General features: G+C 36.1%; 110 protein-coding genes and 2 tRNA genes (2 of these 112 running past the window's edge). 34 read left to right on the top strand and 78 right to left on the bottom strand.

Annotation, left to right across the window (positions count from 1 at the left end):
* The 7 genes from G551_RS0107025 to G551_RS0106995 form a co-directional block, all read right to left on the bottom strand.
* On the bottom strand, positions 1-160 hold the 5' portion of the coding sequence (locus G551_RS0107025) for an ExbD/TolR family protein (protein WP_027884894.1). The gene continues 323 nt to the left of window position 1, outside the view; 160 of the gene's 483 nt are visible here — the first part of the coding sequence; the start codon lies at positions 158-160; its stop codon lies off the left edge, out of view.
* Between the two features lie 21 nt (positions 161-181).
* Positions 182-784 carry an ExbD/TolR family protein gene (locus G551_RS0107020; protein ID WP_027884893.1) on the bottom strand — a complete coding sequence of 201 codons (603 nt, stop codon included), beginning with the start codon at positions 782-784 and terminating at the stop codon, positions 182-184.
* Positions 785-791: 7 nt separating this feature from the next.
* On the bottom strand, positions 792-1,229 hold the full coding sequence (locus G551_RS0107015; RefSeq protein WP_027884892.1) for a hypothetical protein: 438 nt from the start codon (positions 1,227-1,229) through the stop codon (positions 792-794).
* Between the two features lie 20 nt (positions 1,230-1,249).
* Positions 1,250-2,044 (bottom strand): MotA/TolQ/ExbB proton channel family protein, encoded by a 795-nt coding sequence (locus G551_RS0107010; RefSeq protein WP_027884891.1) that lies wholly within the window; start codon positions 2,042-2,044, stop codon positions 1,250-1,252.
* Positions 2,045-2,119: 75 nt separating this feature from the next.
* Positions 2,120-2,207 (bottom strand) — tRNA-Ser (locus G551_RS0107005).
* A gap of 87 nt (positions 2,208-2,294) precedes the next feature.
* Positions 2,295-3,326 (bottom strand): asparaginase, encoded by a 1,032-nt coding sequence (locus G551_RS0107000; protein ID WP_156876766.1) that lies wholly within the window; start codon positions 3,324-3,326, stop codon positions 2,295-2,297.
* A gap of 5 nt (positions 3,327-3,331) precedes the next feature.
* On the bottom strand, positions 3,332-4,102 hold the full coding sequence (locus G551_RS0106995) for a TatD family hydrolase (RefSeq protein ID WP_027884889.1): 771 nt from the start codon (positions 4,100-4,102) through the stop codon (positions 3,332-3,334).
* A 123-nt stretch (positions 4,103-4,225) separates the two neighbouring features.
* Here G551_RS0106995 and G551_RS0106990 point away from each other — a divergent pair, with 123 nt between their 5' ends.
* Entirely contained in the window at positions 4,226-4,663 is a 438-nt protein-coding gene (locus G551_RS0106990) for a retropepsin-like aspartic protease (protein WP_027884888.1), read from the top strand.
* Positions 4,664-4,788: 125 nt separating this feature from the next.
* Here the strand turns inward: G551_RS0106990 and odhB are convergent, their stop codons facing one another.
* From odhB to G551_RS0106975, 3 genes are all read right to left on the bottom strand, one after another.
* Positions 4,789-6,051, bottom strand: coding sequence for a 2-oxoglutarate dehydrogenase complex dihydrolipoyllysine-residue succinyltransferase (gene odhB, locus G551_RS0106985; protein WP_027884887.1), 1,263 nt, complete (start codon positions 6,049-6,051; stop codon positions 4,789-4,791).
* A 33-nt stretch (positions 6,052-6,084) separates the two neighbouring features.
* Positions 6,085-8,871 (bottom strand): 2-oxoglutarate dehydrogenase E1 component, encoded by a 2,787-nt coding sequence (locus G551_RS0106980; RefSeq protein ID WP_027884886.1) that lies wholly within the window; start codon positions 8,869-8,871, stop codon positions 6,085-6,087.
* Positions 8,872-9,031: 160 nt separating this feature from the next.
* Positions 9,032-10,006, bottom strand: coding sequence for a polyprenyl synthetase family protein (locus G551_RS0106975; RefSeq protein ID WP_027884885.1), 975 nt, complete (start codon positions 10,004-10,006; stop codon positions 9,032-9,034).
* 139 nt (positions 10,007-10,145) lie between these two features.
* Here G551_RS0106975 and G551_RS0106970 point away from each other — a divergent pair, with 139 nt between their 5' ends.
* From G551_RS0106970 to G551_RS0106955, 4 genes are read left to right on the top strand one after another with little or no spacing between them, the layout of a single operon-like run.
* Positions 10,146-10,751, top strand: a complete 606-nt coding sequence (locus G551_RS0106970) for a TetR/AcrR family transcriptional regulator (protein ID WP_027884884.1) — start codon at positions 10,146-10,148, stop codon at positions 10,749-10,751.
* Positions 10,748-12,118 carry a TolC family protein gene (locus G551_RS0106965; protein ID WP_027884883.1) on the top strand — a complete coding sequence of 457 codons (1,371 nt, stop codon included), beginning with the start codon at positions 10,748-10,750 and terminating at the stop codon, positions 12,116-12,118. Before G551_RS0106970 ends, G551_RS0106965 begins: the two co-directional genes overlap by 4 nt.
* A 3-nt stretch (positions 12,119-12,121) precedes the next feature.
* Positions 12,122-13,291 carry an efflux RND transporter periplasmic adaptor subunit gene (locus tag G551_RS0106960; protein WP_027884882.1) on the top strand — a complete coding sequence of 390 codons (1,170 nt, stop codon included), beginning with the start codon at positions 12,122-12,124 and terminating at the stop codon, positions 13,289-13,291.
* A complete protein-coding gene (locus tag G551_RS0106955) occupies positions 13,281-16,757 on the top strand; it encodes an efflux RND transporter permease subunit (protein ID WP_027884881.1) in 3,477 nt (1,158 codons plus the stop codon). The genes G551_RS0106960 and G551_RS0106955 overlap by 11 nt, the downstream gene beginning before the upstream one ends.
* Positions 16,758-16,851: 94 nt before the next feature.
* Here G551_RS0106955 and G551_RS0106950 read toward each other — a convergent pair whose 3' ends face one another.
* The 15 genes from G551_RS0106950 to G551_RS0106880 form a co-directional block, all read right to left on the bottom strand.
* Positions 16,852-17,790 (bottom strand): DUF3078 domain-containing protein, encoded by a 939-nt coding sequence (locus G551_RS0106950; RefSeq protein ID WP_027884880.1) that lies wholly within the window; start codon positions 17,788-17,790, stop codon positions 16,852-16,854.
* A 93-nt stretch (positions 17,791-17,883) separates the two neighbouring features.
* Positions 17,884-18,396 (bottom strand): DUF2480 family protein, encoded by a 513-nt coding sequence (locus G551_RS0106945; protein WP_027884879.1) that lies wholly within the window; start codon positions 18,394-18,396, stop codon positions 17,884-17,886.
* A gap of 48 nt (positions 18,397-18,444) precedes the next feature.
* On the bottom strand, positions 18,445-18,771 hold the full coding sequence (locus G551_RS0106940; protein ID WP_027884878.1) for an SUF system Fe-S cluster assembly protein: 327 nt from the start codon (positions 18,769-18,771) through the stop codon (positions 18,445-18,447).
* A 3-nt stretch (positions 18,772-18,774) separates the two neighbouring features.
* Positions 18,775-19,152 carry a SufE family protein gene (locus G551_RS0106935; protein WP_051191320.1) on the bottom strand — a complete coding sequence of 126 codons (378 nt, stop codon included), beginning with the start codon at positions 19,150-19,152 and terminating at the stop codon, positions 18,775-18,777.
* A gap of 52 nt (positions 19,153-19,204) precedes the next feature.
* Complete coding sequence (locus tag G551_RS0106930) at positions 19,205-19,615, bottom strand: META domain-containing protein (RefSeq protein WP_027884876.1); 411 nt, start codon at positions 19,613-19,615, stop codon at positions 19,205-19,207.
* 52 nt (positions 19,616-19,667) lie between these two features.
* On the bottom strand, positions 19,668-20,891 hold the full coding sequence (locus G551_RS0106925; protein ID WP_027884875.1) for an aminotransferase class V-fold PLP-dependent enzyme: 1,224 nt from the start codon (positions 20,889-20,891) through the stop codon (positions 19,668-19,670).
* Between the two features lie 42 nt (positions 20,892-20,933).
* Positions 20,934-22,247: a Fe-S cluster assembly protein SufD gene (gene sufD / locus G551_RS0106920; protein WP_027884874.1), complete on the bottom strand. Its 1,314-nt coding sequence runs from the start codon at positions 22,245-22,247 to the stop codon at positions 20,934-20,936.
* Between the two features lie 45 nt (positions 22,248-22,292).
* A complete protein-coding gene (gene sufC, locus G551_RS0106915) occupies positions 22,293-23,048 on the bottom strand; it encodes a Fe-S cluster assembly ATPase SufC (RefSeq protein ID WP_027884873.1) in 756 nt (251 codons plus the stop codon).
* Positions 23,049-23,060: 12 nt separating this feature from the next.
* The gene (locus tag G551_RS15540; RefSeq protein ID WP_051191315.1) at positions 23,061-23,498 is read right to left on the bottom strand and encodes a hypothetical protein; all 438 of its coding nucleotides are present in this window, start codon (positions 23,496-23,498) and stop codon (positions 23,061-23,063) included.
* Positions 23,499-23,510: 12 nt separating this feature from the next.
* Positions 23,511-24,959, bottom strand: coding sequence for a Fe-S cluster assembly protein SufB (gene sufB / locus G551_RS0106905; RefSeq protein ID WP_027884872.1), 1,449 nt, complete (start codon positions 24,957-24,959; stop codon positions 23,511-23,513).
* A gap of 19 nt (positions 24,960-24,978) precedes the next feature.
* Positions 24,979-25,308: a HesB/IscA family protein gene (locus G551_RS0106900; RefSeq protein ID WP_027884871.1), complete on the bottom strand. Its 330-nt coding sequence runs from the start codon at positions 25,306-25,308 to the stop codon at positions 24,979-24,981.
* 252 nt (positions 25,309-25,560) lie between these two features.
* Complete coding sequence (locus tag G551_RS0106895; RefSeq protein WP_027884870.1) at positions 25,561-26,610, bottom strand: cytochrome-c peroxidase; 1,050 nt, start codon at positions 26,608-26,610, stop codon at positions 25,561-25,563.
* A gap of 6 nt (positions 26,611-26,616) precedes the next feature.
* Positions 26,617-27,366 (bottom strand): MbnP family protein, encoded by a 750-nt coding sequence (locus tag G551_RS0106890; RefSeq protein WP_027884869.1) that lies wholly within the window; start codon positions 27,364-27,366, stop codon positions 26,617-26,619.
* Entirely contained in the window at positions 27,366-28,709 is a 1,344-nt protein-coding gene (locus G551_RS0106885; RefSeq protein ID WP_027884868.1) for a hypothetical protein, read from the bottom strand. The genes G551_RS0106890 and G551_RS0106885 overlap by 1 nt, the downstream gene beginning before the upstream one ends.
* Before the next feature lie 7 nt (positions 28,710-28,716).
* Positions 28,717-30,135 carry a choice-of-anchor B family protein gene (locus G551_RS0106880; protein ID WP_027884867.1) on the bottom strand — a complete coding sequence of 473 codons (1,419 nt, stop codon included), beginning with the start codon at positions 30,133-30,135 and terminating at the stop codon, positions 28,717-28,719.
* A gap of 61 nt (positions 30,136-30,196) precedes the next feature.
* Here G551_RS0106880 and thiL point away from each other — a divergent pair, with 61 nt between their 5' ends.
* Positions 30,197-31,255, top strand: coding sequence for a thiamine-phosphate kinase (thiL, locus tag G551_RS0106875; RefSeq protein ID WP_027884866.1), 1,059 nt, complete (start codon positions 30,197-30,199; stop codon positions 31,253-31,255).
* A gap of 45 nt (positions 31,256-31,300) precedes the next feature.
* Here thiL and G551_RS0106870 read toward each other — a convergent pair whose 3' ends face one another.
* Entirely contained in the window at positions 31,301-31,507 is a 207-nt protein-coding gene (locus G551_RS0106870; protein ID WP_027884865.1) for a hypothetical protein, read from the bottom strand.
* 19 nt (positions 31,508-31,526) lie between these two features.
* Positions 31,527-32,186 (bottom strand): hypothetical protein, encoded by a 660-nt coding sequence (locus G551_RS0106865; RefSeq protein ID WP_027884864.1) that lies wholly within the window; start codon positions 32,184-32,186, stop codon positions 31,527-31,529.
* A gap of 101 nt (positions 32,187-32,287) precedes the next feature.
* Between G551_RS0106865 and G551_RS0106860 the strand changes: the two genes are divergently transcribed.
* Positions 32,288-33,610, top strand: coding sequence for an aspartate kinase (locus G551_RS0106860; protein WP_027884863.1), 1,323 nt, complete (start codon positions 32,288-32,290; stop codon positions 33,608-33,610).
* 55 nt (positions 33,611-33,665) lie between these two features.
* Here the strand turns inward: G551_RS0106860 and G551_RS0106855 are convergent, their stop codons facing one another.
* Complete coding sequence (locus G551_RS0106855; RefSeq protein WP_027884862.1) at positions 33,666-34,442, bottom strand: alpha/beta fold hydrolase; 777 nt, start codon at positions 34,440-34,442, stop codon at positions 33,666-33,668.
* Positions 34,443-34,582: 140 nt separating this feature from the next.
* Here G551_RS0106855 and G551_RS0106850 point away from each other — a divergent pair, with 140 nt between their 5' ends.
* Positions 34,583-36,133: a serine hydrolase gene (locus G551_RS0106850; protein ID WP_027884861.1), complete on the top strand. Its 1,551-nt coding sequence runs from the start codon at positions 34,583-34,585 to the stop codon at positions 36,131-36,133.
* Positions 36,134-36,258: 125 nt separating this feature from the next.
* Here G551_RS0106850 and G551_RS0106845 read toward each other — a convergent pair whose 3' ends face one another.
* The 4 genes from G551_RS0106845 to G551_RS16205 all read right to left on the bottom strand — a co-directional run bounded on the left by G551_RS0106845 (position 36,259) and on the right by G551_RS16205 (position 40,596).
* Positions 36,259-37,551 (bottom strand): aminopeptidase P family protein, encoded by a 1,293-nt coding sequence (locus tag G551_RS0106845; protein WP_027884860.1) that lies wholly within the window; start codon positions 37,549-37,551, stop codon positions 36,259-36,261.
* Between the two features lie 89 nt (positions 37,552-37,640).
* The gene (locus tag G551_RS0106840) at positions 37,641-38,300 is read right to left on the bottom strand and encodes a hypothetical protein (protein ID WP_027884859.1); all 660 of its coding nucleotides are present in this window, start codon (positions 38,298-38,300) and stop codon (positions 37,641-37,643) included.
* A gap of 71 nt (positions 38,301-38,371) precedes the next feature.
* A complete protein-coding gene (locus G551_RS0106835; protein WP_027884858.1) occupies positions 38,372-39,079 on the bottom strand; it encodes a hypothetical protein in 708 nt (235 codons plus the stop codon).
* 35 nt (positions 39,080-39,114) lie between these two features.
* Positions 39,115-40,596, bottom strand: a complete 1,482-nt coding sequence (locus G551_RS16205; RefSeq protein ID WP_051191313.1) for a WG repeat-containing protein — start codon at positions 40,594-40,596, stop codon at positions 39,115-39,117.
* A gap of 257 nt (positions 40,597-40,853) precedes the next feature.
* Between G551_RS16205 and G551_RS0106825 the strand changes: the two genes are divergently transcribed.
* The 4 genes from G551_RS0106825 (at position 40,854) to G551_RS0106810 (ending at position 45,591) form a co-directional block, all read left to right on the top strand.
* On the top strand, positions 40,854-41,516 hold the full coding sequence (locus G551_RS0106825) for a succinate dehydrogenase cytochrome b subunit (protein ID WP_027884857.1): 663 nt from the start codon (positions 40,854-40,856) through the stop codon (positions 41,514-41,516).
* 14 nt (positions 41,517-41,530) lie between these two features.
* Positions 41,531-43,534, top strand: a complete 2,004-nt coding sequence (locus tag G551_RS0106820) for a fumarate reductase/succinate dehydrogenase flavoprotein subunit (protein ID WP_027884856.1) — start codon at positions 41,531-41,533, stop codon at positions 43,532-43,534.
* 75 nt (positions 43,535-43,609) lie between these two features.
* Positions 43,610-44,356, top strand: coding sequence for a succinate dehydrogenase/fumarate reductase iron-sulfur subunit (locus G551_RS0106815; RefSeq protein WP_027884855.1), 747 nt, complete (start codon positions 43,610-43,612; stop codon positions 44,354-44,356).
* An 86-nt stretch (positions 44,357-44,442) separates the two neighbouring features.
* The gene (locus G551_RS0106810) at positions 44,443-45,591 is read left to right on the top strand and encodes a methionine aminotransferase (protein ID WP_027884854.1); all 1,149 of its coding nucleotides are present in this window, start codon (positions 44,443-44,445) and stop codon (positions 45,589-45,591) included.
* Here G551_RS0106810 and G551_RS0106805 read toward each other — a convergent pair whose 3' ends face one another.
* The gene (locus G551_RS0106805) at positions 45,592-46,539 is read right to left on the bottom strand and encodes an NAD-dependent epimerase/dehydratase family protein (RefSeq protein ID WP_027884853.1); all 948 of its coding nucleotides are present in this window, start codon (positions 46,537-46,539) and stop codon (positions 45,592-45,594) included.
* Between the two features lie 139 nt (positions 46,540-46,678).
* Here G551_RS0106805 and G551_RS0106800 point away from each other — a divergent pair, with 139 nt between their 5' ends.
* The 3 genes from G551_RS0106800 (at position 46,679) to G551_RS0106790 (ending at position 49,904) form a co-directional block, all read left to right on the top strand.
* Positions 46,679-47,275 (top strand): hypothetical protein, encoded by a 597-nt coding sequence (locus G551_RS0106800; RefSeq protein ID WP_027884852.1) that lies wholly within the window; start codon positions 46,679-46,681, stop codon positions 47,273-47,275.
* 11 nt (positions 47,276-47,286) lie between these two features.
* On the top strand, positions 47,287-47,769 hold the full coding sequence (locus G551_RS0106795; protein ID WP_036243450.1) for a nuclear transport factor 2 family protein: 483 nt from the start codon (positions 47,287-47,289) through the stop codon (positions 47,767-47,769).
* A gap of 65 nt (positions 47,770-47,834) precedes the next feature.
* Entirely contained in the window at positions 47,835-49,904 is a 2,070-nt protein-coding gene (locus tag G551_RS0106790) for a M13 family metallopeptidase (protein WP_027884850.1), read from the top strand.
* Between the two features lie 72 nt (positions 49,905-49,976).
* Here G551_RS0106790 and G551_RS0106785 read toward each other — a convergent pair whose 3' ends face one another.
* The 4 genes from G551_RS0106785 to G551_RS0106770 are packed head-to-tail and all read right to left on the bottom strand — an operon-like array spanning position 49,977 to position 53,700.
* Positions 49,977-50,798 (bottom strand): NAD(P)-binding domain-containing protein, encoded by an 822-nt coding sequence (locus tag G551_RS0106785; protein WP_027884849.1) that lies wholly within the window; start codon positions 50,796-50,798, stop codon positions 49,977-49,979.
* Entirely contained in the window at positions 50,783-51,028 is a 246-nt protein-coding gene (locus tag G551_RS0106780; protein WP_027884848.1) for a hypothetical protein, read from the bottom strand. Before G551_RS0106780 ends, G551_RS0106785 begins: the two co-directional genes overlap by 16 nt.
* A gap of 1 nt (position 51,029) precedes the next feature.
* Positions 51,030-53,345 (bottom strand): M20/M25/M40 family metallo-hydrolase, encoded by a 2,316-nt coding sequence (locus G551_RS0106775; RefSeq protein WP_027884847.1) that lies wholly within the window; start codon positions 53,343-53,345, stop codon positions 51,030-51,032.
* A 4-nt stretch (positions 53,346-53,349) separates the two neighbouring features.
* Positions 53,350-53,700 carry a hypothetical protein gene (locus G551_RS0106770; protein ID WP_027884846.1) on the bottom strand — a complete coding sequence of 117 codons (351 nt, stop codon included), beginning with the start codon at positions 53,698-53,700 and terminating at the stop codon, positions 53,350-53,352.
* A 179-nt stretch (positions 53,701-53,879) separates the two neighbouring features.
* Between G551_RS0106770 and G551_RS0106765 the strand changes: the two genes are divergently transcribed.
* A complete protein-coding gene (locus G551_RS0106765; protein ID WP_027884845.1) occupies positions 53,880-55,367 on the top strand; it encodes a hypothetical protein in 1,488 nt (495 codons plus the stop codon).
* A gap of 64 nt (positions 55,368-55,431) precedes the next feature.
* On the opposite strand, the gene G551_RS0106760 is transcribed toward G551_RS0106765, so the two are convergent.
* From G551_RS0106760 to aspS, 4 genes are all read right to left on the bottom strand, one after another.
* Positions 55,432-55,629, bottom strand: a complete 198-nt coding sequence (locus tag G551_RS0106760) for a cold-shock protein (RefSeq protein WP_027884844.1) — start codon at positions 55,627-55,629, stop codon at positions 55,432-55,434.
* 100 nt (positions 55,630-55,729) lie between these two features.
* The gene (locus G551_RS0106755; RefSeq protein WP_027884843.1) at positions 55,730-55,972 is read right to left on the bottom strand and encodes a hypothetical protein; all 243 of its coding nucleotides are present in this window, start codon (positions 55,970-55,972) and stop codon (positions 55,730-55,732) included.
* 11 nt (positions 55,973-55,983) lie between these two features.
* A complete protein-coding gene (locus G551_RS0106750; RefSeq protein WP_036243468.1) occupies positions 55,984-57,753 on the bottom strand; it encodes a chloride channel protein in 1,770 nt (589 codons plus the stop codon).
* A gap of 66 nt (positions 57,754-57,819) precedes the next feature.
* Positions 57,820-59,571: an aspartate--tRNA ligase gene (gene aspS, locus G551_RS0106745; protein WP_027884841.1), complete on the bottom strand. Its 1,752-nt coding sequence runs from the start codon at positions 59,569-59,571 to the stop codon at positions 57,820-57,822.
* Positions 59,572-59,787: 216 nt separating this feature from the next.
* Between aspS and G551_RS0106740 the strand changes: the two genes are divergently transcribed.
* Positions 59,788-60,138, top strand: a complete 351-nt coding sequence (locus tag G551_RS0106740; protein WP_027884840.1) for a toxin-antitoxin system YwqK family antitoxin — start codon at positions 59,788-59,790, stop codon at positions 60,136-60,138.
* 75 nt (positions 60,139-60,213) lie between these two features.
* Here the strand turns inward: G551_RS0106740 and G551_RS0106735 are convergent, their stop codons facing one another.
* On the bottom strand, positions 60,214-61,752 hold the full coding sequence (locus G551_RS0106735; RefSeq protein WP_027884839.1) for a glycine--tRNA ligase: 1,539 nt from the start codon (positions 61,750-61,752) through the stop codon (positions 60,214-60,216).
* 49 nt (positions 61,753-61,801) lie between these two features.
* A complete protein-coding gene (locus tag G551_RS0106730) occupies positions 61,802-62,683 on the bottom strand; it encodes a coiled-coil domain-containing protein (protein WP_027884838.1) in 882 nt (293 codons plus the stop codon).
* 49 nt (positions 62,684-62,732) lie between these two features.
* On the opposite strand from G551_RS0106730, the gene G551_RS0106725 reads away from it, so the two are divergent.
* Together G551_RS0106725 and G551_RS0106720 are read left to right on the top strand one after the other, a co-directional pair.
* Positions 62,733-63,410: a ComF family protein gene (locus G551_RS0106725; protein ID WP_027884837.1), complete on the top strand. Its 678-nt coding sequence runs from the start codon at positions 62,733-62,735 to the stop codon at positions 63,408-63,410.
* A 50-nt stretch (positions 63,411-63,460) separates the two neighbouring features.
* The gene (locus tag G551_RS0106720; protein ID WP_027884836.1) at positions 63,461-65,077 is read left to right on the top strand and encodes an Ig-like domain-containing protein; all 1,617 of its coding nucleotides are present in this window, start codon (positions 63,461-63,463) and stop codon (positions 65,075-65,077) included.
* On the opposite strand, the gene G551_RS0106715 is transcribed toward G551_RS0106720, so the two are convergent.
* Positions 65,064-65,843 carry an amidohydrolase gene (locus G551_RS0106715; RefSeq protein WP_027884835.1) on the bottom strand — a complete coding sequence of 260 codons (780 nt, stop codon included), beginning with the start codon at positions 65,841-65,843 and terminating at the stop codon, positions 65,064-65,066. The genes G551_RS0106720 and G551_RS0106715 overlap by 14 nt on opposite strands.
* A gap of 173 nt (positions 65,844-66,016) precedes the next feature.
* Between G551_RS0106715 and G551_RS0106710 the strand changes: the two genes are divergently transcribed.
* From G551_RS0106710 to G551_RS0106695, 4 genes are all read left to right on the top strand, one after another.
* Entirely contained in the window at positions 66,017-66,352 is a 336-nt protein-coding gene (locus tag G551_RS0106710; RefSeq protein ID WP_027884834.1) for a single-stranded DNA-binding protein, read from the top strand.
* Positions 66,353-66,506: 154 nt separating this feature from the next.
* Complete coding sequence (locus tag G551_RS0106705) at positions 66,507-67,247, top strand: ferritin-like domain-containing protein (protein ID WP_027884833.1); 741 nt, start codon at positions 66,507-66,509, stop codon at positions 67,245-67,247.
* A 49-nt stretch (positions 67,248-67,296) separates the two neighbouring features.
* Positions 67,297-68,130: a ferritin-like domain-containing protein gene (locus G551_RS0106700; RefSeq protein ID WP_027884832.1), complete on the top strand. Its 834-nt coding sequence runs from the start codon at positions 67,297-67,299 to the stop codon at positions 68,128-68,130.
* 165 nt (positions 68,131-68,295) lie between these two features.
* Positions 68,296-68,760: a CBS domain-containing protein gene (locus G551_RS0106695; RefSeq protein ID WP_027884831.1), complete on the top strand. Its 465-nt coding sequence runs from the start codon at positions 68,296-68,298 to the stop codon at positions 68,758-68,760.
* On the opposite strand, the gene G551_RS0106690 is transcribed toward G551_RS0106695, so the two are convergent.
* From G551_RS0106690 to metG, 3 genes are read right to left on the bottom strand one after another with little or no spacing between them, the layout of a single operon-like run.
* Positions 68,757-69,659, bottom strand: a complete 903-nt coding sequence (locus G551_RS0106690) for a histone deacetylase family protein (protein ID WP_027884830.1) — start codon at positions 69,657-69,659, stop codon at positions 68,757-68,759. The genes G551_RS0106695 and G551_RS0106690 overlap by 4 nt on opposite strands.
* Before the next feature lie 5 nt (positions 69,660-69,664).
* Complete coding sequence (locus tag G551_RS0106685) at positions 69,665-71,092, bottom strand: hypothetical protein (RefSeq protein ID WP_027884829.1); 1,428 nt, start codon at positions 71,090-71,092, stop codon at positions 69,665-69,667.
* A gap of 1 nt (position 71,093) precedes the next feature.
* Positions 71,094-73,154 carry a methionine--tRNA ligase gene (metG, locus tag G551_RS0106680; RefSeq protein WP_027884828.1) on the bottom strand — a complete coding sequence of 687 codons (2,061 nt, stop codon included), beginning with the start codon at positions 73,152-73,154 and terminating at the stop codon, positions 71,094-71,096.
* Between the two features lie 117 nt (positions 73,155-73,271).
* Between metG and G551_RS0106675 the strand changes: the two genes are divergently transcribed.
* The 3 genes from G551_RS0106675 (at position 73,272) to G551_RS0106665 (ending at position 75,317) form a co-directional block, all read left to right on the top strand.
* Positions 73,272-73,820, top strand: coding sequence for a hypothetical protein (locus G551_RS0106675; protein ID WP_027884827.1), 549 nt, complete (start codon positions 73,272-73,274; stop codon positions 73,818-73,820).
* Between the two features lie 83 nt (positions 73,821-73,903).
* Complete coding sequence (locus tag G551_RS0106670) at positions 73,904-74,806, top strand: S66 peptidase family protein (protein ID WP_027884826.1); 903 nt, start codon at positions 73,904-73,906, stop codon at positions 74,804-74,806.
* A 151-nt stretch (positions 74,807-74,957) separates the two neighbouring features.
* Entirely contained in the window at positions 74,958-75,317 is a 360-nt protein-coding gene (locus G551_RS0106665; RefSeq protein ID WP_027884825.1) for a YraN family protein, read from the top strand.
* Between the two features lie 81 nt (positions 75,318-75,398).
* Here the strand turns inward: G551_RS0106665 and mfd are convergent, their stop codons facing one another.
* From mfd to G551_RS0106595, 14 genes are all read right to left on the bottom strand, one after another.
* Entirely contained in the window at positions 75,399-78,779 is a 3,381-nt protein-coding gene (gene mfd, locus G551_RS0106660; protein WP_027884824.1) for a transcription-repair coupling factor, read from the bottom strand.
* A gap of 78 nt (positions 78,780-78,857) precedes the next feature.
* The gene (locus G551_RS0106655) at positions 78,858-79,244 is read right to left on the bottom strand and encodes a VOC family protein (protein ID WP_027884823.1); all 387 of its coding nucleotides are present in this window, start codon (positions 79,242-79,244) and stop codon (positions 78,858-78,860) included.
* On the bottom strand, positions 79,241-79,699 hold the full coding sequence (locus tag G551_RS0106650) for a DUF1801 domain-containing protein (RefSeq protein ID WP_027884822.1): 459 nt from the start codon (positions 79,697-79,699) through the stop codon (positions 79,241-79,243). The genes G551_RS0106655 and G551_RS0106650 overlap by 4 nt, the downstream gene beginning before the upstream one ends.
* Positions 79,700-79,771: 72 nt before the next feature.
* On the bottom strand, positions 79,772-80,722 hold the full coding sequence (locus tag G551_RS0106645; RefSeq protein WP_027884821.1) for a 2-hydroxyacid dehydrogenase: 951 nt from the start codon (positions 80,720-80,722) through the stop codon (positions 79,772-79,774).
* Between the two features lie 149 nt (positions 80,723-80,871).
* The gene (locus G551_RS0106640; RefSeq protein ID WP_229797274.1) at positions 80,872-81,294 is read right to left on the bottom strand and encodes an acyl-CoA thioesterase; all 423 of its coding nucleotides are present in this window, start codon (positions 81,292-81,294) and stop codon (positions 80,872-80,874) included.
* Positions 81,295-81,558: 264 nt separating this feature from the next.
* Complete coding sequence (mgtE, locus tag G551_RS0106635; protein ID WP_027884819.1) at positions 81,559-82,911, bottom strand: magnesium transporter; 1,353 nt, start codon at positions 82,909-82,911, stop codon at positions 81,559-81,561.
* A complete protein-coding gene (gene rsmA / locus G551_RS0106630) occupies positions 82,895-83,755 on the bottom strand; it encodes a 16S rRNA (adenine(1518)-N(6)/adenine(1519)-N(6))-dimethyltransferase RsmA (protein WP_027884818.1) in 861 nt (286 codons plus the stop codon). The genes mgtE and rsmA overlap by 17 nt, the downstream gene beginning before the upstream one ends.
* Positions 83,756-83,928: 173 nt before the next feature.
* Positions 83,929-84,237 (bottom strand): DUF4286 family protein, encoded by a 309-nt coding sequence (locus G551_RS0106625; protein ID WP_027884817.1) that lies wholly within the window; start codon positions 84,235-84,237, stop codon positions 83,929-83,931.
* 31 nt (positions 84,238-84,268) lie between these two features.
* On the bottom strand, positions 84,269-86,059 hold the full coding sequence (locus tag G551_RS0106620; RefSeq protein WP_027884816.1) for a tetratricopeptide repeat protein: 1,791 nt from the start codon (positions 86,057-86,059) through the stop codon (positions 84,269-84,271).
* Between the two features lie 143 nt (positions 86,060-86,202).
* On the bottom strand, positions 86,203-86,463 hold the full coding sequence (locus tag G551_RS0106615; protein WP_027884815.1) for a Txe/YoeB family addiction module toxin: 261 nt from the start codon (positions 86,461-86,463) through the stop codon (positions 86,203-86,205).
* A complete protein-coding gene (locus G551_RS0106610; RefSeq protein ID WP_027884814.1) occupies positions 86,464-86,712 on the bottom strand; it encodes a type II toxin-antitoxin system Phd/YefM family antitoxin in 249 nt (82 codons plus the stop codon). It abuts the gene before it with no gap.
* A gap of 132 nt (positions 86,713-86,844) precedes the next feature.
* Complete coding sequence (gene serS, locus G551_RS0106605; protein WP_027884813.1) at positions 86,845-88,116, bottom strand: serine--tRNA ligase; 1,272 nt, start codon at positions 88,114-88,116, stop codon at positions 86,845-86,847.
* A gap of 54 nt (positions 88,117-88,170) precedes the next feature.
* On the bottom strand, positions 88,171-89,490 hold the full coding sequence (locus G551_RS0106600; RefSeq protein WP_036243446.1) for an HTTM domain-containing protein: 1,320 nt from the start codon (positions 89,488-89,490) through the stop codon (positions 88,171-88,173).
* Between the two features lies 1 nt (position 89,491).
* Positions 89,492-90,424 carry a bifunctional riboflavin kinase/FAD synthetase gene (locus G551_RS0106595; protein ID WP_027884811.1) on the bottom strand — a complete coding sequence of 311 codons (933 nt, stop codon included), beginning with the start codon at positions 90,422-90,424 and terminating at the stop codon, positions 89,492-89,494.
* Positions 90,425-90,499: 75 nt separating this feature from the next.
* Between G551_RS0106595 and G551_RS0106590 the strand changes: the two genes are divergently transcribed.
* Positions 90,500-93,784, top strand: coding sequence for a reprolysin-like metallopeptidase (locus G551_RS0106590; RefSeq protein WP_027884810.1), 3,285 nt, complete (start codon positions 90,500-90,502; stop codon positions 93,782-93,784).
* Between the two features lie 95 nt (positions 93,785-93,879).
* Here the strand turns inward: G551_RS0106590 and pth are convergent, their stop codons facing one another.
* The 3 genes from pth to G551_RS0106575 all read right to left on the bottom strand — a co-directional run bounded on the left by pth (position 93,880) and on the right by G551_RS0106575 (position 96,199).
* Positions 93,880-94,503 carry an aminoacyl-tRNA hydrolase gene (gene pth / locus G551_RS0106585; protein WP_027884809.1) on the bottom strand — a complete coding sequence of 208 codons (624 nt, stop codon included), beginning with the start codon at positions 94,501-94,503 and terminating at the stop codon, positions 93,880-93,882.
* A 79-nt stretch (positions 94,504-94,582) separates the two neighbouring features.
* On the bottom strand, positions 94,583-95,227 hold the full coding sequence (locus G551_RS0106580; RefSeq protein WP_027884808.1) for a 50S ribosomal protein L25/general stress protein Ctc: 645 nt from the start codon (positions 95,225-95,227) through the stop codon (positions 94,583-94,585).
* Positions 95,228-95,257: 30 nt separating this feature from the next.
* On the bottom strand, positions 95,258-96,199 hold the full coding sequence (locus tag G551_RS0106575; protein WP_027884807.1) for a ribose-phosphate pyrophosphokinase: 942 nt from the start codon (positions 96,197-96,199) through the stop codon (positions 95,258-95,260).
* A 145-nt stretch (positions 96,200-96,344) separates the two neighbouring features.
* Between G551_RS0106575 and G551_RS0106570 the strand changes: the two genes are divergently transcribed.
* Positions 96,345-96,426, top strand: a tRNA-Leu gene (locus G551_RS0106570).
* Between the two features lie 62 nt (positions 96,427-96,488).
* Here the strand turns inward: G551_RS0106570 and G551_RS0106565 are convergent.
* The 8 genes from G551_RS0106565 to G551_RS0106530 all read right to left on the bottom strand — a co-directional run bounded on the left by G551_RS0106565 (position 96,489) and on the right by G551_RS0106530 (position 102,327).
* A complete protein-coding gene (locus G551_RS0106565; protein ID WP_027884806.1) occupies positions 96,489-97,151 on the bottom strand; it encodes an SDR family oxidoreductase in 663 nt (220 codons plus the stop codon).
* Positions 97,152-97,218: 67 nt separating this feature from the next.
* Positions 97,219-97,779 carry an MFS transporter gene (locus G551_RS15530; RefSeq protein ID WP_189394859.1) on the bottom strand — a complete coding sequence of 187 codons (561 nt, stop codon included), beginning with the start codon at positions 97,777-97,779 and terminating at the stop codon, positions 97,219-97,221.
* Between the two features lie 87 nt (positions 97,780-97,866).
* Positions 97,867-98,232, bottom strand: coding sequence for a DUF2255 family protein (locus G551_RS0106555; protein WP_027884805.1), 366 nt, complete (start codon positions 98,230-98,232; stop codon positions 97,867-97,869).
* 11 nt (positions 98,233-98,243) lie between these two features.
* Positions 98,244-98,810: a DapH/DapD/GlmU-related protein gene (locus G551_RS0106550; RefSeq protein ID WP_027884804.1), complete on the bottom strand. Its 567-nt coding sequence runs from the start codon at positions 98,808-98,810 to the stop codon at positions 98,244-98,246.
* A 90-nt stretch (positions 98,811-98,900) separates the two neighbouring features.
* Positions 98,901-99,299, bottom strand: a complete 399-nt coding sequence (locus G551_RS0106545) for a (R)-mandelonitrile lyase (protein ID WP_027884803.1) — start codon at positions 99,297-99,299, stop codon at positions 98,901-98,903.
* Positions 99,300-99,335: 36 nt separating this feature from the next.
* Positions 99,336-100,538, bottom strand: a complete 1,203-nt coding sequence (locus G551_RS0106540) for an NAD(P)-dependent alcohol dehydrogenase (protein WP_027884802.1) — start codon at positions 100,536-100,538, stop codon at positions 99,336-99,338.
* A 27-nt stretch (positions 100,539-100,565) separates the two neighbouring features.
* Positions 100,566-101,117: a cupin domain-containing protein gene (locus G551_RS0106535; RefSeq protein WP_027884801.1), complete on the bottom strand. Its 552-nt coding sequence runs from the start codon at positions 101,115-101,117 to the stop codon at positions 100,566-100,568.
* Positions 101,118-101,430: 313 nt separating this feature from the next.
* Positions 101,431-102,327 (bottom strand): helix-turn-helix domain-containing protein, encoded by an 897-nt coding sequence (locus tag G551_RS0106530; RefSeq protein ID WP_027884800.1) that lies wholly within the window; start codon positions 102,325-102,327, stop codon positions 101,431-101,433.
* A 247-nt stretch (positions 102,328-102,574) separates the two neighbouring features.
* Between G551_RS0106530 and G551_RS0106525 the strand changes: the two genes are divergently transcribed.
* Positions 102,575-103,990 (top strand): MBL fold metallo-hydrolase, encoded by a 1,416-nt coding sequence (locus G551_RS0106525; protein WP_027884799.1) that lies wholly within the window; start codon positions 102,575-102,577, stop codon positions 103,988-103,990.
* A 72-nt stretch (positions 103,991-104,062) separates the two neighbouring features.
* Here the strand turns inward: G551_RS0106525 and G551_RS0106520 are convergent, their stop codons facing one another.
* The 4 genes from G551_RS0106520 to G551_RS0106505 all read right to left on the bottom strand — a co-directional run bounded on the left by G551_RS0106520 (position 104,063) and on the right by G551_RS0106505 (position 110,852).
* Entirely contained in the window at positions 104,063-106,258 is a 2,196-nt protein-coding gene (locus G551_RS0106520; protein WP_027884798.1) for a PepSY domain-containing protein, read from the bottom strand.
* A gap of 12 nt (positions 106,259-106,270) precedes the next feature.
* Positions 106,271-106,777 (bottom strand): DUF2271 domain-containing protein, encoded by a 507-nt coding sequence (locus tag G551_RS0106515; RefSeq protein WP_027884797.1) that lies wholly within the window; start codon positions 106,775-106,777, stop codon positions 106,271-106,273.
* A gap of 59 nt (positions 106,778-106,836) precedes the next feature.
* Positions 106,837-108,336, bottom strand: coding sequence for an ankyrin repeat domain-containing protein (locus G551_RS0106510; RefSeq protein ID WP_027884796.1), 1,500 nt, complete (start codon positions 108,334-108,336; stop codon positions 106,837-106,839).
* Between the two features lie 137 nt (positions 108,337-108,473).
* Complete coding sequence (locus tag G551_RS0106505; protein ID WP_027884795.1) at positions 108,474-110,852, bottom strand: TonB-dependent receptor; 2,379 nt, start codon at positions 110,850-110,852, stop codon at positions 108,474-108,476.
* A gap of 187 nt (positions 110,853-111,039) precedes the next feature.
* Between G551_RS0106505 and G551_RS0106500 the strand changes: the two genes are divergently transcribed.
* From G551_RS0106500 to G551_RS0106490, 3 genes are all read left to right on the top strand, one after another.
* A complete protein-coding gene (locus G551_RS0106500; protein WP_027884794.1) occupies positions 111,040-111,624 on the top strand; it encodes a HupE/UreJ family protein in 585 nt (194 codons plus the stop codon).
* 74 nt (positions 111,625-111,698) lie between these two features.
* Positions 111,699-112,130, top strand: coding sequence for a deoxycytidylate deaminase (locus G551_RS0106495; RefSeq protein WP_027884793.1), 432 nt, complete (start codon positions 111,699-111,701; stop codon positions 112,128-112,130).
* Between the two features lie 6 nt (positions 112,131-112,136).
* Complete coding sequence (locus tag G551_RS0106490) at positions 112,137-113,720, top strand: S41 family peptidase (protein WP_027884792.1); 1,584 nt, start codon at positions 112,137-112,139, stop codon at positions 113,718-113,720.
* Here G551_RS0106490 and G551_RS0106485 read toward each other — a convergent pair.
* Both G551_RS0106485 and G551_RS0106480 read right to left on the bottom strand, forming a co-directional pair.
* Positions 113,717-113,914, bottom strand: coding sequence for a hypothetical protein (locus tag G551_RS0106485; protein WP_027884791.1), 198 nt, complete (start codon positions 113,912-113,914; stop codon positions 113,717-113,719). The two genes, G551_RS0106490 and G551_RS0106485, sit on opposite strands and share 4 nt — an antisense overlap.
* Before the next feature lies 1 nt (position 113,915).
* A complete protein-coding gene (locus G551_RS0106480) occupies positions 113,916-114,491 on the bottom strand; it encodes a MarC family protein (RefSeq protein WP_027884790.1) in 576 nt (191 codons plus the stop codon).
* Positions 114,492-114,637: 146 nt separating this feature from the next.
* Here G551_RS0106480 and G551_RS0106475 point away from each other — a divergent pair, with 146 nt between their 5' ends.
* Together G551_RS0106475 and G551_RS0106470 are read left to right on the top strand one after the other, a co-directional pair.
* Positions 114,638-115,207 carry a DUF3109 family protein gene (locus tag G551_RS0106475; protein WP_027884789.1) on the top strand — a complete coding sequence of 190 codons (570 nt, stop codon included), beginning with the start codon at positions 114,638-114,640 and terminating at the stop codon, positions 115,205-115,207.
* Between the two features lie 61 nt (positions 115,208-115,268).
* A protein-coding gene (locus G551_RS0106470) for a deoxyguanosinetriphosphate triphosphohydrolase (protein ID WP_027884788.1) crosses the window boundary here: on the top strand, positions 115,269-115,343 show its 5' portion. 1,272 nt of this gene lie beyond the right edge of the window; the window shows 75 of its 1,347 coding nt (coding positions 1-75); it begins with the start codon at positions 115,269-115,271; its stop codon lies off the right edge, out of view.

Below are 115,343 nucleotides of genomic sequence, written 5' to 3'. Positions count from 1 at the left end.
CTTGATCTGCGAAAGGTAAGTCGTTTTGAATCATTAACGTATTCTCACGCATTACAGTAGCTACCATAAAGAAAAATAAAAGCATGAATACGATATCTGGCAATGATGCCGTTGAAATCGCTGGTAAATCTCCACTCTTTTTCTTTTTAAATTTAGACATAATTAAATCTTATTAGTCTTGTTATTTACTTTCTTTAGGTTCTGCTTCAGAAAGTTTCATCGGATACATATCACGTATGGTTTCGATTCTGCTTTCTAAAAGATCTTTATCTCCGTTATATTGAGCATCATTGAAATTTGCTTCCATCTCAGTAAAACTCATTTGAAATAAACGGTCTGCCTCTCTATTTCTAAGGAAGTTATAAGCAGCAACTAATTCATTTTGAATAGCGATATACGTAGAATAATCTGTTTCACGTGTATGCTGTAATGAAATTACCGCTTTGTTCGGGTTGTCTGATGATGCCGGATCTCTTTTTCCTTGACAGTAATCACAACCTTGCCCTCCGTTATCTAAGAAATCGATCGCAGCCTGACGAACATCGCCAAGTTCCATCTCATTCTCCTCAACTAAAATATCATTCTGTTGGTTAATTAAAACCTGAAAGATATTTTTTTTCTTAAGAGGTGGAGGAGGTGTATTTTCATCTTGTATTGGCGGCAATTTTCTATTTAAACCTGCATCGGTTTCAATAGTAGTTGTTACCAAAAAGAAGATTAACAGCAAGAAAGCAATATCTGCCATCGAACCTGCATTAACTTCCGGTGCACTTCTTTTTGCCATAATTAATTTATTTTGCTAATTTTTTAACTCCTGAGAAAACCATTGCTCCAATCGCTACAGCTGCTAGTATATAAAATACTATTAAACCTGCACCTACCCATTGTGAAGCATTTGCAGAAAGCATTTCGCCATTGTTCATTTCAGTCTCTACTCCATTAGCAAGCAAGTATCCTGCCAAAATTATTACAGCAAACACACCTATAGATAGAAGTGTTTTTTTGATGTCACCATTCATTAAATCTTTTACTACAGAAATACCAACTAATACTAATACAGCTAATATAACGAAGTAAGATAAATACATGATAGGAACCAACACACTACTCTGAAGGTCTGCTGAATTTTCTATAGCCTCGTCGCCGGTAATTATCACTCTTGCTAAAAGCACAAGACCGATAACTCCAATCACGATTGCTAAATATTTTAAAACTTTATGTAAAGTCATAATTATTTAATGATATTAAATTACTTTCTTCTTTTGTAGTCTACTAAGATGTCAATTAAAGTAATTGATGCATCTTCCATATCGTTAACGATACTATCGATTTTTGCGATAATATAGTTATAGAAAATCTGAAGGATAATAGCTACAATAAGACCAAATACTGTTGTTAAAAGTGCTACTTTAATACCTCCTGCTACAAGTGACGGTTGCATATCACCAGCTGCCTGAATTTTATCGAATGCTTCAATCATACCAATTACAGTACCCATGAAACCAAGCATCGGTGCAAGTGCGATAAATAAAGAAACCCAAGAAACGTTTTTCTCTAATTGTCCCATTTGAACACCACCGTAAGCTACTACTGCTTTTTCTGCAGCTTCTAAGCTCTCGTCTGCTCTATCTAAACCTTGGTAATAGATCGAAGCAACAGGTCCTTTTGTATTTCTACAAACGTCTTTTGCAGCTTCAACACCACCGCTATTTAAAGCATCTTCTACTCTTTGTGCTAATTTTTTAGAATTAGTGGTAGATAAATTTAAAAATATGATACGCTCAATTGCAATTGCTAAACCAAGAATTAAACATAAAAGTACGATCCCCATAAAAGCAGGACCTCCTTCTATAAAACGTCTTTTTAGTTCTTGGTGAAAACTTACGTTTTCTTCTGTAGCTTCTTCAGCAGCACCTTCATCGTCGTCTTGTACGATGTAGCTAGTTGCCTGAGCGAAATCGTTTACACTATTAGTCGCGTTAGCATTAAGGCCACTAAAGACCATAATTGTAGCGATTACCAGAATAGAAAATAATCTTTTCATTACTTGTTGTCTTAATTTAATTAGTTAAAGGGTTAAATATATAAAAATTATTACTCATTAAAAATCTTAATTTAGCAGAGAGGAAGGGATTCGAACCCTCGATACGCTTGTGACGTATACACACTTTCCAGGCGTGCGCCTTCGACCACTCGGCCACCTCTCTAATAAAACGCTAAACTTCAGCATTATTTTAATTAGGCGTGGCAAATAACAAAAAAAATTAATCCCATTCAAGCCTCGCACGTTAATTTTATGACATTTCTCCTCGTAAAGAGGTCTCAAAGATGGTTTTGAATACTTTTGGTGCCAGATTTTTAGGTATTAAATACATCAATTTTGCTACAGCAGCTTCTGTAGTAATATCTCTACCCGAAACTACGCCTAAAGATTTTAACTTCGTGCTGGTTTCATAATGCCCCATGATCACACTCCCGCCTACGCATTGCGTAACATTCACAATTTTAATGCCTTTCTTGATCGCTTCTTTAATAATATCAGTAAACCATTTCTCGTTACACGCATTACCACTGCCATAAGTTTCTAACACAATGCCTTTTAAACTTTCTAGGTTTATAAAATAAGAAAGTGTTTTTTCATTAATACCCGGGAAAATTTTAATGATAATAATATTATTATCTAATTCTTTATGCACAAAAAATTTCTTTCTACCATGAACACGCTTCAGCAGTGATTCGTTCACCTGTAATTCTACTCCAGATTCTGCTAACGGCGGATAATTTGGCGATGCGAAAGCTTCAAAATGCGATGCGTTGACTTTTGAGGTTCTGTTAGCGCGATAGAGTTTATATTCAAAATACAAACCTACTTCACGAATTACACTCTTTCCGTTTTTCTTTAATCCGGCTAACTGAATTGAAGTAATTAAGTTCTCTTTGGCATCGGTTCGTAAATCTCCAATAGGCAGCTGCGAACCGGTATAAATAATAGGTTTATTCAAATTTTCAAGCATAAAACTTAATGCCGAAGCAGAATACGCCATTGTATCGCTACCGTGCAAGACCACAAAACCATCATATTGCTCGTATTTTTCTTCAATGATCTCCGCAATTTTCAAGTAATATTCCGGATTCATATTAGAAGAATCAATAGGCACTTCAAAACTCAGCGTTTCAATTTCGTGCTCTAAATGCTTCAGCTCTGGAATGTTTTGCAATAATTCATCAAAATTAAAAGCTTTTAAAGCACCAGATTCGTAATCTTTGATCATACCAATGGTTCCACCGGTATAGATGAGAAGAATTTTAGAGATGTTTTCGTGCATAATTTTTAATGAATTTGAAAAATTTCTAAGGCATTTTCTGTAGTAATTTCAGCTATTTCTTCTACTGAAGTATCATAAACTTCAGCTAATTTTTCAGCAACTTTTACCACATAGGCACTTTCGTTTCTTTTGCCTCGAAAGGGCTTTGGCGCTAAGTAAGGCGCATCGGTTTCAATAACAATATGTTTCAGATCAATTTCATTTAAAAACTTGTCGATCTTACCGTTTTTAAAAGTGACTACACCACCAATACCTAACTTCATGTTATACTGAAGTGCTTGTTTTGCTTGCGCTAAAGTTCCTGTAAAACAATGAAAAATCCCGAAAAGATCATCACCTTTTTCTTCTTCTAAAATTTCAAAAACCTCATCGAAAGCATTTCTACAATGAATCACGATCGGTAACTTATACTTTTTCGCTAACTTTATTTGCCTTCTAAACGCATCTTGCTGAATTTCCAATGTTGATTGATCCCAATAGAGGTCGATCCCAATTTCGCCAATCGCATAAAATTTACGCTTTGCTAATTCTTCTTCAACGTGACTTAGTTCTTCCTCATAATTTTCTTTCACGGAAGTAGGATGAAGACCCATCATTAAATACATTCGATCGGGAAATGCTTGTTCTAGATCGTACATAGCCTGCGTAGTTTGAGAATCAATCGCCGGAATGTAAAATTTATCGACACCATCGGAAATGGCACGTTCGATCATTTCATTTCTATCTTCTGCAAAAGCATCGCTATATAAATGGGTATGCGTATCTATTAATTTCATGAGAATTCAAATTTTATCTATGCTGAAGTAGCTCCACTTCAATCTTTATACGATTGAACTAAAGCTTTTTCATTTCGCAAAACTAATTTAAATTCTTCGTCTATCTTTGCTGAAAAAAGAAGAATGTCGAGCTTGCGAAAATTTTTAACAGAAAAAGGCTACCACCGAATCAAATTAACCACTACTGCGACCAATCATTTAGAACTAAGTGCAGAAATTAATGGTGTTCAAGGAAATTTTATTTTAGATACCGGAGCATCAAGTTCTTGCGTAGGTAAAGATGTGGTAGACCATTTTAAACTTTTTGCTGAAGATAGTGATGTTCGCGCAGCCGGAGCAGGCGCCACGAATATGCTTACGCAGGTTTCTACCAAAAATACTTTACAGATAAAAGATTGGCGAAAGAAAAAAATAGACTTGGTCGTTTTTGACCTAAGTCACGTAAACCAAGCTTTAACCGACCACGATGCTGAAAAAGTTCACGGAATTATCGGTGCCGATGTGCTTAAAAAAGGAAAAGCAGTGATCGATTATAAATCGAAATGCTTGTTTTTAAAATAAGCTTTTTATGCTAATATTAAAGGTGAATATTCTTTAAGATCATTAAAAATTACAGATATTCAAAAACATAAAAAAGCCTTCATTTTTCAATGAAGGCTTTTTATTTATAGAAATACGTTTTGTTTTTATAATTCTAGGGCTTTTTTAATATCGCCGTCCATTAGTAAATCTTCAGGACTTTCTAGCGCTTCTTTAATCGCCACTAAGAAACCAACAGATTCTTTACCATCGATAATTCTGTGGTCGTAAGAAAGTGCTAAGTACATCATTGGTCTAATTTCAACCTTACCATCTACCGCTACCGGACGCTCAATAATATTGTGCATTCCTAAGATACCACTTTGTGGTGGGTTGATGATTGGTGTTGAAAGCATAGAACCAAAAACTCCTCCGTTAGAGATCGTGAATGTACCTCCGGTCATTTCATCTACCGTGATCTTACCGTCTCTTGCGCGAAGCGCTAAACGCTTCACTTCTGCCTCAACGCCTCTAAAGCTTAAATTCTCTGCATTTCTAATTACAGGAACCATTAAACCTTTTGGCCCTGAAACCGCAATACTAATATCTTTATAATCGTAAGTAATCATTTCTTTACCGTCGATCATACTATTTACTGCAGGATATTGCTCTAGAGCTCTAATTACCGCTTTAGTAAAGAAAGACATAAAACCTAAACTCACATCGTGTTTTGCCTTAAAGTCTTCTTTGTATTTTTTTCTTAATTCGAAAATAGCCGACATATCTGCTTCATTGAATGTCGTAAGCATTGCTGTTTCATTTTTAGCACTTACTAAACGCTCTGCAACTTTACGACGAAGCATCGACATTTTCTTACGAGATTCACTACGACTACCATTACCCGGAGTTCCCATCGATGGTTTTGCTTTTACTGCATCATCTTGAGTAATTCTTCCATTTTTACCGGTTCCTTTTACATCTTTTGCGTCGATGCCTTTTTCAGCTAAAGTCTTCTTAGCTGCCGGAGAAGGAGTTCCTGTAGCGTAATTTTTATCGTCTTGTTTTTGCTCTTCTGTAGAAGATTTTGAAGGTTCTTCAGTTTTAGCCTCTGCTTTTTTACTGTTATCCTCTTCAGCTTTTTCTTGTCGTTCTGCTTCTTCTTTTTCAGCAGACTCGCCACCACCAGGTTTTTCTGCTTCGGTGTCGATTAAACAAACCACCTCACCTACTTGCACAGCGTCACCTTCTTCTGCTTTTAAGGTAATAATTCCGCTTGCTTCAGCAGGTAATTCTAGTGTTGCTTTATCACTATCTACCTCTGCAATCGCTTGATCTTTCTCTACATAATCACCATCTTCTACAAGCCATTCTGCGATTTCAACTTCTGTAATTGATTCCCCTGGTGAAGGGACTTTCATTTCTAAAGCCATAATTTAAATAATTTCGGTATCGTATTTCTAAAGTTAGTCATTAATTGTTTTATCGAAAACACTATCGATCACTCTTTCGTGTCTTCTCTTAAATCTTACAGCACTACCTGCTGCCGGAGCTCCGTAGAATTTTCTACTGCAAACTCTAAAATCTCTCATTTCATTTAAATGAAGTAACAAGTGAGAATAAGCTCCCATGTTTCTTGGCTCCTCTTGCGCCCAGACTAAATCGTCTACATTTTCATATTTATTGATAATTTCTTTGATTCTGCTTGTGGGGATCGGGAATAACTGCTCCAATCTTACTAACGCCACATCATCTCTTTTATCTTTTTCTTTTCTATCTAACAGATCGTAATAGAACTTACCGGTACAGAACACTAAAGTTTTTATCTTTTTAGTATCTGCATTCGGATCGTCTAACACAGTTTGGAAACTTCCTTCTGCTAATTCTTCTTTAGTTGAAATCACTTTAGAGTGTCTCAATAAACTCTTCGGCGTAAATACAATAAGCGGCTTTCTAAAACCTACTTTTACCTGTCTTCTTAATAAATGGAAGAAGTTAGCCGGTGTTGTAACGTCGACCACATACATATTATCTTTTGCGCAAAGCTGAAGATATCTCTCCATTCTTGCTGAAGAGTGCTCTGCTCCCTGACCTTCGTAACCGTGAGGTAAGAACATTACTAAACCGTTTTGTAATTTCCACTTATCTTCTGCAGCAGAAATATATTGATCTAGCATAATTTGCGCACCGTTACTAAAGTCACCAAACTGCGCCTCCCAAATGGTTAAGGTTTTAGGGTTTGCCATTGCATAACCGTAATCAAAACCTACCACACCATATTCTGAAAGTAGCGAGTTATAAATATAGAAATGACCTTGCTCGTCTGCAATTTGATTATGCAACACCACTTCTTCTTCGCTTTCTTCAACTTTTAAAACTGCGTGACGGTGAGAGAATGTACCACGCTCCACATCTTGACCGGTCATTCTAACATTATGACCTTCTTTTAGCAAAGTACCATAAGCTAAAAGTTCTGCCATTCCCCAATCTAACTTGTTAGTTTCGAAATACATTTTATTTCGAGCTGCAATTAGCTTAGCAGCCTTTCTCAAGAACTTCTTATCTTCCGGTAAATTGGTAATTTTTTCTGCAACCGTAGTTAATTCATCTAAATCTACTGTAGTATCTACGGTTTCCATCATGTCGCTTTCAGTTGCATAAGAATAACCTTCCCACTCATCCTGCATGATCGGAGTGATCTTGGTGGTTTCTTCTTTTCGCGAACTTTCTAAGCTATCTTCAAGATTGTCTTTATAATCCTTTTCTAGTTTCTGAACGTAATCTTTCTCGATAATACCATCTTTCACTAATTTTTCAGCGTAGATATCTCTCGTATTATCGTGTTTTGCAATTGCCTTATATAATTTTGGCTGCGTAAAACGAGGCTCATCACCTTCGTTATGACCATATTTTCTATAACCTAAAAGATCGATAAATACATCTCGACCAAATTGCATTCTAAAATCTAATGCAAATAACATCGCATGCACCACAGCCTCTGCATCATCAGCATTTACATGAAGCACCGGAGATAAAGTTACTTTTGCAACATCTGTACAATACGTCGATGATCTTGCATCTAAATAATTGGTTGTAAAACCAATTTGGTTGTTCACAACGACATGAATAGTTCCTTCTGTTCTATAACCTTCTAATTGCGCCATTTGAACAGTTTCATAAACCACCCCTTGACCGGCAATCGCCGCATCACCGTGCACAATAATTGGCAATACATTTTCAGGAGATCCTAAATAATGCCCATCTTGTTTTGCTCTAGCAATACCTTCTACCACAGGACCAACAGTCTCTAAGTGAGAAGGGTTAGGAGCAATATTTAAGTTAATATCTTTACCACTATCGGTGGTTCTACAAGAGGTCCAACCTAAGTGATATTTAACATCACCATCAAACACTTCTTGCTCGTAATCTTTACCATCAAATTCACTAAAAATATCTTTAGCGCTTTTACCAAAAATATTGGTTAAGGTATTTAAACGACCGCGGTGAGCCATACCCATCACGAACTCTTTCACACCTTTTTCTGCAGCAGCTTCAATAAGCGCATCTAAAGCAGGAATCAAACTCTCACCTCCTTCAAGAGAGAAACGTTTTTGACCTACGTACTTGGTATGCAAAAACCCTTCAAAAGAAACAGCTTCGTTTAACTTTTTAAGGATATGTTTTTTTTGATCTTTTGAAAACTGCGGATGATTTTCATTAACATTCAACTTCTGCTGAATCCATTGAATTTCTTCCGGTTTTCTAATATACATATATTCAATCCCTATCGATTCACAATAAATGTTCTTGAGGTGTTGAATAATATTTTTCAAGGAAGTAGTTCCTAACCCTAAGATCTCTCCTGCAGAAAATTCTGTTTCTAGATCTGACTGTTCTAAACCAAAGTTTTCGATATCTAAAGTCGGCTCATACTTTCTTCGCTCACGCACCGGATTTGTTCTGGTAAACAAATGACCTCGAGTACGATAACCATCGATAAGCTGAACGACCTGAAATTCTTTTAAAACGTTATCGGGAACATTTACAACAGTACCATTTCCTGGCTCTGCAATAGTCTTATTTTCTGAAGAAGTTTCAGTTTCTTCAACCACGCTTAAGCCTTTACCAAAATCGAAACCTTGAAAAAAAGCTCTCCAACTCGGCTCTACACTATCAGGAAACTGTAGATATTGATCGTAAAGTTCTGCAAAATATGCGGTGTGTGCCGCATTTAGAAATGAAAATTGATCCATAGATAGGAATATACACTTATGTTTTTAAAACATTGTCAAAAATACAATTTTTACAAGATATAGGCAGAAATATATTATAAATTTCTGCTATAGTTCGACATATTTTTCTCCATACCACCTAAACTTTATGAAAAATTAACATTTATTATGCAATCGATTACTAAATCGTTCTCGTTAGCAAGCTTTCACCTAAATCTCGCAATAAGTTTTTTTGTGCAGATTTAATGTCTAATTTCTCTAATAACTGAAAAGCTTCTTCTGTATAATTCGCAATTTCTTCACGCGTTTTTTCAGCAGCGCCACTTTCTTCAAACAAATGCTTAACTGTTTCTACTTTTTGCGCATTATCGGTAGGTAAAATGGTGTACAAATGCCTTAATTGCTCTGCTTCTTCTACTGAAAGTTTTTCAAGCGCTTTTAAGTAAAGATAAGTTTTTTTGTTTTCAATAATATCACCGCCAACTTGCTTACCAAAAGTTTCTGGATCGCCAAATGCATCTAAATAATCGTCCTGCAACTGAAAAGCAATCCCTATTAAACGACCGTAATCATAAATTTCTTTTTGAAGTGATTTTGATGCGTTAGCAACGATCGCTCCCATTTCTAAAGATGCACCTACTAAAACTGCTGTTTTATACTCGATCATCGTAAGATATTCTTCGATAGAAACATCATCTCTAGTTTCAAAATCAATATCGTATTGTTGCCCCTCACAAACTTCGATCGCTGTTCTGCTAAATAATTTTGCTAGCTCTTTAAATTGATGCACTTCATAATTTTCAAACAACTGGTAGGCCTTGATCAGCATAGCGTCACCCGAAAGAATACCGGTATTTATATCCCATTTTTCATGAACGGTAGCTTTACCTCTTCGCAAAGGAGCATCATCCATAATATCGTCATGCACTAACGAAAAGTTATGAAAAACCTCTATCGCTAAGGCTGCATCTAATGCTTTTTTATAAGAAACCCCAAAAGCTTCCGTAGAAATTAATACTAAAACCGGTCGTAGTCTTTTTCCGCCCAACTGGAGAATGTAGGAAATAGGCTCATATAAATTAACAGGTTCTTTCTTCGATAAATTACTTTCTAAATAATTTAAAAACTCTTCTCTATAGAAAGAAATATCACTCATAGCTTTCGATAAATTTTTGGCTAAAATACCATAATTAAGTGATTTTGGAACGCCCTGAATTATTTAATCTTAAATTAATAAAAAACTACGGAAACTTTTTTTGTATTCAAAGTTTCCATGGTACTTTTGCCCCCCGATTATGAAAGAAGATATTTTAGATACCGCTACAGACATGTTTTTAACCTTAGGGTTTAAAAGTGTCACGATGGATGATATTGCTGAAAAATTAAGCATATCTAAAAAAACCATTTACAGCCATTTCCCAAACAAAGGAAAATTGGTGGAAGCTTGTGCTATTGAATTATTCAATTGCATTACCGCAGGGATAGACGAAATTATTGCTGAAAAGCATAACCCGATCGATGAGCTGTTAAAAATTCATGAATTTATTTTAAAGAGATTAAAAGAAGAGAAAGCTTCTCCTCAATTTCAACTTTGCAAGTACTACCCAAAAGTCGATGAAGCTTTAAAAGAATTAAAAGTAGAACGAATGAAGTTGAGTATTGGTAACAACCTAAAACGAGGAAAAGAAAACGGTTATTATCGACAAGATATTGATAATGAAATCGTGCTCAACTTTTACTTTATGACTTTAGAAGGCATTAAAGACAGTGAGTATTTTCCGATGGATAAATACACCATTCCTTATTTAGTAAGTCACTTTTTAGATTATCACTTTAGAGCCATTGCCTCACAAAAAGGCCTAGAATACATTAATAACTTAAACCATAAATGCGACTCATGAGAATACGCCTAAGTTGTTTTCTTTTACTATTAAGCATTGGCTTGCACGCGCAAGAAACAATTCAAGAAAAAGAAAATTACAGTTTTAGCTTAGAAGAAGCCATTAATTTTGCCCTAGACAGTAGCTACACGGCAATTAATGCAAAACGAGATATTGCAGCTGCTGCTAAACAAAAATGGGAAACCACTGCAGATGGATTACCACAAATTAGTGCCGCAGTAGATTATCAAAATAACATTAAGCGACCGGTACAATTATTACCGGGAGAACTTGCCGGTGGAGCGCCAGGAACATTTATACCTGTTCAATTTGGTACGAAGCAAAATTTAGCTGCCACTGCAACTGCAAGTCAATTATTATTTGACGGGTCTTATATTGTGGGAGTTCGTGCTGCAAAAACTTTTGAAAAATACACCACGACCAATGCAGAACGTACCGCATTAGAAATTCGACAAGATGTGATCGATGCCTACGGAAATGTTTTATTGGCTGAAGAAAGTGTTACTATTTTAAAAAGTAACAAAGACAATCTGGAAGACAATTTAGAAGAAACCAGAAAGATTTTTGAAAACGGCTTACAAGAAGAAGAAAGTGTAGAACAACTACAAATTACTTTTCTTCAAATAAGTAACGAACTGAACAATGCAGAACGTTTAGTTGCCATTGCGCGTGATGCTTTAAAATTAACTTTAGGTATTCCGTTAGAAAAAGAAGTTAATCTAATCGATACCCTTAAAGGCTTAGTTGAAAACAACATTAGCCTAACGCTTCTTAATTCTGAAATAAATATTGAAGAGAATTTAGACTATCAACTTGCGCAAGTGCAAATCGAACAACGTGAACATGAGCTTAACTTACAAAAAGCACAAGCGCTGCCTACGCTTTCAACATTTATCAATTACGGAACAACGGGAAACAGTGAAAAATTCACTTTTTTAAACGATAACCAACAATGGTTTCAATCCTCAATTTGGGGCGTGAGTTTAAACATTCCTATTTTCAGTTCGTTAAAAAGAAGCGCACAAACTGCCCAAGCCAGAATTGCCTTAGACCAAGCTCAAACACAATTTGAGCAGTCTAAAGAACAAATTCGATTAGGGATGACTCGCGCAAAAAACGATTACCAATATGCGATTGAAAAATACCAAACTTCACAGCAAAACTTAGCCCTTGCTGAACGTATTGAAAACAAAAATCAAATTAAATTTTCTGAAGGGATCGCGACCAGTTTTGAGCTAAGACAAGCGCAAACTCAGCTTTACGATGCACAACAAGAATTATTACAGTCGATGCTTGAAGTACTAAATGCAAAAGCAGCATTAGAGACATTATTAAATACACCTAACCTTAACTTTACCAATAAATAAATCATGAAAAAGTTTTTATTCCTTTCTTTTATAAGCCTAAGTCTTATTGCTTGCGGCGACGAAGAAAAATCTGTAGAAGATGTGATAGAAGGTGGAAACCTAACCGAAATAAGAGCTAAAAAATCTGAACTTACCACGCAGCAAAGCGAGTTAAAAGAACAGATCGAATTATTAAATGAAGAGATTGAAAAACTAGACACGAACAAAAGCCGTTCACTAGTTACTGTTGAAACATTGCAAGACACACTTTTCAAACATTATATCGAAGTGCAAGGTGATGTAGAAACCGATCAAAATATTATTATCCACCCGGAGTTTTCTGGTATTTTAACCAGTATTTATGTAAAAGAAGGTGAGCGAGTAACCAAAGGGCAACGTTTAGCAAAAATTGACGATGGTGGTTTATCGAGCCAATTAGCGCAGTCTGAATCTCAATTAGCCTTAGCGAAAACTACCTACGAAAGACAAGAGCGTCTTTGGAACCAAAACATTGGGTCAGAAATTCAATACCTAGAATCGAAAACCAATTTTGAAGCTATGCAAAATTCGGTAAACCAATTACGTACTCAGCTTTCAAAAACAGTAATTAAAGCTCCATTTACCGGTACGATCGACCAAGTAATTGCCGATGAAGGTCAGGTAGTAAGCACAGGACAAAGTCAGCTTTTCCGTTTGGTTAACTTAACAGAAATGTATGTAACTGCAGAAGTACCAGAAACCTATTTAGGTAAAATTAATAAAGGAACTGAAGTATTAATTGAACTTAGCTCAATTGGTAAAGAGTTTGAAGGAAGCATCGAGCAAGTTTCAGACTTTATTAATCCTAACAACAGAAGTTTTCAAGTACGCGTTTCTGTACCTAACGAGCAAGGTTTAATAAAACCCAACCTTATTGCAACCGTAAAACTTAACGATTACACTTCAGAAAATGCTATTGTAATTCCGTTGAACATTCTTCAAGAAAATGCTGAAGGAAACAGCGTTGCTTTCACCGTAAAAAAAGAAAGCGACACTACAGGAACGGCTGCCAGAAACATCGTAAAAACCGGACTTAGCTATGACAATAAAATTGAAGTTTTAGAAGGTTTAAAAGCCGGACAAACCATTATTCTTGAAGGAGCAAGATCGACAAGAGAAGGACAAGAAGTAAAAATAAGCGAAAATGTCAAGTAAAAACACCCAAAAAGAGTTTCCTATTTCATCTTGGTCGATTAGCAATAACATGACCGTTTATGTGATTATTGCTATCGTTTTGCTAGGCGGGCTGCTTTCCTATTACAGCATGCCTCGTGAAGCTTTCCCAGAGATTATAGAAACCAAAATATACGTAAGTTCGGTGAACCCGGGTAACTCTGCAGAAGATGTAGAAAAATTTATTACAGAACCTTTAGAAGAAGAGTTTAACGACGTTGCCGGCGTACGAGAAATCACTTCAACCACCTTACAAGATTATTCGATCGTAATTGTCGAGTTTGAAGAAGATATTGAAGTTTCTGTCGCTAAGCAAAAAATTAAAGACAAGGTAGATTTAGTAAAAGCCGAAACTACTTGGCCAACTTTAGATAACGGCGCGAAAGTAGAACCTAATGTTTTTGATCTTAATATTTCTGAAGAGCAACCGATCTTGAACGTAAATCTTACCGGAGATTACACCATTCAGCAATTAAAAGATTATGCTGAATATCTTCAAGATAAAATAGAATTGCTTCCGCAGATCAAAGAAGCTACGATTCGCGGTGCAGAAGAAAGAGAAGTAGAAATTGCGGTCGATGTTTATAAAATGACGGCTTCTCAAATAAGCTTCAACGACATTGTGAATGCAATTAGCGCAGAGAACAGAACAATTTCCGGAGGAAATGTAACAGAAAACGGTGTACAGAAAAACATTCGCGTTATCGGTGAAATCGAAGACCCGAAAGAGTTGGAAGAAGTTGTGGTAAAACGCGAAGGCGGAGTTACCTATTTACGTGATATCGCAAAAATCAATTTTCAAGAAAAAGACGCCACAACCTACGCCAGAGAATATGGCGAACCGGTAGTTATGCTTGATATTAAAAAGCGCGCCGGTAAAAATATGATCGAAGCGGTAGAGCAGATCAAAGAAATTATTGAGGTTGAAGAAGAAGAATATTTCCCGGATAACCTTCATATTTCAGTGACTAACGACCAATCGATCAAAACCGAAAACCAGGTAAACGACTTGGTAAACAATATTATTTTCGGAGTTATTTTGGTGGTTGGAGTTTTAATGTTCTTCTTAGGTTTTAGAAACGCACTTTTTGTGGGAGTTGCGATTCCGCTATCGATGTTACTTTCTTATATCGTATTAAGTGCTTTAGGTTTCACCTTAAACACAATGGTACTTTTCGCCTTAGTAATGGGGCTAGGGATGTTGGTAGACAACGGTATTGTGGTTGTTGAAAACGTTTATACCTTAATGAGTGAAGGAATGCCAAGAATTAAAGCCGCCAAACAAGGTTTAGGTGAAATTGCTTGGCCAATTATCGCTTCAACAGCAACTACACTGGCAGCATTTTTCCCGTTAGGTTTATGGCCGGGAACCATTGGTAAGTTTATGGTTATTTTCCCGATGACGCTTTCTATCGTTTTAGGTTCTTCCCTATTCGTTGCGCTAATCATTAACTCGATGCTTACGTCGCAGTTTATGCAGGTTGAAGAAAAAGATATGAAGCGAAAGCGCGCCATTATGGTAAGTATTATCTTAGGTGTTGTTGGCGTTATTATTTTAATCGCAGGTTTCGTTTTAGAAATGGGCTTCTTTAGAGGCTTAGGAAATTTAATGCTATTAGCGGTAATTTTACTTTGGGTTTACCGATTGTTTTTGAAGAAAGCGGTGAACTATTTCCAGTATAAATCCTTAAAAAAACTAGAGAACTTTTATGAGCGTTTCTTAAAATATTCGCTTCGTGGTAAAAGAGCCTATTTATTTTTCTTCGGAACTTTCGGTTTGCTTATTATAAGTTTTGTTTTGGTAGGCGTTTCTCAACCCAACGTGTTGTTTTTCCCAGAAAATCAGCCTAACCAAATTATTACTTATATCGAATATCCGGAAGCAACCGATATCGAGAAAACTAACGAACTAACTAAAAAGATCGAAAAGCGAGTTTTCGAGGCTATTAAAAAGTACGAAGACGACGGGTATAACTTTATGGTTGAATCTGCTATTTCTCAAGTTGGTGAAGGTGCAGGAAACCCACAAACCGATGGCGGGCAACAAAATGAAATGCCGCATAAAGGTAAAATTACGCTATCGATGCGTGAATTTAACGATCGTCGTGGCGTAAAAAGTTCTACCGTTTTAGAAGAAGTTCGTGAAGCGGTTCAAGGTTTTCCCGGTGCTTCTGTAATTGTTGAAAAAGATGCAGCAGGACCGCCGGCCGGTTACCCAATTAACATTGAGATTAAAGGTGAAAACTACGATCAAATGTTAGCGGAAGCGCAAAAAATGCGTTCGTTTATGCAAGATTTAAGTATCGACGGGATCGAAGAGCTTAAAATAGATGTTAACAAAGCTAAACCGGAACTTAACGTAAAAGTAGATCGTAAAAAAGCCGGTCGATTAGGTGTTTCTACCGCGGTAGTTGGGCAAACTTTACGTCGTGCAATTTATGGAGAAGAAGTTTCAACCTATAAAGATGGTGATGATGATTATGAAATTAACGTAAGGTTTAATGAAGATTTCAGGTATAATGAAAATGCGATCTTTAATCAACCCATTACGTTTAAAAATCAAAATACCGGAGAGATCATGCAGATCCCGATCTCTGCGGTTGTCGATAAAAAACAGACAGCAACGTTTAGCTCGATCAAACGTAAAGACTTAAAACGTGTGATCACCATTTATTCTAACGTTTTGGGAGATTATAATGGTAACGCTATTGTACAGCAGCTAAAATCTGAATTAAAGAACTACGAGCTCCCAAAAGATATGAGTTTTAGCTTTACGGGAGAACAAGAAGAGCAAGCAGAAAATATGTCTTTCTTATTGAAAGCGTTGCTTATTGCTTTAGGCGGAATTTTATTAATTCTTGTAGCACAATTTAATTCGCTATCAAAACCTATCATTATTTTAATGGCGGTACTTTTAAGTTTAGGTGGCGTGTTTTTCGGATTAGTTTTCTTCGGAATGGATTTCGTGATCATTATGACGATGATGGGGATTATCTCTCTCGCCGGTATTGTTGTGAACAACGCAATTGTTTTGATTGATTACACGCAAATACTCATCGATCGAAAGAAAGAAGAACTTGGTTTAGATGAAAAAGATCTACTTACCAAACAACAATATTTTGAAGTAATTGTGGCCGGTGGTAAATCGAGATTAAGACCGGTTTTATTAACGGCAATTACTACGGTTTTAGGATTAATACCTTTGGCAGTTGGGTTAAACATCGATTTCTTCTCGCTATTTATTAACTACGAACCAAAGATCTATATTGGTGGTGATAACGTGATTTTCTGGGGACCTTTAGCCTGGACGGTGATCTTCGGTCTTACCTTTGCTACTTTCTTAACCTTGGTGATCGTACCGGTAATGTTCTACCTAAGTAATCGCGGTAAGGTAAAGTACAGAAAAAAAAGAGGTAAAGAACTTCAACCAAATGCTGAAACCAATTAATTTATTCAGCAGACATTTATTGAATTCAACAAAAAAGGCTTTCTAGAAATAGAAAGCCTTTTTTTTTATATCGTAAATAATTCAGCAATAAAAATTATTCTTGCGGATTGATTTTATACGTAAAACCAACTCCTAATACTTCTCTTACCTGAAATGCTTTTACTGCATTATCGTCATAAATCGTTTGGAAAATAAAGTTTGCAGAAAGATAATCGTTCACCTTCATATTTAATTTTCCGGTGTAATCTAAATCTACATTTTGCGGGTCTTCTAAATAGTTTGCATATAAATTCAGCATATTTTCAAAAGTCACATTTTCAACTAGATCAAACTTTGCGTAAGCCGTTACCGAAGCACCAAATTCAAAACGCATCGATTCTCCTTGATCTACGCCAAAATAATCACCGTCTTCATAACCTTCAACCGTGGTAAAACGATCGTCTACAAAAATAAAACGTGCAGTAGCCGGCGCAATATTCACTTTAAAGTTTTCATTTTTCTTCCAAAGCATGCCAGGACCTACTTGCAAATACCCAGGAGACATAAAGTGCGTAGTTTCTGTTCTTACGGTTTCTTCGCCAATCACATTTCCTGTAGTTTCATCGATCACATCTACTTCGTCATACTCATAACCTTTAGCAAATTGGGTTCTGAAGTTAGCAAAAACTGAATAATACCAGTTAGACTCATTTATCTCCCAACCTGCAACCGAATTTACCTCTAAACGGTCGTTGGTTTTTCTTACAAATTCATCATCTTTTACCTTGGTTAAACCATAATCTCCTAAAAAGGTATTGTCCCAAGTAAAATTGTCTTTATTGTAGTTTAGATTATAGCTAATCGTAGCGTTACCGGCGTAGTTTGAAGTTCCGCCGCCTTGCCATTCGGCATTAAATGCAGCTTGATTAAAAAGTAACGAAAAAGTTCCTGTGCCTACCCAACCTTCTTTAGGTTCGTCAGATTCTTCTTCATCTTGAGCAAAAGTGAGTTGTGTAAAAAGTAAAAGAGGTACGATTAATAGTAATTTCTTCATAGTGCAAAATTTAATAGTAAAATTGCCTACAAAGTTAACTTATTTCAACAAGTGACTCTTAAAGAAATATTAAATATAAATGGAAAAGCTGAATTACTTTTTCTTCTTTTTGAATAACGGAACCGATGAGCAAGCCTCACCAAACATAATGGTTTTGGCTACCGGTTGTAGTTTTTGTACGATTTGCAGATAAGCATTTTCGGGTACCGGTTTGCGAGCGCAACCTTTAACAATTACCGGCAAATCTCTAAATTCTTCTATATCGATGGTATTGATAATATCTTGATAAATGCTGAATTCTAATTGCTGAAGATCTCCTAAAATTATACGTTTTGCATAAGGCTGAAGTTCTGTCGTAATTAACATATAAGCCCAAGCCGGTATAATCGCGTCTGAAGAGCAAGTTAGCGCCAAATATTTATCTTGGTATTGCGCCCAATCGTGTTGTTTTACAGCTTCCCGAAAATCTTTTTCACGCAGCACAAATCCTTCAAAAAGCCAATCTTTAATATCGAAAAGCACGCGTTCTCCTTCCGGATAGTATTCTTCTAAATTAAAAGTGACTAATTTACTATTGGCAACTCTATTGATGATTTCTTCAGCCATAAAATTTTCAAATTCTGAAAAAGCCGAAATATAATTTCGGCCTTTAACTTATAACATTCCTAATTCTAGTTTTGCTTCTTCGCTCATTAAATCTTGAGACCAAGGCGGGTCGAAGGTAAGCTCTAACTCTACATCATTCACCTTGTTTAACGACTTCACTTTTTCCTCTACCTCTTGCGGAAGCGTTTCTGCCACCGGGCAGTTAGGCGTGGTTAACGTCATTAAAATTTTCACATCGTAATCTTCATTTACAAAAACATCGTAAATAAGACCTAGTTCGTAAATATCTACAGGTATTTCTGGATCGTAAATGGTTTTTAGCACCTTTACAATCTTCTCTCCTAACTCTTGAGTATCTATTTCTTCTACGCTCATCGCTTATTGTACTTTAGTTTGATATGCTAACGCATACATTTTTAATTGTTTGATCATACTTACCAATCCGTTAGCACGTGTTGGCGACAAATGCTCTTTTAAACCAATTTCATCTATAAAATCGGTATTGGCATCTAAAATAGCTTTAGGTTCTTGGTTAGAGAACGCACGCACCAAAATGGCAATGATTCCTTTGGTAATAATTGCATCACTATCGGCAGTAAACACTACTTTCCCATCTTCCATATCGGCGTGAACCCAAACTTTACTTTGGCAGCCTTTAATGATATTTTCGTCGGTTTTGTATTGCTCGTCGATTAACGGAAGTGATTTTCCTAGCTCGATCATATATTCGTAACGCTGCATCCAATCGTCAAACATTGCGAATTCATCTACAATCTCTTCCTGTATTTCTTTTATATTACTCAAACTATTATTTCTTTTTTGCTTCAATTAAAACCTTACCATTCTCATTAGTAAACTGAAGTTTCTCTTCTGAAAATTGATAAGCTGTGGTCTGGCGAAGTGCTTCTAGAAAACCATTTTCTGCTTGCATCGCTTCTTGACACATTTTTCTGGTAGAAACCACTTTCATTACTTTTAGTTGTTGCGCTTCCGGATTGTTTAACCCGCCGCTATAACTATTGCACCCGGCAAAACCGTTAACTATTTTTTCTTCCAGATCGATATTCATCGTTAACTGAAAATCTTTCACCGACATTTCACCAACTTTTTCTACAGAATATTCAGCACTTTCTAAGGCTTTAGTTGAATTGTTTTCTACATCCTTACAACCTATCAAGCTGAAAGCGGCAAAGCATAAAATGAAAAACTTTAATTTCATATATAATAGAATTTAGAAGGTTGAAATTTTTAAAAGCTGAAAAATCAGCTCCCTAAGATAACATAATTTTTGCTCGCTTCACTGCTTGCACAAAAGCATCGATTTCTTCTTTCGTATTATAGAAACTGAAAGAAGCTCTCACCGTTCCCGGAATTTTATAATAATCCATAATAGGTTGCGCACAGTGATGACCGGTTCTTACGGCAATCCCTAATTTATCGATAATCGTCCCGATATCATACGGATGTATTCCTTCAATATTAAAAGAGATCACCGCAGTTTTTTCTGAAGACGTCCCATAGATCATTACGTCACCAACCGCTAACAATTGCTCGGTGGCATAAGTTAAGAGTTCGTGCTCGTAAGCTGCGATATTCTCGAAACCTAGTCCGTTTAAATATTCGATCGCCTTCCCGAAAGCAATACCGCCGCAAATATTTGGCGTTCCTGCTTCAAACTTATGCGGTAACCCGGCGTAAGTTGTTTTCTCGAAAGTTACCTGATCGATCATTTCGCCTCCACCTTGATATGGCGGAAGTTTAATGAGCCATTCTTCTTTTCCGTAGAGCACACCAACACCTGTTGGTCCACACATTTTATGACCCGATACAACATAAAAATCGACATCTAAAGCCTGAACATCGGCTTTAATATGCGGAGCTGCTTGCGCACCATCGATCAACACTGCCGCTCCTTTTTTATGAGCTTCAGAAATAATCGTTTCGATCGGGTTGATGGTTCCTAATGCGTTGGATACGTGATTTACAAAAACAAGTTTTGTTTTATCACTTAAAAGTTCGTGAAACGCATCCATGGCTAATTCACCCGAATTAGTCATCGGGATTACTTTTAATTGCGCGCCGGTTTTTTCACAAAGCATTTGCCAAGGCACAATATTAGAGTGATGCTCTAAAGCAGAAACGATCACCTCATCACCAGCTTTTAATTGAGAAGCAAAACCATTAGCGACTAAATTAATCCCGTGTGTGGTGCCCGAAGTGAAGATAATTTCTTCTTTCTTCGCTGCATTAAAATGTGCTCTTAGTGTTTCACGAGCTTGCTCGTAAGCATCGGTTGCTTCTTGAGATAAGCTATGCACGCCACGGTGAATATTGGCATTATATTGTTCGTAATATTCTACAATCGCATCGATCACCACTTTTGGTGTTTGCGAAGTAGCCGCATTATCGAAATACACGAGCGGATGCCCATTTACTTTACGGGAAAGTATAGGGAAATCTGCTCGTACTTTTTCTATATCTATTTGATGACTCATAAAATGAGTTTATGAATTGATTGAACCTATTAAAGTTCAATTTTATAAATCGAAACCTAAACTTACATTCAATTTATTCGCAATAAGCTTATTGACTCTTTTCTGTAATTCAGGAATTTTCACACTTGATAAAACGTTGTTCGCAAAGGCATACATTAATAAAGCTCGAGCTTCTTTTGCAGGAATACCTCTAGATTTTAAGTAGAACATCGCATCTTCGTCTAACTGCCCGATCGTACAACCGTGACTACAAGCTACGTCGTCTGCAAAAATCTCTAATTGCGGTTTTGAGTTGATCGTTGCTTTATCACTTACCAAAATATTATTATTACTTTGGAAAGCGTTGGTTTTTTGTGCTTCTTTTTCAACTAAAACTTTTCCGTTGAAAACACCTACCGATTTATCGTCGTAAATACCTTTATAATCTTGATGACTTTCACAATTTGGTTCTATGTGATGCACTAAGGTATTATGATCTACGTGTTGCTTATCTTCAATAATGGTAACTCCCTTCATCGTTGAATCGATATGTTCTCCTTTTTGGAAGAATTGAAGGTTGTTTCTGGTTAATTTTCCACCGAAAGAAAACGTGTGTACCGAACAATTACTTTCTCCTTGTTGCTCAACATATGTATTATCGATTAAGGAAGCGTTGGCGTGATCATTCTGAATTTTATAATAATCGACCATCGCTCTTTTATCGGCATAAATCTCGGTTACCGCATTAGTTAAAACCGCATTATCGGTTAAACTTTGGTGACGCTCGATAATTTGTACGTGAGCATTTTCACCCACAACCACTAAGTTTCTTGGCTGTAACATTAAAGCTGACTCATTTCCTGTTGAAAAATTAAGGATCTGAATAGGCTTATCGGCTACCGTATTTTTAGGAATATTAATAAAAGCGCCTTCTCTAGAAAAAGCAGTATTTAAACTGTTTAACGAATTTTTAGGTGCTATTTTATTAAAATACTTTTCGATGACCGGCTTGTATTTGTCTTTTGTTAATGCGGAAGACATTAAGCAAGCATCGATCTTATCGTGCGTGGTTTGTGATAAATGTGAAGAATAAATACCATCGATAAATACGATCGTGTACGCATCGATATCGTGAATAAAGTATTTCTTTACATCTTTATATTCAATCGCATCTTCTTTTTTAGGAAAAATGCTGTAATCTTCTTTTAAGATAGATTTTAAAGAAGTGTATTTCCAATCTTCATCTTTACGAGAAGGGAAACCGCTTACTTCAAAATTTTTCATCGCTTCACTTCTAATATTGTGAACCTCGCTATTTACATCTACCTGCTCTTCAAAAGCGAAAAATGAAGAAATTAATTTATCTTTTAATTCCATTTTGTTTGTTGTTTTGGGTTAAAGTGATTTTGAGAATAAGAAGGCTTATAAGGCTTTCATCTCTTCTTTAATCCAATCGTAACCTTGCTCTTCTAATTTATAAGCAAGCTCTTTACCTCCAGACTTCACGATCTTACCATCCAATAAAACGTGTACATAATCGGGTACGATATAATCTAATAAACGCTGGTAGTGCGTAATTACTAACACCGCGTTATCTTTTGTTCTTAGTTTGTTTACTCCGTTAGAAACGATCTTTAACGCATCGATATCTAACCCAGAATCGGTTTCGTCGAGAATAGAAAGTTTTGGTTCTAACATTGCCATTTGAAAGATCTCGTTACGTTTTTTCTCTCCACCAGAGAAACCTTCGTTTAACGATCTAGATAAGAATTTTCTATCCATATCTAACAACTCAGATTTTTCTCTAATTTTCTTCAGCATATCTTTTGCCGGCATATCTTCTAAACCTTGCGCTTTACGAGTTTCGTTAATCGCGGTTTTCATAAAGTTGGTTACAGAAACCCCCGGAATTTCTACCGGATATTGAAAAGATAAGAATAGACCTTTATGAGCTCTTTCGTCTGCTTCTAATTCTGAAATTTCTTCGTTCTCGAAAATAATTTCTCCTTCGGTTTGCTCATATTCTTCTTTCCCGGCAATTACACTTGCCAAGGTACTTTTACCAGAACCGTTTGGCCCCATAATGGCGTGAACCTCTCCGGCATTAATTTCTAAATTAATTCCTTTTAAAATTTCTTTATCTTCTACACTGGCGTGTAAATTCTTTATCTTTAGCATATCTATTCTCTTTTATTCTCCTTTAACTTTAATGGCCGGCTCCGAGGTTGGCTCAGACACCTTTACTATATTTTTAATTTCTATAATCTTGTCCCATCCTTCTTCCTTCGGGTTGTCTTTTACCTTCGCTTTTAGAATTACAGGAACCATATCAAAATCTTCTCTTTTATACGATTCTACTTGTTGGGCAAGTTCTTTAGCTTTTTCATCTAAAGTTACGCCGTAAACAAAGTCGTTACCGTAAAGCACTGCAGCTTCATCTGTATAAATGTATTCGCCTCGCAAAAGCACTTCGTCTCCAACCTTAAAACGATCTGCTCTTTCTTCCAAAATATCGCTTCTTCTTAATTCCTTTTCAGAAGCTTCATTTTCTGAAGATTGCTTTTCTTCATTTTTACAACTCACAGCAATCGCTGCTGCTACAAAAAGAGTGATGATGATTTTTTTCATTATAATTAGTTATTATCCTACAGAACCTTCTAATGAAATTTCTAAAAGCTTTTGCGCTTCTACAGCAAACTCCATTGGTAATTTATTTAAAACTTCTTTACTAAAACCGTTCACGATCAAAGCAATTGCTTTTTCGGTATCGATCCCACGTTGGTTACAATAGAAAATTTGGTCTTCACCAATCTTACTGGTTGTAGCTTCGTGTTCGATCTTTGCGGTTTTATTTTTTGCTTCGATATATGGGAAAGTATGCGCGCCACATTCGTTACCCATTAATAAAGAATCACACTGCGAGAAGTTTCTGGCATTTTCTGCTCTTCCGTTAACTTGAACCAAACCACGGTAAGAGTTTTGTGATTTCCCGGCAGAAATACCTTTTGAGATAATTGTACTCTTGGTGTTTTTACCTAAATGAATCATTTTGGTACCGGTATCTGCTTGCTGAAAATTATTAGTTACCGCGATCGAGTAAAATTCTCCTACCGAATGATCTCCTTTTAAAATACAAGAAGGATACTTCCAAGTTACGGCAGAACCTGTTTCTACTTGTGTCCAAGAAATTTTTGCATTTTTCTCACAAAGCCCTCTTTTGGTTACAAAGTTGAAAACACCACCTTTACCGTCTTTATTCCCAGGGAACCAGTTTTGTACGGTAGAATATTTAATTTCTGCATCATCTAAAGCAATTAATTCTACGACAGCAGCGTGCAATTGATTTTCGTCACGCATTGGTGCGGTACAACCTTCTAGGTAACTTACATAGCTATCTTCATCTGCCACAACCAAAGTTCTTTCGAACTGACCGGTTCCTGCTTGGTTAATTCTGAAATATGTTGAAAGTTCCATCGGGCAACGAACACCCTTTGGAATGTAACAGAACGATCCATCTGAAAAAACTGCCGAATTTAAAGCTGCATAGAAATTATCTTTCTGCGGAACAACCGTACCTAAATACTTTTTCACTAATTCAGGATGCTCTTTTATCGCTTCTGAAATAGAACAGAAAATGATTCCTTTTTCTGCAAGTGTTTTTTTGAACGTGGTGGTTACAGAAACAGAATCCATCACCACATCTACGGCAACACCGGCAAGCTTTTTTTGCTCATCTAAAGAGATTCCTAGTTTTTTAAACGTATCTAACAACTCAGGATCTACTTCATCTAAACTATCGTATTTCGGTTTTTTATTGGGTGCCGAATAGTAGGAAATATTTTGAAAATCGGGCTTTGGGTAATTTACGTTAGCCCAATCTGGTTCTTCCATTTCGCTCCAAATACGAAAAGCTTCCAGACGCCACTCGGTCATCCATTCTGGCTCCTCTTTTTTCTTAGAAATTGCTCTTACGATATCTTCGTTTAAACCAACGGGAAAGGTTTCAGACTCAATGTCTGTATAAAAACCATATTCGTATTCTTTGGTTTCGAGCTCTTTCTTTAAATCGTCTTCTGTAAATTTATTCATTACTTAATTTTCTTCTTTATTAAAGTGAAAAAGATTCTCCGCAACCACAAGTTCTTTGTGCGTTAGGGTTGTTAAATACGAAACCTTTACCGTTAAGGCCGCCAGAATATTCTAACGTGGTTCCTACCAAGTATAAAAAACTTCTTTTATCTACCACAATTTTTACTTGGTTATCTTCAAAAAGCTTATCGCCTTCCACTTGTTCTTTATCAAATTTTAAGTCGTAAGAAAGTCCGGAACATCCTCCACTCTTTACTCCTACTCTCACGTAATCTTGAGCAATATCAAAACCATCTTCACTCATTAACTGAGTAAGCTTTGTTTTTGCTTGTTCACTAACTTTAATCATAACGTAAATCGTTAATTAATTTAATTTTGCAAATATACCATTTACAACCGTGAATACCATATAGCTAAAGATTATTCTAATTTATTTTAGCATTAGAATTTATTATTTAACTACAGCTACAGTCGCTATAGGCTTTGTCGAAAAACAACTCCTGAAATAACGAGATTTAAAAAGAATATTTTATTTAAAAAAGCTAGATAGAATTTACTGGTGAGATACTGAATCAAGTTCAGCATGACGTTAGACAATAACCTAAAACTCAGCAAAGCGATCGTCTAACAAAAAATTATCGTCGGTTAAGGTTTCTAAAAAGGCGATGATTTTTTGTTTTTCATCTTCAGTAAGTGAAATGCCTAAATTTTCATTTTGCTGAAAAACGGGATCTAAATTTTCTGTAACGACCATCCCGCTATCGTAATGATCTAAGACTTGCGCTAAGGTTTGAAAACGACCATCGTGCATATACGGATAGGTGATCTGAATATTTCTTAAACTCGGTACTTTAAATTTATACTTATCAGCTTGCAAACCGGTAACCCGACTTCTCCCTTCATCATCATATTCAGGGTCAATAGGTAAACCATTATTGCGGCAACTTTGGTCGGTAAACAAAACTCCCGCGTGACAAGTGGCACATTTTTGATCGAATAAAACTTTTCCGGCTTCCTCTTCAGCAGTGAATTGCGAGCCCTCGTTTTTAAGAATTTTATCGTATTTAGAATCGGCAGAAACCATCATTACTAAAAACTGAGAAATCGCTTTCAACATATTATCGGTATTCACCTCGCCATTCTCAAAAGCTTCTGCAAATAGTTGCGGATATTCTTCATCTGCCTGAAGTTTATCGATAATGTTTGAAAAACTCTCGTTCATCTCCACCTCAGCCGTGATCGGAATTATAGGTTGTGCATCGAGACTTTCTGCTGCGCCGTCCCATGTAAATTCATTCATAAAAATCATATTTTGTAAAGGCTGCGCATTTCTGGTTCCTAAAGCTCCGTTTACGCCGTGACTTACAATATGTGTATGATGAGTGAATGAAAAATCTTGAATATGACAAAAACCACAAGAAACCACTCCGTCGGAAGATAATTTACCATCATAGAACAGCTTTTTACCCAACTCAAATCCCTTTTCGGTGGGTGGGTTGGCTTCAAAATTATAGGTAACTTCCGGGAAATAGTCGGGAATTTCAATACTTAGCGTGTCGTTTTCTACAATAGCTTCGTAACCGCTGTTTACATCTTCTTCAGAACAGCTCACTAGAAACAAACTTAAAAGTAGAAAAAAACTTAATCGCATTTAAAACTATTGTTGGGTTGAAAAACTTTGTGAAAAATTAGCCATTACTTGCGGTGAATATTCGGGATCTACCTGAATATCATCAATTTCCTCTAAAGACAATGAAAATTCAGCTTCAAATATTTTTGAAACATCTGATGTGATTGCTATTGAATTTGAACTATCTAGGGCCAATGTATTTTGAAAATCTAAAGTCACTTCTTTATAATTATCTAAAGCTTGCCCGTGACTACCGATATGATAGGCAAACAGGTGATCGTTTTCGGTTGCTGAAGTATAATTTCCTTCAAAATGCAAGAATATATAGCCGGCAGACCAGCTCCACAACATATTATTTTCTTCAGCAGTTGGCACAAAATTATTCACTCCGTTGAGCGGATAATTTGATTGATCGACACCCAAACCAAAGCGAATAGCTTCATAATTCTGGATAGGAATGTTTTCTAAGATGATGCTTTTGCTGGCTTCATTTTCTTCATTCACCACAAAATAACTTTCTGCTTGCGGATACGCGAACTCTTCTCCGTTTTCAGCGATCAAAACGATATTACTAATAATGTAACGAAGGGTTTCGATCTCATAAGTTTCTTCTGAATTCACGTAGGTTTCTGAATTCAACACCACATTTTCTCCTTCAATCTGATTTTGAAATTGAAGCGTAACTTCTGTAAATTCTTGCGAAGAAGCCTGATCATCTGAATCTTCTGAACAACCCACAAAACCTAACACCACAAATAACAACCACCACTTTTTCATTATCGAATCTTTACGATTAAAATATCTTTATTTCCTTTGTTATCTTCCACTAAACCATCGGCACTTTCTGTATTTCCAACAGAAATAATGCTCTTATCATCTAACTGAATACTTTCACTCAACACATCAAAATCACTACCGCCAATACTTTGTTGCCATTGTAAATTCCCGTTTTTATCGATCATCATTAACCAGCCATCGCTGTCGCCGTAATTTTCGGTAAGATCGATATCGTTGCTTCGGCTGCTTCCGGTAATTAGGAGATCTTCATTTTCTAGTTGCAAGACTTTATTTGAAGAATCAAAATTAGCACCACCTAGATTTTGCTTCCACAGTAAATTTCCTAAATCATCGATCTTGATCACCCAAACATCGGCATTGCCGTGAATTTGAGAAACATCTCCGTCGTTACTTCTAATGTCTCCGGTCACTACATAATTACCATCAAGGGTTTTAGTGATCCCGTAAGCAATATCGATCGATGAACCGCCAAAGTTTTTTTGCCATTGCAATTCGCCTTCAGCATTGGTTTTTACGACCCAAAAATCGTAACTTCCACGAGGATCGGTAATATCGTAATCATCACTTTCTGAATTTCCTACCATAATAAAACCGTCATCTTCCGCCTGAACTGCATCGTAACTGCGATCGTTATTAGTGCCACCAAAATAGCGTCGCCATTCTTTATTTCCTTCAGCATCGAGTTTAACTCCCCAAAATTCTCCCACGCCGTGAAGTACGCCGGCGCTTCTGTCGTTACCTTGACCTTCACTTGCAGTTACATCTAAATAACCACTTAAAAAATAGCCGCCATCGGTGGTTTGCACAATAGCATAACCGCGATCGCTACCGGGAAAACCGAAAGATTTTTGCCATTGCAGGTCGCCGGTATTATTTAACTTCAACATCCAATAATCGTAAAAACCTTGCGCATTAGTAACATCACCATCGTCGCTACGACTGTAACCAATTACCGCAAAACCGCCATCGTTAGTAGTGATAATTTTTTGACCGCGATCGTCGCCCGTACCACCATAAACTTTACTCCACTGCAAATTGGCTTGCCCATCAAACTTGAGCAACCAATAATCGCTATCGGTAGCCGTTTTACCAACTACATCGCCATCGGTACTTTGGGTAAAACCTAAAACAGCAAAACCGCCATCATTTGTTTTTGTGACTGAAATCGCTTCTTCGTCTTGACTTCCGCCAAAGGTTTTAGCAAATTCAAATTCTCCTTGAAACATTTGTTCTTCAGGCGGAAAATCTTCTGCTGAAGTTTCGTCATCAGCACAACTTACCGCGAAAATTAAAAGCAGTAAAATGCTATGTAGTTTTAACAACTTCAACCTATTCAATAATTACTTTTTTTGAGATTTTGTTGTTAATACGTGCAAGATATACACCAGAAGAAAGGTTGGATATATTGATTTGACCGCTAGACAATTCATCTAAAGAAGCTTGAAGTACTTTTTTACCCATCACATCGAAAAATTCAACCTGCGTTAATTCGCCTTGTTCAATTTCAACATTCAAAATAGAATGAGTCGGATTCGGATAGAGTTTTACGCTCGCTGAAAATTCGTGATCTTCTGTTGCTAAAGTTCCGCTTTCTCTTACTAAAAAGAAACCGCTATCAATATCACTAATCACAATATTTTCACTATCAAAATAAGGATAAACACTCCAAGCGCCGCTAAAACTCACTGCATCACTATTAGGATACGTGTCGAAATAAGAAGTTTCAAAAATGTTTGAATTCTCGATATCGCTTACATCGATCACACGCATTCCTGCGGTATATTCAGCTACAAAAAAATCATCATTTTTCACATAACCATTATGATCGATCGCTGTGGTTTGACCAAAAAAGTCGAAAGCTACCGAAGGATTATCTAAATCTGTAAAGTCGAAAACAACAGTTTTACTATTAAAGCCAAAATTGATTTCATCTAACTCATCGCCCAATAAAAAGTAAGCTTGATCTTCTGTAAACCAACCTTGATGCGTATAACCAATGTTGCTATAACTCACTGTTGAAATAAGTACAGGATTACTCTTATTCGTAACATTCACAACAACCACTTCGTCTTCATTACTTCCTATCAAAATCTGATCGCCTGTATAATCGGTATCGGGACCATTATAAGTAACTACTTGTGCATCGTGTGTATAAAAACTCGCGTCGTAAGCGCCGGCAAATACCGGATTTAAAGGATTCTGAATATCTACCATATGCGGACCTCCATTATTTAACGAAGTTCCTACCGCATAAGCAAAACCCTGATCGGGATTAATCACAATATTATGGCAATTACCAAAACCACCATAATGCGCGTCGGCTGAAAAAGTAGCCGGAGCGTTGGTAACGTTTCTTAGTTTTGTGAGATCGAACACTTGCATTCCGTGACCGGATGCTTCACTCACCACAAACGCATAATTTTGATAAACTTTTATGTCTCGCCAAGCACTAGGATTGGTATGTGTAGGTAACTTACCTAAATATACAGGATTTACCGGATCTGAAATATCGATAAAACAAGTTCCATTATCTACACCCATAATGGCGTATTCTTTTCCGTCGGCAGGATCGGTCCAACCCCAAGAATCATTTCCGGCAGAAGCTCCTAAGGTTGCAAGACTAATATGACTCATTAAATCATAATCGTTACAAGGGTAATCGCCGGCAAAACCATTCTCACAAGGAACTTGCGCGAAAAAAATTGCAGTATATAAAATTGAAAATAGAGAAAGTAGTAATTTTTTCATCAAAATCTTTATTTATCACTAATTTTGCAGTCTTACAAAGCTAACACTATTTTTATAATATATGTTTGATAACAAAGAAAGTAGAACCAATTTATCTGAATTAGGAGAGTTTGGACTCATCGATCACCTTACGCGATATTTCGAAATAAAACGTACCTCAACCAACATTGGTATTGGTGACGACGCTGCGGTTTTAAATTTTGAAGGCGATGAAACCGTAGTGACGACCGACCTGTTGGTAGAAGGCGTACATTTTGACCTTTCATTTATGCCACTAAAACATTTGGGTTACAAAGCAGTGATGGTGAATCTTTCTGATGTTTATGCGATGAATGCCGAAGCAACGCAAATCACTGTTTCGATTGCAGCTTCTAACCGTTTTCCGGTAGAAGCTTTAGAAGAATTATATTCCGGTATTTTATTAGCTTCTAAAAAATATAATATTGATGTGGTTGGTGGCGACACGACCTCTTCTACTGCCGGATTAATGATTAGTATCACCGCTTTAGGAAAAGCAAAAAAAGAAAAGATCACTACACGTAGCGGAGCTAAAGCTAACGATCTGTTAGTGGTTTCTGGAGATCTGGGCGCAGCTTATATGGGCTTGCAAGTACTAGAACGTGAAAAGCAAGTTTTTAAAGCCAACCCAAACTCCCAACCCGATTTAGAAGCGTACAGTTATATTATGGAACGCCAATTAAAACCGGAAGCTCGTAAAGATATCCCGGAACTTTTACAGGCGTTGGAAGTGCAACCTACTTCGATGATCGATATTAGTGACGGACTTTCTTCTGAAGTGATCCATCTTTGTAAAAACTCGAAAGTAGGCGCGAATATTTTTGAAGAAAAAATACCGCTCGATCCTACTGTAATTTCGGTTTGTGAAGAGTTTAATATCGACAGTACAATGGTGGCATTAAGCGGCGGCGAAGATTACGAACTTTTATTTACCATCGATCAAAAAGATTACGATAAAATAAAAGGCAATCCTAATTTAACGGTTATTGGCCATATGACGGAAGAAAATGAAGGAATGCACCTTATTACTCGTGCTAACCAAAAAATTCCTATCCAATCTCGCGGTTGGAATTCTTTTGAAGACGCGAATGATGAAGAATAAAACTTCTTTGATATATTAAAAAATCCCGCCATTGAGCGGGATTTTTTATTTATTGTTTGTTGAAATTTTTCGCATCCGAAAGATGATATAAATCGAGAACAGAAAAATAATAGAAAAACCGGCAACTGCGAATACAATTCTCCAAGTTTCCATCTCTTGGTAATTTTCTAAAATTCGAAACAGCTGAACTGCTTGAAAAATATTTAAAACACTTAAAGCTATTACTACAGGTATAAATCTTTTTTTCTTCATTCTTCAAAATTATAAAAAATCATTGGGCTTTCAACCCCTTAATCGCCGCAAAGGCTTGCTCTACCAAATCTTCTTCTACCAAAACAGTAAACTCGTTCGTCGTAGAAACTACCTCATACAAAGCAATATTCTGCCATGCCAAATGCTTAAAGATCTGATAATACAATCCCGCAACTTTAAAATTATCTTGAGGTAATTGCACGCTAATCGCTGCTAAAGCTTCTCGTTGCATCAGTAAATGTTCAGCTTCAAAAAAAGAATTTACTTTCTCGGTTTCTGAGCCGGAAATCATGATATTACTTTCTAAAATTCCACGGGTAAAAGCATAAAACAAATGAGTATTAGCCGAAACATAACTCAGTAATTTTCCGTGGCAATTCACCAATGTATTAGTATTCTTAAAGGTAAATGCAGAAATATTAGAACGTACGGTAATATCGCCTAAATTTTTAAAAGCTTGTTTTAGTTTTTGATTATTACTCACACCGACCGGAGAATGATAACGTCGCAAAGCCATCATGATCGCTCCGGTTTTTACGGGCTTTTTTAACATCGCCGCAATTTCCGGCTGCAACTCTTCTGCTAACGCACTAAAATTAATAATGCTTCGTTGTAAAACTTCTTCTAAAAAAGGTTGAGCTCTCAAAATCTGCTCGACACTTTGCGCAACAGTTTTCATTTTGTTAATTATTTAACTTCATGTGCAAAACTAGTAAAATTTATACATTTATAAGGTAAGCTCTTTGAACTCAATTACATTCGCCAAAAATTAAACGGAAGATGAAGGTTTTAAAATTTGGCGGCACCTCTGTAGGATCGATCGCTAATATCCAAAAAGTAAAAGAAATTATTCACGATGGTGAACCTAAGATCGTTGTTCTATCGGCAATGAGTGGTAGCACCAATAAATTAGTAGAACTTTCTCAACTCATCAAATCTAACCAAATTGAAGATAGTCAAGCGATTATTAACCAACTAGAACAAAAATATTTGGCTGCTGTTTCCGGTTTAATTGAAAGCGAAGAAAGAAAAGAAACCCTAAAAAAATACATTTTCGCACTTTCTGAGCAACTGCAATCTTTTGTAGATAACCAAACTAGCAATTACAATGAAATTGTAGCGCAAGGTGAATTATTTTCTACCTATTTGGTCAATCAATTTCTGCAAGAACAAGGCGTTGCTTCTGAGTTGATCCCGGCATTAGATTTTATGCGTGTCGACAAAGAAGGAGAACCCGATTATTTTTACATCCAGCAAAGCCTTAACCGAATTTTAAAGGATACCCCAAACCAAGAAATTTATGTCACTCAAGGGTTTATTTGTCTGAATAATGAAGGAAATATTAGCAACCTAAAACGTGGCGGAAGCGATTATACGGCAAGCATAATTGGCGCAGCAATTAGAGCTGAAGAAGTACAAATTTGGACCGATATTGACGGATTTCATAACAACGATCCTCGTGTAGTTGATAATACGCGCTCTATTGCGCAACTTTCTTTTGATGAAGCTGCAGAGTTGGCTTATTTCGGCGCTAAAATTCTTCACCCGCAAACGGTTTTACCGGTAAGAAACCTAGAAATTCCTGTTCGTTTAAAAAACACCAATTTACCGGAAGCAGAAGGTACTTTAATTTCTAATAGAATTACCGGCGAAGGTATTAAAGCCATTGCTGCAAAAGATGGAATTACCGCTATTAAAATAAAGTCTGAACGCATGCTGTTGGCTCACGGATTTTTAAAGAAAATCTTTGAAATTTTTGAGAAGTATGAAACAGCGATCGATATGATCACTACTTCAGAAATTGCAGTTTCCTTAACCATCGACGACAATACATACTTAACAGAAATTACTTCTGAATTACTCAAATTCGCTCAAGTTGAAGTGGAAGAAAACAGAAGTATTGTTTGCTTAGTAGGTAATAATATTATTTACCACAAAACTACTCCACAAATTTTCCAGATCTTACAAAATGTAAATGTAAGAATGGTCGCTTACGGCGGCAGCAACAATAATATCTCGTTATTGGTGAACGCCGAAGATAAAGAGCATACCCTACGATCGCTTAACCACTATGCTTTTAACCCCAACCCAACCCTAGTTTAAGAGAATGATCTTAAACTAAAAAGGCTGTCGAAATCGACAGCCTTTTTTATTCATCTTAAAACAATTCATTTAATACTTTTAAAAGTTCTACTTTATTTTCCAAGTAACTCATATGTCCGTCTTCGAAACTAATGAAGGTTGAATTGGTTTTTTCAGCAATCGCTTCAATCTCTTTAAACGGAACTACCGGATCGTTTTTACCGGCGATAATTATTTTTTCTCCTGAATATTGCTGAAGTATTTCTGTTCTATCTTTTCGGTTTTTTAAACCTTCTACCGAAGCAATTATATTTTCTTCCGGAAGTTGAACCGCTTCTTCAACCAACGCATCGATTTCAGTGCGTAAAGCATTTCGGTTTTCATAGGTAAACAAATTCTTGATCGCCATACTAATAAAAGCTTGCTTATTTTGCTTCACTAAACGCTTGGCGCGATCTCGGTTTTCTTTTCGTTCTTCAGAATCGGCTACTGTAGAAGAATTCAACAAGATGAGTTTTTCTAATTGCTGCGGAAATTTCTCTGCAAACGCCAACGCTACATAACCACCCATCGAATGCCCAATAATCGAAGCTTTTTCAATCTTTAATTCAGCTAAAACAGCATGAACTGTTTCTGCCATCGTTTCCATAGAATGGATGTAGCCTAACTTTTCAGTTTTACCGTGGCCTAACAGATCGATCGTAACGAGCTGATGAGTTTCTTTAAACGCTGAAACCACATTTTTCAAAATCGTTGAGCTTTCTAAAAAGCCGTGAAGTAAAACGATTGTTTTGCCTTTACCTTCAACCGTAAAAGCAATTTGTATATTTTTGTAGCTGATGTATTCTTGCATAGCGCAAAAATAGTGTCTTTTCAAGCATTTGAAAATTTTGAATTATAAATCTAATATGCTTTTCTAAAAACTAATAGCCTGATATGATGCTGAAAAAACTTCAGCCTGACTCAGTTTAAATCAGTTAAAAAATAATTTTCATGAAAAAAACGAACTTTCTTTTTCTTTTCGCACTCATTATTTCGGTAAGCCTTTCCGCACAAATTAAAGACCGAAAACTCGATAAAGTCATTCAAAACTCACTCGAAACTTTCGATGTTCCAGGGATTTCTGTTGGGATTATCAAAGATGGTGAAATTGTTTATGCCGAAGGTCACGGTGTTCGATCTTTAAAGAATAATCAACCGATGACGAAAAAAACATTGGTCGGGATCGCTTCGAACAGTAAAGGTTTTACTTGTTTTTCTTTAGCGATGCTGGTTGATGAAGGTAAAATTAATTGGGACGATAAGGTGCGAAAGCACATTCCTGAGTTTAAAATGCCCGATGCTTTTGTAACTGAAGAATTTACGATCCGAGATCTAGTTACGCACCGTAGCGGCTTAGGTCTAGGCGCGGGGGATTTGATGTTTTTTCCTGAAGGAAGCGATTTCACCATCGATGATGTGATTGCCAATATGAGCAAACAAGACAAAAAAAGTGCGTATCGCAGTTCGTTTAAATACAACAACAATATGTTTATTATTGCCGGTGAAGTGATTCATCGTGTAAGCGGTTTAACTTGGGAAGAATTTATCGAACAACGAATTTTACAACCTGTCGGGATGAAAGACAGTAAAGCTTCTTACAGCCGCGTGACCGACAAATCGAATATCATCGACGCACATACCAGAACAGAAGGTGAAGTGATTGCCATAACACACGATTGGAGCGATCTTGCTAATCCTGCCGGCGGAATTATGAGTAACGTTTCTGATATGTTAACCTGGGCAGAATTTTTAATGAATGATGCCGTAACCAAAAACGGTGAACGATTACTAAGCGAAGAACAAATGCATAATTTATGGCAACTGCAAACTCCGCTACCGGTTCGCAAAGACAACGATTACAACACTCATTTTTCAGGTTATTCGTTGGGTTGGTTTGTAAGCGATGTAAATGGTGGTTACAAACAAGTAACCCATACCGGCGGATTGCTAGGAACGGTAACGCAATTCACGATGATCCCGGAACTAGATTTAGGCATTGTAGTGCTTACCAACCAAATGGTTGGGAGCGCATTCAGCGCAATCACCAACACGATAAAAGACAGCTATTTAGGTTACAAAGATCGCAATTGGGTCGAAAAGTATGGCGAGAAAAATGAAGAGTGGATTACCTATAACGACAGTATTAAAAAAGCGGTTTACGATCAAGTAAGCAATAGAAAAGCAAAAAACACGATCGCCGCTTCACAAATTACAGGGACTTACCAAGACGATTGGTTTGGGAAGATCACTATTGAACAAAACGGAGAAGAACTTCTAATTACTTCAGAACGTTCTTCGCAGTTGAAAGGAAAATTGCTTCTGTATAATTTAACTACTTATGTTGCCAAATGGGACAACCGTAGTTTTGATGCTGATGTATTTGTTTTATTTACGTTGAATGAAGAAGGTGAAGCGATCGAAGCAACGATGAAACCTATTGCTCCCATCACCGACTTTAGTTTCGATTTTGAAGATTTACATTTTTATAAGGTGGAAGAGTAATTTAGCGTCTAGGAAATTAAATTTTCCAAATACAAAAAAACCTCATAGATTTTGAAAATCTGTGAGGTTTTTATAAAATTTTAAATTACACTGAAACAAGCTTAGCCTGAAATTCAGTAAATAAACTAACTATTCATTAACTCTTCAATTTCATCTGCTTCAATCGGGATATTTTTCATCAAGTTGATCGGCTCTCCTTTTGCTTGAATCACGACATCATCTTCTAAACGAATTCCGAAGCCTTCTTCCGGCAGGTAAACTCCAGGCTCAACCGTAAATACTTGATTTGCTACCATGGGTTCGTGCAACAATCCGTAATCGTGCGTATCTAAACCAATATTGTGTGACGTACCGTGCATAAAGTATTTTTTATAAGCCGGCCAATCCGGATTTTCGTTTTGCACATCGGCTTTATCTAAAATACCAAGATCTAAAAATGCTGAAGTCGCCATTTTACCAACTTCTTTGTGGTAAGAAGCCCAATCGGTTCCCGGCACTAACATTTTTGTCGCGTCTTTTTTAATCTGATTAATTTTATTATAAACTTCTTTTTGACGCTTGCTAAACTTTCCGCTCACCGGGATTGTTCTCGACATATCGCTGGCGTAATTCGCGTACTCGGCTCCTACATCTAATAAAATTAATTCGCCTTCTTTACACTGCATTTTATTCTCAATATAATGAAGTACGTTTGCATTTTGCCCTGAAGCTACAATTGGTGTATAAGCAAAGCCACGAGAGCGATTACGTAAAAACTCGTGCATAAATTCAGCTTCAATTTCATATTCCCAAACTCCGGGTTTTACGAAATTTAGAATTCTTCTGAAACCTTTTTCGGTAATATTACATGCTTGTTGCATCACATCAATCTCTAATTGATCTTTTACCGAACGAAGACGTTGCAAAATCGGATTACTTTTAGCTACCGAATGTGCCGGATATTTCTCTAACAGCCACTTATTAAAACGCGCTTCACGAGTTTCTGTCTCTACATTTGCGCGGTAATGCTCGTTGGTATTAATATAAACTGTTTCACTTTGCGCCATTAACTCGTGTAAAACTTTATGGAAGTCTTTTAACCAATACACAGTTTTTACGCCAGAAGTTTCAAAAGCTTTTTCTTTGGTTAACTTTTCTCCTTCCCAAACGGCGATATGCTCGTTTGTTTCAGTCAAAAATAAAATCTCACGATGCTTTTCGTGCGGAGCGTCTGGAAATAAAACTAAAACGCTTTCTTCTTGATCTACACCACTTAAATAATAAATATTTCGATCTTGTTGAAAAGGTATGGTACTATCGGCACCAATTGGGTAAATATCATTAGAATTAAAAACCGCTAAACTATTTGGCTTCATTTGCGCCATAAAGTTTTTACGATTCTTTATAAATAAGTCTGAATGTATAGGTTGATATCTCATAAATATTGAATTTTTTCAAATTTATGAAAGGCTATTTAAATTACTATGTAGAAGAAGAAAATTTTTCTTTGAATGCTAAAACCTAATTATCAAGAGTTAAATATTAAAAATAATCCAAACAGCACACTTATTATTAAAATTATATAGCCAAATATTTTATTATTTTCTGCTTCGGTTAATTCTTTATTCAATTCTCTTTGTAAGCTATGAAAATATTTATTCTTTATAGCCTGTGCTTCTTCTGAATCTTTTTCAACCTCTTTGAGTAATACAGCTTTAACTTTATATAGACCGGTTAAAACTGCTTTATCTGTCTTATAACGAAGAAAAAGTTCCTTTCTCTTACCTTCCTTATCAATTAACCAAGCATGAACAAAACAAGGTTTTTTATAGCCCTGCTTAAATCTATTAGAGGTATAAATTATGAGATGATGTCCTTCTTTTGTAGTAGCTTCTATGGTCTCGCTTCTTAAATCGGGATTTCGCTCACTAGTTGTCTTAATTTTATGGTGGGATAAATCATATTTTTTATAAATAACGTTATTTGCTTTTAAATAATCTACCAACTCATCTCCTTCCCCAAATAAAATTGCCCTGATTGCTTTAGCATCATTTATTAGCAACACATAAAATTGATATGTTTCTGCTCGTTGAAAATGGTATAAACTTAAATTTGAAATAGGGGTTTTACCCTCGAACTTATCCTCTTCGAAAAAGTAGTTTTTTGGACCTATTTTAAAGTTTTTCATGTCAACGTTTTTTATTCTGTGAAAAGTGTTTTGAGTATTTTATATTAGTGCAAAAAAATTGGTAAAACACATTAAAATAAACTTAAAATTAATTTAAAACACATCATGAGAATGGGAATACCTACCATACAAAGAATAGCAATCAAACAGCCTTTACCAATATCACTACTAGGGTTATTATATATTCTTTCATTAAAAATTGGTTTATAGTAATAGTGCTTTTTTCTAAAATCTATAATACTTCGGGAATGTGCTTCAAATCCACTCGTGTCAAAAGGATTAAACAAAACTATGTTAACATTCTTGTTTGTTTTCCAATCTCCGAGCTCTATTTCTTTTTCTCCAATAAATTTAAAGCTATAGCCAAATAAAAATCTTGTAAAAAACATGTATTTGATAAATTTTCGATCAGGATTTAAAAACTTCATATAACATGATCTAGAAATATACCATTCTAGTATATAACCGTCATCGAATTTAATTTCACCGCTATGTTTATTATAATATGACGGAGCCTTTATAGCTGTTTTTTTAATTAAGGCTAAACTTTTTTTTTGCAACAGCTCAATAATCATTTCATCAGCTAGTGGACTGATGTGATTGAAAAAATACCCTGGTTTATATTGCCCCAACAAACAATAATAGAACTTTTCTCCTATCTCAATTTCAATTGTTAATAGATGCTCATATTTAATTGCCTTATCATAATCGAACACAAAATAATCTTCTGTTAAAAATATCGTGTTCGCTCCACACCTAAAAACTTTTGCTTTTAACATATAAAAATCAGTTTAAATAAGCAGGGGATTATTGTTTATTCTACATCAAATATGATTGGCAAGGAGTATAGTACACCCACTTTTTTGCCTTTTTCCTCGCCAGCAATCATTGTAGGTAACTCTCTTGCTACCCTTAGTGCTTCTTCTTCCAGTTTTGGATGCGGGGCTCTTGCTTGTATGTATACAACATCTCCTGTTGTATTTATTTTAAATCGTAAATAAACTCTTTGTATGCCTGACAACCCTATATTTGAAGCGAGGCTTTTATTATAGTTCTCCTCAAAAAACTCATTTATCTTGATAGAGGTGCATTTTTTTTGATTTGCAGCATCTTCACAACCTGGCATTATTGGAACTTGATCTACAGCTGTAAAAGGAACATCCATACCTAATTCTGGGTTCACCGTTACTCTTTCATAAGTATCTTTAGAGGCAATTACCTCCTCTTCGATCTCTACATCATCTTCCACTAACTCTATGATCTCTGGTGCCGGAGGCGGTGGTGGTGCAGGAGCAACAACTTTATTAAAGTAATCTCTTGCTGTAACTAAACTGTAGGTGTCTATACCATACGAAGCTTCGTATTCTTCTGCTTTTTCTACTGGGTTGATGAGATTTATGCTAACAGGATTTCCTATTTTATCTACAAAAAAATAACTGTTGTTTAATTTTACTGCTAATAAGCCATCTTTAAACTTCTCCCCTACTCTTGCATATTGGGGTTTTACAAGCTTTTTATTATTTTCATTAAAGAACCCATATAAATTGTTTAAATTAAAAACCACCATATTTTCTGAAAAGCTCCATATCCCATCAAATTCGATATTATTAGCTTTTAAAATTTTTCTAGCAGCGGCATCTTTATGAGATAAAAAATTTCTTCTTAGATCATCAAATTCAGTGCTCGATATATTCTCGATCATTTTATCTTTTATCTTAAAAAATACAAGTGTATCATCCCAATCCATAGATTTATAAACATTGTTAAAAGTGTTGCTAATCCAGGAATAATTCTTCTTCGTTAACTCATTTTGGTTTTCATTAATAAGACTATATTCACGTTCAACACCATATTCCTTTTCTTTGTCTTGCGCGACAACTGCTAATCCATTTTTAAAATCTTCGGCATCTTCATACTCAAAAGATATTTTAGTTTCATTTTTCTTGTCTATAAAACCATACTTACCATCTTTAAAAACCCGCGCCAAGCCATTAGAAAAATGAGAAGCAAACCGGTATTGTGGAGTAATTACTACTTTTCCTTTTGTGTTCACATAACCCCATTTACCGTTCTCGACAACCACCGCCATGCCTTCTGAAAAAGGAAATACATAATCATAGGTTGGTTTTACGATTAACTTTTCGCTTTGCGAAATAAATCCCCATTTTTCATTTTGTTTTATAGGTGCAAATCCTTCCGTAAAGGAATCTATGAAATCATATTTTTGCTGATGCTGAGCTCTGACAGAAAAGATTAACAGTAAAAAGCTAATAGTAATTAATAGTTTGATCTTCATTATATTTATTTTAAATCCTATTTAATAGAATAGTTTGCTTTTGTTGCTTTAATAAAGTTATATTTAATTTAACTAAATATAAATACCCAGTAATTGGTATTTACATCTATTCAACTTTTCACGCAATCGATTTCACAAACACGAAATCGTAATAGCTTATACTAATTCTAAATAAGCAGAAACGATTCTGAAAGTTTGTCAATAAGTATTTTGAAGCGTATTTTTGTGTGAAATTTTTAAATAAATACTCAAAACCAATGGGTGGATTAATAAAATCTTCTGTAGCAAAGAAATTTGCTATGGCTTTATCGGGACTCTTCCTTGTTCTTTTTTTAGCACAACACTTTACCATTAACTTTACATCTGTAATTGCTCCAGACACTTTTAACGAGTTGTCGCATTTTATGGGAACCAACTTTTTAGTACAGGCCGTTTTACAGCCGGTATTAATTTTTGGAGTGTGTTTTCACTTTATTATGGGGTTCGTTTTAGAAATTCATAACAGAAAAGCGCGTGCAATTAGCTACGTTAAGTATAACGGAAGTGCCAATTCTAGCTGGATGTCTAGAAACATGATTTATTCGGGAGCTGTAATTTTAGCTTTCTTAGCTTTACACTTTTACGACTTTTGGGTTCCGGAATTAGTACATAAATATGTACAGTCTCACCCGGAAGACCCAACAAGATACTACGAAGAAACTATTGCAAAATTCGAAAGCCCTGTAAGAACAGGATTGTATGTGATCTCTTTCATCTTTTTGATGTTACACTTACTTCACGGTTTTGCTTCTTCATTTCAATCTGTAGGGTGGAATAACAAGTATTCTAAAGGAATTCAAGGCTTCACCAAAGCTTTTGCGATTATTATTCCGTTAGGATTTATTTTTATTGCAGTATTCCACTATATCAATAACTTATAATACGCAGAAAGATTATGTCAGTTTTAGAATCAAAAATACCAGAAGGACCACTTAAAGATAAGTGGACAAAACATAAAAATGATATTAACCTGGTTAACCCAGCCAACAAGCGTAATATAGATGTTATTGTGATTGGTACAGGTTTAGCCGGTGGTAGTGCCGCTGCAACTTTAGCAGAACTAGGCTACAATGTAAAAACTTTTTGTTACCAAGATTCTCCAAGACGTGCGCACTCGATTGCAGCACAAGGAGGGATTAACGCCTCTAAAAACTATCAAGGAGATGGTGACTCTGATTATAGATTATTTTATGATACCGTAAAAGGTGGTGATTACCGTTCTCGTGAGGCTAACGTTTATCGTTTAGCTGAAGTTTCTGGTAATATTATCGATCAATGTGTGGCACAAGGGGTTCCTTTTGCTCGTGAATACGGTGGCCTTTTAGATAACCGTTCTTTTGGCGGAGTTCTTGTATCGAGAACTTTTTACGCAAAAGGGCAAACAGGACAGCAATTATTATTAGGCGCATATTCTGCGATGAACCGTCAAATTAACCGTGGAAAGATTCAATCTTTCAACCGTCACGAAATGATGGATTTGGTTTTAGTAGATGGTAAAGCTCGTGGAATTATCGCTAGAAATATGGTTACCGGAGAAATTGAAAGACACTCAGCACACGCTGTAGTTTTAGCTTCCGGTGGTTATGGTAACGTTTTTTTCTTATCGACCAATGCGATGGGAAGTAACGTAATGGCAGCTTGGAGAGCTCACCGTAGAGGAGCTTACTTTGCTAACCCTTGTTACACGCAAATTCACCCAACTTGTATTCCGGTTTCAGGAGAGCATCAATCTAAATTAACATTGATGTCTGAATCTCTTCGTAACGATGGACGTATTTGGGTACCGAAGAAAAAAGAGGATGCGATCGCCATTAGAGAAGGTAAGAAAAAACCTACTGAACTTTCTGAAGAAGAAAGAGATTATTACTTAGAAAGAAGATATCCTGCTTTTGGTAACCTTGTACCTCGAGATGTAGCTTCTCGTGCAGCAAAAGAACGTTGTGATGCAGGTTTTGGAGTAAATAAAACAGGTGAAGCTGTATTTTTAGATTTTGCAAGCGCTATTAAGCGTTACGGAAAAGAAGCAGCTTTCTCTTCAGGAAACAAAAATGCTTCTGAAGCAGAGATCATTAAATTAGGAAAAGAAGTTGTTGAAGCTAAATACGGTAACCTTTTCCAGATGTATCAGAAGATCGTAGATCAAAATCCTTACGAAACTCCAATGATGATCTATCCTGCAGTTCATTATACAATGGGAGGTCTTTGGGTAGATTACAACCTACAAACCACCATCCCTGGTTGTTATGCTGCCGGAGAAGCAAATTTCTCTGATCACGGAGCTAACAGACTTGGAGCTTCTGCATTAATGCAAGGTTTAGCCGATGGTTATTTTGTATTACCTTATACGATTGGAGATTATCTTTCTAAAGACATTAGAACCGGCAAAATACCAACAGATTCACCAGAGTTTGATGCCGCTGAAAAAGATGTAAAAGATAAAATCTCAAAATTAATGAATGCTTCAGGAAAGCACTCGGTAGATTATTATCACAAGAAACTTGGTAAGATCATGTGGAACAAGTGTGGTATGGCGCGTAACGCGCAAGGTCTTCAAGAAGCTTTAGATGAAATTAAAGAACTTCGTGAAGATTTCTGGGCAAATGTAAAAGTACCAGGTGCTGCAGAAGGTAAAAATGCCGAATTAGAAAAAGCAGGTCGTGTAGCAGATTTCTTAGAACTAGGAGAGTTGTTTGCTAAAGACGCTTTACATAGAAATGAATCTTGTGGTGGTCACTTTAGAGAAGAATACCAAACCGAGGAAGGTGAAGCACTTAGAGATGATGAGAACTTTAAATATGTAGCTGCTTGGGAGTATAAAGGAAACCCAAGAGACGCGCAATTACATAAAGAAGAATTAGACTTCAAGAATATTGAATTAAAAACAAGAAGCTATAAATAGATGCCGGTATTGAACTATGAGGTGTTACAACTTAGCGACTCAGTACTCAATACTCAATACTAAAATCTAAAAGATATGAAACTTACACTTAAAATATGGCGTCAAGAAAACGCTAATGCTAAGGGAAAGATGGTAACCTACCCGATCGACGGAGTTGAAGGTGATATGTCTTTTCTTGAAATGTTAGACGTTTTAAATGAAGACTTGATCAATAAAGGAGAAGAGCCGGTAGAATTTGATCACGATTGTCGTGAAGGTATTTGCGGAGCTTGTTCTTTACAAATAAACGGTGAACCTCACGGTCCCGATAAATTGGTAACTACTTGCCAATTACACATGCGTTCTTTTAAAGATGGTGACACCATCGTTATTGAACCATTTAGAGCTAAAGCTTTTCCGGTAGTAAAAGATTTAATTGTAGATCGAGGTGCTTTTGATCGTATTCAGCAAGCTGGTGGTTACGTTTCTGTAAACACTTCTGGTAACACGATCGATGCCAACAGTATTCCTGTTAATAAACACGATGCAGACGACTCGTTTGCAGCAGCGACTTGCATTGGTTGTGGTGCTTGTGTGGCAGCTTGTAAAAACGCTAGTGCGATGTTATTTACTTCGGCTAAAGTTTCTCAATACGCTTTATTACCTCAAGGTCAAGTTGAAGCTACCGAGCGTGTACAGAATATGGTTCGCCAAATGGACTTAGAAGGTTTTGGTAATTGTAGTAACACCGGAGCTTGCGAGATCGAATGCCCTAAAGGAATTTCTTTAGAGAATATTGCAAGAATGAACCGTGAATATATGAGCGCGACTTCAAAAGGATAAATCATCTATCTTTATAAATTAAAATCCCAAATTCACTTTGTTGAGTTTGGGATTTTTTATTTCTATATTCGAGAAAATCATTGCTAATGAATTTCTCTATCGAATCTAAGCTCCCTAATTTGGGAACCACTATATTTACCAAAATGAGTAAATTGGCGCAAGAATACAACGCCATTAATCTTTCACAGGGTTTTCCAGACTTCCCTCCTAATCAAAAATTACTAGAGTTCGTAAAACAGGGGTTAGATGAAAATCACAATCAATATGCACCGCTCGCGGGTCTAATTTCTCTTCGGAAAACACTAGCTGAAAAACTATTCAAAAGTTATGGCAGCAGATATTCCGCAGAAGAAGAAATTACGATCACTACCGGAGCAACTCAAGCTATTTTTACAGCAATTTCAGCATTCATTAGAAAAGATGATGAAGTAATCGTATTTAAACCGGCTTACGATTGTTATGAACCGACGATCGAATTATACGGTGGCAAACCGATTTTAATAGAAATGAAAGCGCCAACGTATAAAATCGATTGGCAAGAAGTTTCTGCAAAGATCACTTCAAAAACTAAAATGATCGTGATCAATACGCCGCACAATCCCAGCGGAACGGTATTAGCAAAAGAAGATTTACTTCAGCTTCAACAATTGGTGGAGAACACCAATATTTTAATCTTGAGTGACGAAGTTTACGAACATTTAATTTACGATGGTAAAGAACACCAAAGTGTAGCTAGATTTCCCAAATTGGCAGAACGTTCTTTGATCACCTACTCCTTTGGAAAAACCTTTCACGTGACCGGCTGGAAAGTGGGCTACTGCGTTGCTCCTGAAGAATTAATGAAAGAGTTTCGAAAAGTACACCAATACAATGTGTTTTGCGTGAATCACCCCATGCAATGGGCATTAAATGAATATTTACAAAAACCCGAACACTACTTAGAACTTTCAGCATTTTACCAAGAGAGAAGAGATTATTTTCTTCAGCAGATAAAAAATTCAAGATTAGAATTGATTCCGGCACAAGGAACATATTTTCAAACAGCTTCTTACAAAAACATCACTACCGAAAAAGATACTGATTTTGCCCTTAAATTAATTAAAGAAAAAGGCTTGGCAACGATCCCGGTTTCAGTTTTCAATAAAAATCAAAAAGACGAATTCATGTTGCGCTTTTGTTTTGCCAAAAAGAAAGAAACTCTAGCAAAAGCCGCAGCGATTATTAATAGTTTATAATTATTTAAGAGACTTTAGACCATCAAGCATTGCTTTGGTCATTTTCTCCAGATCGTACTCGTGTTGCCAACCCCAATCTTTTTGGGCTTGCTCATCATTAATGCTCGAAGGCCAAGAGTCTGCAATAGGTTGTCTAAAATCTGGTTCATAGTCAATTTTAAATTCAGGAATTTCTGCTTCAATACTTTCTGCAAGTTGCTTAGGCGTAAAACTAATTCCGCCTAAATTGTAAGAAGATCTAATACTTAAAGTTTCTGCCGGAGCTTCCATTAACGAAATGGTTGCTCGAATAGCATCGTCCATAAACATCATCGGTAAAGCAGTTTCTTCACTTAAAAATGAAGTGTAGGCTTGTTTTGCTAAAGCTTCATGAAAAATTTCAACTGCATAATCGGTGGTTCCGCCGCCAGGTTGTGTTTTGTAACTAATTAAACCGGGATAGCGAATACTTCTTACATCGACATCATATTTATGATGGTAGTATTCACACCAACGCTCGCCGGTTTGTTTACTTATTCCGTAAACAGTGGTTGGCTCCATCACGGTGGTTTGTGGTGTATCGTTTTTTGGAGTTGAAGGTCCAAAAACCGCAATACTTGATGGCCAAAATACTTTATCGATTTTCTTGTCTTTAGCTAAATTAAGCACATTAAAAAGGGAATCCATATTCAAATTCCAGCCGCGCATTGGGAATTTTTCTGCCGTTGCGCTCAACATTGCTGCCATTAAATAAACTTCCTCCACCTCATAATGCATCACAATATCTTCGATGGCTTTATAATTGGTGGCATCTAACTTTTCAAAAGGACCCGATTGCATTAAATCGTCGTTACCTTCACGTATATCGCTGGCAATTACATTTTTTTCGCCATGCTTTTCACGTAAAGCCAAAGTAAGTTCTGTTCCTATTTGTCCGCAAGCACCAATGATAAGTATTTTCGCTGCCATGAATTTGATAATTTTTTAATTTAAAGCCTATTTATAGCAAATCTTTTGTCAAAAGAACAATTTTTGAGGCTTATTACAAAATCTTTTTCAGCAGGAAGAGAATTTAAATTTTCTTATCTTTCGCAGTATTTTCAAGCTTATGAAACGAAACAAATTTTATATTCTAAGCCTTAGCGCTTTACTCACGATCGGTTTAATTGCGTGTGAAGAAAAAAAGCAGCAAACCGATAATGAGGCCGACACTTTTCAAGAAAAAAATGCTAAAAATTTCTCTAAACAGGTAAATCTGCCTAACAAAAGACAAGTAAAACTTGTAGGTGATGCAACAAATGCAAGTGCCAATTGGATGGCTTTTACCACCGCTAAAAACGAGATTGAACGTATAAATAATTTTACGCTACAGGAAGTTGTAAACAACAGTAACAACTTGTTTCGATCGATACAAGAGTTACAAGATTCTATCCCGAAGCAATTTCAGGAAATTCCTATTAAAGCGCGCTTAAATGTATTACTTACCAAAGCTCATTTATTAGAAGCAGAAGCCAACAAACAACGACCAACAGCCGGAAAAATTGACACGTTAAGTTTTGAATTATACAATGAGTTTGAAAATTTAAAAATTCAGTTAAATGAAGTCTTCCTTAAATCTGTAGATGATCTCGATTTTGAATTAGACGAGCGTATTCGAAAACAAGACAGTTTGGCTCAGCTACAAAAAGAATCTACCGCTAACTAAAAGCTAAAGTCGTGAAAAATGTAATCTATATATTTTTATTTATTTCGGTAAGTGTTGCTGCGCAAAAATCAACCAAAGTAGTTGAAGAAACTTTAAACAACTGGCATTTGGCTGCTGCGGAAGCAAATTTTGAAAACTACTTTAATTTAATGACAGAAGATGCCGTTTTTATTGGCACCGATGCTTCAGAAAACTGGCAATTAGAAGAATTTAAAAGTTTTTCTAAACCTTATTTTGATAAAGGCAAAGCTTGGACGTTTCATCCTTTAGAGCGAAACATTTATTTCAGCAAAAACAATAAAACAGCTTGGTTTGACGAACTTTTAGAAACCGACTTAGGTATTTGCAGAGGGTCTGGAGTGTTAACGCTAACCAAAGATGGCTGGAAAATTCAGCATTACGTTCTTTCGATCGCTATCCCAAATGAGAATGTAAGTGAAATTAAAAAACTTAACCAAACACACGATACTGCCTTATTAGAAATATTAAAATAAATGGCTTAAATTGTAACAATTATCTAATTCATCTAACTTATAACACAACTTTTAATAGCTAAAAAATGAAAAAAAGTATGAAACCTATACTTCTTTTAGCTACCGCTGCACTTGCTGTAGTAGGTTGCCAAGAAGAAAAGAAAGAAGTAGCACAGGCAGAAACTGAAAAAACTCCCGGTATCGATCTACAGTATATGGATACGACGGTGAGTCCTAAAAACAACTTTTACGATTACGTAAATGGTACTTGGATGAAAGAAACCAAAATCCCGGAAGACAGAACATCTTGGGGTGGTTTTCAAGTATTAAGAAAAAGTACCGACGAAGATGTACTTAAAATCTTAGACGACGCAGCAGAAAGCGGTAAATACAAAGCAGGCAGCGATCAAGCAAAAGCCATTGCGCTTTTTAATGCTAAACTAGACACCGTTGGCAGAAATGAAGATGGTTTAAAACCTTTACAACCGGCTTTAGAAAAAATTTCTAAGATCGAAAACGTAGAAGATCTTCAAGAAACGATGGCTAATCATTACGCAACGGTTTCAGATCCGTTTTTTGGCATCGCAGCATTCTCTAACCCAAGTGACAGTAACATGAATTCTGCTTACATCACTCCGGGAAGTTTAGGTTTACCTAACAAAGAATATTACACCGATCAAGACGAGAAATCTAAAGAAATTAGACAGCAGTACGTAGAACATATTACACGTATGCTTCAATATTTAGGAGATAGCGAAGAAAGCGCAAAAGAACAAGCAGAAACTATTCTTGCTTTTGAGACGCGTTTAGCAGAGCCTCGTTTAGATAAAGTAGCGAGTCGTGATTTTAGAAATTTCAACAACCCAAGATCGATTGAGCAAATTCAAGAAATGGTGCCGGCAGTAGACTGGAAAAAATACATTTCAGATTTAGGGGTAGAAAAAGAGCTAGACACGATCATCGTGATGCAACCAAAATATATGGAAACGCTACAAGCGGTTTTAGCTGAAGGCGATACTCAAAAATGGCAAACCGTCATGCGTTGGGCAACCTTAAATAGTGCTGCAGGAATGTTAACCACCGAATTAGATAAAGCTAACTGGGATTTTTACAGCAAAACTTTAAACGGAGCTAAAAAACAACGTCCTGCAAGAGAACGTGCGTTAGCTACTGTAAACGGTTCTGTAGGAGAAGCTTTAGGTCAACTTTATGTAGATGAAAAATTTCCGCCAGAAGCAAAAGAAAAAGCGCAAGAAATGATCGCTAATGTGATCTCTGCTTTCCAAAACAGAATTGAGCGTTTAGAATGGATGACCGATAGCACCAAACAAAAAGCTATTGAAAAATTAGACAAGTTTACTGTTAAGATCGGTTACCCGGATGAGTGGAAAGATTATTCTGAATTAGCTGTTTCTGAAGACAACAACTATTACGAAAATATGGTTGCAGTTTCTGAGTGGAGCTACAAAGATAATTTATCAGACATCAACGAACCGGTAGATAAAAAAGAATGGGGTATGTCTCCTCAAACGGTAAATGCTTATTTCAACCCGTTTAATAATGAGATCGTTTTCCCGGCAGCGATTTTACAACCACCATTTTACAACTACAAAGCAGATGCGGCTGTAAACTATGGAGGTATTGGCGCTGTGATTGGTCACGAAATCTCTCACGCTTTCGACGATAGTGGAGCGCGTTTCGACGCCGACGGAAACCTTAAAAACTGGTGGACCGATGAAGATCTAGAGAAATTCACAGAAAGAGGAGATCAACTTGCTGAGCAATACAGCGGTATCGAAGTTTTAGATAGCGTTTACATTAACGGTAAATACACACTTGGTGAAAATATTGGAGATTTAGGTGGTGTTTTAGCTGCTTACGACGGTCTTCAAATGTATTTTAAAGATCACGGTCGTCCAGGAGAAATTGATGGATTTACGCCAGAACAACGTTTCTTCCTTTCTTGGGCAACCGTTTGGAGAACTAAAATGAGAGAAGAAGCTTTACGTTCTCGTATTAAAACCGATACGCACTCTCCTGGTATGTACAGAGCTTATGTACCATTGCAAAACATCGATGCTTTTTACGAAGCTTTCGATATTAAAGAAGGAGATTCTATGTACGTGGCACCAACAGACAGAGTTCTAATTTGGTAATCACTTCGGTGCTATAAAACAAAAAGGCTTGCAACATCTGCAAGCCTTTTTTTATAGTTTAAACTGAACTATTTAAATCGAATGCTGAAATGTAAATTGAAGTTCTTTTTGTGTCGCTTCGGAAGAGATCTTTTTCCCTTCGGAAGTTTTATCTGAAGTAAACTCCGGTAACGCTAAGTTGAACGATTTAGCTTTTTGCGTGTAATATTCTTCTTTATGAGGATGAAGCGGATAAACACCGTGAAAAACACTTCCGAAATTTTCTTGCTGAAGCGCTTTTACGATCAATTGCACAGCATCTTGTTGCTGAATTAAATTTACCGGCGCTAACGGATTGGAGATTCCTTTTCTACCCGATAAAAACTTCACGGGGTGTCGATCTTTGCCTAATAAACCGCCCATTCTTATCAAAGTGGTTTTAAAATGCGTATTTTCTCGAAATAATTTTTCTACTTCTTGCAATTGGCGAGAAGCATCACTTTTTCCGTTTGGGATTGACTTTTCAGCATATTCAGGAAAATTTTCTTCGTCTTCAAAAACCGAAGTAGAACTAACTAAAATTACTTTTTCAACCGCAGAAAGTTCAAGCTTCGGAATAAAATGCTCGATTTTATTTACAAAATTAGCATCCGGTTTTTTTCGTAAACCCGGCGGAATATCGACAACCAAAACCTCAGCGCCATCTAAAAATGAAAATACTTCACCTTTTATACTTTCTTCTGTTAATTCAACATAAAAAGGATCTATGCCTTTTTTCGCTAAATGTTCTAATTTCTCAGAAGTTGTTGTCGAGCCATTCACCGCATAACCTTGCTGCAACAATTCTTCTGCTAAAGGCAAACCCAACCAGCCGCAACCTAAAACACTAACCGTTAACTTTATTTGTTTTCCCATTCTTTGAGATGCTTTTCTCTAGATTTATAAGAAAAGTAACTTACTAAAAAGTAGAATAAACTAAAAATTATTAAAAAGAAAATAGCTCTCAAAGGTTCAACCTTTTCCAATTTCCAATCCGCATGAATCAGTTCTACAAAAATGGTGTTCCCTAAAGCCAAAAAAAGTGTTCCGCTAAAAACATACCTCCACTTGTTTTTCATTCTATGTTCTAAACCAAAAAATTTCATCTTAATCAGCTTTTATCGTTAATATTTGTTTGGTAATGATCGCATCATTCAACACAAAAGGTTTCGGCATCATATTTTCAGTTCGTGGTATAATCGTAAAGTTTTTATTTTCTAACAAATCGTTACTCGCTTCGTAAACTTTCAGCTCAAATTGTTCGCCTTTTTTCAACTCAAAATCTAAGCGTAAGGTATCACGATCTATCGCGTAGTAAGTTAGCAATTTTTCGGTTTTGCGATTTTGATAAAAGACATTTTTTTCTGCGGAAGGAGCCGTTTTGCCATTCACTTTAAAGTTGAAGAAATTCACCTGTTGATCGGCAAAAATTTCCATTCGGTTAATTTTTCGTTGCGGAGCGATTTTCAGGGTAAACTTATCTCTTTCATTTTTCTGAAAAGTAGTATCTTCTTCCATCAACATAACAGCTTCAGCAATGGGTTTTACTTCAGCTTTGCTTTGTTGAGTAAATGCAGAATTATATTTGCTATGGAAAATCACATCCTCTGCAACCTCAGTTTCATCTGTAAAATATTCCGAAGTAAATTCATCTAAATATTCATCATACGTTAGCCACCAAGCTTCTTCTTGATCTACATCTAACAGATAAAGTAAACTATTAGGTTTTTGATTTTCATTAGAAAATTCAGCATCATTATGCGCCATTAGCAAACTTACCGAAGCGATTATCAGACATAAAACACCTAACCAATGTATTTTCTTGTGATGAATGAATATAGGCATTAACAAGCCTAACAATAACACAGAAAACACACTGCTAATTACCAGCATTTTTAAACCTAAACCTACCGGAAAAAATTGAATAAGCGGCGCAAACAAGAACACCGCCGGAATGCTGAAAAATAAAAGCACCCAAAGGTTAGGTCTGTTTTTCCTGATAATTAAATAATAATTGAATAACCCAAAAAAGACCGGCCAAATAAAATAAGCTGCTCCTTTAAAAGCGATGGCTACCACGGTATTGATAAGCAACCACACAAAAAGTGGCGCAGGCACGCTACGTTCTAATTCTTTACCGCTGTAAATTGCGCGATAAAATAGAAAGACGATCGCTAAAGTTATGGCGACAAATGCTAGAATATAATAATGACCATTACTGGTAAAACCGTTAAGATTATCGGCATATTCCGGATATTGCCGGTAAATAAATTGGTAACCGAAATAGACCACAATTGCAGCAACAAACAAGATCACTATAAACCAAACGATATTTTTAACTAACGAAAATGCGGTAAAGGTTTTCTTTCTGATGGCATAAATACTGATGGCGATAAACAACAACCAAGCGATCACCAATAGCGGAATAATGAATGCGTATGAATAATACAGCATTCCTAAACCGGGAAAATTGAAATAAACCGATTCGTTTTCAGATTTGAGTTCGGTAAGATTTGCGTTGGCAAAATATGGCATTAAAGCCGTTAAATAACTGGCTTGATGAGCTAACGAATTTTGATCTAGATTTTTGAAGGTATCGTTAGCAGTATGGTAATCATAATGGTCGTCGATAAACGCAAAAAAGAAACTCGGGATGTCTTTTTGCTCCCGTAAAATTGTGGCATCAGTATCATTCGGCAATTTTTTATAAACCGAATACATGAGCGAAGTTGCCATCGGGTATTCTGAGTTGGCTTTAGAAAAAGCTTTGATAAGTTTACTATTCCCGGCATTGGTTTCTAAAATAGTGTTTGAAGGTCCGCCGCTGCCGCGTGCTTCAAAATTAAGTACCAACCCAATATTTTGTGCCCAAGGATGTTCTTCTACAAAAAGATTAGCGCCATTTAGCCCAATTTCTTCTGCATCGGTAAAACAAATAATGATGTTATTTCTATGCGGAATTTCTTCCTTTAGAAAAACCCGAATCGTTTCTAAAATGGTCGCCACACCAGAACCGGCATCGCTCGCTCCAAATGAAGAATGTACCGCACTATCGTAATGCGTCATCACCATAAGATCGTTCTTTACTGAAGGATCGCTGCCCGGTATTTTGGTAATTATATTTTCGGGCACCGTAAAAACTCCCTCACTATTTAGTGTATAGCCTTTTTGCGTTTGTACTTGCAAGCCCATTTGTTGCAATTGCTGTACAATGTAATTTCTTACTTCGCTATGCGCTTTGGTACCAATTGAGTGCGGCTTTTCACTTATTTTTTTCACGTGTTCGTTAGCACGTTCGATAGAAAAACCAAGCGGATTCTCTTCAGAAAATTCTTCAGCATCGGGCATTAAGGTGTAAAAACTCACCCAAACTAAAACTCCCAAAGTCACTAAAACTAATAGTTTAGAAATAAAGCTTTTCATAGTGCTAATCTAATTTTTTCACCAAAGCAAAATAATCATTCTCTAACGGAAGATAACCTTGATCGTAAACAAAATAGTAAACAGTCCCTTTTTTTGTGGTGTAAATACTTGTGATCAAATCAAAACTAAAGTCTTTACTTAACAATTGCGATTTGGTGGCTTTCGATTTTCCGTTAGGGTTGAGTTCTTCTAAAATTCGGTAGTTTTTACGTAATCTGTTATTGGTATTTCTAATTAGATTTTTGCTGTCTTTATTCAACTTATTATTATAAGCATTACGACAGTAATCGCTACAAAACTTTTTATCTGCCCGACCTTTAAGTTGCTCGCCACATTCTAAGCACGTTTTCTGCATTCGTTAAATATTTAGTTAAGAAGACCTTATAAATTTACATTTTTTTTAGTTGAAATATGGTTTACTTTAAGAATCGATACTAAACTTTTGCCAAACCCATTGAAATTTAGCTCTTTATAGCAACTGCTCTTGTAAATTAGTAAAGAAATAATGTTGATTTTTAACTAATACTATTGATTATGAAGAGCTTATTAGTACTTTTAAATGTATTCTTTTTTGCAGGAATAACTTATGGCCAAAACAATTGGAAATCTTACAACAACCAACCGGTTAAGCAAATGGTTAATGTGCAAACCGATAAAAAAGGAGAACCCAATAATAACTTTAAACAGGTTGTAGATTATTATCCTAACGGTTATATAAAAACTGTTGAAACCAGCTACGGAAATAAGCTTGATGTTACTAAACATTACATCTACGAGAACGACGAATTGATTTCTATTTTTGAAAAACAAATGAGTTTTACCCAAGAAAAACCCATTTATAATATCGAGTTAGTTGAAGAAACAAAAAACAAATACTTACCATTAAAAAGTGAAAAATTAGAGATTTATGATGTTACTTCTGAAGTTGCTGAAGGAGACAAATCGACCATCACTTATACTTACGATCAAAACGACCGACTTAAAAGTTCATTTCAATTATATCAATTAACCGATAATCTATCTAAAGGACTTATAAAAAAAGTGAAATATGACAATAAGAATTTTATTGCTAAAACATTTTTGAAAGATTACGATTACGTAAAAGACGAGAACGACACTACTTTTAATACCATCGAAAATGATAAGTATAAAACTTTAGACAGAAATAAAATTGGAGTTACTGAATATCAGGTAAAAACGAAAGAAGATAAAGATTACTACCACATTAGCTATTCTATGTATAAAGAAGGAAATGTAAACAGTGATTTCGAATACCTAAAAATCGAAGACATTTACGATTTCTATTTAGATGACATTATTAGAAAAGACAACATTAGCGATTATACTTACCAAGTGATTAAAAACCGAGTATTAGATACCACTTACACAAAATCTTTAATTACAGAAGATGCTTTACAATCTGAAGATTGGTATGTAAACAAGTTTTATAAAGATTACATTACCCAAGAACTTGAAAATAACCGACTAGATAATTACATTTCTTCAACTCAAGATGCTTTAGTTTGTGCCGATTTTTTTGAAAAAGATGAATTAGAAGAACTAAGAATGAGTGCATACCAGAATTGTGTTGAGCATAAAAATTACTTAGCTGCAGAAGAATTTATTAAGCCATTATATGATGAAGCAAAAATTGCATATCGATCAAATCCTTCAGAAAAAAACGGAAAGATTTTAGGGCTAACCGCAAAAGTGTTCTACTTACAAAATAAAAATGCCGATGGAGATCACATTATGCAAGAATGTGAAAGTTATAAAAGTTCTTTAAGAGGTCAAGCTTCAGAAAGTATGAAAGATAAAATTGAGTATTATAAATTCAATTACTTTTTAGCACAAGTTTATGCAGCCAAAAACGATATGAATACTACTAAAAAACTGCTTGAAGAGAATATTTCTTATTACGACTCGCTAGAAGATACCTATAAAGAAAGTGAAACATTTTCTACAGACTATGCGAAAAATAAGAAAATGTTGGTGACGCTAAACACTCCGTCGCTACAATAAAATGAAAAAACCCCGCTAAAATTTAGCGGGGTTTAGAAAAAAACTAAAAATAATAACTTATATATTATTCGTAGATTACTGTCACCTGAGTGGCAGTTAATCCTTTTCTTCCTTCTGCTTCAACGTACTCCACTTTGTCACCTTCGTTGATTGACTCACCGTTTAAACCGGTAACGTGTACGAAAATGTCTTTTCCTGTGTCGTCGTTAGTAATGAATCCGTATCCTTTAGATTCGTTGAAAAATTTAACTGTACCTTCCATTGTAAATAAATAATTAATAATAGATACAAACGTACAGATAAAAAAATGATTTAAAGCTGTTTTTCTTCAAGATATTTAAAAAATTAATAATAGCTTATCATTAATATAAACCCTTATCTTTCATCTTTTTAATGTTTTCAGGGCTTAAGGTATAATCTTGTAATTTTTTTCCTTTCCAGCGATGGTAAATAAAAAGCGGCATTAAAATAAAGCAACTTACCAAAACCGAAATACCGATAATGATATCTCCGGTTTTTATATCTTCTTCAAAAATTCTAAAATAAAAACCTGTACCAATTGCTAGAACAATTAAGATAAACAAGGTTAAAATCACGTATCGCATCACTAATTTTTTTAATATGAAATTAATTTTCTTCGGTAAGCGGTAAGCATTTTAGATTTTGAAACAAAGCCTACGTATTTCCCTTCTTTAATCACGGGTAAATTCCACGCACCGGTATTCTGAAATTTATTCATTACTTGCTGCATACTATCTTGCCCGTAATGAATGTAATCTGGAGCATCATGCATCAAAAACTCGACCAACATGGTTTCCTGCAATTCGGTATTAAACATAATTTCCCGAATATCATCTAACGTAAGAACGCCTACCAATTCATCTTCATCGTTAAGCACGGGAAAAAGATTTCGTTTCGATTTCACGACCGCTTGGTGCAACATTTCTTTCAGCGTCATTTTAGGTTTTACACTAATAAAATTCGTTTCAATAATTCGGTCTAACTTCAAAAGTGTAAGTACCGCTTGATCTTTATCGTGTGTTAACAGCGCGTTTTGGTCTTTTAATTCTTTCGTATAAATATTATAATCTGAATTAGCTTTCGATAGCAAAAATGAAATCGTCACCGTGATCATTAACGGAACAAACAACTGATAACCGCCTGTAATTTCTGCGATCAAGAAAATTGCCGTCATCGGCGCTTGTAAAACTCCCGCCATTAAACCGGCCATCCCAACCATCGTAAAGTTTTCTGAAGAAAGCGTGAAACCTAATTGTCTAGACAAATTCACAAAAAAACTACCGGTAACCGCTCCCAAAAATAGAACTGGAGCAAAAACCCCACCAACGCCACCACCACTTAATGTGACCGAAGTTGCAATGGGTTTTAATAAAATAAGTCCTAAGATTAAACCTATCACCACCCAGCTATTGCCCAACATATCTTTATAAAGAAAAGCATCGAAAGCACTTCCATAATCTTGAGCGATCAATCGATTCATAAACGTAAAACCTTCCCCATAAAGTGGCGGAACCAAAAACGTAAGTAAACCAATAATAAAACCGGCAATTACGATTTTGAAATAATCATTTTTTATTCTGCGGAAGTAATTCTCGGTCGTGAAATAAATTTTCGAAAAATAGATAGAAACCATCGCCGTAATTACCCCTAACGCTGAATAAAATAAAATATTCTGAATATCGAATTTCTGAATCGCATGAAAATCGACAATATATTGTTCCCCAATAAAAAACATTCTGGTCACTACAGCCGCTACCGAAGCCATTAATAACGGAAGTAAGGAAGCAAAGGTTAAATCTAAACTAAACACTTCTATCGCAAATAAGATCGCTGCAATTGGCGCTTTAAAAATTGCTGAAAGTGATCCCGCAGCAGCACAAACCAACAATAGCTTTCTAGTTTGCGCATTCATATGAAACATGCGCGCAATGTTAGAACCAAAAGATGCTCCCGTCGCTACAGAAGGACCTTCTAAACCTACAGAACCACCAAAACCAACCGTTAACGGAGCGGTAAGTAAAGAACTGATCAAATTACGCCGATCCATCTTTCCGTTTTTTTGAGAAATAGCAAAAAGTGCCATCGGGATCCCGTGATCAACATCTTTTCGTAAAATAAATTTCTTGACCAATAGAACGAGTAACAAGCCCAAAAACGGAAAAATAAAATACCAATACACGTGATAATCGTGTACCGCGCCTTGCTCAAAAAACATAGCGATATAATGCGTAATGTTTTTTAAAGCTACCGAAGACAACCCGGCAATTAAACCTACAAGAATACTTAATAGATAAACAAAGTTCTTGTTGGAAATATGTTTATATCTCCAAATCAAAAACCGAGTAAAAGGTGTTCTCTTCTTCATCATTCAACCTTTATAACCTTATTCTTTTGGCTAAAAAAATCCTGTTTTCACAGGATTTTTTAATTTTTATTCTAATTCAACTTTTAGATGAAGTTCTTTTAGTTGCTCATCATCAATTTTTGCCGGCGCGTCGATCATTACATCTCTACCTGCATTATTTTTAGGGAAAGCAATAAAATCTCTAATCGTTTCTTGTCCGCCTAAAATAGCTACCAATCGGTCTAAACCAAAAGCTAAACCTCCGTGCGGTGGCGCTCCGTATTGAAAAGCATCCATCAAGAAACCAAATTGTGCTTTTGCTTCTTCTTCAGAAAAACCTAAGTAATCGAACATGGTAGCTTGCGTAGCTTTATCGTGAATTCTAATAGAACCACCACCAATTTCATTCCCATTCAATACTAGATCGTAAGCATTTGCCTTTACTTTACCCGGTTCTGTTGCCAATAGCGGAATATCTTCTACTTTAGGTGAAGTAAACGGGTGGTGCATCGCGTGGTAACGTTCAGTTTCTTCATCCCACTCCAGTAATGGAAAATCTACTACCCAAAGCGGAGCAAAAGTTTTAGGATCTCTTAAACCTAAACGTTCTGCCATTTCCATACGGAAAGCGCTTAATTGCGCTCTAACTTTATTTGTTTCTCCGGAAAGTACACAAATTAGATCGCCAGGTTTTGCGTTGGTTTTTTCTGCCCAAGCTTTTAAATCTGCCTCATCGTAAAATTTATCTACCGAAGATTTAAAACTCCCGTCTTCATTGTATTTTGCGTAAACCATCCCTAAAGCGCCTACTTGTGGTCGCTTTACCCAATCGATAAGTTTATCGATCTCTTTTCTACTATAGCTTGCGCCAGCAGGAACGGCGATACCAACAACTAATTCTGCTTCATTAAAAATCTTGAAGTCTTTATGTTTGGTCACTTCATTTAACTCCCCAAATTCCATCCCAAAACGAATATCAGGTTTGTCGTTACCATACTTACGCATCGCGTCGTCGTAAGTCATTCGAGGGAATTTTTCTAGCTCAACTCCGTTAATTTCTTTCAATAAATGACGGGTTAAACCTTCAAAAGTATCTAAAATATCTTCTTGTTCTACAAACGCCATTTCACAGTCGATCTGTGTAAACTCCGGCTGACGATCTGCACGTAGATCTTCATCTCTAAAACATTTTACGATTTGGAAATATTTATCCATTCCGCCAACCATCAACAATTGCTTAAAGGTTTGTGGTGACTGCGGAAGTGCGTAAAACTGCCCTTCATTCATTCTACTTGGCACGACAAAATCTCGCGCACCTTCTGGAGTAGATTTAATTAAATATGGTGTTTCAACCTCAACAAAATCTTGCTTCGATAAGAAGTTCCTTACTTCCATCGTTACTTTGTGACGAAATACCAATTTATTTTTTACCGGGTTTCTACGAATATCTAAATAGCGATATTTCATACGAAGGTCTTCACCTCCATCCGTTTTATCTTCAATGGTAAATGGTGGCACTAATGCCTGGTTAAGCACTTCTAATTCTTCTACCAAAATCTCCACATCACCGGTAGGAATATTAGCGTTTTTAGATTCACGCTCAATAACTTTACCTTTAATTTGGATCACAAACTCACGGCCTAAGCTTTTTGCTTTTTCCATCACAGCTGCCGGAGTACGTTCTTCGTCAAAAATAAGTTGAGTGATCCCATAGCGATCGCGAAGGTCTACCCAAATCATAAATCCTTTATCTCTTGTTTTTTGTACCCAACCGGCCAAAGTCACCATTTCTTCTTTATGACTTAGTCGTAATTCTCCGTTTGTATGTGATCTATACATAGTTTGTCTGTTCAAATTTGAGCGCAAAAATAAGAAGTATTTCTGTTTTGCTCTACTAATATCACGATAAAATATAGATGAATATTAACTCTCTTTACACATTTAACTCGCTAATTTTCAACAAAAAACACTTCCTATGTTAATTTAATGTTACGTAATTATTGATTTAATGTAAATAATTATTATATTTGTTAAGTTAACTTTAAATAAAATACGATGAAGAAGATAGTTTTTATGGCGATGGTATTACTTGGAGTAGGAATGAATGCACAAGAAGTAAAGCCAAATTTTGAGAAAAAAGGTGACTTAGTAAAAGGAACATATTATTACGATAACGGTGAAGTACAACAAGTAGGAACTTACAAAGATGGTAAACTTCACGGTGAATGGGTTATGTATAATGCTGAAGGTGAAAAAACAGCCATTGGTAATTATGCAGACGGAGTAAAAACCGGAAAATGGTTTTTCTGGAAAAATGATGAATTAGTTGAAGTTGACTATTCTGAAAATCAAATTGCCGATGTAACGACTTGGCAAAACTCTAACTCTATCGCTGTTTCTGAATAATATATAAGATTAAACAAATAAAAAAAGCTTCTCGTTTGAGAAGCTTTTTTTATGCGCTAAAGTGAAAACTTCAGCTTATTTTTTCATCCAAGTTTTAAAATCTACTTCTTTCTGGATCAAAGATTTTAACTCAGCGATCGGAACTCGTTTTTGTTCCATCGTATCTCTATTTCTAACGGTAACTTGGTGATCATCTTTGGTGTCGTGATCTACTGTAATACAAAATGGCGTTCCCGCAGCATCTTGACGACGGTATCTTCTACCAACAGCATCTTTTTCATCATAAGTTATATTGAAATCCCATTTTAAATCGTCTACGATTTCTTGAGCGATTTCCGGTAAACCATCTTTCTTTACTAATGGTAAAATTGCCGCTTTGTAAGGCGCTAAAATTGCCGGAAGTTTTAAAACGGTTCTTGAAGTTCCGCCTTCTAACTCTTCCTCTTGTAAAGAACTTGAGAAAACTGCTAAGAACATACGATCTAAACCAATAGAAGTTTCGATCACGTAAGGCACGTAGTTTTTATTCATTTCAGGATCAAAAAACTGTAATTTTTTACCTGAATGCTCTTCATGTGCTTTTAAATCGAAATCGGTACGTGAATGAATACCTTCTAATTCTTTAAACCCAAACGGGAAATTAAATTCGATATCGGTTGCGGCATTTGCATAATGTGCCATTTTCTCGTGATCGTGAAAACGGTAATTTTCTTCACCTAAACCAAGAGAAGCGTGCCATTGTTGGCGAGTTTCTTTCCATTTTTCGAACCAAGTAAGTTCTTCACCCGGACGTACAAAAAATTGCATTTCCATTTGTTCAAACTCACGTTGACGGAAGATAAATTGTCTTGCTACGATCTCATTTCTAAAGGCTTTACCAATTTGTGCGATCCCGAAAGGTATTTTCATTCTTCCGGTTTTTTGCACATTCGCAAAATTTACAAAAATACCCTGCGCAGTTTCTGGTCTTAAGTATAGATCTGTTGCGCTGTCTGCAGAAGCTCCTAATTTGGTACCGAACATTAAGTTGAATTGCTTTACGTCTGTCCAGTTTTTAGAACCGGTCTCCGGGCAAGCAATTTCTAATTCTTCAATTAAAGCTTTTACATCGGCTAGATCTTCATTGGTTAACGATTTTGCCAAACGCTCTAAAATTTCTTTTTCTTCTGTTTTGTATCGAATTACACGCGGATTGGTGCTTACAAATTCTGCTTCGTCAAATTTATCACCAAAACGCTTCTTTGCTTTCGCAATTTCTTTTTGCGCTTTTTGGTTAATTTTTTCAGCATAATCTTCTACTAAAACATCGGCGCGATAACGCTTTTTAGAATCTTTATTATCGATTAACGGGTCGTTAAAAGCATCGACGTGACCAGAAGCTTTCCACGTGGTTGGATGCATTAAAATCGCAGCATCTAACCCAACAATGTTGTCGTGAAGCTGAACCATGCTTTTCCACCAATAATCTTTTATATTTTTCTTTAACTCTGCTCCGTTTTGACCATAGTCATAAACTGCACTAAGACCGTCATAAATTTCACTTGAAGAAAATATATAACCGTACTCTTTTGCGTGAGCGATTACCTGCTTAAATTTATCTTGTTGTTTTGCCATACAACAAAAATATAAAACCGACTTTAATTAACAGATATTAAGCGGTTTTTTATTCGATAATAAATGAGGCAGAGGAAAGTAAAACGTCGTTATCGAAAATATGCACAATATACTTGCCTTCAACAGCATTATTTTCGGCTATATCCATTAACGCACAAACGTTTAAGTTGATCTGATGATAATTAACCTCGGTTTTAGCGCTGTAGTACAATTCTTTCTCGTCAAAAAGTTCCTTTTTCTTTTCGCCGATTAAATTATTGTTAGGATTAATTACCTGAATAAAGATATTCTTGTTGCCGGCTGGCGCAATTTTACTTTCATTAAGCTGAAAACAAATTCGCATATTTTCAATTCGTTTTACATTGCGCGTAGGTTTTACCTCTCCGTTTTTGCGCAAGTAAACTCCTTCACCGTGAATTTCTGAGATCTGAATAACCGAAGCTTCATTTATTTTTTGCTGTAACTCTTCATTTTTAGTGTTAAGCGAATCTGTTTTTTGTTGCGTATTTTGAAGAATTTGATTGGTGCTATCGATAGCAGTTTTCAATTTTTGATTCTCTTCTGCCAACTCGGCAATATGATTAAGTAAACGTTGCTTTTCAATTTTTAATTGATCGGCTTGTTGCCTGTATTTTTTTAATTGGTTATAATTCGATTCTAAAGAATTGATCGAATCTAACAAGGCCAGAATACGTTGCTTTTCTTTCTGTAAACTTTTTTTTATTGAAGAATTTTCGACTTCTAAGCTATCGTAAGCGACTTGTATTTCTTTAAGCTCAGTTTGCAAATAAGCTTTCTCATCTTCTAAGTATTTTTCATTCTCATTTTTTTCTCGATGAAAATTAAAGGTGTAACCGCCCATAATTACCAACCCGGCAAGTAAAACACCAATAAGAATTTTTAAAATGTTTTCTTTTTTCTTTTCGCTCATAAATAAAAGAGTACAATTTTTATTAACTTGGTAAGAAATTAATAATGAATTGTTTAAAGATTTATTTCATTTATTCTTTCCTCAAAAGTGCCTAGCTTGTAGTGAGAATTTGGTTGAACAAGAAATTCTTTGTTCACATTGCTTACACGAACTACCGTTAGCCAATACACATTTAGATAACGAAAATACATTAAAAAAAGTATTTGAAAATCAAATTGCTGTTCACAACGTTACAAGTTTGCTCTATTTCTATAAAAAAGGCATTACTCAAGAGCTGTTTCATAATTTAAAATATAGAAATCACCCAGAGATCAGCACCTATTTAGGTGAATGGATTTCTCCTTACTTAGCTAAGGGCGATTTTATGGAGCATATTGATGCCGTGATCCCGGTGCCTATTCATAAAAGTAGAAAAAAGGAACGCGGTTATAATCAGGTAGAAGGTTTTGCCAAAGTGATCGCACAACACTTCAACAAAATTTACATCGATGATGTTTTGGTGAAAAAAGAAGCTTCTAAAACCCAAGTTTTTAAAGGAAGATTAGCTCGACAAGAAATAAAATCAAATTATTTTAGTTTACAAAATGAAGAAAAGATTATCGGTAAACACATTTTATTGGTAGACGATATTATAACCACCGGCGCCACGTTAGTTTCTTGCGGAAGCATATTGCTGAAAGCTGAAGAGGTAAAACTTAGCATTGCTGCAATGGCTTATACCGTTTAAATGATCATTCAATTTAAAAATAATCGTTTCTTTGCAGAAAAATTGGCCAGATGAATTTTAAACGCTTTATATATTTTTTTTTAGCTCTTTTCAGCTTTAGCTTTTTCTTTAACTGCGCTAAACGAGGTATGCCGCAAGGTGGCGATATTGATACCATCCCGCCCACATTTGTAAATGCATATCCAGAAAATTTTTCGACTAATTTTAAGGCAGAAGAGATTAGAATAAATTTTAATGAATATATAAAACTCGACAATCCGCAACGCCAAATTATCGTCTCGCCACCGATGGATCCTAAACCGGAAATCTACCCGATGGGAAGCGCCAGCAAAGATGTGCGAATTAAAATTATAGATACACTTTTAGAAAACACGACCTACACGATTAACTTTGGAAATAGTATTGTCGATAACACCGAAGGAAATCCCTTACCTTTTTTTAAATATATTTTTTCTACCGGAAGCTACGTCGATTCACTTTCGGTACAAGGAAGCATAAAAGATGCTTTCAATAGAAAAACAGACGAGTTTATCTCGGTAATGCTTTATGAAGTAGACTCGACCTACAACGACTCGGTGGTCTTTAATAAAATGCCAACTTATATTTCTTACACACAAGACACGCTGAATACTTTTTCTGTTGAAAATATGAAAGAAGGAACCTATAGAATAGTGGCGATGTTAGACAAGAATCAAAATTACAAGTTTGACCCTCGAAGCGATAAAATAGGCTTTGTAGATAGTTTAATTGAAGTGCCGAGCGACGAAAATTACAAGATTAATATCTTCAAAGAAATTTTAGATTTCGAAATTCAGCGACCTAAACAACTTGCTAAGCATCATTTAATTTTTGGCTATAAAGGGATTCCCGATAGCACTAAAATTAGTTTACTTTCTGAGCATCCTTCAGAATTTGATTACCGAATTATTAAAGACAGTAAAAAAGATACTTTACACTATTGGTACAAACCTTTTATGGAAGTTGACAGTCTGGTTTTTAAAGTCGACAACCAAAAATATACCGACACCGTTTATACCAAGATCAAAGACATGCTTACCGATTCTTTAGAAGTTAACGCTGTTACTAAAGGGACGATCAATGTGAATGAAAAATTTAAACTCACCGCTAATTTACCTTTAGAAAAATTAGATACCGCTTTTGTGAAAATCATGAATAAAGACTCGATTTTTATTCCGTTTAAACACGATTATCAATCATTCGAAAATACGTATCGCTTCGATTTTGAAAAAGAAGAAAAGCAAGCTTATCAAATTCAGCTTTTTCCGGGCGCGCTAACCGATTTTTACGAGCATACCAACGACACGTTAAGCTATAATTTAAGAACACCAAATTTTGCCGATTTAGGAGTGCTGAATATGAAGATCGAAAACATTAAATCTTATCCGGTAATTGTTCAGCTTACTAATAATAAAGATGAAGTTTATAAAGAAATTATTCATCAAGAAGAAGACGGCAACCTATTTACCTTTAATTACATTAATCCCGGGTCTTACTTTATGCGAATAATTTATGATGAAAACGAAAACGGCAAGTGGGATACCGGTAGTTATCTAAACCAAAAACAAGCAGAAGAAATTATCTATTTCCCTAAAGAAATTGAAGTAAGAGCCAATTGGGATGTCGTCGAAACTTTTAGGTTAAAGTAAACGCATCACGATCGTTTAAAAAAGCAAAGCGTTTTCGAGTTTTGGTAAGTTCTGTTTTGTTTAGATGAAGCGTTTCTGCAAAAACCACTTTTTCGTTTTTTGGTGTAGAAATTTGTTTGCCTAACATATCGTAAACGGCAGAATGTCCCGAATATTCGTGATCGTTACCATCTAAACCTACACGGTTTACACCGGCAACATAACACATATTTTCGATCGATCGTGCTTTTAAAAGAGCATCCCAAGCTTCTGTTCGTTTTTTGGGCCAATTGGCTACATAAAGTAACAAATCAAAATTTTCAGTATTTCTCGACCAAACAGGAAAACGTAGATCGTAGCAAATTAACGGACAAACTTTCCATCCTTTATACTCCACTATCAAACGATTTTTCCCTGCGGAATAAGTGTGTTGCTCGTTTGCCAAAGTAAATAAATGCTTCTTATCGTAAGTTTGATAATCACCATTCGGGAATACAAAAAATAGTCGATTATAATAATTCTCATTCTCCTGAATAATGACGCTTCCGGTTATTGCAACTTCGTATTTTTTCGCGGTAGTTTTTAGCCAAGTTAAGGTAGTTGAATTTTCTTCTTCAGCAAGACATTCAGCATTCATAGAAAAACCTGTCGTAAACATTTCAGGTAAAATAATGAGGTCTGTCGGTTCTTTTAAGGCTTTTATTTTTTCTGAAAATAATTGAAGATTAGCCTCGGTGTCTTCCCACTTTAAATCTTCCTGAACAATCGTTATTCTTAGGTTTTCCATAAAACTAAAGGTAAAAAAATTATTCTATTTCTGAAGATATTTTTCCGTTTACAAACGTTTAAAAACGACATTAAACGCAAGTAAGCACTTATTAACCAATTAAAATTTTGTTGCTACCTCATCTTTGCCTCACTGAATCGAACTAACGAAATTCAGCTTAAAAATTTATCATTATGAACGCATTAAGAAACAAAGTACAGTTAATCGGAAACCTAGGGAACAACCCAGAAATCATTCAATTAGAAAGCGGAAGAAAATTAGCAAAATTCTCGATGGCTACAAACGAAGTTTATAAAAACAGTCAAGGTGAAAAAGTGACCGATACCCAATGGCACAACATTGTTGCCTGGGGCAAAACTGCCGAAATTGTAGAAAACTACTTAACGCAAGGTAAAGAAGTAATTTTAGAAGGTAAACTTACCTCCAGAAGCTACGAAACCCAAACCGGTGAAAAAAGATATGTTACAGAGGTGGTAGCTCAGGAAGTGATGATCTTAACGAAGTCATAATTCAATTTTTATAAATTTTGGACTTATACATTTTATAATCTTCAACTATTTTAACTCTTTTTAACAAATTAAAGCAAACCTTTAACTTTATTAAGAAAACCGAGGTCTTTCTTCTCTCGTAACTTTTAGTAGATCAACAAAACTTATTTTTATTATGAAAAACAAAAAAGTAAAAGTAGAAAGTCTTACTACTAAAAAAGGGAATAAAAGAAGACAGTTTTTAAAAATGAGTGGACTCGCGCTTGCCGGTAGCGGCTTACTATTAAGTTGTAGTGATGATGACGATTTCACAGAACCAAATCCAGATCCGGATCCTGAATTATTTGATTTAGGTGGTGGTGATCTTGGAGTCCTTAACTATGCATACGCATTAGAACAATTAGAAGCAGATTTTTACACGAAAGTATTAAATGGTTCTTATTGGTCGGGCGCTGCAATGGAAGAGAAACAAATTTTAGAAGATTTATATAATCACGAGGTAAACCACCGAGAGTTTTTTAAAGCGGCTTTAAACACCAACTTTGATGCAGAAGTAGTTTTACCAGAAAGTTTAGAGTTTGATTTTTCTTCTGTAGATTTTTCAAATAGAGATTCTGTGTTATCAACAGCACAGTTATTAGAAGATACCGGAGTAAAAGCCTACAATGGTGCCGGTAAACTCATTGAAACCGCTGCTTATTTGGTAATTGCCGGTAAAATTGTTTCGGTTGAAGCAAGACACGCCGCAGCAATTAGAAGTATTCGTGGTAACGAGATGGACAATTTCAAACTTTTTGCAGGAGACGATATTGTAGATCCGATAACAGGTCTAGACGGCGCCGAAAACCCTTCTGTAATTATTGATGCTGCCGGCGGATTTATTGTTACACCATTTACAGCAAATCAATTACCATAATTGATCACGCAGTAACAATTCAATTTTTAATAACTAAAAAAATAATATTATGAATCTTATAAAATTTTTAGACGAGTTTACATCAGAAAATCTAGCCAAAAAAGGCGCATCAAGAAGAGATGCTTTTAGCACTTTTAGCTCTTTAGGTAAAAAAGCTGCGATCGCTGCAGTTCCTTTTGGGATGGCAGCAGCTTCAAATAAAGCAAAAGCAGCAACAATGTTTCAATCAGACGATGCTGTTAACGCGCTGCAATTAGCCTTAACTTTAGAATATTTAGAAGCAAGTTTTTATTTACAAGCTTTGGACTCTAATGTATTAGATCAAGACGGAACAGGAAAAGCAAATGCGATTTACGAACAAATCTCTATGCATGAATCTGCTCACGTGACCTTATTACAAGATACGTTAATGGATTTAGGAGAAACGCCTACCGCAGAACCTACTTTCGATTTTACCGCTGGCGGAACTTTCGATCCTTTTAATACAAATAATCCAGATGCTTACGCTCAATTATTAGCACTTGCACAAGCTTTTGAAGATACCGGTGTAAGAGCATATAAAGGACAAGCAGGAGCATTAATAGGCAATGACAATCTATTAACTGCTGCTTTACAAATTCATTCTGTTGAAGCAAGACACGCTTCAGAAATTAGAAGATTAAGAGGTCTTCAAGGTTGGATTACGTTAGATCAACGCGGTCCAAACATGCCATCGGTAACACAGGACGTTTACAATGGTGAAGAGAACTTAAACCAAGGTGGTGTAGATGTATCGACCTTAGGTGATGAAAGTCCTTTTACTGCTGAAGCTTCTTCTCAAGCTTACGATGAGATCTTAACAGGAGATGAAGCTGTTGCCATTGCTAGTCTATTTATTGAATAATTAGCTTGTTTTTCATTTTAAAAAAGCACCTTAATAAATTAAGGTGCTTTTTTATTTCCTATTACTCATAAATATTATCGATTTACCAATATTCAACTTAAAAAAATATGATTTTCATAATTCAATATTTTTAGTTAAATTTAAGAAACTGAAAAACAAAACGTTATGGGTATCAAAAGTTTTCAAGGTAAACAATTAGGAGAGGTTATCGTTTCAGAAAATATAACCGTGGGTGATTTTATGACCGAGAATATGTATAAATTCTACGAAGGTCAAAATGTAATTGAAGTGATGGAAACTTTACTTCGACATCAAATTTCCGGAGGTCCGGTCGTCAACGAACATAATGAACTTATCGGTATTATTTCTGAAGGTGATTGTATTAAACAAATTTCTGAATCTCGGTATTATAACCAACCGATGGAAAATATGACCGTAGAAAATTATATGATCAAAGAAGTTGAAACGGTTTCTCCCGATATGCATTTATTTGATGTTGCTAATAAATTTTTAAGTCTGAAGAAAAGAAGATTCCCTGTTTGTGAACACGGAAAATTAATTGGCTTAATTAGTCAGAAAGACGTTTTAAAGGCTGCGTTAGAATTACAAGGTTATAATTGGAGAAGTTAAAAGAAAATCTCTTGCGCTAAACGGTAAGTATTAGCATGCGCTTCTACAATATATTTAATTTCTTGAGAATAACCACCGCCCATACTGCATTCTACAGGGAGTTGCTGCTCTTTTAGCGTTTGCAACACAAAACGATCGCGCTCTTTACAAGCTTCGATACTTAAACTTAACTTGCCTAATTTATCGGTTGCCAATACATCGACACCAGAAAGATAAAACACAAAATCGGGTTTTACTTTTTCTATTAACTCCGGAAGCGTTTCTTTTAAAGTTTTGAGATAAACCTCATCACTTGTATCGTTAGGCAAACCAATATCTAGATCTGATTTCTCTTTTTTAAACGGATAGTTTTTTTCTCCGTGCATCGAAAATGTAAATACTGAATCGTCGCCTTCAAAAATCTCTGCCGTTCCGTTGCCTTGATGCACATCTAGATCGACAATCAATATTTTTTCTGCTAATTTTTGCTGCTGAAGATACCTCGCCGCAATCGCTTGATCGTTCAGCATACAAAAACCTTCGCCTCGATTGGTATACGCGTGGTGCGTACCACCGGCAATATTCATCGCAATTCCGTACTTCAACGCAAATTCTGCAGCCATAATCGTGCCGCCGGCAATGAGTCGTTCTCGCCAAACTAACTCGCGAGAAAGCGGAAATCCCGTTCTTCGAATCTCTTTCTGTGAAAGTTTTAAATTGAGAAAATCGTAATAATAATCGGGATCGTGAACCGCACAAATGTATTTATCGTTGGGCAATTCAGGCTCAAAAAAATTAGCTTCATCACAAGTACCTTCTAACAATAATTGCTGCGGAAGCAACTCATACTTTTCCATCGGAAACCGATGCTTTGGCGGCAACGGATATACATAACTGGGATGAAATGCGATTTTGAGCAAGCTATTTAAAATTTTATGAGTCGATAAGATTCTGTAATTGAAGAATAATAACCATAATAAACATCATTATTCCATTCAAAAACAGTTTCTGCAGTATCATTATTTTGAAGAACTTCAGCGTAATCTTTAATCTTATCAAAAATATTCTTTCTTGGCTTGCCATCTAAGTGTCGAAATTGTTCATCAAAAAGACATTCAATTCTAACCGATTTTCCATATGAATAAGAAAAATATGCTGAAGCTACTAAACCAAAACCACCTCCCATTGACATCGACATACCAGGCATACCCATCATCATTGGACCTCCCTGCTTAATTTCATTATAACTTCCCATTGTAATTTGATAGCCAAAACCAACTTTATAAACTGAAATAGCTATATTTTCATTATCAATTTTCCTAAGAAATTTAGAAGTCTTTTCTAGTTCTCGATGAGGAGCGTAAATATCGCCCTCTTTATCTTGAATAATAGGAGAATTCTTAAAGTCGATACTTTCATCTTTTTTTAAAGTAAGCTTTTTCAAACTCTCTCCAGACTCTCTATTAATAACCTGAAAGTATAATTCGTCTGAATTTGCGACAAGCTGAAAAATATTGTTATCTAATAGAAAAGAATTACCGTAAAATGTTTCTGTTGAAGAGTATTTAGGTTTCTCAAATTGGTGTATTTGATATTCATATGAGCTTACATCTACAGAAATAATGTAGGTCTCATAAATACTTTTATCTAGTGATAGATCAAAACCATTAGTAGTTTCATAAAACTTATTCATTGAGCTTGCCATCTGCACACTAACAGGTAAATAGTTTTCTATTTTTTCAATCTCTAAATTAGAGCCTAAACCTTCTGAAACACTAAGCATCTGATGCAAAGTTTGTGGCTGATTTCTTTCTATTCTAAAATTATAGTCAAGATGAATTGTATGCTTATTGTAAGAAATTCCACCAAACTCATAAAAGTTTATTTTAGAAGATTTTTCTTCAACAGAAATAATGTAAAACTTATTGTTTTTGCTTAAAACTTCTACAAACTCTTCATTTTTAAATTTAATATCAAATTGAATTTCTTTTGTTTCATTAGATTTAAAATCATAAACAATAGCTCCAAACTCTTTATTATTTCGATGTTTTAGAAAAAGAATTGTTCTATTTTCCTTTTGAATATAACCTAAAATTTCATCATAACGATTTGGCAAACCCACTGAAGATAACTCATCTAAACGATTCATCGCTTTATCGTAAACATACGCATTAAAAGTTTTATTATCGTCTATAAATAAAGTTAGGTTTTTGGTCTCCTGATTAGTTATAGTAAATGCATCTTTAATCGATCGGTTACTATCTTTTAAGTTATTTGGGATATTGTAAACCTGCTGGGCATTAATTAAACTGGAGATTAGTCCCAGTAATAAAAAAAAGTAAGTTTTACTCATCTTAAGAAATTACGGTTCCGCTAGTTACTCCGTTCTCATCTGGATTTACAAACACTAATTTACCATCGGCGTTTTCCGTCATTAAGATCATTCCTTCACTTAAGGTTCCGCGGAGTTTAATAGGTTTTAAATTAGCGACAACACTCACTTTTTTTCCAATAATATCTTCGGGTTTAAAATGTTCTGCAATCCCGGAAACAATGGTTCTTTTATCGATACCGGTATCTACTTTTAGGACTAAAAGCTTTTTGGCTTTCGGCATTTTTTCAGCTTCAACAATCGTTCCTACACGAAGGTCGAGTTTGGTAAAATCGTCAAATTCGATCAACTCTTTCTGCGGAATTACTTCAGCAGTTTCTGTCGCGTTTGCTTTTTTAGTTGCTTCTAATTTATCTAATTGTTTCTGAATTTCTTCATCTTCCACTTTGGCAAATAACAATTCAGCTTTACCGATTTGATGATTTTTCTCCAGCAATACTTTTTCAGTTGAAATATCTTCCCAAGAATAATTTGCTTCACCTAGATTCAGCATTTTTTTCAACTTTTCTGAAGTAAATGGTAAAAACGGTTCACTTAAAGTTGCTAATGCTGAAGCGATCTGAAGCGCGATATACATGACGGTTTCTGTACGCTCTTTGTCGGTTTTTAAGGTTTTCCAAGGCTCTTCGTCTGCTAAATATTTGTTTCCTAATCGGGCAACATTCATTAACTCGGCTTGTGCTTCTCTAAAACGGTATTTTTCAATAGAACTGGCAATTACTGCAGGATAAGCTTTTAACTCGGCTAAGGTTTGCTCATCAATATCTGTCAACGCACTTGGGCTTGGTACTTTTCCGTCGTAATATTTATTGGTTAAGACCACCACACGGTTAATAAAGTTACCAAAAATGGCTACCAATTCGCTGTTATTTCGTTGCTGAAAGTCTTTCCAAGTGAAATCGTTGTCTTTCGTTTCCGGAGCGTTTGCGGTTAACACATAACGCAACACATCTTCTTTCCCCGGGAAATCTTCTAAATATTCGTGTAACCAAACTGCCCAGTTTTTAGACGTAGAAAGTTTATTGCCTTCTAAATTTAAAAATTCGTTAGCGGGCACGTTATCAGGCAACACATAATCGCCGTGCGCTTTTAACATTACCGGGAAAATGATACAGTGAAAAACGATGTTGTCTTTCCCAATAAAATGAACCAATTTGGTGTCTTCATCTTTCCAATACGGTTCCCAATCTTTGCCTTCACGTTCTGCCCATTGTTTGGTCGCAGAGATATAACCGATGGGCGCATCAAACCAAACGTAAAGCACTTTACCGTCGCCACCTTCCACAGGAACCGGAATACCCCAATCTAAATCTCGGGTTACGGCACGTGCGCGAAGACCATCATCGATCCACGATTTACATTGACCGTAAACATTCGATTTCCAATCTTTTTTATGTTCTTTTAAAATCCATTCTTTTAAGAAAGGCTCATATTGATCTAAAGGTAAAAACCAGTGACGTGTTTCTTTTAAGATCGGAGTGGCTCCTGTAATTGCTGATTTCGGATTAATTAAATCGGTAGCGTTGTGTGAAGTTCCGCATTTTTCGCATTGATCACCATAACTTTCTTCAAAACCACATTTTGGGCAAGTTCCGACCACAAAACGATCGGCTAAAAATTGCTGCGCTTCTTCATCGTATAATTGCTGAGTTACTTCTTCAATAAACTTATCTTCATCATACAATTTCTGAAAAAAATCGGATGCAGTTTGATGATGAATTTCTGAAGAGGTACGCGAATAATTATCGAATGCGATCCCAAAATCTTGAAATGATTTTCTAATGATTCCATCATACTTATCTACTACATCTTGCGGAGTTATGCCTTCTTTTTTTGCTTTAATGGTAATGGGTACACCGTGTTCGTCGCTTCCGCAGACAAAAACTACATCTTTCCCACGTTTTCTTAAATATCTAGCATAAATATCTGCCGGCACATAAACTCCCGCTAAATGACCAATATGAATAGGTCCGTTAGTGTAAGGTAAAGCCGCTGTAATTGTATATCGTTTTGGTGTACTCATTTCTTGATTTTTAAAGGCGTAAAGGTAAGAAACCAAGATTATTTAAAATACTAGTTATTAGGTATTTTTTGATATTGAAAAAGCGCCTACATTTGACAGAAATCTAACAAATCTATTATGAAAAAACATTACTTATTAATTTTATCAATTTTTACAGTTTTCGCTATCACTTCTTGTAGTAGCGATGATGATTCTGGATCAAACTCTAACGGATCAAACGCCTCTAGCGATAGCTATTTAGAAATAGAAGGTGACAGCTATCAATTAAGATCTGGTGTTATTGAGGACTACGGAGAAGGTAGTAATGAGACTTTTAACTTTGATATTACATTGATTAGCGCTAGTGTAACTTCGATTAATGGTGAATTTATTCCTGAAGGTGATTCTTATACCGGTATTTATTTTGAATTGTGGTCTGACAACTCATCTGATCTAGCTGAAGGAACTTATTCTTATAGCAACAGCGAAGATGGTTTTACTTATACTTATAGCGAGATTCATAAAGACATAAGTACAGATACATTTACTGGAGAATACATCGATATTACCTCAGGAGAATTAGAAGTAAATAAAAATGGCAATAATTATGAGTTTACTTTTACAGGAACTACATTTGATGGTGACGATATCTCTATGTATTACAGCGGAAGCTTAGTAGAGTATTAATGCTAAAGAAAAATTCATTTTTAAAAGGAAGACAATCGTCTTCCTTTTTTTATTTACTTTTATGAAGTAAATATTAGGCTTTTATGAATCTTCCTGATTATCTATCTAAAAACGATAAAGTTGCCATTATTGCAACGGCGAGAAAAGCGAATAAAGAAGATCTCAAACCAGCTATTGAGTTATTAGAAAAATGGGAGCTTCAACCTGTGATTGGCTCAAGTATTGGTCTGGAAAAACATCAATTTGCGGGAAGTGACAAGCAGCGAGCAAAAGATCTTCAACAACAATTAAACGATCCTGAAATAAAAGCGATTTGGTGTGCAAAAGGTGGTTACGGAACAGTAAGAATTTTAGATCGCATCGATTTTTCAGTATTTAAAAAAAATCCGAAATGGATTATTGGTTATAGCGATGTAACGGCGTTGCATTCGCATATAAATAACTTCGAAATTGCTAGCCTTCACGCACAGATGTGTTTAGGTGTAGCAACTAAATCTGAAGCTAGTCGGGAAACCTTAAGAAAAATTCTTTTTGGAGAAGAACTGAATTATCAATTTCCTTCCTCTAAAATGAATAAAACAGGAACTGCTGAAGGCGAATTGGTAGGCGGAAATTTATCGGTACTCTATTCACTCTGCGGAAGTAATTCTGCGATCAATACACAAGGTAAAATTTTATTTATCGAAGATTTAGATGAATATCTTTACCATATCGATCGAATGATGCAAAATCTCAAACGAAACGGAATGTTAGAACATCTTGCCGGATTAGTGATTGGCGGAATGAGCGATATGAACGACAATACAATTCCATTTGGGAAAACTGCGGAAGAGATTATTGCTGAAACCGTTGCTGAATATGATTATCCGATCGCGTTTAATTTTCCGGCAGGTCACATCGAAGACAACCAAGCTTTAATTTTTGGAAGAAATATTAAACTTAAAGTTACAGATCGAGGTTCTAAATTGAATTACCTAAAAGATTAATCAACTTTATTTGATTATATTTATATATCATCACGTATTGCTGAACTTGTTTCAGCATCACATATAATTAAAAAAACATAATTTCAATCCTGCTTGGTGATAACAATTCAATATTAACACCAAAAGATTTCTGCCTGCGCAGGAAATAGCTATGGCACAACATAATGATTTAGGCAAAAAAGGGGAACAACTAGCCGTAGATTTTCTACAGCAAAAGGGCTTTACTATTTTAGAGCGTAATTATCGTTTTCAAAAAGCTGAAGTCGATATTATTATCCAAAAAGAAAATTTAATCTGCGCGGTGGAAGTAAAAACTAGAAGTACTCCGGAATTTGGCAATCCGCAAGAATTTGTAAAACCGAAGCAGATTCAACAGTTGGTGAAAGCAATGGATTTTTACATTACCGAAAATGATCTTGATGTTGAATTACGTTTTGACATTGTAGCGATTATCAAAAATAAGCTCGGCACTCAAATAGAACATTTAGAAGACGCTTTTCTTTATTTTTAAATACAATCCCAAATTATAATTTCAAAAACCTCACAGGTTTTGGAAACCTGTGAGGTTTAATTTTTATTTTCCAAGAAAAATCTAAGCTTCCACCTCAGCAGTTTTCTTTCTAAAATCTAAAGGCTGTAAAGCTTTTAAAGCTTTTTCGATAGAATTAATCCTTTCAAAAGTCAGTAATAATCGTAAACCGTTTCTGGTTTTCTTTTCTTTCATCTTGCAGGCGTTAGGATGCGTTTGCACGTATTGCAAGACTTTGGTAAACGTATTGGTTTGGTAGAAACTCGATTGCTGATCGGCAATAAAATAACCGATCAATTTATTTTGCTTCATAATAATACGCTCTAAACCGATTTTTGAAGCGATCCATTTTATACGAACGCTATTCAGCAAATCAACGGCTGGAACCGGTAATTCTCCAAAACGATCGACCAGTTCAGCTTCATATTTCTCTAACTCTTCTTCCGTTTTCAGCTCGTTCAGCTTGGTATATAAATTCAGTCGTTCTGCGATATTATTGATATAATCATCTGGGAACAGAATTTCAAAATCGGTATCGATCTGCGTTTCTTTTACGTAATCTTTTTCTTCAGCATTTTCCTGATCGGCATACAAGTCTTTAAACTCGTTTTCTTTCAGCTCTTCGATGGCTTCATTCAGAATTTTCTGATAGGTATCAAAACCAATTTCATTGATGAATCCGCTTTGTTCACCGCCTAAAAGATCTCCCGCACCACGAATTTCCAAATCTTTCATTGCGATATTAAAACCACTTCCCAGGTCCGAAAACTGCTCTAGCGCCGTCATTCGCTTACGCGCTTCTTCGGTCATCGCAGAATATGGCGGCGTGATAAAATAACAAAATGCCTTTTTGTTGCTTCGCCCTACCCGACCACGCATTTGGTGCAGATCTGATAGTCCGAAATTATTCGCATTATTTATAAAGATCGTGTTCGCATTGGTGACATCTAATCCACTTTCTATAATTGTGGTTGAAACCAAAACATCAAATTCCCCATTAATAAAACTCAGCATCAATTTCTCCAATTTCTTCCCATCCATCTGGCCGTGACCAATGCCCACTTTCGCATCGGGAACCAAACGCTGAATCATTCCGGCAACTTCCTTAATATTTTCAATTCGGTTATGAATAAAGAATACCTGCCCACCACGCTGAATTTCATACAACACGGCATCACGAATGGTTTCTTCGGAAAAACGGATCACGTTCGACTCGATCGGGTAACGATTTGGTGGCGGAGTAGTTATTGTAGATAAATCTCTTGCTGCCATTAAACTAAACTGAAGCGTACGCGGAATTGGCGTTGCCGTGAGTGTTAGCGTATCAACGTTTTCTTTGATGGTTTTCAACTTATCTTTTACCGCAACACCAAACTTTTGCTCTTCATCAACAATCAGCAGCCCCAAATCCTTAAATTTAACCGACTTATTCACCAACTGATGCGTCCCAATAATAATATCTACGGTTCCTTTTTCAAGATCAGCAAGGGTTTCACGACGTTCTTTTGCGGTTCTAAACCTGTTTAAATAATCAACCGTTACCGGTAAATCTTTTAAACGTTCAGAAAAAGTTTGATGATGCTGAAACGCTAAAATCGTGGTTGGCACTAAAACCGCCACCTGTTTGCCGTTATCTACCGCTTTAAAAGCTGCACGAATCGCAACTTCAGTCTTCCCAAAACCAACGTCCCCACAAACCAAACGATCCATTGGACGTTCGTTTTCCATATCTTTTTTAACTGCTTCGGTCGCGGTGCTTTGATCTGGTGTGTCTTCATAAATAAATGAAGCTTCCAGTTCGTGCTGCAAATACGAATCTGGCCCGTAAGCAAAACCTTTCTGCAAATGTCGTTTTGCGTATAATTCAATTAAATTATAAGCAATATGTTTAACACGGGCTTTGGTCTTTTTCTTCAGGTTTTTCCAGGCATTACTACCCAGTTTAAAGATCTTTGGTTCCTTCCCGTCTTTTCCGTTATATTTTGAAATTTTATGTAGCGAGTGAATGCTCAAATACAAGATATCACGTTCGCCATAGATCAATTTGATCGCTTCCTGCTTTTTGCCTTCCACATCTATTTTTTGCAGTCCGCCAAACTTTCCAATCCCGTGATCGATATGGGTTACATAATCGCCAACCGTAAGATTGGTCAATTCTTTCAGTGTTAGTGCCTGCTTTTTCGCATAACCATTTTTTAAGCTGAATTTATGGTAACGTTCAAAGATCTGATGATCTGTGTAACAAACATTTTTTGCCTGCTCATCAATAAATCCCTGGAAAAGGGAAAGTACCACCGTCTTGTATTTTACCTCTTTCTCCTGATCTTTAAAAATATCGTGGAAACGCTTCGCCTGCTGTTCGCTTCCGCAGAAAATATAATTAGAATATCCTCTCTCCTGATTTTCAATTAAATTATTGATCAATAAATCGAACTGTTTATTGAACGAAGGTTGCGGAGTCACAAAAAATATGATCTCCTTTTTCGGTTTTAGATAGGCCTGATTGCTTAATTCAGCCACCGAAAAGTTAAGGAGTTGTTTTTTTATTAATTCTGAAGTACAAAAAAGTTCTTTAGGCTCACTTTGTTTAATTTCTCCTGAAATTTTTTCGAAAGCTTCTTCTGCTTTACTGAAGAGCTTATCGATCTGCGCGGTAAAAAGATCGAGATTTTTAACGAATATCAGCGTATTATCGGCGACATATTTTAAGAAACTCTCCCGAACCTCATCGAGCTTTTTATTCTCGACATTCGGCATTATCGAAATCTTGTTCACCTTATCGGTAGACAATTGCGACTCGACATCGAAACTCCGGATACTATCTACTTCATCTCCAAAAAATTCGATTCGGTAAGGTTCGTCATTACTGAATGAAAACACATCGATAATCCCACCACGCACTGAAAATTCACCAGGTTCAGTAACAAAATCTACTCGCTTGAATTTGTATTCAAACAAAACTTCGTTTACAAAATCGATCGAAAGTTCGTCATTCACCTTGATCTTTAGGGTACTTCTGTCGAGTTCCTTCCGCGTAACAACTTTTTCAAAAAGCGCATCAGGATAAGTTACGATCACCGCCGGTTTCTTACGCGAATTGATTCGGTTTAAAACTTCGGCACGTAAAAGCACATTCGCATTATCTGTTTCTTCGATCTGGTAAGGCCTGCGGTAACTGCCGGGATAGAACAACACATTGTCCTCGCCAACTAACTGCTCGAGGTCGTTTAAGTGATAAGCAGCTTCTTCCTTATCGTTTAAAACCATCAAAAATGGGCGCTTGGCATCTTTAAAAGCATTCGCCACCACAAAAGAAAGTGACGAACCAACAAGGCCTTTTAGATGAATTTTATCGGTATTTTTTTCAGAAACGGCAATAGCGTCCCGCAATTCCTGCTGTTGCGGGGATTGTGCAAAACTTTGGGCGATTGTAGATGTACTCATTGCTGCAAAGATAATTGCTGTGTCGAGTAACTACAATAGTCTTAGGATTTTTTAACGATATAAAAATATAGAGGAAGCTTATTTAAAAGCTTCGTCTTTAGGTTCCCAAAGTTCAATTTTATTGCCTTCAGGATCTAGAATCCAACCAAATTTTCCGTAGCTGTATTCTTCCGGTTCGCCAACAATAGTTATGCCTTCTTCCTTTAGAGCAGCTAGCAAATCCTCTAAATTTTCAACACGAAAATTCATCATAAATTGTTTTTGTGAAGGCTGAAAATATTCAGTTTTCTCATCCATTGGGCTCCACTGCGTCGAGCAATCGTTACCTTCTTTATCTTTCCACCAAAAAGTGCAACCGTATTGATCGGTGTCTAAATCTAAATGCTCTTTGTACCAATTTTTTGCGGCATCGGGATTTTCAGATTTAAAGAAAAATCCGCCTAAACCGGTGACTCTTTTTTTCATTTTTTCTGGAGATTAGTTTCGTAAATATTGATAAAATCTTCCGGAGTCATTTTTTCGCAGAGTTCTGCAATTAACTCATACGGAATATGTTTTACATTTTTAAAGCGAACGCAGCTTTTGCCCATATCTAACTTGGTTTTTACGTGCTTAGGATATTCTTGCTGCCACCATTTTAATAAATCAGGATCGGCATAAATACCGCTATGGTAAAGTGCCACAAAATTTTTCTGACTAGCAATACTCATAAACGGTAACGGTAAACTAGGATCGCAATGATAACCGTCGGGATAAATACTTTTAGGAATCACATAACCGACCATCCCATAACTTAAACATTCTTGAAAACCGGAAGGTAGATTTTCAACGATCGTTTTTCGCAACTTGGCAAATGCTTCTTTACGTTCTTCGGGAACATTGGCTAAATACTCTTCTACGGAATCTGCTTTGATCTGCATATTTTCAAGAATTAAGTTGAAGGATTCTTACAAACTTAATAAATGCTTGCTAAAATTTACAACTGCTGAAGTTTAAGATTTTGAAACGAATTCTGCTTTGATTTTATCGACAATTACCTGCGCCAATTTTCGTTTACTTTCAATCGTCCAACCCGCTACGTGCGGAGAAAGCAAAACGTTTTCAGCATTTATCAAATATTGAAAAGCCTCTGGCATTTGCGCTGCGGAAGTAAATAAATTTTCAAAGGAGGTTTTTTCGTATTCTAACACATCGAGCCCGGCGCCTAAGACTTTGCCCGACTTTAGAGCTTCTACCAAATCTGAAGTTACCACACTTTGCCCGCGACCGGTATTGATAAACCAAAAATTATTTTTAAATGAATTGATGAATTTGGCATCAACCATACTATTGGTCGTTTCTGTTAATGGCGTATGTAAACTAAGTACTTCTACGTTTTGCTGAAATTCTTCTAAACTCACTTGTTTGGCAAATTGATCGCCTACATTTTTTTGAATATCGTAACACAACACCTTAACATCGAAACCTTGCAACTTTTTAGCAAAAGATTTTCCCATATTCCCGTAGCCAATAATTCCAACGGTTTTGCCTTCGAGTTCTACTCCGCGATTTTCTTCTCGCAGCCATTTACCGTTTCTTACTTCTTGATCGGCTTTATTCAGTTTATTGAATAGTGAAAGCAACATTCCCAAGGCGTGTTCTCCAACGGCATTTCGGTTACCTTCCGGAGCTGAAAATAGTTGGATGCCTTGCGCTGAAGCAAATTCGGTATCGATATTTTCTAGTCCTGCGCCTAACCGACCAATGAATTTTAAGTTTTTCGCTGCGGAAATAAAGGCTTGATCGAGTTTAAAACGACTACGAATGATGATCCCATCGTAAGCATCGATTTTCTGTAGAATTTCTTCTTTGGAAGAAGAATAATCTTCTTCGTTACTAAAACCTAATCCTTGTAGCTGTTCTAAGATTAAAGGATGGTTTTTATCGAGGTGAAGGACTTTCATTATTTTTAATGTTATTTTATTAATTTATGTAAAACATGAAGTTATGCGTCATGCTGAACTTGATTCAGCATCTCATCGTGTGTTAAATATAATTACAAGCCAGATGAGACCTTTCGACTCCGCTCAAGGTGACATTACAATTTACCTAACTAATCTTCAAAAAAAGGTTCGGTGATTTCTGGAGTGATGCGCGCGGGACGATGACTTTGTTTTTCGATTAAACACCACAAGGTTTTGGCTTGCGCGATAATTTTATTATCCTTTTTTCGAATCACCTCAACCCGACGTTCACTTTTTACGCCTTCGTGACTTTGGATCCAGGTTTTTAAAATGAGTTTTTCGTTTAAAAATGCCGGACTTTTATATTCAATAAAATGGTTAAGTACTACCCAACCGTATTTTTCTCTTAACTCTTCTGAAGTTTTTAAGTTCCAATGTTTTTCTCCTACATCTTGCACCCATTGCAAATAGGTAACATTATTTACGTGTTTTAAATCGTCGATATGTTCGGGTTGTACTTCAATTTCGTATTGAAAGGGGATGGGTGTCATTCTTCTTTTGCTTTTCTTCAAATGTAGGAATATTTTGAATAATAAACCCTTCCGCCTTCGGCACCTTCCTTTAGAATGAGAGGAAACTTTATCTTAAAATGAGCTGCTGAAATAAACTCAGCATAACGATGGTAATTCTATTTATAAATCACAATATAATCGATTTCTTTTGCGTGAGGGATAGTAGTGGCATCCTTTTTTGTTGTGCTTCGACAAGCTCAGCATGACAACAAAAAAGATATAACGGATAGCCCGACCCGATAGGGTCACGCCCAAATGAATTTTCTAAAAACCAAGAATAAGTTTGGCAATACTGAAGTAAATAAGAATTCCGCAAATATCGTTACTCGTCGTAATAAACGGTCCGGTAGCCATCGCAGGATCTATGCCTTGTTTGTCTAAAATAATTGGCACAAACGTACCGATAAGCGAAGCGGTAATAATTACTGAAATCAGGGAAATGGCAACGGTCAAGCCGAAATCGAAATCTAAGTTAAGCAAGAAAACTCCGCCTAAAACCAGCAACAACGCCAGCACAAAACCATTGAGTAAACTGAGTAAAACCTCTTTTATCAGACGATTAAGTAAAGAACCTCGCAACGAATTATTGGCCAAACCTTGCAACACGATCGCAGACGATTGCACGCCTACATTCCCTGCCATTGCAGCAATTAAGGGAACGAAGAAGAATAAAGCTCCGTGTTTTTCCATCGCGCCATCGAAGGTTTCTAAAACATTTACACTTATAAAACCTCCTAAAAGTGCGAGAATTAACCAAGGTAAACGCGCTCGGGTGAGTTGCCAGATGCTACTGTCTGCTTCGACATCTTCAGAAATACCGGCCGCCATTTGGTAATCTTTTTCAGCTTCTTCACGGATAAAATCGACAATATCATCGATGGTTATTCGACCGACTAATTTCCCCATTTCGTTTACGACAGGAATGGCTTCTAGATCGTATTTTTGCATTATACGCGCCACTTCTTCGCCTTTGGTATCGACGGAAACATAATCTACTTTATTGATATACACATCGCTGATCTGCGCGGTGCTTGGTGCGGTAATTAAATCTTTAAGCGAAAGTCTGCCTTTTAATCGGTTTTTATTATCGACCACGTAAATAGAATGTACGCGCGTCACATTTTCTGCCTGATCACGCATCTCGCTCATACAACCGGTAACACTCCAATTCTCGTTAACTTTTACGAGCTCTTTTGCCATTAAACCTCCGGCAGAATTCTCGTCGTAACGCAGAAGATCTACAATATCGTCGGCGTGTTGCTCGTCTTCGATATTGGCGATGACCATTTCTTTAATTTCTGGAGAAAGTTCACCAACGATATCGGCAGCATCATCGGTATCCATCTCTTCGATCTCTTCTGCAATTTCTTTAGCAGAAAGATTATTGAGGACTTTTTCTCGGTCTTCTTCATCGAGCTCCATCAAGACTTCTGCCGTCTTATCGCTTTCTAGCAATTTAATGACGTAAGTAGCATCGTCGAGGGAGAGTTCTTCTAAAGTTTCAGCAATATCGGCGTGGTGCATATTTTCAAATTGCACCAATAGCTCCTTGTTGTTTTTATCTTCAACAAGGTTTTCTATTTTTTCTATAAACTCCCGACTAATCTGAAACTGCATCGTGTTGTATCTTTTGGGTGAGTTCTAAAAATTGGTCGACCGATAATTGTTCGGGTCGCTGGCCAAAGATACTATCTTCTTTTAATTGCGGACTAAGGTCGAAGCTTTTTAAACTGTTTCTTAACGTTTTTCTTCGTTGTTGAAATGCGGTTTTCACCACTCTAAAGAATAATTTTTCTTCTACAGGAAGGCTGAAATCTGCTTTTCTAATTAAGCGTAAGACACCACTATCTACTTTTGGCGGCGGATTAAAAACACTCGGCGGGACGGTAAATAAATATTCGGCATCGAAATAGGCTTGCGTGAGTACCGAGAGAATTCCGTAGGTTTTGCTACCTTCTTTTTCGCAAATGCGTTGCGCCACTTCTTTTTGGAACATCCCGGTAAACTCCGGCACTAATTCTTTATTCTCTATCGCTTTAAAAACAATTTGAGAAGAAATATTGTAAGGGAAATTACCGGTAACGGCAAATGGTTCTCCATTAAAAAGTTTTTCTAAATTCATCTTTAAAAAATCGGCTTCGATCACCTGAAAATTCTTGGTAGAAATTGAAGGATGATCTAACGCGAACGACTGATTAAGGTACTCGATCGATTCGGTATCTAGATCTGCGGCGATTACATTTTTCCCTTTTTGTAAGATGTATTTAGTGAGTACTCCCGTTCCCGGACCAATTTCTAACACGTTCTCATAACCGTTTAGGGTTAGCGTATCGCCAATTCGCTCGGCAACTTCTTCATCTTTTAAAAAGTGTTGCCCTAAATGTTTTTTAGCCTTTACAGGATCTGGAGCGTAATGCTTTTTAGACGGTTTTTGTTTTTTATGGGAGTATTTTTTCTTCATTTTTTAGAAGGTGTTTTAACTTCAGAATCCTGATTTCGAATAAAAATCTAAAACTTCTTTGAATTGAGATTGAAGTTGAAATTTGGTTCTCGATATAATTTTGCTTCGCTTTGCTTCACAAAATCACTCGAACTGACAAATTTTAGCTTTCAATCAACTAATCATTGAAAAAATTACTGTTCAGAAACTACTTCTAACTCGGTTCTAAAAAACACGGTTTTATCTTTAAAACGTTGCGATTGCGCTCTAAGATTTTCTGCATCTTCTTGATAGTAGCGTTCTAACATCGCTTTGCTTTCTGCCTTATATTGTACCGAATAAGTAACGCCGCCCATTGGTTCTTGCACCAAAACTTTGGTCATCATAGCGTTTAAAAATTTTCCGGTATCGAGCATTTGCGGGATGTGTTCTTGCTTCATCCAAGTAAGCCACTCATCGTGAACCTCTTCACTTACATTTATGGTAACGTTGTAAATAATCATCGCTTTAAAGTTTTAAAGCTGCAAAATTGCATTATTCTAGTTGATCGCCACGTAATATGCGGTATTTTTTTCGGGATTCGACAAAGAAAATACTATCGGCAAAATTAAAAATGATCTGTTCATAGTTCTCTTTGGCTTTTTCGGGTTGGTCGAGCTGATTTCTATAGAGTTCTGCTAAATAATAATAAGCATCGTCTGCTAAAATATCTTGCGCGTAATACTGAATAATTTGCTGGTAGTTCTCTTCGGCTTTTTCATATTCACCCAATTCTTCAAAAAGTTGTGCTTTTCTCAGCAGCGCTTCATCTTCAATTTTTTCTCCTTTATGCTGAAGTAAAATCGTATCTAACACCGCTAAGGCTTTTTCATTTTTATGCTGAAAAGTATATAAATCGGCACGTGCAAAATATTTTAGTGCCGTTTGGGTGGAATCTTCTAAAGAATTATCTGAAATTAATAAATTAAGCTGAAGCGCATCGTTGGCAATTAGTTGACTCGTGGCACTTTTTAAAACTTTTAGTTGCGTTTGCGCCCATTTAAAATCGCCTTTATAATAACTGGTTTTAGCAACTTTAAAAGTGGCTTCTTGCGCCAATTCGTTATTTTGAACCAAGTTTTGCACCTGACTGTAGTAAATTAATGCCTGATTAAATTGCTCTTCTAACACCAAAATATCGGCTAATACCATTTTGGTTCTCGCTTCTTCAAATCGGTTAATGCGTTCTTCGAGTGCGTTTCTTAAAATCGTTTTTGCGGCTTCATTTTCATTTTTTTCAAAAGCTAAAAATTTAGCGTATTGTAATTGTAAACCGAGCGTATTTCGTTGTTTCCCGTATTGCTGAAATACTTCTTGAAAACGTGCATCGATCGCTACTTTTTCTTCTGAAGTTACGCTATGCTCGATCTGAATTTCGAATAATAACTCGTATGCTTTTAAGCGCTGACTTTCAACCGCAGCGGTTTCGATGGTGTAGTTTAAAATTTCTTTGGCAGTTTTCGGCTCGCCATTATCGTTGGCGATTTCTGCCAACTCGGTAATTTTACGCAGGTTTTTATCGGGTGAACGTTGATAAATGGCTTTCTCCTGAATAAATGCTTTTTTATATTCTTGCTGTTGTGTAAACAACCAACTAAGCATCTGGTTGTAAAATAAGTCGGGTTCTTGCTGAATGCGTTTCAGCAGTAATTTTCTTAACACCTGATTGGCTTCATTTGCTGAATCTTCGGTAATATATTCTGAAAAGTTTCTGTTTACCGCGTAGAAATATTCAGGTTTTTGTTTGATAAGGTCGAGGTACGTGCCAAACATTTCTTCCAACTTTCCTTGTTCGCCATAAATTCTTGCCAGCTGGATGATAAAGTTAGGATTAGGTTGTTTTTCTAAGCCTTTCTCGTAAGTAATCGCTGCTTCATCTAATAAATTGTAATTCTGAAATGCGCGCCCAACGGTGTAAGCGTAATTGGGAATTTTATCGATTTTATCGATAGCCTGCTGGTAATATTCTTCGGCTTTCTCTTGTTGATCTTGCAACTGATAATTATAACCGATCTCGACCAACAAATTAGGGTAGATCGTATTTCTTTTGCTGAAATCGATCAGGTATTTTTCTGCCTCTTCGTATTGTTCTAGTTCTTGCAAACTTTTTACCAATCCTTGCAAAAAGCTCAAACTACCATTGCTTTTTTGGTACAACTTTTCGTAAACCGATTTGGCTTTCTCAAACTCTCCTTGATCAAAATAGTTTTGAGCGATTTTCTCTGATTGTGAAAACGCTGAAAAGCTTAAGCCGAATATAAAAAGTAGGGTAATTAAAAAACGCATCTTGCTAAGATAAGCAAAATGCGTTTTTGATCTATTGTTTTTAAAGGGAATTATCTTTTTGAAGTTGAAACCCTTCTACTTGAAGTTAGAACCCTTCCGCCTTCGGCACCTTCCCTTAGAAAGGGAAGGAACGTTTTGAAAGTCTATTTTCCGTAGTGATATCGACAGGCAGCAATAAATAATTGATCTTCTTCAAGTTTGTACACCAAGCGATGTTCTGAAGTTATTCTTCGTGACCAATAGCCTTGTAAATCTCCTTTTAAAGCTTCCGGTTTACCTATTCCTTCAAATGGAGTTCTCATTGCACTTTTGATAAGCTGGTTGATTCTTTTAACCATCTTTTTATCAACTTTCTGCCAATAGAGGTAATCTTCCCAAGATATGCTAGACCAGATTAATTTCATTTATTCAATTAAATCTTTTTCTATACCGTTTTCTGCTTCTAACTCTTGAATCGATTTTAGTAAAACATCTCTATTTTTTCCAGTCAATAAATAAGTGGTTTCTTTAAGCGAATTGTATTCATCTAAAGAAATCAACACCAGGTCTTTTCCGTTTTTTCTTTTAATAATGATATCGCTAACATCATTAATTACCTTATCAAACCAATGCTTAAGGTTTGAACGAAAGTCTGTATAATTTACTGTTTCCATAAAACAAATATAGCTAAAAGTACTTAAAAAAGTACTTTTAGCTATATTTTATATTTTCAACTGTTTTTCTTTTAAAACCCTTCCGCCTTCGGCACCTTACCCTTAGTAAGGGAAGGAACTTTTTGGAAAGTTCTAATTAATCATATCGAAACCGGTGTAAGGCACTAAAATTTCAGGAACTTTTATCCCTTTTTCAGTTTGGTAATTCTCTAAAATACCGGCCATTACACGAGGTAAAGCTAATGAGCTTCCGTTTAAGGTGTGCACCAATTCTTTTTTTCCTTCTTTGTTTTTGTAACGTACTTTTAGTCGGTTAGACTGAAAGGTTTCAAAATTTGAAACTGAAGAAATTTCTAACCAACGATCTTGCGCGGTAGAAAATACTTCAAAATCGAAAGTTAAGGCTGAAGTAAATCCTAGATCGCCACCACAAAGTCTTAACACACGATAAGGAAGTTTTAATTCTTTTAAAATATCTTTTACGTGCTCAACCATTTTATCTAAAGTGGCGTAAGAATCTTCCGGTTTTACCAAGTTTACCAATTCAACTTTATCAAATTGGTGTAAACGGTTTAAACCACGAACGTGCGCGCCGTAAGAACCTGCTTCTCTACGAAAGCAAGGCGTAAAAGCCGTACAACTAATTGGTAATTGTTTTTCTTCTAATAAATCGCCTCTAAACATATTGGTAAGCGGCACTTCTGAAGTCGGGATTAAATACAGATCATCGTTTTGCACGTGATACATTTGCCCTTCTTTATCGGGTAATTGCCCAGTACCATAACCAGATTCTTCATTTACCACTAAAGGCACTTGATATTCGGTATAACCGGCTTCTATATTTTTATCTAAAAAGTAAGTGATTAAAGCGCGTTGTAATCTGGCTCCTTTTCCTTTGTAAACAGGAAAACCAGCTCCGGTAATTTTGTTTCCTAATTCAAAATCGATCAGGTCATATTTTTTTGCCAATTCCCAATGCGGAAGACTTCCTTCTGCTAAAACAGGAACGTCCCCTTCTTTATAAACCTCTTCATTATCTTCTTCATCTTTACCAGCAGGAACAGATTCGTGCGGAATATTGGGAATGGTGTATAAAAGCTGATTTAATTGTTCTGAAACCGCATTCAACTTTTCGCTTAATTCTTTCGACTTTTCTTTTAAATCGCCGGTTTGCTCTTTTACCTTATTGGCTTTTTCGTGCTCTCCCGATTTAAACAACAACCCAATTTCTTTGGAAAGTTTATTAGATTCTGCTAACGTATTGTCTAACTCGGTTTGAGTTGAACGACGTTCTTCGTCTAACGAAATTACTTGCTCTAAAATACTTTCTGCTTCAAAATTTCTCTTTTTTAAAGCTTGTACATAAACCTCTTTGTTTTCTCTAATGTGAGCTACTTGTAACATTGGGTTGAATTTTTCTGTTTAATTAAAGGCTCAAAGTTAATTATTTCGGCGTAACTAATCTTCATCTTCGTGAAGTAAAATCCAATCGTTATGAAAGAAATAATCCCACTCGGCTTCTGCCATATTTACTTTTGGGTCGATAAGCTGTTTTCGCTCTTTGTAGTTTACACTTACACGAGCATTGACGTAAATTTCAATTTCTTCTCCTTTTTCAGCATAAATTTCTTTTAAACGCTGTGAGAATTGCCAAATTACATCGGGTTTTGTACTGGCTTGTCTAATTTGTTTTCGGGTAAGGTAATCTCCCTTTTTCACGTAGTTCACTTCACCTGTAGTTTTATTAACGATTTTGTAAGAAGCGAGTCCGCTTTTGCTGCGCAACATCATTCGCCAACTCATGCGGTGGCCTTCTTCTGTCCACAACACATCGCCTTTAATTGCCCAATGACGAAGTGGGATTAAAATTTGAAGCGGAAACCAAACACAAAATATTCCGATCAATAAATTACGATGTTCCGGGACGATGACTTCTGCTTGATCGTAGAATGGTTTTTTATATAGAAAACGTCGATGCACCAATTCCGCAGAAAAGAAAAATAAACAAAATGCCAACGACAGATACGGGAAAATGCCTATTCTGAAAACATAACTATTGAATAAATGAAAGAATATTGCCAGACAAAACATCGGGAGTCTGGTTTTTCGATACAACAATAACGGAACGATAAGTAAGTCGAATAAAATTCCGAAATATAAAATCACATAATGCGTCCATTTTTGCTGAAGAATTTCACCAACCAACCAATAATCTTTTTTGCCTTTCATGAGCATTGCCGGCACTTCACCGCTTAACCAATCGGGATAAAGTTTAGCGACGGAAGCGTAGGTATAAACAATCCATAACTGAAAAACGATAAACAACACCACCCAACGCGGCATCGAGATTTGTTTGAGCTTGGGGTTGAGTTTTACATCGACCGACGCGTAAGTATTTGCCGGAACAATCAACATAAATATTAAGATAAGAATGAGCAGGTAATAATGGTTATTGTAACTAGACTTTTGCATTAAATAAACGCACGTCCACATTAAGGTATAACCCGAAATGCTCCATTTATATTTATAGCCGATCATGACAAAAACACCCAACAGTCCCATAAGACCGTAATAAAAATACATTCCGTTTCCCGGAAGTGGTTGCAGGAAATCGAACCCAATAAAGTTGAATGTAAATTGAGGCTCGATGAGTGTTCTGCGAATCCAGCCGGTGAAAATTGCTCCCCAAGCTTCAAGCGTAATTAGAAAACCAAAGCATATTCTAAATACTATTAAAGAACTATTATCTACCCGCTGAAATAACCACTTATTAAGCACTTTACTGAGTTTTAAATTGATGGATGTACTTTTCTGAAAAAGCCTGATCTTCTTTCATGGCTTCAATAAGCTCTTCGACACCGCTAAACTTCTTTTCTTCACGAATGCGTTTAAGCATTTCTATTTGAAGTTTTTTACCATAAAGGTTTTTGTCTAGGTTGAAAAAGTAAGTTTCAATAGTTTTTTCTGAACCTCCAACGGTAGGATTGTAACCAATATTCATCATTCCAAAAAACTCTTCATTATTAATTAAAGCTTTCACTACGTAAACTCCCGTTTTAGGAATAAGTTTATAAGCTTCTTCAATTTTTAAATTAGCCGTGGGAAAACCTAGATCTTTCCCTAAACCTTTACCTTTTACGATGATTCCCGTAAGTAAAAAGTTACTTCCTAAATATGTATTTGCTTTTTCGACATCGCCTTCTTGAAGTGCTTTTCTGATTTTGGTTGAACTTACCGCAACCTCATCAACATCTTGTTTAGAGATTTCCTCAACTTCGAACCCATATTTTTCTCCGTATTTTTTTAGGTCTTCGATATCGGCATTTCTATTTCGACCAAATCGATGATCGTAACCAATGATTACTTTTTTTGCCTGAAGTTTTTTCACTAAAACTTCTTCTATATATTCTTGCGCAGTTAATCTAGAGAAAGCGCGTGTGAATGGATGTATAATTAAATGATCAATGCCTGTATTTTCAAGAATTTGTTTGCGCTCTTCGATGGTATTGATAAGCTCAATACCTACTTCTTTTTGCAACACCATTCTCGGATGTGGAAAAAAAGTTAGCACCGCAGATTCTAAGGCTGAATTTTCTGCAGATTCAACTATACGTTTTATAATTTTTCGATGACCTATATGCACTCCATCAAATGTCCCGATGGTGATTACGGTTTTACTTAAAGGTTTAGAAAACTCTATTTCTCTCTTCATAAAAACTACTAGTTGTTAGTTTAATTATTCATAAATAGCTAACTTTGAAACATTAAACCCTATAACTTATTTTACATGAACACAAATTTACATTATGTTTTAGGTTTGTTCTTGTTTTTCTTGACTTTTTCAATATCAGGACAAAACAATTATTGGACTGAAACATCGAAAAGTAACTTAACCGATTTAGAAAAAGCTAGAAGAAGCTCAACTCCTAAAAATTACTCTTTATATCATTTAGACATTGAAGCTTTTAAAACAGCGTTAGAAGATGCTCCCGAAAGAGGCTCATTAAACGGCCAAGCTCCGGTAATGATTAGCTTCCCTATTAGTGACGGACATTTTGAAAAATTCAATGTAGTGTCTTCTTCAATTTTAGAAGGAGAACTTCAAGAGAAGTATCCTAACATCAGGACTTATAAAGCAACAGGAATTGATGATCCTACAGCAACTATGAGATTTAGTGTTACTCAATTTGGAGTACATACTATGAGCTTATCAGGAAAGAGAAATGCTGAATACATCGACCCCTTCACTATAGATGGTAAAAACTATATTGTTTACAACAGAAAGGACTTAAACAATAACTCGCAAAACTTTGAGTGCCTTACAGATGATGTTAAACTACCATCATTAGAAGGAAATGCAACTAATAGAATGTTAGATGCAGATGATAGTACTCACAGAACCTACCGCTTAGCACAATCTTGTAACGCTGAATATGGAAATCTATTCGCGACTCCAGGTAATGAAGTTGAAGCTATTCAAGCTCAAATGACCTTAACGATTAACCGCGTTAATGAAATTTATGAACGAGACTTAGGCATCACCTTGATTTTTGTCGAAAATAATGATGAGCTTATCTATTTTGGTAATATTTCTCAAGATCCTTGGAGTGGAGAATTTATCAATACCACACAACAAGTTAATGATAATACAATTGGTGATAATAATTATGACCTAGGTCATAACTTTAACACTTCTGGCGGTGGTCAAGCCGGATGCATAGGTTGTGTTTGCCAATCTGGTGTTAAAGGTGGAGCCTTTACAGGTAGCCCTAACCCAACTGGAGATGCTTTTGATATTGACTATGTCGCACACGAAATGGGACACCAATTCGGAGGTTATCATACCATGAATACTTGTAGTCGAAGTGGCGACGGTACAACAGAGGTTGAACCTGCAAGTGGTAGTTCTATTATGGGGTATGCAGGAATTTGCCCTGTAAACGTTCAATCTAACAGTGATGCTCATTTTAATTTTGTAACTGTTAGAGATATAACAAATAATATTAAAAATGGTCCAAGCAGTTCTTGTCCTGAAGAATATACAATTACAAATCAAGCTCCTATTGCAGATGCAGGTGAAGATTATACAATCCCAGCATCTACCGCTTTCGTTCTAGAAGGTTCTGCAACAGACCCAGACGGTACAGAATCTTTAACCTATAATTGGTCTCAAAATGACACTGAACAAGCGCCCGGAACTGGATCACCACAGCCTACTTGGGAAGTTGGACCATTATACAGATCTATATTACCATTAGATAGCCCACAAAGATATCTTCCTAACTTACAAGATGTATTAGATGGTGACTTAACACCTACTTGGGAAGTAACCCCTTCTGTTAGTAGAGAAATGAATTTCTCTTTTATCGTAAGAGATAACGGTAGTGGCTTCTCAGACGGAATCGGACAAACAGATTCAGACCTGATGACTGTTACTGTAAATGATCAAGCAGGACCATTTACGGTTACTTCTCAAAATGAATCTAATGTTACCTGGTATGAAGGAGAAAATCAAATTGTTACTTGGGATGTTGCCAACACAAATACAGCTCCGATTAATGCTACTAATGTTGATATTTACCTAAGCACGAATGCAGGACAAACATTTGAAACAACACTAGCTTCTAATGTTCCTAATAATGGTTCTGCAACTATTACAGTACCACTTGGGACCTCTACCAATAATGCGAGATTGATGGTTAAAGCATCAGAAAATATCTTTTATGCTGTGAACCAAGAAGAGTTTAATATTGAAACTTCATCTTTCTTTTTTACTGTAGATAACCTTACTAATGATGTTTGCGCCCCAAATACTGCAGAATATAGTTTCACTTATAATACTAATAACTCATTCTCAGGATCAACAAATTTTTCAGCAGAAAACCTACCTGCAGGTTTAAATGCTACATTCAATCCGAGTTCAGGTTCATCTAATGATACTGAAGTTACGTTAACTATAACTGGAACAGAAAATGTTGATTTCGGTACTTATGAATTTGACATTACAGGTAACTCAGGCACAGAAAGCTTCTCTACTTCATTAAGTTTAGGAGTATTTGACTCATCCTTAGAAACACCTGATTTATTAACACCAAATAACGGACAAACAGGAGTAAACCAAAACCCTGTACTTACTTGGGAAGAATTACCTAATGCAAACACCTATCAACTACAAATAGCTAGTGACGAACAATTCACAGCTATAATTGTAGATACAGAAACAGAGAATAATACCTATGCATTTACAGAATCTCAATTAAACACTAACTATTTTTGGAGAGTTAAAGCTTTTAACCCCTGCTCTGAAACTGAATTTGCAAATTTTTTCGAATTTCAAATTTCAGATTGTTCGGTTTGCCCAGCAGAAGGTAATTTAGATTTTAATACTGGAACAACACTTGTTAACTTCAATACAATCAACAACCCTACACCTTCTAATAAAGAAAACGCATATAATGACTTTACAGATATTTCAACTCAAGTTGTTATCGGAGAAACGTATGATATGACCATTAATATCAATACTGACGGGAATTATATTTGCGGCACATTAGTTTGGATAGACTGGAATCAAAACTGTAGCTTTGACGACCCTGGTGAAGAATATGACCTAGGAGCTGCTTTAAATGTAGCTGATGGTATAACAAATAATTCCCCTTTAGGCATTACTGTTCCTGATGACGCAGCACTTGGTGAAACCATTATGAGAGTAAGCACGAGATATGAAGTTTATCCTGAAGCTTGCGGAATAGGTTTTGATGGTGAAGTAGAAGATTACACAGTTATCGTTACCGATGAATTATCTACAAGCTCTAACGAACTAGCAGATAGTTTTGCAATTTACCCTAACCCTAACCAAGGTGAATTTACGGTAAGCTTAAGGTCTGAAAACCCTTCTCCTATCAACATTAATGTATTTGATATTACAGGAAGAAAAATCTTTACCCAATCTTACGAGTATCAGCATGATTTTTCACAAAACTTGCGATTAAATCAGGCTCAAGCTGGAGTTTACTTTGTAAAAGTAAGTAACAGAAATAACAATGTTACTAAGAAAGTGATTGTTGAGTAATTCATTCAATTTTTAAATCATATAAAAAAAGGGAAGCTAAAATTAGCTTCCCTTTTTTTATTTCTCTAAATCAAATGATTAAAGTATAAATTGATTTACTTCCCGTTAAATTCGTTCATGGTATTATTAATTCCTGCGGTACCAAAAGAACGTATAGCTTTTGCTGAAGTTTTTAAACGTTCTGGCAATTCGTTACGCTCTTCCTCATTCCACTCTCCTAAAACATAGTCGATTTGATTTCCTTTGGAAAACTTATCGCTTATTCCGAATCTAAATCGAGTATATTTCGAGGTGTTTAATTGAGCTTGCACATCTTTAAGTCCGTTATGACCTCCATCACTTCCTTTGGTTTTAATACGTAACGTCCCAAAAGGCAGATTAAGATCGTCGGTCACGATCATTAAATTTTCTAAAGAAACTTTCTCTTTCTGCATCCAATAGTTTACCGCTTTTCCGCTTAAATTCATAAACGTAGAGGGTTTTAACAGTACGAAAGTTCTTCCTTTAAACTTAAACTCTGCACGGTCTCCCAGCTTTACAGTTTCAAAAGTAATCTCTTCTTCCGCAGCTAATTGATCTAGAATTTTAAAACCTATGTTGTGTCTTGTCTCTTCGTATTTTGCGCCAACGTTTCCTAAGCCCACAATTAAAAACTTTTTCATCGGGTCTGTTTTTTCTTTTTTCTTCGTTGTTAAAATTCTACCGAAAAAGGCTAACATATGTTGTCTTTTCAGTAAAAATAAAAAAGCATCTTGACATAATTATCAAGATGCTTTTATTAATTATTTGTTTTATCTACTATGCGTCGTTAGAAGCTGCAGCTGCACCTTCATCGTGAGTTTCTGTAGATGGTACATCTCCTGCATCAACATCATCGTCATCATCGTCTGTAGCAACCACGTTACGAGACGTTTTCACTTGACAAATTACAGTGTTATCTGGGTGAAGAATTGTGTAATCTTCACTTTCTACTGCAGTAACATATAATTTATTACCAATTTTAAGCGGAGTTACATCTGCAACGATATAATCTGGTAATTTAGCCGCAAGACCTCTTACCTTCATTCTACGTAAGTTAAAACGTAAAACACCACCATTTTTAACACCTCTTGGCACTCCTTCTGCGTGTACAGGAATTTCCATAGAGATTTCTTGATCTTCACCAAACTCATAGAAATCCATGTGTAAGATCTCATCGGTTACCGGGTGAAATTGAATGTCTTGAAGAACAGCATTATGCTTAACGCCATCAAATTCTAACACTACGGTGTGAACATCTGGTGTGTAAACAAGACTGTTAAAAGACACATCTGGTGCTGAAAAGTGAATGGCTTGCTCTCCTCCGTATAATACGCAAGGAACCTCTCCAGCATTACGTAAGGCTTTTGTTGCTTTCTTGCCTACGCTTTCTCTTTTAGATCCATTGATCGTAATTGACTTCATTTCTAAAAAATATATAGATTAATAAAAAATTTACATTAAAAATTTTGAGCTGATTGAAGTGTTTTCGTGTACGCTCTTCATCACATCTGCAAATAACTCTGCACACGATACTACTTTAATTTTATCACATTTTTGCGTTAGCGGAATAGAATCTGTAACGATTAATTCTTCTAATTTAGAGTTTTCGATACGCTCGTAAGCGCTACCTGACAGTACAGGGTGTGTACAAATCGCTCTTACACTTAATGCTCCACGCTCCATCATCACATCGGCAGCTTTAGTAAGTGTTCCTGCTGTATCGACCATATCGTCTACCAAAACCACATTTTTACCGGTCACATCACCAATTAATTCCATATGAGAAATTACATTAGCTTTTGCTCTTTGCTTATAACAAATTACTACGTCACTTTCTAAGGCTTTAGAATATGCATAAGCTCTTTTAGAACCTCCCATATCTGGAGATGCGATCGTTAAATTATCTAGATTTAGAGCTTTTAAATGTGGTAAAAATACAGTTGAGGCAAATAAATGATCTACCGGACGCTCGAAGAAACCTTGAATTTGATCGGCGTGTAAATCCATCGTAATAATACGAGTTGCTCCTGCAGTTTCTAACATTTTGGCAATTAATTTTGCCGCGATAGGAACCCTAGGTTTATCTTTTCTATCTTGACGCGCCCATCCAAAATAAGGCATTACTGCAGTAATGTGTCTTGCAGAAGCTCTTTTAGCAGCATCAAGCATTAAAAGCATTTCCATTAAATGATCGCTACTTGGGTGAGTAGAACCAATAATAAAAACTCTTGCCCCACGAATAGATTCTTCAAACGAAGGCTGAAATTCACCATCACTATAAGTTGAAGTAATTACATTCCCTAACGGAATACCGTAATAAGAAGCAATGCTATTAGCGAGTTCTGTACTTTGTGAACAAGTAAAAAGTTTTGCATCTGTCATTGCTGGGGCCATATCAAAATAAAGTTGTGTAAACGAAAGGTTTACGATTTTTTAAAATGAGCTGCAAATTTATAAATTTATTTTCAGCAACGAAGTAATATTCTCACTTATTTTCACGGAAGTTTGAATTTATTTTTTAATTTTGCATCTCCAAATTGCTCAAGTGGCGGAACTGGTAGACGCGCTGGATTCAAAATCCAGTTTCCTCGGAAGTGCGGGTTCGATTCCCGCCTTGAGTACAAAATAAAAACCTCCTACTAATTTTTAGCAGGAGGTTTTTTTATTTAGTTTGAAATCTAATTTACGAACAAACTTTCGCCAGCGCATCGGCGATCGTGTCTTCACCTTTGCTCATTTCGATCACTTTTCCGTAGGTTTTTGGATCTTTTAGTACGGTTAGAACAGTTTCTGCCACTGCCTGACGTGGAATTTCAGAACCCACTTCATCAGGATTTTCAGTCATTAAGACTTTTCCGGCTTCATCCTCATCGGTTAAAAGAACGGGACGCAAAATCGTATAATCTAACGAACTTCTTTTCAGTTCAAGATCAGCATAATGTTTTCCGGTGTAATACGGTTTCATTCCGTCTACTTTTCCCCAATACGAGCGATCATCACTATGCGAAGCGCCTACCATTATAAAACGTTTTACGCCGTGTTTTTCAGCCTGGTTGATCGATTTGATCGCGCCGTCTAAATCAATTTCCATTGTTTTATCGTGACCGGTTTTTCCGCCAGATCCTGCCGTAAACACTACAGCATCGTAGTTTTTGATCACTTCGCCAATAGCTTCAGGCGTATTTTCTAAACTTTCTACCACCGTACCAACGCCCATTTCTTCAAAAAGTGGTTTTTGCTCCTCTTTTCTAATGAACGCCGTAGGTTCAACATCTTCTGCAGCACTCATCGCTTTGGAAATTCGTTGTCCAACTTTTCCGTGTGCTCCAATAATTAAAACTTTCATATCAATCTTTCTTTTTCGTTTATTTTCAAGTTAATTTTTCTTTTATAGAATCTGTTTTAAAATTCTATTAAACTTTACTGCCTTTTAGGTTACTTCTTGCGAAAATTACTGCTGCGGAAGCGGTCGCGAAAAAAGCCATTATATAAGCTATCGTTATTGGTGAACCATTATCCTCGCCAAACAAAACCAGCAAAACTGAAGAGAATACGCCACTTCCATACTGAAAAGCTCTTAAAAGCGCAGCGGCGGCGCCTAACATTTCCGGGGCTTTATCGAGCGCAGCGGCATTGGTACAGGCAGCGATAATTCCGTTCATCGAAATGAAAAAGAATACTGTGCCTATCATCGCATAAATTCCGCCAATCTCAAATTTCACCAATAGCGCTAAAGCGATTCCCGCCAGCATTGCTACCGAAGTTGCTATTTTCAGCAAATTATCAAGCGAATATTTTCTCACCCAAATTCTGTTAGCAATACTAAAGCCCATAAGACCTAAAATATTGATCGCAAACAACCAACCATAATATTCCGGCTCGATATTAAAATACGTGATGTATACCGCAGGCGACCCTGTAACAAAGGCGTAAACGCCTATATAGAAGAAGGTGACGCATAGCGTATACAACATAAAATCTGTATTCTTAAGAAAACTAATAAGGCTTCGAAAACTAATAATCGAAATTTTTGAAGTTGTATTAGAACTCCGCTTTTATAATTATTTCACCTGAACCGTCGCCGCTTTTGCCCTATCGCTAATCATTGAACCTAAATAGGAACTACTACCGTACTTTTCTTGGTACGCTTCATCGATTTTCGCATTTATTAATTCGCCTTTAATTGGTTCAAATTCTACATCTTTTTCGATGCCTGCAGCTTTTATTTTTCCGGCTTTTTGACTTAATGCTGATTGATACCAGCGTGAGCTTGTACCGTTATACGCTCGTACAAATAATTCGCCTTCAACCTCAACAGACCAGATCCAGGTTAGGGTTCCGTAGGTTTTCCCATCGGCACGAAAAGGTGCGATATGAAAATCGTTCTCTGCTGCGATCGTTTTTATTTCTTCTGTTGTTAAACTCATCGTTCTAAATTTTATAATTCTTTAATCTTTTTGGCAGGAATTCTCGCGTATACACTATTAGGTTCAACATCTTTATTGACCAAAGCTCCGGCTGCAACTACTGAATTTTCACCAATGGTCACTCCAGGTAACACCGTTACATTTGCGCCTAGCCAGGCTCCTTTTTTAATGGTCACCTTCAGTGGAACCATCGTGTTTCGTTTTCCTATTTCTGTAGGGTGATTTTCCGAAGAAATATTCACACGCGGACCAATCATTACATTGTCTTCAATTTCAATTCCGCCAAGATCCAGAAAACTACACGCGTGATTGATAAATACGTTTTTACCCAATTTGATGTGCCTGCCGACATTGGTGTAAAACGGAGTGAACAAAGTGGTGGTTTTGTCGACTTCAGTGCCAATAATCTCTCCCAGATATTTTCTTACTTCATCTAAACCTTCAGCATTATTCAATTTTAGGTTGAGTCCCATTGTTTCTTCAACAGCTACACGAACGTCGCCATAATCGGGGTCGTCCATCGGGATCACTTCATTGGCCAGTAATCGCTCGAAAATATTTTTCTTAGTTGCACTCATAAATTATCTAATCTTAGTTTTTTTATTGAGAAAGATGAAATGCCGGAATTCATAGAATTACCGGCATTTTTAAATCATACAATTTGTAGATTATTTTTGGTATTGTTCGTCTGAAACTTTTTCTAACCAGTCTACCACTTTACCGTCTTTCTCTTCCTGAATCGCAATATGACTCATTGCTTTGTTAGGAGAAGCGCCGTGCCAGTGTTTTTCTTCTGGTGGAAACCAAACTACATCACCAGGACCAACTTCTTCGATTGGGCCGCCTTCACGTTGTACCCAACCAGCACCAGAAGTGATGATTAAGGTTTGACCGGCAGGATGCGTATGCCACGCAGTTCTTGCTCCGGCTTCAAAAGTCACCAATGCTCCGGCTCCTTTTGTAATGTTTTCTTTTTGCCCGTATAAAGGATCTAATCTTACGCTTCCAGTAAAATAATCTTCTGGTCCTTTTACAGAATCGATGTTTTTATTCTTCGTAATATCCATAACATTTTATTTTTCTTTTTCTTTTCTTTTAAGCTTTTAGAAAGTAGCCGCGTCGATCACGTAACGATATCTTGCTTTTTTGTTCACCACTTTATCCCAAGCCTCGTTGATCTCTTCTGCATTAATGATCTCTATGGAAGGTTTAATGCCGTTATCTGCACAGTAATTTACAACTTCCTGAGTTTCTGGAATTCCACCAATTAGTGAAGAATTAAAATTCACACATGCAAAAGCCAACATAAGGTTATTCAATGTGATTTCAGATTTTTCTGGCATCCCTACAAAAGTGAATGTTCCGCCAGGTTTTAAACACATTACATAAGCAGCTACATTAAATTGATACGGAATGGTAGAAATCATATAATCTAGCGTCTTGTTGTAAGCCTGCATATTTTTAAATTCGTCATCTACAACAATCACTTCTTCTACACCCCAAGATTTTATATCTTCAACTTTATCTTCGCTGGTAGTAAAAGCATAAACTTTTGCTCCTTTAGAAACTGCTATTCTTACTGCTAAATGTCCTAAACCACCAATCCCGGCAACACCTACTTTATCTCCTACTTTAAATTGCGCACGCATTAATGGAGAGTAGGTAGTTATCCCGGCACAAAGTAAGGGTGCAGCTTCTTCGAAACTTATATTATCTGGAATATGTACCGCAAAGTGATCTCTTACTACCAATTTATCTGAATAACCACCTTGAGTAATTCCGGTTGGTTCTGCTTTAGATGGCGCTCCGTAAGTAAACTTTGTTTGTCCACGTTCACAAAACTGTTCTTCACCGGCCTTACAAGTACTACATTCCATACAGCTATCTACCATACAACCTACACCTACACGGTCTCCAACTTTAAATTTGGTTACATTCTTACCTACAGCAGCCACCACACCTACGATCTCATGACCTGGAACCTGTGGATATTCTTGTTCTCCCCAGTGTCCTTTTTCTTGGTGAATATCTGAATGACAAATGCTGGCAAAATTAATATCTATAAGAATATCATCATCCCCAACAGGTCTTCTCTCAAATTCCCAAGGACTTAACTCGCCTGATTCATCGGTAGCAGCATAGCCTTTTGTTTTAATATTTTTTGTCACATCTAAGATCCCCTCTTCTACCTCTCCTATGATTTCGCTATTAGTGGCTGAAAATGTATTTAATGGACTGGCAACTACTGCTGCTCCTGCCATGGCTGATTGCTGAAGGAATTTCCTTCTTGAATTATTATTGTTCATCTTAATTGAATTAAAAAGTTTGCTTTTTTATTGATTGTAAACTTCGTCTGAAACGGCTTCCATCCAGTTAACAACTCCTTTTTCGGTATTTGGAACGATGTACATTTGCTGCACGCCGGTATCTTGGCTAGCTCCGTGCCAGTGTCTTGTATTTGGGGGACATTTAATCACGTCACCTTTTTCCATAATTTCTTTTGGCTGCCCTTCTATTTGGTGATAACCTTTCCCGTCTGTAATAATTAAAATTTGACCACCTGGATGCGTATGCCAGTTACTTCTTCCGCCTGGTTCAAAATATACATTTCCAACTGCAGTGGTATATGTAGAATCTGGAGCAACTAAGCCAATATTGTAAGCATTACCGGTAAAAGTTTTATCTGGACCTTTATTTTCCTTCGGAAAAATAAAATCAAGTTCACTTTCTTCTGATTCTTCTGAAATTGAAGTTTCTGTTTGTGCCGTTTCTTCTGAAGTTGTTTCGCTAGTTTCTGTTGAAGTATTCTCTTTACAGCTTCCTAAAAGCAACACACTAAATAGTGAACTTGCTAATAAGGAGTTTCTAAGGTTGATCTTTTTCATAAATCTGATTTTCAGTTGGTTTCAAATTCTTACACAAAAGTAATTCTAAACCCCTTATTTGCGATAACGAAAATCAAATCAAAACTTAAGAAATTCAACACTAGATATTAAATTAGCTATAAATTGAACAGGAATATTGCTAAAGAAAACTAAAATTAAATAATAAAAAGTCAATAAGTTATCTAATCTAAAAGTGTCTTCCCTACTTCATACTTGAAAAACATAAAGGTAATTACACGATATAAGATATATCAATGTAGATGCAATATTATTTCAGCTACAAATCAATTTAAAGTTTGAAAATCTTAATTATTTAAGAAGCTTTATTTGTCGAGATATGAGAAGTTCTATACGTACCGGGATTGGTTCCCGTGGCTTTTTTAAAGAAGTTATTGAAATACGTAGGATAATCGAAACCTAATGAATAAGCAACATCGCTAATATTCCAATCGGTATGTAACAGTAAAGCTTTCGCTTCATGTATAATTCTGTTGTTAATGTGGCTCGTGGTAGAATGCCCCGTAACTTCTTTAACCGCGCGATTCAGGTAATTAACATGTACCGAAAGGTTTTTCGCATAATCTTTAGCGGTTCTCAACGCCAAAGGTTTATCGATACCTTCTATTGGGAATTGTCGCTCCAGTAATTCTAGAAACACATTTGCCAAACGTGATAACGCATTTTGATGTTGGTAATAATTTTGAGAAGGTTCTAACTTTAATGCCTCGTGAATTATGAGGTTAATGTAATTTCTAATAAGATCGTCTTTATAGGTATAATCGGTCTTTTGCTCCTGCATCATTTTCTCAAAAATGGTATTGAGAAATAAACGCTGATCTTCAGAAATTTTTAAAACCGGCGTACCATCTACTTTAAAAAGTGGTGACTGCTGTAAACTTTCTGAACGTTTAGATAAGGATAAAAATTCTTCAGAAAATAAACACGTATAACCTACATATTCTGTTGAAAGTGTTTCCCAAGAGTAAGGAATGTGAGGATTACCAAAAAACAAGACCGTGCCTTCGTGATTGTAACTTTTATCTGAATAATGAATTCTACTTTTTCCGGTCGTTAAGCAAATCTTGTAAAAATCTTTACGGCTATAAGCTTTAGTCGCGTAGCTATCTTTTTCAATCTGAAAAATATTAAAACCTTTCAGTTTTAATTCATTATTAAATTCTGATATCGAACGTTCTTGTTTTTTACTCATGCTTCAAAATTAAGAAATTCAAATCACTTGCCTTTTCATCTAGTTCTAAAATAAATCATAAATGTTTCAACTTCATTTTACTTCAACTTTCTATTTACAAGAAAAATCAGAATTCAACCCAATTTATTTTCAGTTACTGATCATTGTCATTTTTTAAGAAATTTTATCGTGTAAGCTTTGCAACTAGAGTTACATAACTTCCTGAAAAACAGAATTATTTTTACTTCAGAATTTAAAATTTAGTATTATGAAAGTAGAACAAATATATACCGGATGTTTAGCACACGCTGCTTATTATATTGAAAGTAAAGGAGAAGCTGCAATTTTTGATCCGTTGCGAGAAGTACAACCCTACCTTAACCGAGCGCAAAAAGATGAAGCTCAAATAAAGTATGTTTTTGAAACCCATTTTCACGCCGATTTTGTGAGTGGCCATCTCGATTTACAGAAAAAAACCGGAGCGAAAATTGTTTTTGGTCCTGGAGCAAAACCAAACTATGATGCCATTACTGCCGAAGACGGGCAAATTTTTAAGCTTGGCGATTACCAAATAAAAGTAATTCACACTCCCGGCCACACGATGGAAAGCACCACGTATTTACTTATCGACGAAACCGGAAAAGAACACGGACTCATTACCGGAGACACTTTATTTATTGGCGATGTAGGAAGACCCGATCTGGCGCAACACGTAGTTTCAGATTTAACTGAAGAAAAACTTGCCGGACATCTTTACGATTCTTTACGCAATAAAATTATGCCGCTAAACGACGACCTTATCGTTTATCCTAATCACGGAGCGGGTTCTGCCTGCGGAAAAAAGATGAGCAAAGAAACCACCGATACGCTTGGCAACCAAAAAAAGACCAATTATGCTTTACGCGCCGATATGTCGAAAGAAGAATTTATTAAAGAATTACTCGACGGTTTAACCACACCTCCCGGCTATTTTCCTAAAAATGTGTTGATGAATATTCAGGGTTACGAAAGTTTTGATAAGGTGAAACATAATGCCGAAAACCCATTAACTCCAGACGAATTTGAAGCAGTTGCCAACGCCTCGCAAGCGCTTATTTTAGATACCAGAAATGCGAACGATTTTGCAAAAGCCTTTATCCCGAACAGTATTAATATTGGCCTCGACGGTAATTATGCACCTTGGGTAGGAGAATTAATTAAAGACATCGATCAAGAAATTTTATTAGTGACCGATGAAGGTAAACACGAAGAAGCCATTACTCGTTTAGCTCGCGTAGGTTACGATCACGCGATCGGTTACTTAAAAGGCGGAATGGAAAGTTGGATCTATGCTGAAAAAGAAGTGGATACCGCTACTCGTATTTCTGCGGAAGAATTAGAAACCATCTTTAAAGAAAAATCTGCCGTTTTAATCGATGTTCGCAAGAAAAGTGAATACGACGCCGAACACGTTGAAGGCAGTTTAAATATTCCATTAAACACCCTGAATGAACATTTAGCTGAAATCCCTAAAGAAAAACCTTTCGTCGTTTTTTGTGCCGGCGGCTACAGAAGTATGATCGCCAGTTCAATTTTAAAACAACGTGGTTACGATAACTTTAAAGATGTTGTAGGTGGTTTTAATGCTATTAAACAAACCGATGTAAAAACCACCGATTACGTTTGCCCAAGTACGTTGTTATAACTTTTAAAACATTTCATTTTAAACGGAATCCAAAATAGTAAACACATAGGATTCCGTTTAAAGTGATCTTTCTTAATAACAATCCATTAATAACTGACCTCGATTTTGGTAGTCGCTTAGATTTTTCAATTGATAATCATTGCAAATTTCAGTAAGCAAAGCCAAAACTGCTTGTTGCATAAAAACAGAACCACAGATCATAATAACTCCGCCAGTTTTTAGGGTTTCAGCAATTTCCGAAGCATTTTCAGCTAATTGATCTTGCACATATCGCTGCTGATCTTCTCGAGAATACACCGGAATAAAATCTTGAAGTCGGTTTTCTTTTAATGCTGAAGTAATTATCTGTTCATAAGATGCAAAAGCTTGACGATCTCGTGCTCCCCAATAAAGTTGTACAGGTGTTTTTTTGGTATTATGCGCCAACATTCCTAAAAACGGAGCAATACCGGTTCCTGTGGCAATCATCATTACTTTTTTTGCTCGCTTCGGAAAGTAAAAAGCTTTGTTTTTTAATCGAGAGGCTTGCAAAATTTCCCCTTCATTTAAATCGTGAAGATAATTAGAACAAATTCCGTTTTCGTGCAATTTCACACTTAGTAAAATGGTGTTTTCTGACGTGATTCCCAAAGAATACAACCGATCGTGATGCTCTTTTCCAGGACTTACGGCTAGTAAATCTCCCGACTTCAGTTTTTGTTTCTTTACCGGTTTTAATTCAACTAAAAAACTCTGATGGTTAGAGATTAATGCTGTTTTTCTTACGACTTGATAAGCGACTTTTTTTCTTTTTTCAGTTTCAATTTCACCTTCAAACTTAGGAAGATTTATCTCGCTCAATCGACCCCATTGCGCTAACCATCGGTTAAACGATTCTGTCGATTTGTTATTGATCGTGTGTAGCGACAAAAAGCAATTGGCATTTTGTTTTTCATCTAACAACTGTTCTGTAGTGTATGCAAATTTGCAAAAATCGGGATAAGCAAACGAGCCAAAACCAACCACACTATATTGAATCGGGTTTTTGAAATGAGTTTCTTTCAACTTTGCTTCAAATTTTGTAGCGTTTGTTGGTGGTTCTCCAACGCCATAAGTTGCGGTAAAAACGATGAGTTGCTGAAGGTTTTGATGAACTTCAAATTCATTCATTTGTGCCACAAAAGCTTTTATTCCTTTTTGCTGAAGTTCTTGCTGAAACCAAACCGCAAACTGCAACGTGCTTCCTGTTTCTGATCCTACTAAAATAAGATGCGAACAATCTTTAAGCTTGAACTTATTTTTAATTTTAGCCGCTTTTCTTTTGAAAGTGATCTTAAATCCTGAATAGATAAAAAACAATAAACTCACACAAGACAATAACAACACGAACGACCAAATGAGATTGCCTTCACCGGTGTGCAAATTATAGCTGTAATTAAAAAGTTTTTCACTTGCAGGAAGCAGACTTTCATCTAAAATTTCTCCAGTAAATTGGTTCACCGCAAAGCTTCCTTCTTGAAGTTGTAACACATAATAATCGTTCACTTCTGTTGAAAAAGGAAACTCAATACTTTTTACTTCAGCAACCGGAGTGTTTTTAAAAATGGGAATTTCAGCAATTTCGAGTTGTGGAGTTGCGCTAATTTTTTCAGTATCAAATTCAGCATTAAAAACGGGATGTTTTAAAACGTTGAATTGAAAAAGCGACAAATAAACTCCGGAAATACTGATAATGATGATCGGAACAAGAAATAATCTTCCTAAATAAACGTGCCCGTATTGAAAGAAGTTTTCTTTTATAATTTTTGAAAATAGCTTTCGAAAACCTTGCTGGCGTTTGAATAGAAGTATAAGCCCGCTGGCACTGATCAAAAAGAGTAAAAAGGAAGTAAGGCCAACAAAAAACCTTCCGGTAGTTTTTAAAAATAAGGAGCGGTGCAAACTACGAGCAAACTGAAAAACAGAAGATTCTTGCGCTAATTCTCCTACTTTTTCTCCCGTTTGCGGATTCACATAAAACTCTGCCATCTCGCCATCTTCGGTAAGCACCGACACCGAAACGCGCTGATAAGCATCTACTTTTACTCCAAAAACTTCTAGGTAATTTTCTTTTAAGTTTGAAATTAGAGTTGCCGTAGAGGTTTCTTCCACAGGGAAAGTTTGCGTTTCTATTTCTTGCTGAATAGGCTCAAACGCTAAGACGATTCCAGTTAAGGAAGCAGTTAGCACAAACAAAAATGAAGATACGGCCAACGCTAAATGACTGTATCTCCAAACTGAAATAATCATTTAAAAATGATTTTAATTCGCAATTAATCTCACGTAACGAATGTACCCCGAACCGTCGAATTTTCCTTTTAAATTTTCTTTGGTAAGCGCTACTTCTAAGTCTTTTTTATGGTAATCTTGATCTTCTACCGCGCTTTCAAAACGCAGTTTGTAATTCTTGCCGATTTTATCTTCAGGAATTTCAAAAGCGATGATCGATCTTGCTCCCGGATTAATTGTCGCACCACTTATGGCATCGATATTTTCTTTACCGTCTTTGCCTAATTGCGCCCACCATTCTTTTAAAGTGTTATACCATTCGTCATCTTGTCCCTGCATATACAAGGTTTGCTGGTATTTTTCATTTTCATCTACAATAGAAACCACCACGTAAGGCTTTTTACCAGAATAGTTTTTGAGCTGCAACAAACATTTTACGGTTGTTGCTTTGGCTTTATTTTCGTTTTGAGGAGCGGTAAATGCCAACAACATAAAAGCCGTTAAGCAAAGACTTACACTCGTTAAAATATACTTTTTCATTTTTTTTGAATTTTTATTTCATCTTACAAATTTCACTCCACTTATAAGATTTTCTTCTATTATTTTAAAAACTCTAGTGATTCGCCATTATTGGTTAACACTTCGTTTTCATTTGCTAAATCGTAAGCACTTTCTTCAAAATCTGTGGTAATCGATTTGTCGGCTCCATTCTTTAATAAATACTTTAAAATCTCGGTATTCTTTGAGTTTAAAGCTGCTAATAATAAAGCGGTGTTACCTTCATTATTTTTAGCGTTAACAGCAACATTCCATTCGATTGCTTTTTTTACCAAAGCTAAATCGTTGTTTTGAACCGCAACGTGTAACAAAGTATTTCCGTTAGGTTGTGGCTTGGTGAAAGGGAAGCCTTGAGCTTCTAGAACTGATAATTTCTCTTCGCTTGGCGCAGTAACTTTACCATCGCGACCTCTCTTAGCTGAATTTGCCCAGTAATAAACAAGGTTATTTCCGTCTTTATCGGCTACATTTACTTTTGCTGCGTTCTCGATCAAATACGAAACCACATCCTCTGAATTTCCTTTAACGGCCAACATTAATGCGGTTTGCCCTTCGTTATTCTTATGGTTGATGTTTTTAGTTTCTTCTTCTAAAATCTTTACAATTTCTAACGAATTTCCTGCGGCTGCATTGATTAATGCATTATTCCCTTCAGTATTCGTTTGGTTAGCATCGACACCTTTTTCTAAGAAATATTGAATTAAAGTTGCATCTTGATTTCTTCCGCTTAAAAGAATTAATGGTGTTTCTCCGTTTTTATTTACCACGTTAGGATCGATCCCTTTTTCAACTAAAAACTTAAAGGTTTCAAGTTTAGGAGTTGCCCCACGAATACCTTGACTAGCCACTAGAATGGCGTTTCCGCCCAGATTATTTTTAGATTTGTAATCAACTCCTTTTTCGATAAGCGCGTTCATTACTTCAATGTTTCCGCCTTTGGCTGCATAACTAAATGCATTATTGCCTTCGTGATCTTTGCTATTTAAATCGAGTCCTTTTTGCTGAAAGTAATCGATCATTTCTAAATTTTTCAGCTTTTGCATAATGAGCAACATCGCATTTGCTCCACCTTTATTTTCCTGCTGAATTGAAAGTCCGTTAGCGGTTAGATAATCGTAAATGCGCTGATCTTCTACTCCGGCAAATGCAGCGAAAGTAATGGCGCCAAAACCGTGAGAACCTTTTAAATTTACATCTGCTTTTTGATCTACTAAGTATTTCACCACCGGAAAGTTCCCTTTGTAGGCTGCCCAAATTAAATAAGTTCTAGCATCGTGAGTGCGAGTATCTAGATCTACTCCCTCTAAAGCAAGTAAATATTCTATCGCTTTTTGAGGAGCATCGGCTAAAATTGCGATCGTAATACCATCAAAATGTGACCGATTGAATTCTTTAGGATCGTGACCGGCTTTTATTTTTGCTTTTACGTCTTCAACAGAAGGCTGTTGAGACCAAAAATCTCGTTGAAGAAACACATTATCTTGTGCAAAAATGCCTGAAGACATTAATGCTAAAACGGTGATGATTAATATTTTTTTCATTTCTTTTTCTTTTACAAATTTCACAAAAAAACTTCTTAAAGCTTAATTCACTTTAAAAAATTTTAGCAATTGCTATTTAAACAGCAAAAGGCACAACTATATTGTACCTTATTGCTAGACTAATTCAACATCTTCTATTAGAAGGAATAACTAAGTACTCCTGCATAACTTCTAGGATCTGTTTGATTAATAAATCTTGTTCTGTAAGCATTATAACCAATTTCATCGAACACATTATTCATTAAAAATCTAACCGACCAATGCTCATTGAACTTATAACCTGCTTGAAAGTTGACTAACGTGTAAGCTTCTACATCGAAAGGTTTTTGGTTAGGTACGATCCCTTCGTGAGTTACCGGGCCTTTAGACCAGTCATTGATTGGTCGCTCTCCTGTATAATAAGCTCCCGCACCAACAGACAAACCATCTAAGTCGCCTCTAAACATATAATTTGCATAGAAATTAAATGTATGTTCTGGTGTATTTAAAGGCGCCGAATTATAAACAAACGAAGTGTGATCTTTATAATCTGCATCGATATATGCATAACCGGCAATAAGTTCTAAGTTTTCTAAAGGTCTTCCGGTAAGTTCTACCTCAACACCTTGACGTTGGTCGTTACCTCCTTGTTGGTAATAAATAATATTTGTCCAAGTTTCGTCGTAAACCGGTAGGTTAATATTTCTGTTATTGATCTTATATAAAGTTAGGTTGAAACGTAAACGGTTATCTAACCAGTTGGTTTTAATACCGGCTTCTAATTGGTCGTAACGCTCATTTCCTAATTCTTCTCCGTTTTCTCCTAAACGAGCAGCAGTTCTTGGGTAAGCACTATTAGTGTAAGAAGCAAATACATTAATGTTTTTTGTTGGCGAAACGATAATCCCTCCTAACGGATTAAAAGCGTCACTTCTGTTATTTTCTTCCCCGGAAATAGTTTCGGTGGTACTGTAACGAACACCTAAAAAGGTTTTAAACCAATCTGTAAACGAGATCACATCTTGCGCAACAAAACCAATCGATTTAGATTTACCTGAACTTACTCTTGCATTCCCAAAAGAAATAGAAGGTAAATTATGACTGTTTGCTGAAAACACATCGATGGTATCGACAACACTCATTGATTCACTTCGGGTAGAAAAATCTGTAGTTCTATAATCAAAACCTACTTGAAAAGTGTGTTTGATGCTTCCGGTAGCCACTTCATCTCCAATTAAATCAAATTGCACAACACTATTGTTGTCGCTTCTTGTAGAGTTTGAATAACCTCTTTGTCTTAAGTTATACATAGTTTCTCCTTCAACATCTATTGCGCCTCCTAAGCTTGAACCTTTATCGTTTAGGTCTAATTCAGATTTATAAAAAGCTCCCTTCAACGTAAGTTTATCGTTTAAAGCACGATCAAAACGGAGAGAATATGTAGTGTTTTCGGTGATCGAGCGATCGTTTTCAAATCCTAAATATTGGTTATAAGGTAAATCGTAAATTGCGTTTACATTATTTTCACCTAAATTAACTGTACCAACATCTGGAGTTCTGGCATCGTTAAAATGATCCATCTCTAAGGTGACTTTTGTTTTATCGTCGATACGCCATTGCAATGATGGATTAATGTAAAATCTTTCTGAAGAGATCATCGATCTATAGCTATCGGCTCTTTCTAAAGCTCCGTTTAATCTAAAAGCAACATTTTTCTTTTTATCTAACGGACCGTAAACATCGAATGTAGGTCTTACTTGCCCAAAACTACCTACACGCAAAGAAGCATTTCCTCCAAATTGATATTTTGGCGTTTTAGTCACAATATTTACTACACCTCCGGGACTTCCTAAATCGGTTGCCACTCCTTGGGTGATCGATGCTGAACCTTTTAATACCTGAATATTATCGACTCCTTGCATATCGGTTAAAATACCTACTCCTCTAAAATCTGAATGCACACGCACTCCGTTTTTTAAGATAGGAATACCTCTAAAACCTCTAGAAGACATACTTTCTCGTTTATTACCATAAGTAGCAAAAGTATAAACACCCGGTACGTTTTTCGTCGCTTGAGAAATTGTTAACGCGCCCTGGTCTTCAATTACTTTTTCACCAATAATAGAGATACTTTGTATTTGTTCGTAAGGTTCTAATGGTAGTCTGGTTAAGGCTTCAATTTTATCGGGATGGCTGTAGCGATTTCCAAAAACTTCAACAGCATCTAATTCGCTATCTACTTCTAATTGAAAGGTAACTCCGTTAATTTGAGCTGAATTGATATTAACCTCAACAGAAACGGTTTTAAAACCAACCGCACTTGCAAAAATATTCCAGTTACCGTAAGGAACGTTGGTTATGGTAAATTCTCCGTTTTCGTTGGCTGCATTTCCTTTTTGTAACTCACCAACATATACGCTTGCAAACGGAATTGGATTATCTTGATCGTCTAGCACTTTTCCATTTATAGTTGCCAGCTCTTGCGCAATTATAAGGTTTGAGAACAATAATAAACAAACCCATAAAGCCTTTTTCATAATAATTATAATTTAGACTGATTTAAAATTGCTTGCAAAAATATAGATCATGTTTAGATATTTAAAATTTATTTAGATTTATTTCAAATAAATTTTACTGCTTAGCCGAAATCATTTTTTAACAAATTTTTAGAAAATCTATTAAGAATAATGTAAGTTTGAATAACCCCTTAATCTTATCAACCTTATGAACGAATTTTGGATTTACTTTAAGCTTGGCCTTACCCATGTTTTAGATTTGAATGCTTACGATCACGTGCTATTTTTAATTGTATTAGTAGCATCATATACTTTTTTAGAATGGAAACGCGTGTTTTGGCTAGTCACCACCTTTACTTTAGGTCACACTTTAGCCTTAATTTTAGCGACTTTTAATATTGTAAAAGTAAATTCTGCTTATGTTGAATTTTTAATACCGGTAACTATATTTATTACTGCGCTTTATAATTTAATTCGCGCCGGCAAAACGCCAAAAGATGGCGGGATGGGTGTTCTTATTGCTACAACACTTTTCTTTGGTGTGATTCACGGCTTAGGTTTTTCTTCATTCTTTATGGGTTCTGTAGGTTCCGGTACCGATAAATTTGTTTGGCTTTTAGAATTTGCATTGGGTATTGAAGCTGCACAAGCCATTGTAGTTATTGTGGTATTAATTCTAGCTTTGATCTTTCAGTCAATTTTCAACTATTCAAAAAGAGACTGGGTTTTGGTCGTTTCTTCTATTGTGATCGGACTGGTTATTCCTATGTTATTAGAAAGTAATATTTGGTAAAATCTTGTTATTGTTTTTTAAAGGCTGAAAAAGAAAAATTATTCTTTTAAATTTACAGTTCTAAATGCTGAAAAATGTCTGCAGAAAAACAGCTAAAGTTTGATAAAGCTTATTTAAGAATGGCCGTAGAATGGGGTAAACTATCTCATTGTAAGCGCAAGCAAGTAGGTGCTATTATTGTAAAAGACCGCATGATCATTTCAGACGGGTATAACGGTACGCCCAGCGGTTTCGAGAATTGCTGTGAAGATCAAGAAGGTTTAACTAAGTGGTATGTTTTACACGCTGAAGCAAACGCAATATTAAAAGTTGCCGGCTCTACACAATCCTGTAAAAATGCGACGTTATACATTACGATGTCGCCTTGTAAAGAATGTAGCAAGCTTATTCATCAAGCTGGCATAAAACGTGTAGTGTATCAAAACGGATATAAAGATAATTCCGGTTTAGGCTTTCTAGAAAAAGCCGGCGTTACCATCGAACAAATTACAGACTTAAACGACTAAAAATACTTGAGCGGTTACTCTAAAAAATATCTTCCTTTAATTATTGGCGCAGCTTGCGCTTTTGGTGTTTTTATTGGTGCCAGTTTAGATTTTTCAGATTCTTCTGAAGGTCTTTTTACCGCTAATGCCAAAAAAGAAAAGCTCAACCGACTTATCGACTACATCGACTACGAATATGTCGACAATGTAAATACCGATAGTATTGTTGATGTTACGGTGAATAGTATTTTAGAAGATCTAGATCCGCATTCAACTTATATTCCGAAGCAAAAATACGATGCGCTTGCCGAAAATATGAAAGGAGATTTTGTAGGCATCGGTATAAGTTTTTATACGCTGAATGACACGATCGCTGTGATCAAACCTTTAGCGAACGGCCCAAGTGAAAAAGTAGGTATTAAAGCCGGAGACCGCATTCTTTATGCAGACGGAATAGAGTTAGCACAAAAAACAATTAACACAGATTCTCTTTCATCTTTATTAAAAGGAAAAATAAACACCACCGTTAACTTAAAGATTAAACGTAACGGAAGCGAAAAACTGCTAGATTTTAAAGTGAAACGAGGCACGATTCCTATTAAAAGTGTCGATGCCGCTTATATGCTGAATAAAAAGTTAGGTTACATTAAAGTGAATCGCTTCGCAGAAAGTACATACAAAGAGTTTGAAACTGCAATCGAAAGTTTAATCGCTCAAGGGGCTAAAGAATTAGCACTAGATTTAAGAGATAATGGCGGCGGATATTTAGACCAGGCCGTAAAAATTGCAGATGAATTTTTAAGCGATAAAAAACTAATTGTTTTCACGAAGAATAAATCAGGCGAGATCAAGAAAACTTTTGCCACCAAAAAAGGCCGATTCGAAAATTCAAAAGTTTTTGTGTTGATCAATGAAAATTCAGCATCGGCGAGTGAGATTGTTGCCGGAGCGCTACAAGATAACGACGTAGGCACGATTGTAGGAAGAAGATCTTATGGTAAAGGTTTGGTGCAACGTGAGATGAATTTAGGAGATGGTAGTGCCGTTAGACTAACTGTTGCACGTTATTACACGCCAACCGGTCGTTCTATCCAGAAACCCTATGATCACGGAAACAACAAAGAATACTTTGAAGAATACTTAAGCCGTTACAGTAATGGCGAACTTCAAAGTAGAGATAGCATTAGTGTTAACGATTCGTTGCGTTACGAAACTCCCGGGGGAAAAGTAGTCTACGGCGGCGGCGGAATTATTCCCGACGTTTTTGTTGCAAAAGATACCGATTACGAAAAAGAAAGTCTCAATTATATGTTGAAAGGCGGTGTAATGGATCGCTTTATCTTCAATATTCTTGAAAAAGACAGAAATTACTTCAACAATATAACTCAAGAAGAATTTAACGAAAGCGAATTAGTTACCGATAAAACACTTCAGAATTATATTGACTACTTAAAAGAATTCAATTTCGATTTTAGAACCAAGAATTACCGTTATTTACTCAAAAAGTATTTAAGAGCCACGATGGCTGAACAACTTTTTGGCACCAATGCAGCTCAAAGAATTATTGGTGAAGACGATAAAATGATTCAGAAATTACTTGCGCTCGATTAAGCTTCAGCTTTTTTCTTAATTTCTCTGGAAATTAGCAAGATTAGCATCAACACAATTACGCATAAAGAAGACAGAACACAAGCTACAGCTACTTTACTGTCTTTTGCCATCAGGTCGCTAAAATCGATTATCGTGACGTTGTAAATTAATAATCCTAATGCGCAAAGCATTAAAAAGTAAATAAAATACTTCATTTTAATTGAATAAATTTTGAATGTTGGCCGCAAATAATTTTACCGCTATGGCTAACAAAACTACACCAAAAATTTTACGTATCACATTAATTCCTTGTTTTCCTAACACGCGTTCAATTTTTCCGGAAGATTTCAATACTAAATAAACAATGATAATATTTATTAAAATTGCAATAATAATATTGATCGTATGGTATTCTGCCCGAAGTGAAAGTATAGAAGTCATCGTTCCCGCCCCGGCAACTAATGGAAATGCCAGCGGAACTATCGCAGCAGTTTCTGGTGCATCATCTTTATAAAGTTGAACACCTAAAATCATTTCGATCGCTAAAAAGAACAAAATAAAAGAACCGGCTACGGCAAACGAGTTGACATCGATCCCGATAAGATTAAGAATTTCTTCCCCAACAAAAAGAAAAACGATCATTAAAATAGCCGCCACTACAGAAGCTTTTTCACTCTGTATATGCCCTACTTTTTTTCGTAGATCTACAATAATTGGGATGCTACCAATAATATCGATCACCGCAAATAGAATCATTCCGGCAGTAAAAATTTCTTTAAAGTCAAAACCCATAACTAACGTTTTTCAAAATGCGCGCAAAAGTATTTTATTTTCAAACACTTGCCAGCAATAATTTGTAAAATATTTTATAAAATTTTCAGCTAAGATTGTCGGCTAAAATTTTATTGCTTACAAAAAAATCATATTACCTTTGCCAAATGTTTCAGATAGGAAAAACCATAGTTTCAGAAGATATTATAGAGAAAGATTTTGTGTGTAATCTTTCTGCTTGTAAAGGTGCGTGTTGTGTAGAAGGTGAAGCCGGCGCTCCCGTAGAAGAAGAGGAAATTGAAAAACTAAAAGAAGTGTATGCTGCAGTGAAACCTTTTTTAAGAAAAGAAGGCATTGAAGCGATTGAAGCACAAGGCACACATATTAAAAATGATTTTGGTGAATATGAAACTCCGCTCGTAAATGGCGCCGAATGTGCTTATGTTACTTTCGATGATAAAGGAACCGCCCTTTGCGGAATTGAAGGTGCTTACCGCGCCGGAAAAATAGATTGGAAAAAACCTATTTCTTGCGAGCTTTATCCGGTTCGCGTACAATCGTATTCTCAATTTGCAGCTGTAAATTATCATCGTTGGCCAATTTGCGACGATGCCTGTTCTTTAGGAAAAGAACTACAAACGCCTATTTACAAGTTTGTAAAAGAAGCGCTCATTAAAAAATTTGGCGAAGATTGGTATTTAGAAGTAGAAAAAGTTGCTGAAAATTATAAGAAGTAAGCTCGCAATTCTTCATAGTTCTAGTTAGTTTACTATTTTTAGCCTTCTAAAAATAATGTAGATGAACTGGGAACAATTACTTTCTTTAAAACGTTATGGCGATACCACCAAACGATTACGTATAGCTCAAGATGAC

Origin of the sequence: Mesonia mobilis DSM 19841 (assembly GCF_000423405.1) — a bacterium.
GTDB classification, from domain to species: Bacteria; Bacteroidota; Bacteroidia; order Flavobacteriales; family Flavobacteriaceae; genus Mesonia; species Mesonia mobilis.
Note: the sequence above shows the minus strand (reverse complement) of the source record. Positions and strands in the feature narration are given on the sequence as shown.

Excerpts from the sequence above, each read along its gene's own strand:
- G551_RS0107020 (WP_027884893.1), bottom strand. The coding sequence starts at position 784 with ATGGCAAAAAGAAGTGCACCGGAAGTTAATGCAGGTTCGATGGCAGAT.
- G551_RS0107015 (WP_027884892.1), bottom strand. The coding sequence starts at position 1,229 with ATGACTTTACATAAAGTTTTAAAATATTTAGCAATCGTGATTGGAGTT.
- G551_RS0107010 (WP_027884891.1), bottom strand. The coding sequence starts at position 2,044 with ATGAAAAGATTATTTTCTATTCTGGTAATCGCTACAATTATGGTCTTT.
- G551_RS0107000 (WP_156876766.1), bottom strand. The coding sequence starts at position 3,326 with ATGCACGAAAACATCTCTAAAATTCTTCTCATCTATACCGGTGGAACC.
- G551_RS0106995 (WP_027884889.1), bottom strand. The coding sequence starts at position 4,102 with ATGAAATTAATAGATACGCATACCCATTTATATAGCGATGCTTTTGCA.
- G551_RS0106990 (WP_027884888.1), top strand. The coding sequence starts at position 4,226 with ATGTCGAGCTTGCGAAAATTTTTAACAGAAAAAGGCTACCACCGAATC.
- odhB (WP_027884887.1), bottom strand. The coding sequence starts at position 6,051 with ATGGCTTTAGAAATGAAAGTCCCTTCACCAGGGGAATCAATTACAGAA.
- G551_RS0106980 (WP_027884886.1), bottom strand. The coding sequence starts at position 8,871 with ATGGATCAATTTTCATTTCTAAATGCGGCACACACCGCATATTTTGCA.
- G551_RS0106975 (WP_027884885.1), bottom strand. The coding sequence starts at position 10,006 with ATGAGTGATATTTCTTTCTATAGAGAAGAGTTTTTAAATTATTTAGAA.
- G551_RS0106970 (WP_027884884.1), top strand. The coding sequence starts at position 10,146 with ATGAAAGAAGATATTTTAGATACCGCTACAGACATGTTTTTAACCTTA.
- G551_RS0106965 (WP_027884883.1), top strand. The coding sequence starts at position 10,748 with ATGAGAATACGCCTAAGTTGTTTTCTTTTACTATTAAGCATTGGCTTG.
- G551_RS0106960 (WP_027884882.1), top strand. The coding sequence starts at position 12,122 with ATGAAAAAGTTTTTATTCCTTTCTTTTATAAGCCTAAGTCTTATTGCT.
- G551_RS0106955 (WP_027884881.1), top strand. The coding sequence starts at position 13,281 with ATGTCAAGTAAAAACACCCAAAAAGAGTTTCCTATTTCATCTTGGTCG.
- G551_RS0106950 (WP_027884880.1), bottom strand. The coding sequence starts at position 17,790 with ATGAAGAAATTACTATTAATCGTACCTCTTTTACTTTTTACACAACTC.
- G551_RS0106945 (WP_027884879.1), bottom strand. The coding sequence starts at position 18,396 with ATGGCTGAAGAAATCATCAATAGAGTTGCCAATAGTAAATTAGTCACT.
- G551_RS0106940 (WP_027884878.1), bottom strand. The coding sequence starts at position 18,771 with ATGAGCGTAGAAGAAATAGATACTCAAGAGTTAGGAGAGAAGATTGTA.
- G551_RS0106935 (WP_051191320.1), bottom strand. The coding sequence starts at position 19,152 with ATGTTTGACGATTGGATGCAGCGTTACGAATATATGATCGAGCTAGGA.
- G551_RS0106930 (WP_027884876.1), bottom strand. The coding sequence starts at position 19,615 with ATGAAATTAAAGTTTTTCATTTTATGCTTTGCCGCTTTCAGCTTGATA.
- G551_RS0106925 (WP_027884875.1), bottom strand. The coding sequence starts at position 20,891 with ATGAGTCATCAAATAGATATAGAAAAAGTACGAGCAGATTTCCCTATA.
- sufD (WP_027884874.1), bottom strand. The coding sequence starts at position 22,247 with ATGGAATTAAAAGATAAATTAATTTCTTCATTTTTCGCTTTTGAAGAG.
- sufC (WP_027884873.1), bottom strand. The coding sequence starts at position 23,048 with ATGCTAAAGATAAAGAATTTACACGCCAGTGTAGAAGATAAAGAAATT.
- G551_RS15540 (WP_051191315.1), bottom strand. The coding sequence starts at position 23,498 with ATGAAAAAAATCATCATCACTCTTTTTGTAGCAGCAGCGATTGCTGTG.
- sufB (WP_027884872.1), bottom strand. The coding sequence starts at position 24,959 with ATGAATAAATTTACAGAAGACGATTTAAAGAAAGAGCTCGAAACCAAA.
- G551_RS0106900 (WP_027884871.1), bottom strand. The coding sequence starts at position 25,308 with ATGATTAAAGTTAGTGAACAAGCAAAAACAAAGCTTACTCAGTTAATG.
- G551_RS0106895 (WP_027884870.1), bottom strand. The coding sequence starts at position 26,610 with ATGCGATTAAGTTTTTTTCTACTTTTAAGTTTGTTTCTAGTGAGCTGT.
- G551_RS0106890 (WP_027884869.1), bottom strand. The coding sequence starts at position 27,366 with ATGAAAAAGTGGTGGTTGTTATTTGTGGTGTTAGGTTTTGTGGGTTGT.
- G551_RS0106880 (WP_027884867.1), bottom strand. The coding sequence starts at position 30,135 with ATGAAAAAATTACTACTTTCTCTATTTTCAATTTTATATACTGCAATT.
- thiL (WP_027884866.1), top strand. The coding sequence starts at position 30,197 with ATGTTTGATAACAAAGAAAGTAGAACCAATTTATCTGAATTAGGAGAG.
- G551_RS0106870 (WP_027884865.1), bottom strand. The coding sequence starts at position 31,507 with ATGAAGAAAAAAAGATTTATACCTGTAGTAATAGCTTTAAGTGTTTTA.
- G551_RS0106865 (WP_027884864.1), bottom strand. The coding sequence starts at position 32,186 with ATGAAAACTGTTGCGCAAAGTGTCGAGCAGATTTTGAGAGCTCAACCT.
- G551_RS0106860 (WP_027884863.1), top strand. The coding sequence starts at position 32,288 with ATGAAGGTTTTAAAATTTGGCGGCACCTCTGTAGGATCGATCGCTAAT.
- G551_RS0106855 (WP_027884862.1), bottom strand. The coding sequence starts at position 34,442 with ATGCAAGAATACATCAGCTACAAAAATATACAAATTGCTTTTACGGTT.
- G551_RS0106850 (WP_027884861.1), top strand. The coding sequence starts at position 34,583 with ATGAAAAAAACGAACTTTCTTTTTCTTTTCGCACTCATTATTTCGGTA.
- G551_RS0106845 (WP_027884860.1), bottom strand. The coding sequence starts at position 37,551 with ATGAGATATCAACCTATACATTCAGACTTATTTATAAAGAATCGTAAA.
- G551_RS0106840 (WP_027884859.1), bottom strand. The coding sequence starts at position 38,300 with ATGAAAAACTTTAAAATAGGTCCAAAAAACTACTTTTTCGAAGAGGAT.
- G551_RS0106835 (WP_027884858.1), bottom strand. The coding sequence starts at position 39,079 with ATGTTAAAAGCAAAAGTTTTTAGGTGTGGAGCGAACACGATATTTTTA.
- G551_RS16205 (WP_051191313.1), bottom strand. The coding sequence starts at position 40,596 with ATGAAGATCAAACTATTAATTACTATTAGCTTTTTACTGTTAATCTTT.
- G551_RS0106825 (WP_027884857.1), top strand. The coding sequence starts at position 40,854 with ATGGGTGGATTAATAAAATCTTCTGTAGCAAAGAAATTTGCTATGGCT.
- G551_RS0106820 (WP_027884856.1), top strand. The coding sequence starts at position 41,531 with ATGTCAGTTTTAGAATCAAAAATACCAGAAGGACCACTTAAAGATAAG.
- G551_RS0106815 (WP_027884855.1), top strand. The coding sequence starts at position 43,610 with ATGAAACTTACACTTAAAATATGGCGTCAAGAAAACGCTAATGCTAAG.
- G551_RS0106810 (WP_027884854.1), top strand. The coding sequence starts at position 44,443 with ATGAATTTCTCTATCGAATCTAAGCTCCCTAATTTGGGAACCACTATA.
- G551_RS0106805 (WP_027884853.1), bottom strand. The coding sequence starts at position 46,539 with ATGGCAGCGAAAATACTTATCATTGGTGCTTGCGGACAAATAGGAACA.
- G551_RS0106800 (WP_027884852.1), top strand. The coding sequence starts at position 46,679 with ATGAAACGAAACAAATTTTATATTCTAAGCCTTAGCGCTTTACTCACG.
- G551_RS0106790 (WP_027884850.1), top strand. The coding sequence starts at position 47,835 with ATGAAAAAAAGTATGAAACCTATACTTCTTTTAGCTACCGCTGCACTT.
- G551_RS0106785 (WP_027884849.1), bottom strand. The coding sequence starts at position 50,798 with ATGGGAAAACAAATAAAGTTAACGGTTAGTGTTTTAGGTTGCGGCTGG.
- G551_RS0106780 (WP_027884848.1), bottom strand. The coding sequence starts at position 51,028 with ATGAAATTTTTTGGTTTAGAACATAGAATGAAAAACAAGTGGAGGTAT.
- G551_RS0106775 (WP_027884847.1), bottom strand. The coding sequence starts at position 53,345 with ATGAAAAGCTTTATTTCTAAACTATTAGTTTTAGTGACTTTGGGAGTT.
- G551_RS0106770 (WP_027884846.1), bottom strand. The coding sequence starts at position 53,700 with ATGCAGAAAACGTGCTTAGAATGTGGCGAGCAACTTAAAGGTCGGGCA.
- G551_RS0106765 (WP_027884845.1), top strand. The coding sequence starts at position 53,880 with ATGAAGAGCTTATTAGTACTTTTAAATGTATTCTTTTTTGCAGGAATA.
- G551_RS0106760 (WP_027884844.1), bottom strand. The coding sequence starts at position 55,629 with ATGGAAGGTACAGTTAAATTTTTCAACGAATCTAAAGGATACGGATTC.
- G551_RS0106755 (WP_027884843.1), bottom strand. The coding sequence starts at position 55,972 with ATGCGATACGTGATTTTAACCTTGTTTATCTTAATTGTTCTAGCAATT.
- G551_RS0106750 (WP_036243468.1), bottom strand. The coding sequence starts at position 57,753 with ATGAAGAAGAGAACACCTTTTACTCGGTTTTTGATTTGGAGATATAAA.
- aspS (WP_027884841.1), bottom strand. The coding sequence starts at position 59,571 with ATGTATAGATCACATACAAACGGAGAATTACGACTAAGTCATAAAGAA.
- G551_RS0106740 (WP_027884840.1), top strand. The coding sequence starts at position 59,788 with ATGAAGAAGATAGTTTTTATGGCGATGGTATTACTTGGAGTAGGAATG.
- G551_RS0106735 (WP_027884839.1), bottom strand. The coding sequence starts at position 61,752 with ATGGCAAAACAACAAGATAAATTTAAGCAGGTAATCGCTCACGCAAAA.
- G551_RS0106730 (WP_027884838.1), bottom strand. The coding sequence starts at position 62,683 with ATGAGCGAAAAGAAAAAAGAAAACATTTTAAAAATTCTTATTGGTGTT.
- G551_RS0106720 (WP_027884836.1), top strand. The coding sequence starts at position 63,461 with ATGAATTTTAAACGCTTTATATATTTTTTTTTAGCTCTTTTCAGCTTT.
- G551_RS0106715 (WP_027884835.1), bottom strand. The coding sequence starts at position 65,843 with ATGGAAAACCTAAGAATAACGATTGTTCAGGAAGATTTAAAGTGGGAA.
- G551_RS0106710 (WP_027884834.1), top strand. The coding sequence starts at position 66,017 with ATGAACGCATTAAGAAACAAAGTACAGTTAATCGGAAACCTAGGGAAC.
- G551_RS0106705 (WP_027884833.1), top strand. The coding sequence starts at position 66,507 with ATGAAAAACAAAAAAGTAAAAGTAGAAAGTCTTACTACTAAAAAAGGG.
- G551_RS0106700 (WP_027884832.1), top strand. The coding sequence starts at position 67,297 with ATGAATCTTATAAAATTTTTAGACGAGTTTACATCAGAAAATCTAGCC.
- G551_RS0106695 (WP_027884831.1), top strand. The coding sequence starts at position 68,296 with ATGGGTATCAAAAGTTTTCAAGGTAAACAATTAGGAGAGGTTATCGTT.
- G551_RS0106685 (WP_027884829.1), bottom strand. The coding sequence starts at position 71,092 with ATGAGTAAAACTTACTTTTTTTTATTACTGGGACTAATCTCCAGTTTA.
- metG (WP_027884828.1), bottom strand. The coding sequence starts at position 73,154 with ATGAGTACACCAAAACGATATACAATTACAGCGGCTTTACCTTACACT.
- G551_RS0106675 (WP_027884827.1), top strand. The coding sequence starts at position 73,272 with ATGAAAAAACATTACTTATTAATTTTATCAATTTTTACAGTTTTCGCT.
- G551_RS0106670 (WP_027884826.1), top strand. The coding sequence starts at position 73,904 with ATGAATCTTCCTGATTATCTATCTAAAAACGATAAAGTTGCCATTATT.
- G551_RS0106665 (WP_027884825.1), top strand. The coding sequence starts at position 74,958 with ATGGCACAACATAATGATTTAGGCAAAAAAGGGGAACAACTAGCCGTA.
- mfd (WP_027884824.1), bottom strand. The coding sequence starts at position 78,779 with ATGAGTACATCTACAATCGCCCAAAGTTTTGCACAATCCCCGCAACAG.
- G551_RS0106655 (WP_027884823.1), bottom strand. The coding sequence starts at position 79,244 with ATGAAAAAAAGAGTCACCGGTTTAGGCGGATTTTTCTTTAAATCTGAA.
- G551_RS0106650 (WP_027884822.1), bottom strand. The coding sequence starts at position 79,699 with ATGCAGATCAAAGCAGATTCCGTAGAAGAGTATTTAGCCAATGTTCCC.
- G551_RS0106645 (WP_027884821.1), bottom strand. The coding sequence starts at position 80,722 with ATGAAAGTCCTTCACCTCGATAAAAACCATCCTTTAATCTTAGAACAG.
- mgtE (WP_027884819.1), bottom strand. The coding sequence starts at position 82,911 with ATGCAGTTTCAGATTAGTCGGGAGTTTATAGAAAAAATAGAAAACCTT.
- rsmA (WP_027884818.1), bottom strand. The coding sequence starts at position 83,755 with ATGAAGAAAAAATACTCCCATAAAAAACAAAAACCGTCTAAAAAGCAT.
- G551_RS0106625 (WP_027884817.1), bottom strand. The coding sequence starts at position 84,237 with ATGATTATTTACAACGTTACCATAAATGTAAGTGAAGAGGTTCACGAT.
- G551_RS0106620 (WP_027884816.1), bottom strand. The coding sequence starts at position 86,059 with ATGCGTTTTTTAATTACCCTACTTTTTATATTCGGCTTAAGCTTTTCA.
- G551_RS0106615 (WP_027884815.1), bottom strand. The coding sequence starts at position 86,463 with ATGAAATTAATCTGGTCTAGCATATCTTGGGAAGATTACCTCTATTGG.
- G551_RS0106610 (WP_027884814.1), bottom strand. The coding sequence starts at position 86,712 with ATGGAAACAGTAAATTATACAGACTTTCGTTCAAACCTTAAGCATTGG.
- serS (WP_027884813.1), bottom strand. The coding sequence starts at position 88,116 with ATGTTACAAGTAGCTCACATTAGAGAAAACAAAGAGGTTTATGTACAA.
- G551_RS0106595 (WP_027884811.1), bottom strand. The coding sequence starts at position 90,424 with ATGAAGAGAGAAATAGAGTTTTCTAAACCTTTAAGTAAAACCGTAATC.
- G551_RS0106590 (WP_027884810.1), top strand. The coding sequence starts at position 90,500 with ATGAACACAAATTTACATTATGTTTTAGGTTTGTTCTTGTTTTTCTTG.
- pth (WP_027884809.1), bottom strand. The coding sequence starts at position 94,503 with ATGTTAGCCTTTTTCGGTAGAATTTTAACAACGAAGAAAAAAGAAAAA.
- G551_RS0106580 (WP_027884808.1), bottom strand. The coding sequence starts at position 95,227 with ATGAAGTCAATTACGATCAATGGATCTAAAAGAGAAAGCGTAGGCAAG.
- G551_RS0106575 (WP_027884807.1), bottom strand. The coding sequence starts at position 96,199 with ATGGCCCCAGCAATGACAGATGCAAAACTTTTTACTTGTTCACAAAGT.
- G551_RS0106565 (WP_027884806.1), bottom strand. The coding sequence starts at position 97,151 with ATGAAAGTTTTAATTATTGGAGCACACGGAAAAGTTGGACAACGAATT.
- G551_RS15530 (WP_189394859.1), bottom strand. The coding sequence starts at position 97,779 with ATGTTGTATACGCTATGCGTCACCTTCTTCTATATAGGCGTTTACGCC.
- G551_RS0106555 (WP_027884805.1), bottom strand. The coding sequence starts at position 98,232 with ATGAGTTTAACAACAGAAGAAATAAAAACGATCGCAGCAGAGAACGAT.
- G551_RS0106550 (WP_027884804.1), bottom strand. The coding sequence starts at position 98,810 with ATGAGTGCAACTAAGAAAAATATTTTCGAGCGATTACTGGCCAATGAA.
- G551_RS0106545 (WP_027884803.1), bottom strand. The coding sequence starts at position 99,299 with ATGGATATTACGAAGAATAAAAACATCGATTCTGTAAAAGGACCAGAA.
- G551_RS0106540 (WP_027884802.1), bottom strand. The coding sequence starts at position 100,538 with ATGAACAATAATAATTCAAGAAGGAAATTCCTTCAGCAATCAGCCATG.
- G551_RS0106535 (WP_027884801.1), bottom strand. The coding sequence starts at position 101,117 with ATGAAAAAGATCAACCTTAGAAACTCCTTATTAGCAAGTTCACTATTT.
- G551_RS0106530 (WP_027884800.1), bottom strand. The coding sequence starts at position 102,327 with ATGAGTAAAAAACAAGAACGTTCGATATCAGAATTTAATAATGAATTA.
- G551_RS0106525 (WP_027884799.1), top strand. The coding sequence starts at position 102,575 with ATGAAAGTAGAACAAATATATACCGGATGTTTAGCACACGCTGCTTAT.
- G551_RS0106520 (WP_027884798.1), bottom strand. The coding sequence starts at position 106,258 with ATGATTATTTCAGTTTGGAGATACAGTCATTTAGCGTTGGCCGTATCT.
- G551_RS0106515 (WP_027884797.1), bottom strand. The coding sequence starts at position 106,777 with ATGAAAAAGTATATTTTAACGAGTGTAAGTCTTTGCTTAACGGCTTTT.
- G551_RS0106510 (WP_027884796.1), bottom strand. The coding sequence starts at position 108,336 with ATGAAAAAAATATTAATCATCACCGTTTTAGCATTAATGTCTTCAGGC.
- G551_RS0106505 (WP_027884795.1), bottom strand. The coding sequence starts at position 110,852 with ATGAAAAAGGCTTTATGGGTTTGTTTATTATTGTTCTCAAACCTTATA.
- G551_RS0106500 (WP_027884794.1), top strand. The coding sequence starts at position 111,040 with ATGAACGAATTTTGGATTTACTTTAAGCTTGGCCTTACCCATGTTTTA.
- G551_RS0106495 (WP_027884793.1), top strand. The coding sequence starts at position 111,699 with ATGTCTGCAGAAAAACAGCTAAAGTTTGATAAAGCTTATTTAAGAATG.
- G551_RS0106485 (WP_027884791.1), bottom strand. The coding sequence starts at position 113,914 with ATGAAGTATTTTATTTACTTTTTAATGCTTTGCGCATTAGGATTATTA.
- G551_RS0106480 (WP_027884790.1), bottom strand. The coding sequence starts at position 114,491 with ATGGGTTTTGACTTTAAAGAAATTTTTACTGCCGGAATGATTCTATTT.
- G551_RS0106475 (WP_027884789.1), top strand. The coding sequence starts at position 114,638 with ATGTTTCAGATAGGAAAAACCATAGTTTCAGAAGATATTATAGAGAAA.